This window comes from Streptomyces sp. NPDC001568 (assembly GCF_042893755.1).
Classification (GTDB): Bacteria; Actinomycetota; Actinomycetes; order Streptomycetales; family Streptomycetaceae; genus Streptomyces.
Map to the genome: position 1 here is coordinate 57,672 of NZ_JBIAVF010000004.1, position 111,768 is coordinate 169,439.

105 protein-coding genes and 1 pseudogene (2 of these 106 running past the window's edge) are annotated in these 111,768 nt (G+C 74.0%); 49 read left to right on the plus strand and 57 right to left on the minus strand.

The window, feature by feature from the left end; translation table 11 throughout:
• Both ACFY0I_RS08400 and ACFY0I_RS08405 read right to left on the minus strand, forming a co-directional pair.
• Positions 1–666, minus strand: the 5' portion of a protein-coding gene (locus ACFY0I_RS08400) for an FAD-binding and (Fe-S)-binding domain-containing protein (RefSeq protein WP_388891958.1). It extends 2,271 nt beyond the left edge of the window; only the first 666 of its 2,937 coding nucleotides appear in the window; it begins with the start codon at positions 664–666; its stop codon lies beyond the left edge, outside the window.
• Positions 667–729: 63 nt separating this feature from the next.
• Positions 730–1,191, minus strand: coding sequence for a MarR family winged helix-turn-helix transcriptional regulator (locus ACFY0I_RS08405; RefSeq protein ID WP_388891960.1), 462 nt, complete (start codon positions 1,189–1,191; stop codon positions 730–732).
• Between the two features lie 85 nt (positions 1,192–1,276).
• Here ACFY0I_RS08405 and ACFY0I_RS08410 point away from each other — a divergent pair, with 85 nt between their 5' ends.
• On the plus strand, positions 1,277–3,178 hold the full coding sequence (locus tag ACFY0I_RS08410; RefSeq protein WP_388891962.1) for an ABC transporter ATP-binding protein: 1,902 nt from the start codon (positions 1,277–1,279) through the stop codon (positions 3,176–3,178).
• A gap of 63 nt (positions 3,179–3,241) precedes the next feature.
• The gene (gene mltG / locus ACFY0I_RS08415) at positions 3,242–4,141 is read left to right on the plus strand and encodes an endolytic transglycosylase MltG (RefSeq protein WP_388891965.1); all 900 of its coding nucleotides are present in this window, start codon (positions 3,242–3,244) and stop codon (positions 4,139–4,141) included.
• 30 nt (positions 4,142–4,171) lie between these two features.
• Here the strand turns inward: mltG and ACFY0I_RS08420 are convergent, their stop codons facing one another.
• From ACFY0I_RS08420 to ACFY0I_RS08455, 8 genes are all read right to left on the minus strand, one after another.
• A complete protein-coding gene (locus ACFY0I_RS08420) occupies positions 4,172–5,269 on the minus strand; it encodes an FAD-dependent oxidoreductase (protein ID WP_388891968.1) in 1,098 nt (365 codons plus the stop codon).
• A 161-nt stretch (positions 5,270–5,430) separates the two neighbouring features.
• Positions 5,431–5,916, minus strand: coding sequence for a hypothetical protein (locus tag ACFY0I_RS08425; RefSeq protein ID WP_388891971.1), 486 nt, complete (start codon positions 5,914–5,916; stop codon positions 5,431–5,433).
• Between the two features lie 7 nt (positions 5,917–5,923).
• Complete coding sequence (locus ACFY0I_RS08430; RefSeq protein ID WP_388891973.1) at positions 5,924–6,175, minus strand: hypothetical protein; 252 nt, start codon at positions 6,173–6,175, stop codon at positions 5,924–5,926.
• Between the two features lie 150 nt (positions 6,176–6,325).
• A complete protein-coding gene (locus ACFY0I_RS08435) occupies positions 6,326–7,015 on the minus strand; it encodes an HAD family hydrolase (RefSeq protein ID WP_388891976.1) in 690 nt (229 codons plus the stop codon).
• A 46-nt stretch (positions 7,016–7,061) separates the two neighbouring features.
• Positions 7,062–7,541 (minus strand): Lrp/AsnC family transcriptional regulator, encoded by a 480-nt coding sequence (locus ACFY0I_RS08440; protein ID WP_388891979.1) that lies wholly within the window; start codon positions 7,539–7,541, stop codon positions 7,062–7,064.
• Between the two features lie 25 nt (positions 7,542–7,566).
• A complete protein-coding gene (locus tag ACFY0I_RS08445; protein WP_388891981.1) occupies positions 7,567–8,385 on the minus strand; it encodes a DUF1295 domain-containing protein in 819 nt (272 codons plus the stop codon).
• Positions 8,382–9,140, minus strand: coding sequence for a DUF1365 domain-containing protein (locus ACFY0I_RS08450; RefSeq protein ID WP_388891984.1), 759 nt, complete (start codon positions 9,138–9,140; stop codon positions 8,382–8,384). The genes ACFY0I_RS08445 and ACFY0I_RS08450 overlap by 4 nt, the downstream gene beginning before the upstream one ends.
• The gene (locus ACFY0I_RS08455; protein ID WP_388891987.1) at positions 9,137–10,420 is read right to left on the minus strand and encodes an NAD(P)/FAD-dependent oxidoreductase; all 1,284 of its coding nucleotides are present in this window, start codon (positions 10,418–10,420) and stop codon (positions 9,137–9,139) included. The genes ACFY0I_RS08450 and ACFY0I_RS08455 overlap by 4 nt, the downstream gene beginning before the upstream one ends.
• Positions 10,421–10,710: 290 nt before the next feature.
• On the opposite strand from ACFY0I_RS08455, the gene ACFY0I_RS08460 reads away from it, so the two are divergent.
• The 3 genes from ACFY0I_RS08460 to ACFY0I_RS08470 all read left to right on the plus strand — a co-directional run bounded on the left by ACFY0I_RS08460 (position 10,711) and on the right by ACFY0I_RS08470 (position 14,776).
• Positions 10,711–12,237: an SDR family oxidoreductase gene (locus ACFY0I_RS08460; protein WP_388891990.1), complete on the plus strand. Its 1,527-nt coding sequence runs from the start codon at positions 10,711–10,713 to the stop codon at positions 12,235–12,237.
• A 104-nt stretch (positions 12,238–12,341) separates the two neighbouring features.
• Positions 12,342–13,715: a cryptochrome/photolyase family protein gene (locus ACFY0I_RS08465; protein WP_388891993.1), complete on the plus strand. Its 1,374-nt coding sequence runs from the start codon at positions 12,342–12,344 to the stop codon at positions 13,713–13,715.
• Positions 13,716–13,756: 41 nt separating this feature from the next.
• A complete protein-coding gene (locus ACFY0I_RS08470; RefSeq protein WP_388891995.1) occupies positions 13,757–14,776 on the plus strand; it encodes a MerR family transcriptional regulator in 1,020 nt (339 codons plus the stop codon).
• Here the strand turns inward: ACFY0I_RS08470 and ACFY0I_RS08475 are convergent.
• The gene (locus ACFY0I_RS08475) at positions 14,700–15,410 is read right to left on the minus strand and encodes an RNA polymerase sigma factor (RefSeq protein WP_388891998.1); all 711 of its coding nucleotides are present in this window, start codon (positions 15,408–15,410) and stop codon (positions 14,700–14,702) included. The genes ACFY0I_RS08470 and ACFY0I_RS08475 overlap by 77 nt on opposite strands.
• An 85-nt stretch (positions 15,411–15,495) precedes the next feature.
• A complete protein-coding gene (locus tag ACFY0I_RS08480; RefSeq protein ID WP_388892001.1) occupies positions 15,496–16,218 on the minus strand; it encodes a YoaK family protein in 723 nt (240 codons plus the stop codon).
• A 67-nt stretch (positions 16,219–16,285) separates the two neighbouring features.
• Here ACFY0I_RS08480 and ACFY0I_RS08485 point away from each other — a divergent pair, with 67 nt between their 5' ends.
• Positions 16,286–16,879 carry a histidine phosphatase family protein gene (locus ACFY0I_RS08485; RefSeq protein WP_388892004.1) on the plus strand — a complete coding sequence of 198 codons (594 nt, stop codon included), beginning with the start codon at positions 16,286–16,288 and terminating at the stop codon, positions 16,877–16,879.
• A 32-nt stretch (positions 16,880–16,911) separates the two neighbouring features.
• Here ACFY0I_RS08485 and ACFY0I_RS08490 read toward each other — a convergent pair whose 3' ends face one another.
• Positions 16,912–18,357: a PLP-dependent aminotransferase family protein gene (locus ACFY0I_RS08490; RefSeq protein WP_388892007.1), complete on the minus strand. Its 1,446-nt coding sequence runs from the start codon at positions 18,355–18,357 to the stop codon at positions 16,912–16,914.
• A gap of 46 nt (positions 18,358–18,403) precedes the next feature.
• Between ACFY0I_RS08490 and ACFY0I_RS08495 the strand changes: the two genes are divergently transcribed.
• From ACFY0I_RS08495 to ACFY0I_RS08510, 4 genes are all read left to right on the plus strand, one after another.
• The gene (locus ACFY0I_RS08495) at positions 18,404–18,856 is read left to right on the plus strand and encodes a carboxymuconolactone decarboxylase family protein (RefSeq protein WP_388892010.1); all 453 of its coding nucleotides are present in this window, start codon (positions 18,404–18,406) and stop codon (positions 18,854–18,856) included.
• 75 nt (positions 18,857–18,931) lie between these two features.
• Positions 18,932–20,461 (plus strand): APC family permease, encoded by a 1,530-nt coding sequence (locus tag ACFY0I_RS08500; RefSeq protein ID WP_388892013.1) that lies wholly within the window; start codon positions 18,932–18,934, stop codon positions 20,459–20,461.
• A gap of 86 nt (positions 20,462–20,547) precedes the next feature.
• Positions 20,548–20,970: a universal stress protein gene (locus ACFY0I_RS08505; RefSeq protein ID WP_388892016.1), complete on the plus strand. Its 423-nt coding sequence runs from the start codon at positions 20,548–20,550 to the stop codon at positions 20,968–20,970.
• Positions 20,970–22,433 (plus strand): MFS transporter, encoded by a 1,464-nt coding sequence (locus tag ACFY0I_RS08510; RefSeq protein ID WP_388892019.1) that lies wholly within the window; start codon positions 20,970–20,972, stop codon positions 22,431–22,433. The genes ACFY0I_RS08505 and ACFY0I_RS08510 overlap by 1 nt, the downstream gene beginning before the upstream one ends.
• Here ACFY0I_RS08510 and ACFY0I_RS08515 read toward each other — a convergent pair.
• Together ACFY0I_RS08515 and ACFY0I_RS08520 are read right to left on the minus strand one after the other, a co-directional pair.
• Positions 22,387–23,184, minus strand: a complete 798-nt coding sequence (locus ACFY0I_RS08515) for a hypothetical protein (protein ID WP_388892022.1) — start codon at positions 23,182–23,184, stop codon at positions 22,387–22,389. The genes ACFY0I_RS08510 and ACFY0I_RS08515 overlap by 47 nt on opposite strands.
• Before the next feature lie 106 nt (positions 23,185–23,290).
• On the minus strand, positions 23,291–24,943 hold the full coding sequence (locus ACFY0I_RS08520) for an FAD-dependent monooxygenase (protein ID WP_388892025.1): 1,653 nt from the start codon (positions 24,941–24,943) through the stop codon (positions 23,291–23,293).
• A gap of 326 nt (positions 24,944–25,269) precedes the next feature.
• Here ACFY0I_RS08520 and ACFY0I_RS08525 point away from each other — a divergent pair, with 326 nt between their 5' ends.
• Positions 25,270–26,763 (plus strand): FUSC family protein, encoded by a 1,494-nt coding sequence (locus ACFY0I_RS08525; RefSeq protein WP_388892786.1) that lies wholly within the window; start codon positions 25,270–25,272, stop codon positions 26,761–26,763.
• Between the two features lie 22 nt (positions 26,764–26,785).
• On the opposite strand, the gene ACFY0I_RS08530 is transcribed toward ACFY0I_RS08525, so the two are convergent.
• On the minus strand, positions 26,786–27,292 hold the full coding sequence (locus ACFY0I_RS08530) for a hypothetical protein (protein ID WP_388892027.1): 507 nt from the start codon (positions 27,290–27,292) through the stop codon (positions 26,786–26,788).
• Positions 27,293–27,434: 142 nt separating this feature from the next.
• On the opposite strand from ACFY0I_RS08530, the gene ACFY0I_RS08535 reads away from it, so the two are divergent.
• From ACFY0I_RS08535 to ACFY0I_RS08545, 3 genes are all read left to right on the plus strand, one after another.
• Positions 27,435–28,253 (plus strand): hypothetical protein, encoded by an 819-nt coding sequence (locus tag ACFY0I_RS08535; protein WP_388892029.1) that lies wholly within the window; start codon positions 27,435–27,437, stop codon positions 28,251–28,253.
• A 245-nt stretch (positions 28,254–28,498) separates the two neighbouring features.
• Positions 28,499–29,638, plus strand: a complete 1,140-nt coding sequence (locus ACFY0I_RS08540) for a nitric oxide synthase oxygenase (protein ID WP_388892032.1) — start codon at positions 28,499–28,501, stop codon at positions 29,636–29,638.
• Positions 29,639–29,692: 54 nt separating this feature from the next.
• The gene (locus ACFY0I_RS08545) at positions 29,693–30,757 is read left to right on the plus strand and encodes a lactonase family protein (protein WP_388892035.1); all 1,065 of its coding nucleotides are present in this window, start codon (positions 29,693–29,695) and stop codon (positions 30,755–30,757) included.
• 76 nt (positions 30,758–30,833) lie between these two features.
• Here ACFY0I_RS08545 and ACFY0I_RS08550 read toward each other — a convergent pair whose 3' ends face one another.
• The 3 genes from ACFY0I_RS08550 to ACFY0I_RS08560 form a co-directional block, all read right to left on the minus strand.
• Complete coding sequence (locus tag ACFY0I_RS08550) at positions 30,834–31,763, minus strand: sirohydrochlorin chelatase (RefSeq protein WP_388892038.1); 930 nt, start codon at positions 31,761–31,763, stop codon at positions 30,834–30,836.
• Between the two features lie 97 nt (positions 31,764–31,860).
• On the minus strand, positions 31,861–32,547 hold the full coding sequence (locus tag ACFY0I_RS08555; RefSeq protein ID WP_388892040.1) for a uracil-DNA glycosylase: 687 nt from the start codon (positions 32,545–32,547) through the stop codon (positions 31,861–31,863).
• A gap of 35 nt (positions 32,548–32,582) precedes the next feature.
• Complete coding sequence (locus tag ACFY0I_RS08560; protein WP_388892043.1) at positions 32,583–33,671, minus strand: WD40/YVTN/BNR-like repeat-containing protein; 1,089 nt, start codon at positions 33,669–33,671, stop codon at positions 32,583–32,585.
• A gap of 203 nt (positions 33,672–33,874) precedes the next feature.
• On the opposite strand from ACFY0I_RS08560, the gene ACFY0I_RS08565 reads away from it, so the two are divergent.
• Both ACFY0I_RS08565 and ACFY0I_RS08570 read left to right on the plus strand, forming a co-directional pair.
• A complete protein-coding gene (locus ACFY0I_RS08565) occupies positions 33,875–34,975 on the plus strand; it encodes an NADH:flavin oxidoreductase/NADH oxidase (protein WP_388892046.1) in 1,101 nt (366 codons plus the stop codon).
• Between the two features lie 131 nt (positions 34,976–35,106).
• On the plus strand, positions 35,107–35,463 hold the full coding sequence (locus tag ACFY0I_RS08570) for an ArsR/SmtB family transcription factor (RefSeq protein ID WP_388892048.1): 357 nt from the start codon (positions 35,107–35,109) through the stop codon (positions 35,461–35,463).
• Between the two features lie 49 nt (positions 35,464–35,512).
• Here the strand turns inward: ACFY0I_RS08570 and ACFY0I_RS08575 are convergent, their stop codons facing one another.
• The 3 genes from ACFY0I_RS08575 to ACFY0I_RS08585 are packed head-to-tail and all read right to left on the minus strand — an operon-like array spanning position 35,513 to position 38,012.
• The gene (locus ACFY0I_RS08575; RefSeq protein ID WP_388892051.1) at positions 35,513–35,920 is read right to left on the minus strand and encodes a hypothetical protein; all 408 of its coding nucleotides are present in this window, start codon (positions 35,918–35,920) and stop codon (positions 35,513–35,515) included.
• Between the two features lie 36 nt (positions 35,921–35,956).
• Positions 35,957–37,312 carry an FAD-dependent oxidoreductase gene (locus ACFY0I_RS08580; protein WP_388892054.1) on the minus strand — a complete coding sequence of 452 codons (1,356 nt, stop codon included), beginning with the start codon at positions 37,310–37,312 and terminating at the stop codon, positions 35,957–35,959.
• Between the two features lie 52 nt (positions 37,313–37,364).
• Entirely contained in the window at positions 37,365–38,012 is a 648-nt protein-coding gene (locus ACFY0I_RS08585; protein WP_388892056.1) for a DUF305 domain-containing protein, read from the minus strand.
• A 76-nt stretch (positions 38,013–38,088) separates the two neighbouring features.
• On the opposite strand from ACFY0I_RS08585, the gene ACFY0I_RS08590 reads away from it, so the two are divergent.
• Complete coding sequence (locus ACFY0I_RS08590) at positions 38,089–39,576, plus strand: LVIVD repeat-containing protein (protein ID WP_388892059.1); 1,488 nt, start codon at positions 38,089–38,091, stop codon at positions 39,574–39,576.
• 18 nt (positions 39,577–39,594) lie between these two features.
• On the opposite strand, the gene ACFY0I_RS08595 is transcribed toward ACFY0I_RS08590, so the two are convergent.
• The 4 genes from ACFY0I_RS08595 to ACFY0I_RS08610 form a co-directional block, all read right to left on the minus strand.
• Entirely contained in the window at positions 39,595–40,215 is a 621-nt protein-coding gene (locus tag ACFY0I_RS08595; RefSeq protein ID WP_388892061.1) for a TetR/AcrR family transcriptional regulator, read from the minus strand.
• A gap of 37 nt (positions 40,216–40,252) precedes the next feature.
• Positions 40,253–40,927, minus strand: a complete 675-nt coding sequence (locus tag ACFY0I_RS08600) for a phosphatase PAP2 family protein (protein ID WP_388892063.1) — start codon at positions 40,925–40,927, stop codon at positions 40,253–40,255.
• A gap of 33 nt (positions 40,928–40,960) precedes the next feature.
• Positions 40,961–41,899, minus strand: a complete 939-nt coding sequence (locus tag ACFY0I_RS08605) for a M56 family metallopeptidase (RefSeq protein ID WP_388892066.1) — start codon at positions 41,897–41,899, stop codon at positions 40,961–40,963.
• A gap of 120 nt (positions 41,900–42,019) precedes the next feature.
• Positions 42,020–42,589 carry a DUF5134 domain-containing protein gene (locus tag ACFY0I_RS08610; RefSeq protein ID WP_388892069.1) on the minus strand — a complete coding sequence of 190 codons (570 nt, stop codon included), beginning with the start codon at positions 42,587–42,589 and terminating at the stop codon, positions 42,020–42,022.
• 146 nt (positions 42,590–42,735) lie between these two features.
• On the opposite strand from ACFY0I_RS08610, the gene ACFY0I_RS08615 reads away from it, so the two are divergent.
• Positions 42,736–43,275 carry a GNAT family N-acetyltransferase gene (locus ACFY0I_RS08615; protein ID WP_388892072.1) on the plus strand — a complete coding sequence of 180 codons (540 nt, stop codon included), beginning with the start codon at positions 42,736–42,738 and terminating at the stop codon, positions 43,273–43,275.
• Between the two features lie 105 nt (positions 43,276–43,380).
• Here ACFY0I_RS08615 and ACFY0I_RS08620 read toward each other — a convergent pair whose 3' ends face one another.
• Both ACFY0I_RS08620 and ACFY0I_RS08625 read right to left on the minus strand, forming a co-directional pair.
• A complete protein-coding gene (locus ACFY0I_RS08620) occupies positions 43,381–44,064 on the minus strand; it encodes a glycerophosphodiester phosphodiesterase (protein WP_388892075.1) in 684 nt (227 codons plus the stop codon).
• Between the two features lie 337 nt (positions 44,065–44,401).
• Complete coding sequence (locus tag ACFY0I_RS08625; RefSeq protein WP_388892078.1) at positions 44,402–45,022, minus strand: PadR family transcriptional regulator; 621 nt, start codon at positions 45,020–45,022, stop codon at positions 44,402–44,404.
• A gap of 49 nt (positions 45,023–45,071) precedes the next feature.
• On the opposite strand from ACFY0I_RS08625, the gene ACFY0I_RS08630 reads away from it, so the two are divergent.
• The 5 genes from ACFY0I_RS08630 (at position 45,072) to ACFY0I_RS08650 (ending at position 50,334) form a co-directional block, all read left to right on the plus strand.
• A complete protein-coding gene (locus ACFY0I_RS08630; RefSeq protein ID WP_388892081.1) occupies positions 45,072–46,250 on the plus strand; it encodes an LLM class flavin-dependent oxidoreductase in 1,179 nt (392 codons plus the stop codon).
• A 140-nt stretch (positions 46,251–46,390) separates the two neighbouring features.
• Positions 46,391–47,797, plus strand: a complete 1,407-nt coding sequence (locus ACFY0I_RS08635; RefSeq protein ID WP_388892084.1) for a DUF6421 family protein — start codon at positions 46,391–46,393, stop codon at positions 47,795–47,797.
• 26 nt (positions 47,798–47,823) lie between these two features.
• Positions 47,824–48,585 carry an SDR family NAD(P)-dependent oxidoreductase gene (locus tag ACFY0I_RS08640; protein ID WP_388892086.1) on the plus strand — a complete coding sequence of 254 codons (762 nt, stop codon included), beginning with the start codon at positions 47,824–47,826 and terminating at the stop codon, positions 48,583–48,585.
• A 26-nt stretch (positions 48,586–48,611) separates the two neighbouring features.
• On the plus strand, positions 48,612–49,673 hold the full coding sequence (locus tag ACFY0I_RS08645) for a threonine aldolase family protein (RefSeq protein ID WP_388892088.1): 1,062 nt from the start codon (positions 48,612–48,614) through the stop codon (positions 49,671–49,673).
• A gap of 61 nt (positions 49,674–49,734) precedes the next feature.
• Entirely contained in the window at positions 49,735–50,334 is a 600-nt protein-coding gene (locus ACFY0I_RS08650) for a transglutaminase family protein (RefSeq protein ID WP_388892090.1), read from the plus strand.
• Here the strand turns inward: ACFY0I_RS08650 and ACFY0I_RS08655 are convergent.
• Positions 50,270–51,505, minus strand: coding sequence for an MFS transporter (locus tag ACFY0I_RS08655; RefSeq protein WP_388892092.1), 1,236 nt, complete (start codon positions 51,503–51,505; stop codon positions 50,270–50,272). The two genes, ACFY0I_RS08650 and ACFY0I_RS08655, sit on opposite strands and share 65 nt — an antisense overlap.
• 97 nt (positions 51,506–51,602) lie before the next feature.
• On the opposite strand from ACFY0I_RS08655, the gene ACFY0I_RS08660 reads away from it, so the two are divergent.
• On the plus strand, positions 51,603–52,184 hold the full coding sequence (locus ACFY0I_RS08660; RefSeq protein WP_388892094.1) for a CGNR zinc finger domain-containing protein: 582 nt from the start codon (positions 51,603–51,605) through the stop codon (positions 52,182–52,184).
• Between the two features lie 27 nt (positions 52,185–52,211).
• Here ACFY0I_RS08660 and ACFY0I_RS08665 read toward each other — a convergent pair whose 3' ends face one another.
• The 3 genes from ACFY0I_RS08665 to ACFY0I_RS08675 form a co-directional block, all read right to left on the minus strand.
• Entirely contained in the window at positions 52,212–52,994 is a 783-nt protein-coding gene (locus ACFY0I_RS08665; RefSeq protein WP_388892097.1) for an oxidoreductase, read from the minus strand.
• 88 nt (positions 52,995–53,082) lie between these two features.
• Positions 53,083–53,661 (minus strand): TetR/AcrR family transcriptional regulator, encoded by a 579-nt coding sequence (locus ACFY0I_RS08670; protein WP_388892100.1) that lies wholly within the window; start codon positions 53,659–53,661, stop codon positions 53,083–53,085.
• 143 nt (positions 53,662–53,804) lie between these two features.
• Positions 53,805–54,527, minus strand: coding sequence for a lysophospholipid acyltransferase family protein (locus ACFY0I_RS08675; RefSeq protein WP_388892103.1), 723 nt, complete (start codon positions 54,525–54,527; stop codon positions 53,805–53,807).
• 242 nt (positions 54,528–54,769) lie between these two features.
• Between ACFY0I_RS08675 and ACFY0I_RS08680 the strand changes: the two genes are divergently transcribed.
• From ACFY0I_RS08680 to ACFY0I_RS08700, 5 genes are all read left to right on the plus strand, one after another.
• A complete protein-coding gene (locus ACFY0I_RS08680) occupies positions 54,770–55,141 on the plus strand; it encodes a thioredoxin family protein (RefSeq protein ID WP_388892106.1) in 372 nt (123 codons plus the stop codon).
• Between the two features lie 240 nt (positions 55,142–55,381).
• Positions 55,382–55,930 carry a flavin reductase family protein gene (locus ACFY0I_RS08685; protein ID WP_388892109.1) on the plus strand — a complete coding sequence of 183 codons (549 nt, stop codon included), beginning with the start codon at positions 55,382–55,384 and terminating at the stop codon, positions 55,928–55,930.
• Between the two features lie 201 nt (positions 55,931–56,131).
• Positions 56,132–56,917, plus strand: a complete 786-nt coding sequence (locus tag ACFY0I_RS08690) for an electron transfer flavoprotein subunit beta/FixA family protein (RefSeq protein WP_388892112.1) — start codon at positions 56,132–56,134, stop codon at positions 56,915–56,917.
• A 59-nt stretch (positions 56,918–56,976) separates the two neighbouring features.
• Positions 56,977–57,939 carry an electron transfer flavoprotein subunit alpha/FixB family protein gene (locus tag ACFY0I_RS08695; protein ID WP_388892115.1) on the plus strand — a complete coding sequence of 321 codons (963 nt, stop codon included), beginning with the start codon at positions 56,977–56,979 and terminating at the stop codon, positions 57,937–57,939.
• 164 nt (positions 57,940–58,103) lie between these two features.
• The gene (locus ACFY0I_RS08700; protein ID WP_362876582.1) at positions 58,104–59,402 is read left to right on the plus strand and encodes a DUF6986 family protein; all 1,299 of its coding nucleotides are present in this window, start codon (positions 58,104–58,106) and stop codon (positions 59,400–59,402) included.
• 31 nt (positions 59,403–59,433) lie between these two features.
• Here ACFY0I_RS08700 and ACFY0I_RS08705 read toward each other — a convergent pair whose 3' ends face one another.
• Together ACFY0I_RS08705 and ACFY0I_RS08710 are read right to left on the minus strand one after the other, a co-directional pair.
• Positions 59,434–59,571: a WD40 repeat domain-containing protein gene (locus tag ACFY0I_RS08705; RefSeq protein WP_388892119.1), complete on the minus strand. Its 138-nt coding sequence runs from the start codon at positions 59,569–59,571 to the stop codon at positions 59,434–59,436.
• A gap of 206 nt (positions 59,572–59,777) precedes the next feature.
• Entirely contained in the window at positions 59,778–60,767 is a 990-nt protein-coding gene (locus ACFY0I_RS08710) for a LacI family DNA-binding transcriptional regulator (RefSeq protein WP_388892788.1), read from the minus strand.
• A gap of 197 nt (positions 60,768–60,964) precedes the next feature.
• On the opposite strand from ACFY0I_RS08710, the gene ACFY0I_RS08715 reads away from it, so the two are divergent.
• Entirely contained in the window at positions 60,965–62,002 is a 1,038-nt protein-coding gene (locus ACFY0I_RS08715) for an NUDIX domain-containing protein (protein WP_388892122.1), read from the plus strand.
• Between the two features lie 18 nt (positions 62,003–62,020).
• On the opposite strand, the pseudogene ACFY0I_RS08720 reads toward ACFY0I_RS08715, so the two are convergent.
• Positions 62,021–62,584: pseudogene (locus ACFY0I_RS08720) on the minus strand (MBL fold metallo-hydrolase); the annotation flags it as partial.
• A 35-nt stretch (positions 62,585–62,619) separates the two neighbouring features.
• Entirely contained in the window at positions 62,620–63,984 is a 1,365-nt protein-coding gene (locus tag ACFY0I_RS08725) for a dipeptidase (protein ID WP_388892125.1), read from the minus strand.
• Positions 63,985–64,417: 433 nt separating this feature from the next.
• On the opposite strand from ACFY0I_RS08725, the gene ACFY0I_RS08730 reads away from it, so the two are divergent.
• Entirely contained in the window at positions 64,418–65,644 is a 1,227-nt protein-coding gene (locus ACFY0I_RS08730) for a geranylgeranyl reductase family protein (protein ID WP_388892790.1), read from the plus strand.
• Between the two features lie 192 nt (positions 65,645–65,836).
• On the opposite strand, the gene ACFY0I_RS08735 is transcribed toward ACFY0I_RS08730, so the two are convergent.
• Positions 65,837–66,295 carry a nitroreductase/quinone reductase family protein gene (locus ACFY0I_RS08735; RefSeq protein WP_388892128.1) on the minus strand — a complete coding sequence of 153 codons (459 nt, stop codon included), beginning with the start codon at positions 66,293–66,295 and terminating at the stop codon, positions 65,837–65,839.
• A 150-nt stretch (positions 66,296–66,445) separates the two neighbouring features.
• On the opposite strand from ACFY0I_RS08735, the gene ACFY0I_RS08740 reads away from it, so the two are divergent.
• Together ACFY0I_RS08740 and ACFY0I_RS08745 are read left to right on the plus strand one after the other, a co-directional pair.
• Complete coding sequence (locus ACFY0I_RS08740) at positions 66,446–67,144, plus strand: TetR/AcrR family transcriptional regulator (RefSeq protein ID WP_388892131.1); 699 nt, start codon at positions 66,446–66,448, stop codon at positions 67,142–67,144.
• A gap of 234 nt (positions 67,145–67,378) precedes the next feature.
• The gene (locus ACFY0I_RS08745; RefSeq protein ID WP_388892134.1) at positions 67,379–68,401 is read left to right on the plus strand and encodes a spherulation-specific family 4 protein; all 1,023 of its coding nucleotides are present in this window, start codon (positions 67,379–67,381) and stop codon (positions 68,399–68,401) included.
• Positions 68,402–68,422: 21 nt separating this feature from the next.
• Here ACFY0I_RS08745 and ACFY0I_RS08750 read toward each other — a convergent pair whose 3' ends face one another.
• Positions 68,423–68,689 carry a DUF6332 family protein gene (locus tag ACFY0I_RS08750; protein WP_388892137.1) on the minus strand — a complete coding sequence of 89 codons (267 nt, stop codon included), beginning with the start codon at positions 68,687–68,689 and terminating at the stop codon, positions 68,423–68,425.
• A gap of 199 nt (positions 68,690–68,888) precedes the next feature.
• Positions 68,889–69,632, minus strand: a complete 744-nt coding sequence (locus ACFY0I_RS08755) for a maleylpyruvate isomerase family mycothiol-dependent enzyme (protein WP_388892140.1) — start codon at positions 69,630–69,632, stop codon at positions 68,889–68,891.
• Positions 69,633–69,669: 37 nt separating this feature from the next.
• Between ACFY0I_RS08755 and ACFY0I_RS08760 the strand changes: the two genes are divergently transcribed.
• Both ACFY0I_RS08760 and ACFY0I_RS08765 read left to right on the plus strand, forming a co-directional pair.
• Positions 69,670–70,326 carry an alpha-ketoglutarate-dependent dioxygenase AlkB family protein gene (locus ACFY0I_RS08760; protein ID WP_388892143.1) on the plus strand — a complete coding sequence of 219 codons (657 nt, stop codon included), beginning with the start codon at positions 69,670–69,672 and terminating at the stop codon, positions 70,324–70,326.
• A gap of 128 nt (positions 70,327–70,454) precedes the next feature.
• Entirely contained in the window at positions 70,455–71,675 is a 1,221-nt protein-coding gene (locus ACFY0I_RS08765) for an ROK family protein (protein ID WP_388892792.1), read from the plus strand.
• Between the two features lie 110 nt (positions 71,676–71,785).
• Here the strand turns inward: ACFY0I_RS08765 and ACFY0I_RS08770 are convergent, their stop codons facing one another.
• Positions 71,786–72,328, minus strand: coding sequence for an ATP-binding protein (locus tag ACFY0I_RS08770; protein WP_388892146.1), 543 nt, complete (start codon positions 72,326–72,328; stop codon positions 71,786–71,788).
• A gap of 229 nt (positions 72,329–72,557) precedes the next feature.
• Here ACFY0I_RS08770 and ACFY0I_RS08775 point away from each other — a divergent pair, with 229 nt between their 5' ends.
• Positions 72,558–73,700, plus strand: a complete 1,143-nt coding sequence (locus tag ACFY0I_RS08775; protein ID WP_388892149.1) for a PLP-dependent cysteine synthase family protein — start codon at positions 72,558–72,560, stop codon at positions 73,698–73,700.
• 24 nt (positions 73,701–73,724) lie between these two features.
• On the opposite strand, the gene ACFY0I_RS08780 is transcribed toward ACFY0I_RS08775, so the two are convergent.
• From ACFY0I_RS08780 to ACFY0I_RS08805, 6 genes are all read right to left on the minus strand, one after another.
• The gene (locus ACFY0I_RS08780; protein WP_388892152.1) at positions 73,725–74,270 is read right to left on the minus strand and encodes an SRPBCC family protein; all 546 of its coding nucleotides are present in this window, start codon (positions 74,268–74,270) and stop codon (positions 73,725–73,727) included.
• Between the two features lie 186 nt (positions 74,271–74,456).
• The gene (locus tag ACFY0I_RS08785; protein WP_388892155.1) at positions 74,457–76,907 is read right to left on the minus strand and encodes a right-handed parallel beta-helix repeat-containing protein; all 2,451 of its coding nucleotides are present in this window, start codon (positions 76,905–76,907) and stop codon (positions 74,457–74,459) included.
• Between the two features lie 135 nt (positions 76,908–77,042).
• Positions 77,043–77,654: a hypothetical protein gene (locus ACFY0I_RS08790; protein WP_388892158.1), complete on the minus strand. Its 612-nt coding sequence runs from the start codon at positions 77,652–77,654 to the stop codon at positions 77,043–77,045.
• Positions 77,655–77,993: 339 nt separating this feature from the next.
• Positions 77,994–78,818: an MOSC domain-containing protein gene (locus tag ACFY0I_RS08795; protein WP_388892161.1), complete on the minus strand. Its 825-nt coding sequence runs from the start codon at positions 78,816–78,818 to the stop codon at positions 77,994–77,996.
• A gap of 145 nt (positions 78,819–78,963) precedes the next feature.
• Positions 78,964–79,476: a DUF6643 family protein gene (locus ACFY0I_RS08800; RefSeq protein WP_388892164.1), complete on the minus strand. Its 513-nt coding sequence runs from the start codon at positions 79,474–79,476 to the stop codon at positions 78,964–78,966.
• Positions 79,477–79,723: 247 nt separating this feature from the next.
• Positions 79,724–80,896 carry a glycosyltransferase gene (locus ACFY0I_RS08805; protein ID WP_388892167.1) on the minus strand — a complete coding sequence of 391 codons (1,173 nt, stop codon included), beginning with the start codon at positions 80,894–80,896 and terminating at the stop codon, positions 79,724–79,726.
• Between the two features lie 137 nt (positions 80,897–81,033).
• Here ACFY0I_RS08805 and ACFY0I_RS08810 point away from each other — a divergent pair, with 137 nt between their 5' ends.
• Both ACFY0I_RS08810 and ACFY0I_RS08815 read left to right on the plus strand, forming a co-directional pair.
• Positions 81,034–81,828: a glutamate racemase gene (locus ACFY0I_RS08810; RefSeq protein ID WP_388892170.1), complete on the plus strand. Its 795-nt coding sequence runs from the start codon at positions 81,034–81,036 to the stop codon at positions 81,826–81,828.
• 156 nt (positions 81,829–81,984) lie between these two features.
• Complete coding sequence (locus ACFY0I_RS08815; protein WP_388892172.1) at positions 81,985–83,274, plus strand: hypothetical protein; 1,290 nt, start codon at positions 81,985–81,987, stop codon at positions 83,272–83,274.
• Positions 83,275–83,324: 50 nt separating this feature from the next.
• Here ACFY0I_RS08815 and ACFY0I_RS08820 read toward each other — a convergent pair whose 3' ends face one another.
• Together ACFY0I_RS08820 and ACFY0I_RS08825 are read right to left on the minus strand one after the other, a co-directional pair.
• Entirely contained in the window at positions 83,325–84,245 is a 921-nt protein-coding gene (locus ACFY0I_RS08820) for an ADP-ribosylglycohydrolase family protein (protein WP_388892175.1), read from the minus strand.
• Positions 84,242–84,469: a hypothetical protein gene (locus ACFY0I_RS08825; RefSeq protein ID WP_388892178.1), complete on the minus strand. Its 228-nt coding sequence runs from the start codon at positions 84,467–84,469 to the stop codon at positions 84,242–84,244. The genes ACFY0I_RS08820 and ACFY0I_RS08825 overlap by 4 nt, the downstream gene beginning before the upstream one ends.
• Before the next feature lie 250 nt (positions 84,470–84,719).
• Between ACFY0I_RS08825 and ACFY0I_RS08830 the strand changes: the two genes are divergently transcribed.
• From ACFY0I_RS08830 to ACFY0I_RS08840, 3 genes are all read left to right on the plus strand, one after another.
• Positions 84,720–85,235, plus strand: a complete 516-nt coding sequence (locus ACFY0I_RS08830) for a hypothetical protein (RefSeq protein ID WP_388892181.1) — start codon at positions 84,720–84,722, stop codon at positions 85,233–85,235.
• A 91-nt stretch (positions 85,236–85,326) separates the two neighbouring features.
• Positions 85,327–86,967, plus strand: coding sequence for an apolipoprotein N-acyltransferase (lnt, locus tag ACFY0I_RS08835; RefSeq protein WP_388892184.1), 1,641 nt, complete (start codon positions 85,327–85,329; stop codon positions 86,965–86,967).
• Positions 86,968–87,001: 34 nt separating this feature from the next.
• Positions 87,002–87,487: an NUDIX domain-containing protein gene (locus tag ACFY0I_RS08840; RefSeq protein ID WP_388892187.1), complete on the plus strand. Its 486-nt coding sequence runs from the start codon at positions 87,002–87,004 to the stop codon at positions 87,485–87,487.
• 93 nt (positions 87,488–87,580) lie between these two features.
• On the opposite strand, the gene ACFY0I_RS08845 is transcribed toward ACFY0I_RS08840, so the two are convergent.
• Positions 87,581–88,366 (minus strand): trypsin-like serine peptidase, encoded by a 786-nt coding sequence (locus ACFY0I_RS08845; RefSeq protein WP_388892190.1) that lies wholly within the window; start codon positions 88,364–88,366, stop codon positions 87,581–87,583.
• A gap of 215 nt (positions 88,367–88,581) precedes the next feature.
• On the opposite strand from ACFY0I_RS08845, the gene ACFY0I_RS08850 reads away from it, so the two are divergent.
• Positions 88,582–89,400, plus strand: a complete 819-nt coding sequence (locus ACFY0I_RS08850; RefSeq protein ID WP_388892193.1) for an alpha/beta hydrolase — start codon at positions 88,582–88,584, stop codon at positions 89,398–89,400.
• Between the two features lie 24 nt (positions 89,401–89,424).
• Here the strand turns inward: ACFY0I_RS08850 and ACFY0I_RS08855 are convergent, their stop codons facing one another.
• Positions 89,425–90,900, minus strand: coding sequence for a hypothetical protein (locus ACFY0I_RS08855; RefSeq protein WP_388892196.1), 1,476 nt, complete (start codon positions 90,898–90,900; stop codon positions 89,425–89,427).
• Between the two features lie 159 nt (positions 90,901–91,059).
• On the opposite strand from ACFY0I_RS08855, the gene ACFY0I_RS08860 reads away from it, so the two are divergent.
• A complete protein-coding gene (locus ACFY0I_RS08860) occupies positions 91,060–92,349 on the plus strand; it encodes an ATP-binding protein (RefSeq protein ID WP_388892199.1) in 1,290 nt (429 codons plus the stop codon).
• A gap of 408 nt (positions 92,350–92,757) precedes the next feature.
• Here the strand turns inward: ACFY0I_RS08860 and ACFY0I_RS08865 are convergent, their stop codons facing one another.
• The 5 genes from ACFY0I_RS08865 to ACFY0I_RS08885 form a co-directional block, all read right to left on the minus strand.
• On the minus strand, positions 92,758–93,360 hold the full coding sequence (locus ACFY0I_RS08865; RefSeq protein ID WP_388892202.1) for a hypothetical protein: 603 nt from the start codon (positions 93,358–93,360) through the stop codon (positions 92,758–92,760).
• Positions 93,357–95,000, minus strand: coding sequence for a serine/threonine-protein kinase (locus ACFY0I_RS08870; protein ID WP_388892205.1), 1,644 nt, complete (start codon positions 94,998–95,000; stop codon positions 93,357–93,359). Before ACFY0I_RS08870 ends, ACFY0I_RS08865 begins: the two co-directional genes overlap by 4 nt.
• Before the next feature lie 125 nt (positions 95,001–95,125).
• A complete protein-coding gene (locus tag ACFY0I_RS08875; RefSeq protein WP_388892208.1) occupies positions 95,126–96,382 on the minus strand; it encodes a Tm-1-like ATP-binding domain-containing protein in 1,257 nt (418 codons plus the stop codon).
• Positions 96,383–96,430: 48 nt separating this feature from the next.
• Positions 96,431–96,943, minus strand: a complete 513-nt coding sequence (locus tag ACFY0I_RS08880) for an NUDIX domain-containing protein (protein WP_388892211.1) — start codon at positions 96,941–96,943, stop codon at positions 96,431–96,433.
• A 54-nt stretch (positions 96,944–96,997) separates the two neighbouring features.
• Positions 96,998–98,083, minus strand: coding sequence for a cation diffusion facilitator family transporter (locus tag ACFY0I_RS08885; RefSeq protein WP_388892214.1), 1,086 nt, complete (start codon positions 98,081–98,083; stop codon positions 96,998–97,000).
• A gap of 164 nt (positions 98,084–98,247) precedes the next feature.
• On the opposite strand from ACFY0I_RS08885, the gene ACFY0I_RS08890 reads away from it, so the two are divergent.
• Genes ACFY0I_RS08890 through ACFY0I_RS08900 form a run of 3 tightly spaced genes read left to right on the plus strand, consistent with a single transcriptional unit; the run spans position 98,248 to position 102,248 of the window.
• Positions 98,248–100,611: an FHA domain-containing protein gene (locus ACFY0I_RS08890; RefSeq protein WP_388892217.1), complete on the plus strand. Its 2,364-nt coding sequence runs from the start codon at positions 98,248–98,250 to the stop codon at positions 100,609–100,611.
• Positions 100,612–100,617: 6 nt separating this feature from the next.
• Positions 100,618–101,241 (plus strand): hypothetical protein, encoded by a 624-nt coding sequence (locus tag ACFY0I_RS08895; protein ID WP_388892220.1) that lies wholly within the window; start codon positions 100,618–100,620, stop codon positions 101,239–101,241.
• Positions 101,238–102,248: a protein kinase gene (locus ACFY0I_RS08900; RefSeq protein WP_388892223.1), complete on the plus strand. Its 1,011-nt coding sequence runs from the start codon at positions 101,238–101,240 to the stop codon at positions 102,246–102,248. Before ACFY0I_RS08895 ends, ACFY0I_RS08900 begins: the two co-directional genes overlap by 4 nt.
• Here ACFY0I_RS08900 and ACFY0I_RS08905 read toward each other — a convergent pair.
• Positions 102,243–103,496 carry a streptophobe family protein gene (locus tag ACFY0I_RS08905; RefSeq protein WP_388892226.1) on the minus strand — a complete coding sequence of 418 codons (1,254 nt, stop codon included), beginning with the start codon at positions 103,494–103,496 and terminating at the stop codon, positions 102,243–102,245. The genes ACFY0I_RS08900 and ACFY0I_RS08905 overlap by 6 nt on opposite strands.
• Positions 103,497–103,623: 127 nt before the next feature.
• Here ACFY0I_RS08905 and ACFY0I_RS08910 point away from each other — a divergent pair, with 127 nt between their 5' ends.
• Positions 103,624–105,111 (plus strand): DUF6777 domain-containing protein, encoded by a 1,488-nt coding sequence (locus ACFY0I_RS08910; protein ID WP_388892229.1) that lies wholly within the window; start codon positions 103,624–103,626, stop codon positions 105,109–105,111.
• 119 nt (positions 105,112–105,230) lie between these two features.
• Here ACFY0I_RS08910 and ACFY0I_RS08915 read toward each other — a convergent pair whose 3' ends face one another.
• Positions 105,231–105,872, minus strand: a complete 642-nt coding sequence (locus ACFY0I_RS08915) for a hypothetical protein (protein WP_388892232.1) — start codon at positions 105,870–105,872, stop codon at positions 105,231–105,233.
• Between the two features lie 164 nt (positions 105,873–106,036).
• Here ACFY0I_RS08915 and ACFY0I_RS08920 point away from each other — a divergent pair, with 164 nt between their 5' ends.
• Positions 106,037–108,277 (plus strand): SpoIIE family protein phosphatase, encoded by a 2,241-nt coding sequence (locus tag ACFY0I_RS08920; RefSeq protein ID WP_388892235.1) that lies wholly within the window; start codon positions 106,037–106,039, stop codon positions 108,275–108,277.
• 683 nt (positions 108,278–108,960) lie between these two features.
• Positions 108,961–111,768, plus strand: the 5' portion of a protein-coding gene (locus ACFY0I_RS08925; protein WP_388892238.1) for a phosphodiester glycosidase family protein. It continues 777 nt past the right edge of the window; the window shows 2,808 of its 3,585 coding nt (coding positions 1–2,808); its start codon is at positions 108,961–108,963; its stop codon lies off the right edge, out of view.

A 111,768-nucleotide genomic window follows, 5' to 3' on the forward strand; every position in this document is an offset into this window, starting at 1 on the left:
CAGGGCCGGCTCCGCGCGGGCCAGTTCCTCGTCCGCGAGCGGGTCGGCGGTGTCCACGACGGTGCCGGTCGGCAGGACGAGGGTGAGCGAGGAGAGGGTGCGGTACGCGTTCCGGGTCGTCCCCGCCGTCATGCCGGAGGCGTTGTTCGCGACGACGCCGCCGACGGTGCAGGCGATGGCGCTGGCGGGGTCGGGTCCCAGGATCCGGCCGTGCCGGGCGAGCGCGGCGTTGGCCCGCAGCACGGTGGTGCCCGGCCGGATGCGGGCGCGGCGGCCGCCGTCCAGGACCTCGACGCCCGTCCAGTGGCGGCGCACGTCGACCAGGATGTCCTCGCCCTGGGCCTGCCCGTTGAGGGAGGTCCCGGCCGCGCGGAAGACCACGTCGCGCTGCTTGCCGTGGGCGTACGACAGGACGGCGGAGATGTCGTCGATGTCCTCGGCGACCACCACGACCTGCGGCACGAACCGGTACGGCGAGGCGTCGGTGGCGTAGCGGACCAGGTCGGAGACCTTCCACAGCACCTTCTCCGGGCCCAGCAGCTCGGTCAGCTCCGTGCGCAGGGCGTACGGGGTGCCGGCGGCCAGCCGGTCCGGCACCCGGTCGGGGGCGGGGCCGCCCGCGCCGTGCGGGCGCAGTGCGCCGGGCTTCGGTTCCAGCAGCGGCATGTGCGACCCCTCGTCCGTCTCGGCGGCGCCCGCGGAGCGGCCGACCCGGCGCCGGAGCGCGGATCAGCAGGGGCGCTCCGCCGGGACGTCCGCCAGCGCGTTCAACAGCCCGCCGAGCACCTCGCGCTGTTCGGCGGTCAATGGAGCCAGGATCTCCTCTGCCGCGTCGGTTCGCGCGTTGCGCAGACGGCGCAGCGTGGCGCGGCCGGTTTCGGTGAGCTCGATCCGGATGACGCGGCGGTTCGCCGGGTCGGGTGCCCGGCGGACGCAGTCGGCCGCCTCCAGGGCGTCCACCAGGGTGGTCACGGCCCGCGGCACGACCTCCAGACGTGCGGCGAGATCGGCCATCCGGGGCGGTCGCTCGCCGCCGTGGTGGGCGACGAGGCGCAGCAGCCGGCCCTGCGCCGGGGTGATCCCGAGCGGCTCCATGTGGCGTTTCTGTATGCGGTGCAGCCGCCGCGTCAGACGCAGCAGCTGCTCGGCGAGGACGCCGTCTGTGGTGTCGCTCTCGGAACCGGTGCTCATACTGGGAACAGTACCAGGACCGGATTCATTGTGAGCATAGGTAACAATGAGCTAAGCTCATCGGAGTCTCGTCAGAAGGAGGCCCATGCGCCCCGAAGAACCGAATTGGACACCATCGAACGAAGCCCTCGACCCCACCCGCCCCGGTCCCGCCGAGCGGCCGCGCGAGCTGCGCCGGATCGTCGGCCTCTTCCGGCCCTACCGCGGTCGGCTGGCCGTCGTGGGTTCCCTGGTGGCCGCCTCCTCGCTGGTCGGCGTCGCCTCGCCGTTCCTGCTCAAGGAGATACTCGACGTCGCGATACCCGAGGGCCGTACCGGTCTGCTGAGCCTGCTCGCCCTCGGCATGATCCTCACCGCGGTCGTCACCAGCGTGTTCGGTGTGCTCCAGACGTACATCTCCACCACCGTCGGCCAACGCGTGATGCACGACCTGCGCACCGCCGTCTACGCCCAGCTCCAGCGGATGCCGCTGGCCTTCTTCACCCGCACCCGCACCGGTGAGGTGCAGTCCCGCATCGCCAACGACATCGGCGGCATGCAGGCGACGGTCACCTCCACGGCGACCTCCCTGGTGTCGAACCTGACCGCCGTCATCGCCTCCGTCGTCGCGATGCTCGCGCTCGACTGGCGGCTGACCGTCGTCTCCCTGCTGCTGTTGCCGGTCTTCGTGTGGATCAGCCGTCGGGTCGGTCACGAACGCAAGCGGATCACGACGCAGCGGCAGAAGCAGATGGCCGCGATGGCGGCCACCGTCACCGAGTCCCTGTCCGTGAGCGGGATCCTGCTCGGCCGCACCATGGGCCGCTCGGAATCCCTCACCGCCGCCTTCTCCGACGAGTCCGAGAAGCTGGTCGGGCTCGAAGTGCGCTCCAGCATGGCCGGACGCTGGCGGATGTCCACCATCGGCATCGTCATGGCCGCCATGCCCGCGCTCATCTACTGGGCGGCCGGCATCGCCCTGCAAACGGGCGCCCCCTCGCTCTCCGTCGGTACCCTCGTCGCCTTCGTCACCCTCCAGCAGGGCCTCTTCCGGCCCGCCGTGAGCCTGCTGTCGACCGGTGTGCAGATACAGACCTCCCTCGCCCTGTTCGCCCGGATCTTCGAGTACCTCGACCTGCCGGTGGACATCACCGAGAAGGCGGACCCGGTCCGGCTGGAGCGGGCGAAGGGCGAGGTCCGGCTGGAGGACGTGCACTTCGAGTACGAGGCCAAGAGCGGCCCGACGCTCACGGCGATCGACATCACGGTCCCGGCGGGCGGCTCCCTCGCCGTCGTCGGCCCGACCGGCTCCGGCAAGAGCACCCTGAGCTACCTGGTGCCGCGGCTGTACGACGTGACCGGCGGTCGGATCGCCCTCGACGGGGTGGACGTGCGCGACCTCGACTTCGACTCGTTGGCCCGCTCCATCGGCGTGGTCTCCCAGGAGACCTACCTCTTCCACGCCTCGGTCGCCGACAACCTGCGCTTCGCCAAGCCGGAGGCCACCGACGAGGAGATCGTCGAGGCGGCCCGCGCCGCCCAGATCCACGACCACATCGAGTCCCTGCCCGACGGCTACGAGACGCTCGTCGGTGAACGCGGCTACCGGTTCTCCGGCGGCGAGAAGCAGCGACTGGCCATCGCCCGGACCATCCTGCGCGATCCGCCCGTGCTCATCCTCGACGAGGCCACCAGCGCGCTCGACACCCGTACGGAGCACGCCGTGCAGCAGGCCATCGAGCGCCTCTCCCGCGGTCGCACCACCATCACCATCGCGCACCGCCTCTCCACCGTCCGGGACGCCGACCAGATCGTGGTGCTGGACGGGGGCCGCATCGCCGAACGCGGTACGCACGAGGAGCTGATCGGCGCCGACGGTCGCTACGCCGCGCTGGTCCGGCGGGACCGGGACGCGACCCAGACCCCCGCCCCGGCCGAGGTCGCGGAGGCGGGTCGGGCCGAGCGGGGTTCCGTCGAAGAGCAGACGCCGACTCCGGTGAACGTGTGATCATCTGACCGGTGCAAGGGTGGAATGCCGGGAATGACATACTTCGCCGGTTAGCGTGCCCGTATGCGTCTTGAGTACCGGCAGCCACAGCGCCGCCCCCGGCTCACTCGCCGGGGCCGTCTCGCCTTCTTCCTCGGCACGCTGATCGCGCTGGGGGTGGCGGTCATGCTCCCGCTGTTCCCCCGGGAGCAGGCGCCCGAGAAGCCGCGTCAGTTGGTGATCCCCGAAGGGTGGCGGGCCCCGCAGGTCTACACCGCGGTCGACCGGGGACTGGGACTCCCGGCCGGCTCCACGAAGGCGGCCGTCGCCGCGGCCGGGCTGGAGCTGCCCCCGGAGGCCAAGGGCAATCCCGAGGGCTACCTCTTCCCGGCGACGTACCCGGTGACCTCGAAGACCACCCCGGGCGCGCTCCTCGCGTACATGGTGCGGACGGCCAACCAGAAACTCGCGACGAAGGCCGTCGCCGACGGCGGCAAGGCGCACGGCATGACCCCCTACCAGACGGCCACCCTGGCCAGCATCATCGAGGCGGAGGCCGACACCCCCGCCGACATGGGGAAGGTCGCGCGCGTGGTGCACAACCGGCTCGCCAGGTCGATGCCGCTCCAGATGGACTCCACCATCAACTACGCGCTGAACCGCACTACCGTGGACACCAAGCTCAGCGACACCCGGATCGACCACCCCTTCAACACCTACGAACGCCAGGGCCTGCCCCCGACCCCGATCGACAGCCCCGGCCTGCGGGCCATGGCGGCGGCGGTCGCGCCCACCCCGGGGGACTGGCTGTTCTTCGTCACGGTGAAGCCGGGGGACACCCGCTTCTCGGCGACCTACGAGGAGCACAAGAAGCACGTCGCGGACTTCAACCGGCTGCGCGCGGCGGCAGGCCCCCCGGCGGCCCGGCCGAGCGCGACCCCGACCGTCCGTGGGACCTCGGCCCCGCCGACCCGGGGCACCTGAGCCTCCGACGCCGCGCCCGGCCCGCCCCCGCTATCCGCCGGTCGCCGCCGACGCGGGGGCGCGGATCAGCAGGCGGCGGATCTCGCGGACGGCGGCGCCGCCGGCGCGGTTGGCGCCGATCGTCGAGGCCGAGGGGCCGTAGCCGACCAGGTGGACGCGTTCGTCGCGGACCGCCCGCGTACCGTCCATCCGGATGCCCCCGCCCGGCTCGCGCAACCGCAGCGGCGCCAGGTGGTCGACGGCGGCCCGGAAGCCGGTCGCCCACAGGATCACGTCGGCGTCCACGCGCCGGCCGTCGGCCCACGCGACACCGGAGGCGGTGATCCGGTCGAACACCGGCAGCCGCGCCAGCACCCCGGAGGCCAGCCCGGCCCGTACGGCATCGGTCAGCGCCAGCCCGGTCACGCCCACCACGCTCTGCGGTGGCAGCCCCCGACCGACCCGTTCCGCCACGCGCGCCACCGCCTCCCGGCCCTCGGCCTCGCCGAACGCCCCGTCACGGAAGACGGGCGGCCGTCGGGTCACCCAGGTGGTCCGCGCCGCCGACGCGGACATCTCCAGCAGGTGCTGCACCGCGGAGGTGCCCCCGCCCACGACCACCACCCGGGCCCCGGCGAACTCCTGTGGTCCCGGATAGTTCGCGGTGTGCAGTTGCCGCCCCCGGAACAGCTCCTGGCCCGGATAACGCGGCCAGAACGGCCGGTCCCAGGTTCCGGTGGCGTTGATCAGGGCCCGCGCCGACCAGGTGCCCGCCGAGGACTCCACCAGGAGCCGGCCGGCGGCGCCCTCGCGCACTGCCGAGACGTCCACGGGGCGGCGTACGCGCAGGTCGAAGCGCTCCTCGTAGGCGGCGAAGTACGCGCCGATCACCTCGGAGGAGGGCCGTAGCGGATCGGCGCCCGTCAGTTCCATGCCGGGCAGGGAGTGCATGCCGTGCACCTTGCCGTAGGTCAGCGACGGCCATCGGAACTGCCAGGCCCCGCCGGGCCGGGGCGCGTGGTCCAGCACCACGTGGTCGACGCCGGCCCGGGCCAGGTGGTGGGCGCTGGACAGGCCCGCCTGCCCGGCGCCGACGACCACGACGTCCACCTCTGTCGGTGCCTGCGCGTACCCCGCCGTTTCGTTCACGGTTCCACCAACCCCGGGCCGGCGCCGGATCTTCCCGGCGGTACGCCCCCGCGGCCGGAACGGACCACGGGCGGGGCGGGCACGTGGCCCGCCCCGCCCGCATCGACGGTGAACGTCCGACGGACCGGCGGGAGCGACGGGCCGTCGGTGGTGGTCCGGGGTCAGGCGGAATCCCGGATCCAGGCCGCCAGTTGCTCCGGGGTGGTCGACGGGTCCGCCACCAGCGTGGCGAGCTCGTCCTCCCGGAAGGTGGCCGTGGTGACGGCCGGGCAGCGGTGGCACGCGTCCACGCCCGTCTGCTGCCACCACTGGCACCGGTTGCGCAGGTGGCACCGTGGGACCGTACGGGTGTCCGCGCCGGCCGCGGGCAGGGCCAGGACGCGTTCCACCAGCGCACAGTCGTCGCCCCGCCGGTTGACGCAGGCGGAGACGCAGTGCGAGGCGAAGCGCAGGACCCGGGTCGGCTCGATCCCGTCCGGGAGGGTCGAGAGGACTTCCGGCGCCGGGACCGGATCGGCGAGGTACACCACCCGCCCGTCGGCCGCCGAACGGACGCCGAGGACGACGGACTCGGGAGCCCGGGCCTCACCGCTCGGACACCAGGTCGGCGCGCCGGCCGAGGTCTGCTCGCTTCCCACGGTGCTCACCGCCTCGTCAGCCTTCGACCGCGTCGTAGGAGGCGAGCACCTCACGGCCGACGGGGCCGCCGATGGTGCCCTGGAGCCCGAGGGCCTGCTCGTGCGCCACCGCCTGCGCGAGGTTCTCGTGCAGCTGCTCCACGGAGGTGATCCGCGCGCTGCCGGACGAGGTGCCGCCGGCCGCGTTCGCCGCGCCGACCGCCGTGATCGCGATTCCCGCGGCCATCACGACCGCGGCGCCGCCGGCCGCCAGTTTGTTCTTCTTCATTTGCATCGAGCCCTTTCCTGGTCCGGGGCGGCGCGCTGTCCGGCCGCCGAGGCCCGAGACTAGGAGCGGATCGCGGACCCGAGGGGCAGTTGCCGGGGCAGTTCGCCGCCCGCGCATCGAGCTCTGCGCGCCCTCAGGCCGTCCGCGCCCTCAGGCCGCGCTGCGGGCCGCCCCGTGCGCGGTCAGCCAGGCGAGGGCCGCGTCCGCGCCGAATTCGGCCTGCCCGCCCGCGAAGAGCAGGGACGACGCCGCGAAGGCCGGGTCGGCCGCGGTGTCCGCCACGTACGGGACCGCCACGCAGGCCATGCCGGCCGCCAGGGCGGCCTCGGCGCCGGGCGCCGCGTCCTCGATCACCACGCAGTCGACGGGCTCGGCGCCCAGTCGGCGGGCCGCCTCCAGGAACACGTCCGGTGCGGGCTTGCCGTGCGCGACCTCCTCGGCGGAGACCACCGTCGTCAGCAGCGCGTCCAGTCCGGTGCCCGCCAGTACGGCGTCGATGGCCTCGCGGGAGGAACCCGAGGCGACCGCCATCGGGACGCCCCGCGCGTGCAGCTCCTCCACGAACCGGCGCATCTCGGGGAAGGCCTCGGTCCGGGTGCGGGCCAGCTCCAGGTAGGCGGCGTTCTGCTCCGCGAGGAGCTGTTCGACGGGCGCCGGCAGGCCGAAGCGCTCCTTGAGGATCTCCAGCGTTTCCAGGGTGCCGATGCCGATGAAGCGGGAGTGCTGCTCCCACGTGAAATCGGGGACGCCGTGCCGCTCCAGGGTGAGTCGGCCCGATTCGTAATAGTTCGGCTCGCTGTCCACGAGAGTGCCGTCGAGATCGAATATGACGGAAATCATCCGCTGTGCCCGCCTTGCCGGTCGTGTCGCTGTCCACACCATCCTGTCAGGATTTGCGGGCGGTCCTGCCCACGGCTTCGACCAGGGGCAGCAGCCGGTGCGCGACCCGTTCGCGCAGCGCCACCTCCGTCCGGGTGCGGACGACGCCCGGAAGCCGGATCAGCTGCTGGATCACGTCCTCCAGGTGCGCGTTGTCCCGGGCCGCGACGCGGGTGAGCAGGTCGCCGCCGCCCGTGATGGAGAAGGCCTCGATGATCTCCGGGACGGCGGCCAGAGCCTCGCCGACCTCGTCCAGGTGCCCCTGGGTCACCTCGATGTGCACGAACGCCAGTACGGGATGCCCGAGCGCGGCCGGGGAGAGCGCCGGGCCGGTCCCGGTGATCACCCCGGTCCGCTCCAGTCGGTCCAGCCGGGCCTGGAGGGTTCCCCGGGCCACCCCGAGGATCCGGGCGTACTCCCGGACGCTGGTGCGCGGCTGCTCGATCAGCAGGCGCAGGATCCGGGTGTCGAGCTCGTCCACCGCCATGTCGCGACTGTACCAATGGCCCGGTTCATCCGGATTGTCGGCGACCCTTCCCGGCCGGTGGCCGGGGGAGGAAGCCGCTGGTCCGCGCCACGTACTCGGCGTATCCCGGTCGCCCCTCCATGTGCCGCTCCAGCAGTCGTTTCCCGCTGCCCCCGATCAGCAGGTACGACATCACCAGCGGGGCGACGACGGACACGGCCGCCGCCTGCACCGACCCGGCCGCGACCAGGAAGATGCCCCACCACACGCAGAAGTCCCCGAAGTAGTTCGGATGCCTGGTCCACGACCACAGACCGCGGTCCATGATCCTGCCCCGGTTCGCCGGATCGGCCTTGAACCGGGCCAATTGGTGGTCGCCCACCGCCTCGAAGGCGACACCGGTCGCCCACAGCGCCGTCCCCACGACGGCGAGGGCGAGCGGGGGCCCACCCGTCGCGGCGGTCGCGTACGACCCCGCCTGCACCGGCAGCGAGATCAACCAGACCAGGGCCGCCTGGAGCAGATAGACCTTGCGCAGCGCGTACAGGCTCCGGTTCCCCGGGGCCCGGGCCAGCATCCGCTCGTACCGCGGGTCCTCGCCGTGCCCCCGGCCCCGCCAGGCGATGTGCGTCGCCAGCCGCAGGCCCCAGATCACGGTGAGCACCGTCAGGAGCAGCCCCCGCCCGACGCCCCCGCCCGACATCCCGTACGTGGCGAGCGCGACGGCCGCGAAGGCCGCGCCCCACGCCACATCGACCACGCGGTGCAGGCGTTTGCGGACGCCGATCGCGAACGCGACCAGCATCACGGTGAGCGCCGCGCCCGCCGACACCGCCAGATTGACCCCGAATGCGCCCCAATTCATCGCGTTCCTCCCGCTCCGCCCACCGACATCCCCGCCTGCGGGACGTGCGGCGGCCGCGGCCGCACGGCCGCCCCGCGCAGCAACAGCCGGACCCCGTGGAAGCGGATGCCCACCGCGACAGCGGCCGTCGACCAGGGGTGACGCAGCACGGCGCGCAGCACGCCCCGTACGCCCGCAGGCCGGCGACTGCCGCGCACCGTGGCCGTCAGGCCCGCCCCGTCCGCACCGCCCGCCAGCCGCACGCTCAGCGCGAGCTCCGCGCCCGGTTCGGGCAAGCGCATCCGGTAGCCGCCGTCCATCCCGAGGAAGGGGGAGACGTAGAACTCCTTGGGGATCGGGGCCGTCTCCCGCGCCGCCTCCGGGCCGAGGAGGTAGCAGTGCCGCTCGCCGTACGTGTTGTGCACCTCCGCGACCACGTGCAGGAGCGCGCCGTCCGGGGCGCGGCACCAGTACACCGACAGCGGGTTGAAGACGAAGCCGAGCACCCTGGCGTGCGCCAGCATCGACACCCGCGTCCCCGGCGGCAGCGCGATCCCGCGCGCGGCCAGGAAACGGTCCAGCCCCGCGCGGATGCTGGGCTCCGAGCCGCCGAAGTGGTCACGGGCGTCGAAGCCGGCCAGCACGCGCACCGGCCACGGCAGCCGCGGCGGCTCCGCCAGGTCCACCAGCCACAGGTACGTGCGGTGCCGCATCCCGTACGCCGGCCCGCCGGCGCGCACGTGCCGGATGTCCGCCTCGTACAGGGCCGACCTCACCAGCCCACCCCCAGTGCCGCCGCCGCCTCGACGCCCGAGCGGCAGCCGTCCTCGTGGAAGCCCCACCCGTGGTAGGCCCCGGCGAACGCCGTCACCGGCCCCGACAGCCCGGGCAGCAGGCGCTGCGCCGCGACGGACTCCGGGGTGTAGACCGGGTGCTCGTAGACCATCTCGGCCAGCACCAGATCGGGCCGCACCCGCTCGTCGGCGCCCAGCGTGACCACGTACGGCTCCGGCGCGTCCAGCCCTTGGAGCCGGTTCATGTCGTAGCTGACCTGCACGGGTACCGACTCGTCCGGCCGGCACGCCGACAGCCGGTAGTTCCAGCAGCCCCGGGCGCTCGCGGAGCGCGGCAGCACCGAGGCGTCGGTGTGCAGGACGGTCCGGTTGCGGGAGTAGCCGAAGGCGCCGAGCACCTCGCGTTCGGCGTCCGTCGGATCGGCCAGCATCCGCAGGGCCTGGTCGGCGTGGACGGCGACGACCACCGAGTCGTACCGGGCCCGCGTCCCGTCGGCGGTGGTGACCAGCACCCCGTCCGGGGTCCGGGCCAGCTCCCGCACCGCGCTCGACACGCGTACGGCGCCCGCGCCCAGCTCCTCCCGCACCCGTTCCACGTACCGCGCCGAACCGCCCTCGACCGTGCGCCAGCTCGGCGAGCCGCCCACCGACAGCAGCCCGTGGTGGGCGAGGAAACGGAACAGGTAGCGGGCCGGGTAGCGCAGCGCCGTGCCCGGGGGACAGGACCACACGGAGGCGACGAGCGGAATCGCGAAGTGCCCGGTGAAGTACGGGCCGAAGCCGCCCCGCTCCAGGAACTCGCCCAGGGTGGGCTCACGGGCCCCCTCGGGCGCGGTCAGCAGCCGCCGGGCCTGCCGGTGGAACACCGGGACCTGCGCCAGCATCCGCAGGTAGGCGGGCCGCAGGGCACCCCCCGGGCGGGCGAACAGCCCGCGCGGTCCGCGGGCGCCCGCGTACTCCAGCCCGCAGCCCTCGCAGTGCACCGACAGACTCATCGTCGTCGGCCGGGTGGCCACCCCGAGCTCGCGGAAGAGCCGCAGCAGGTGGGGGTACGTCCGGTCGTTGTGCACGATGAAACCCGAGTCCACGGACCGGATCCGGCCGTCGGGCCCCTTCACCTCATGGGTGTGGGCGTGCCCGCCCAACCGGTCGTCGGCCTCGTAGAGCGTCACCTCGTGGCCACGGGCCAGTACGTACGCCGCCGTCAGCCCGGACACGCCCCCGCCGATCACAGCGGTGCGCGGTCGTCCTCGTTCGGTCATCCCGCTCCCTCCTTCGCCTTCGAGGGGTACTTCGGAGCCGTAGGGGGCCCCGGATGTGTCCCGGGCGAAACATCCCGGATGTCCCCGGGGAAAGGGGCTCGGGGAGCGGCCCCGGCCGACCTCGCACAGGACGGCCCGACCGTGCCCCGCCCCGTGCATCCGGCGGGCCGGGCCCGCCCGAAGCCCGTACGGAAGGCGCGAGCGCGGGGTGGGCCGACCGCCGCCGTACGACGGGCGCGGCGGCCCGGGACCGGCGACGATGAACCGGCCACGACGGAGGGAAGACGACCATGACCGGACCGCACTGCCTGGTCACCGGGGCCACCGGCTACATCGGCGGCCGCCTGGTGCCCGAACTCCTCGACTCCGGACACCGCGTCCGCTGCCTGGCCCGCTCCCCGGAACGGCTGCGCGACCACCCCTGGGCCGGCCGCGCCGAAGTCGTGCGCGGCGACGTCACCGACGCCGGATCGGTCGCCTCGGCGCTCCAGGGCATCGACGTCGCCTACTACCTCGTCCACGCCCTCGGTACCGGGCGTGACTTCGAGGACCGCGACCGCGACGCCGCCCGGATCTTCGCCGAACAGGCCCGCGCCGCAGGAGTCCGCCGCATCGTCTACCTCGGCGGGCTCACCCCCACCGGGATCCCGCCCCGCGAGCTGTCCCCCCACCTGCGCTCCCGCGCCGAGGTCGGCGAGATCCTCCTCGCCTCCGGGGTGCCCACCACCGTCCTGCGCGCCGCCGTGATCATCGGCTCGGGCTCGGCCTCCTTCGAGATGCTGCGCTACCTCACCGAACGGCTGCCCGTCATGGTCACCCCCAGCTGGGTCGGCACCCGCGTCCAGCCCATCGCCGTCCGCGACGTCCTGCGCTACCTCGTCGGGAGCGCCACGATGCCGCCCGAGGTCAGCCGGACCTTCGACATCGGCGGCCCCGACGTGGTGACGTACGAGGAGATGATGCGCCGCTACGCCACCGTCGCGCAGCTCCCCAAACGGCTCATCGTGCGCGTTCCGATGCTGACCCCCCGGTTGTCCAGCCACTGGATCGGCCTGGTCACCCCGGTGCCGAGGGCGCTGGCCCGGCCGCTGGCCGAATCGCTGCGCCACGAGGTGGTCTGCGACGAGCACGACATCGCCGAGTGGGTCCCCGACCCGCCCGGCACGCCCATCGGCTTCGACCGGGCCCTCGACCTGGCGCTCCAGCGGGTCCGGGAGGCCGACGTCACCACCCGCTGGTCCTCGGCGTCCCTGCCCGGCGCCCCCAGCGACCCGCTGCCCACCGACCCCGACTGGGCGGGCGGCAGCCTCTACACCGACCGGCGCGAGATCGCCGTCGAGGCCTCGCCCACCGCCCTGTGGAAGGTGGTGGAGGGCATCGGCGGGGACAACGGCTGGTACTCCTTCCCCCTGGCCTGGGCCGTACGGGGCTGGCTGGACCGACTCGTCGGAGGAGTCGGCATCCGGCGCGGCCGGCGCGACGCCGCCCGGCTGCGGGTCGGCGACTCCCTCGACTTCTGGCGGGTCGAGGAGATCGAACCGGGCCGCCTGCTGCGGCTGCGCGCGGAGATGCGGCTGCCGGGCCTGGCCTGGCTGGAGATGTACGCGGACCCGGCCTCCGACGAGGAGACCGACCGGCGGACCGACGCGGCGACCGGACCCGGCCGACGCACGCTCTACCGGCAACGGGCCCTGTTCCACCCGCACGGCCTCCTCGGACACATGTACTGGTGGAGCGTCTCCCCCTTCCACGCGATCGTCTTCGGAGGCATGGCCCGCAACATCGCCCGCGCCGCCGAACGCCTCGACCAGGACTGACCCGCGAAGCCGGCGCCGCACCGCCGCGTGCATCCGGGGAACCCCCGGCCGCCGAAGCACCGCACGACAGACCTGCCCCCCAGCCCGACTCGGAGCCGAGACCCATGAACATCGCGGTGGTCCTCTACACCTCCGACCTGCGTCTGCACGACCACCCGCCGCTGCGGGCCGCCCTCTCCTCCTGTGACCGCGTCGTCCCCCTCTTCGTCCGCGATCGGGCCATCGAGGCCTCCGGCTTCCCCGCCCCCAACCGGCGGGCCTTCCTCGCGGACTGCCTCGCCGACCTCGACGCGGGACTGCGCGAACGCGGGGGCCGGCTGGTGATCCGCTCCGGGGACGCCGTGGACGAGGTGTGTGCCCTGGTCCAGGAAGCCGACGCCGACGAGGTGCACATGGCGGCCGGGGTGAGCGCCTACGCCCACGCCCGCGAGGAACGGCTGCGCACCGCCCTCGAAGCCCAGGGCCGGCGGCTCTACGTCCACGACACCGTCGTCACCGCGGTCGCGCCCGGCGCCGTGCTTCCGGCCGGCTCCGACCACTTCGCGGTCTTCACCCCGTACCTGCGCCGCTGGTCGGACCTCCCGCTGCGGACCCCGGCCCCCGCCCCGCGCGCCGTGCCCGTCCCGCCGGACATCGGCTCCGAACCCCTGCCCGCCCGCGCCGACGTCACCGGCACCTCCCCGGGCCTGGCCCGCGGCGGCGAACGCGAGGCCCGCCGACTGCTCACGCAGTGGCTGCGCGCCGGCATCACCCGGTACGAGGACGTCCACGACGACCTCGCGGGCGACGCCACCTCCCGGCTCTCCCCGCACCTGCACTTCGGCACCTTGTCGGCCGCCGAGGCCGTCCACCGCTCCCGCGGCGCGGGCGGACCCGGCGCCGAGGCCTTCGTGCGGCAGTTGTGCTGGCGCGACTTCCACCACCAGGTCCTCGCCGCCCGCCCCACCGCCGCCGCCGAGGACTACCGGCCCCGCCAGGACCGTTGGCGCACCGGAGCCGCCGCCGAGGAAGAGGTCCTGGCCTGGAAGGAGGGCCGCACCGGTTATCCCGTCGTCGACGCCGCCATGCGCCAACTGGCCCACGAGGGCTGGATGCACAACCGCGGCCGGCTGCTCGCCGCCAGCTTCCTCGCCAAGACCCTGTACGTGGACTGGCGCACCGGAGCCCGGCACTTCCTGGAGCTGCTGGTCGACGGGGACCTCGCGAACAACCAGCTGAACTGGCAGTGGGTGGCGGGCACGGGCACCGACACCCGACCCAACCGGGTCCTCAACCCCGTCCGGCAGGGCCTGCGTTACGACCCCGAGGGTCGCTACGTCCACCGCTGGGTGCCCGAGCTGGCCGGCCTCGCCGCCCCCCGCGTCCACGAGCCGTGGCGGCTGACCGGCCTCGAACGCGCCCAGTACGACTACCCGGACCCGGTGGTGGAGCTCGCCGACGGCCTCGACCGCTTCCGGCGCGGACGGGACGGGGGATGACGCCGACGCCCCGCGCCGGGCCCGCGGCGTACCGTGAGCCGGTGGACCCCCTGCCGCCTCACCCCGGACCCCCGCAGGACCTCCCCGCCGCCGCCCTCAGCACCGGCGCCGTCGCCCGCCGCCTCGGGGTCTCCCCGACCACGCTGCGCTCCTGGGAGCGCCGGTACGCCATCGGGCCCGCCCGGCGGGAGGACGGCCGCCACCGCCGCTGGACCCCCGAGGACATCGCCCGCCTCGATCTGATGTGCCGGCTCACCGCGCGGGGCGTGCCGCCGTCCGAGGCGGCCCGGGCCGCGCTCGGCGAAGCCCCCGACGCCTCCGCCGGGACCCGGGCCAGGGCCGCCACCCCGGGCGGGCGCGGCGCCCTTCCCCTCGGGGAGGTGCGGCCGGAGGGCCGGGGGCTCGCACGGGCCGCCGTACGGCTCGACGCGCCGGCCGTGGCCGAACAGCTCGACGCCGCCCTGGCCGAGTACGGCCTCGTCACCGCCTGGGAGGACATCATCGCCCCGACCCTGCACGCGGTCGGCCGCAAGTGGGCCTCGGCGGGGGAGCGTTACATCGAGGTCGAGCACCTGCTGTCCTGGCACGTCTCCGCCGCGCTGCACCGGATCCGGCCCGCCCCCGACCGTCCGGGGGCCGCTCCGGTGCTGCTCGCGTGCACCCCCGACGAACTGCACAGCCTGCCCATCGAGGCGCTCGCCGCCGCCCTCGGCGAACGGGGCGTACCGGTCCGCATGTTCGGAGCGGCGCTGCCCGCCGAAGCGCTGCACGACGCGGTACGGCGTACGGGCCCCCGGGCGGCCGTGCTCTGGGCGCAGTCCCGGACCACCGCCGACCGGGGCCTGGCCCGCTCGGTGGCCGGCATCGAATGGGGGCTGCGCGGTGCGCGCGGCCGCTCGACGCTACTCCTGGCGGGACCGGGCTGGGCCGGCACACCGACTCCGCGCGGCGAGCGGCTGTTCGGCCTGCGCTCGGGCCTGGACGTCATCTCGGCGCTGGCAGCGGGCCCGGATCCAGAGACCGACGCAACAGGTGCAGGGCCCGCCGCATGTGGCTCTTGACGGTGCCCAGCGGAAGCCCCGTACGGGCGGCGATCTGGGTCTGGCTCAGGTCGGCGTAGAAGGCCAGGCACAGCACCCGCCGCTGCGCCGTGGGAAGCCGGGCCAGTTCGCTCAGGATCAGCACCCGGTCCAGCACCTGCTCGGGCTCGGGCCGCCCGGGGGCGCCGGGGTACGGGGCCAGCTCGTGGACGGTGACCGCGGCTGCCGCCACCGCCCGGGCCCGCCGGGTCCGCGCCTCCAGCGCGTCGGCGATCTTGTGACGGGTGATGCCGGTGAGCCAGGCCCCGAGCCCGCCGGGTCCGGGACGGTAGCCGCCCCGGCCGCGCCAGGCGGCGAGGAAGACCTGCTGGGTCACGTCCTCCGCCTCGCGCTCGTCGCCGAGCGAACGCCGCGCGAGGGAGTTCACCAGGGGCCGCCAGCGCCGGTACACCTCCTCCATGGAGCGCTCGTCGCCCGCCGCGAAACCGACGGCGACGGCGAGGGCGGCGTCGGCGTCCGTGACGCCGCCCGCGGGCCGGTTCGTCGCTCCTGCCTCCGTCGCCCCCACCGGGGGCCGGGTCGCGAGGGCTCCCGTCGGGCCGTCGATCCGGGAGCCGTTCCGCAGGCCGAGGTCCTTCGGGTCGTGGTCGTTCATGGCCCGAGCCTCGCCAAAACGGCCCGCTCGGGCCAACTTGCATCGTTTTCGCATCGAATCCCGCGCCGGTCGTCCCGGGCGTGGATCAGCGCGTACCGCCGGTGTGCAACGAGGGCTTCGCCAAGTACAGGAGGGCCACGGCGATCACCACCACGCCGGCCGGCAGCAGCAGCCAGTTCACGGTGCATCCGGACCGCAGCAGCAGCGCCCCCGTCAGCCCGCCCGCGAACATCGAGGCCACCGCCCAGGCCCGCCTGGCCCACGATCCGGTCCCGTACCCGAGGGCCGCGTCGTGGCCCAGGGCGGAACCGCCGAGCAGGGCCGTCATCGACCGGGTGACCAGCGTCGTCGGTACCCCGGCGACGTTGACCCGCATGCTGGTGACCGTGCGCAGCCCCATGGCGACCGCCAGGACGGCGGTGGCGACGAGGTGTCGGACGCCGGGGTGTCCGTCCTGCGGCTCCAGGCCCCAGCCGACGCACGCGGCGGCCAGGATCAGCGTGCCCTCGACGGCCAGCCCTGTGACGAACCAGCGCTGCCCCCGCAGCTCCATGGCCGCCTCGAGCCGCGCCCCGACCACCGCGCCGACGGCGAAGGACACCAGCGAGAGCGCCGACGCCAGGGCCGGCAGGTTCCCCTGGTGCGCCAGGCCGAAGGCCAGGAACAGCACGTTGCCGGTCTGCATCGCCGTGAACGCCGGGCCCAGGGCCAGCAGACCGGCCGCCTCGACCATCCCGGTCACCCAGGTCAGGACCATCAGGACGACCGTCAGCCGAGCGGGTCGGACCGGTCGCGCACCCGTGTTCATGACTGCCGAGGGTGACACGCCGACCCCGGCGCGACCGGCACCGACATGCGGCCGTAAGGTCCGGCACATGAGTGATCTGCTGCTGGTGAGGCACGGGGAGACGGCCTGGAGCGCCGACGGACGGCACACGGGGCTGACGGACGTGCCGCTGACGGCGCGCGGCGTCGAGGAGGCCATCTCGCTGGCCCCGTTCTTCCTCGGCCACCGACCCGCCCTGGTCCTGACCAGCCCGCTGAGCCGGGCCGTGGCCACCGCCCAACTCGCCGGACTGAGCGACGGCGTTCCCGAGCCGGACCTCCACGAGTGGGACTACGGCGGCTACGAGGGCATCACCACCGTCGAGATCCAACGGACCCGGCCCCACTGGTCGCTGTGGACCGACGGCGTCCCGGCGGGCGACGCCCACCACCCGGGCGAGAGCGCGGCCCAGGTCGGCGCCCGCGCGGACCGGGTCCTGGCGCGGGCCGCCAAGGTCCTGCGCGAGGATCGGGGCGACGTCGTGCTGGTCGCGCACGGGCACTTCCTGCGCGTCCTGACCGCCCGCTACCTCGGGCTGCCCCCCACGGACGGCCGGCTCTTCCTGCTGCGCACGGGCACGGTCAGCACCCTGTCCACGGAACACGGCCTGCCGGTCGTGGCGGGCTGGAACACCCGCGGCTGAGGCCCTGGCGCCTGGACGCCGACCACCGTCGGTCAGGGCGCCTCCGGAAGCGCCAGCAGCAGGGCGTCCAGGGCCGCGGGGAAGGCGTGCTCGGTCGGGGTCCCGTAGCCGAGCACCAGCCCGTCGCGCGGTGGCATGGCGCTGTCGGGATGCCGGTAGGACCGCAGCCCCTCCAGCGCCAGACCCTGCCGGCGGGCCGCGCGCAAGGTCGCCTCCTCGGTGTCCGGCGGCAGTTCCAGGACGGCGTGCAGCCCGGCGGCGATCCCGCCGACCCGCACGTGCGGTGCCTCGGCCGCGATCCGGGCCGCGAGCAGGTCGCGGCGGCGCCGGTAGACCTGCCGCATCCGGCGCAGGTGGCGGTCGTAGGCGCCCGAGGCGATGAACTCGGCCAGGACGAGCTGGTCCGTCACCCCCGACCACATCTCGCGGGGCCCCTTCACGGCCAGCACCTCGTCCACGAGCCGTCCGGGCAGCACCATCCAGCCCAACCGCAGCGCGGGCGACAGGCTCTTGCCCGCCGAGCCGACGTAGGCGACCCGTTCGGGGTCCAGGCCCTGGACGGCCCCGACCGGCTGGCGGTCGTAGCGGAACTCCCCGTCGTAGTCGTCCTCGATGACGAGCCCGCCGCTCGCCCGGGCCCAGTCCACGACCTCCGCGCGTCGGCCCGGATGCAGCGGGCCCCCGGTCGGGAACTGGTGGGCGGGGGTGAGCAGGACGGCCCGCGCCGCGGTGCCGGACAGCTCACCGACGTGGGCGCCGCCGCCGTCCACGGTGAGCGGGAGCGTCGTCAGCCCCGCCCCCGCCAGTACGTCGCGGTGGAACGGGAGCCCGTACGACTCCACGGCCACGGGCCCGGCCAGCACCCGACCCAGCAGCTCCAGCCCGTGCGCGAACCCCGAGCAGACGACGATCCGCTCGGGTGAGGTCCGTACGCCCCGTACCCGGGCGAGGTACTCGGTGAGGGTGCGGCGCAGTTCGGGCCGGCCGCGCGGATCGCCGACCCCGAACGCCTCGTGCGGTGCGGCGGCCAACGCCCGCCGGGCGGCGCCGAGCCAGGTCGTACGGGGGAACGCGGACGCGTCGGGGGAAGTGGGCAGCAGGTCGTGGACGGTACGCCGGCGCGAGGGCCGGGCCGGACCACCCGGCCCGTCCGGCCGCAGCGGGTGGGCCCGCCGGGCCACCCGGGTGCCGGAACCCTGGCGCGCGGCGAGCCAGCCCTCCTCGACGAGTTCGGCGTAGGCGCCGGCGACGGTGTTGCGGGCGATGCCGAGATCGGTGGCGAGGGCCCGGTACGGCGGCAACGCGGTGCCGGGCGCGAGCCGGCCCGAGCGGATGGCCTCGCGCAGGGCGTTCATGAGCCGCACCCGCACGCCGCCCGCGCCGGTCAGCTCCAGGTGCAGGTCACTGCCGGTGCCCGGCCCCGTCGCGGCGGGCGCGTCGGCCGGGACCCCCGCGGAATTGACCCATGAACTCTGCATGGAAATGAACCCTACCGGGGGCCGATTCCCCTTCTAGGTTCTTCACATGACCACTTTTCAGGTTCCTGAGCGCATGAACTTCACCGCCGTCGCCCCCAAGGTCTTCAAGGCCGTCCTGGCCCTCGACACCGCCGCCCGCCGCGGGCTGGACCCGGTCCTGCTGGAGCTCGTCCAGATCCGCGCCTCGCAGATCAACCGCTGCGCCTACTGCATCGATTACCACACCACCGACGCCCGCAAGGGCGGCGAGTCCGAAGCGCGCATCTACGCGCTCAGCGCCTGGCACGAGTCGAGCCTGTTCACCGTCGCCGAACGGGCCGCGCTCGCCCTGACCGAGGAGATCACCCTCCTTCCCGGAGGCGTCTCCGACGCCGTCTACGACGAGGCCGCCCGGCACTTCGACGAGGAGCTGCTCGCCCAGCTGATCGCCCTGATCTGCACCGTGAACGTCTGGAACCGGATGAACGTCAGCACGCGCAAGACCCCCGGAACCGAATAGCCCACCCGTCCGCGCGTCACGCACGCGGCCCCGGCCCGCCTCGCGCGCCGGGGCCGCGTGCGTGACGATGCGTGTATGGGTGATGGTGACGCCGGTGGACCGGGCGGGGCGATCCAGGACGCTGGTCCCGACGAGAGACTCAAGGCCAACGCGATCGGGTTCCTCGACGCACTCGTCATCGGCCTGAACTCCACCTCGCCCGCCTACTCGCTGGCCGCCGTCATCGGCCCGATCGTGGCGCTGGCCGGGATCTACGCGCCGGGCGTGATGCTGGCGTCCTTCGTTCCGATGCTGCTGATCGCCGCCGCCTTCTACTACCTCAACAAGGTCGACCAGGACTGCGGGACCACCTTCTCCTGGGTGACCCGGGCCATGGGCCCCTGGGCGGGCTGGCTCGGCGGCTGGGCCATCGCCATGACCGGCGTCCTCGTCATCGGCTCCCTCGCCGACGTCGCCGTCCACTTCGGCCTGCTCGCCGCCGGACTCGACAGCTGGGCGGCGAACGAGTTCATCCGCCAGTCCCTGGCCGTGCTGGTGATCCTGGTGATGACCGCGATCTGTGTGATCGGCACGGAGATGTCCGCCAAGCTGCAGAACGTGCTGATCCTCGCCCAGGTCTTCTTCCTCCTGGTCTTCGCGGTCGTCGCGCTCTACCGCGTCTACGCCGGCACCAGCACCCTCGACGGCACCCGGCCCTCCCTCGCCTGGCTCAACCCCTTCGGCGCGGGCGGCGCCGCCCTGACCGGCGGCCTGCTGCTCGGCGTCTTCATCTACTGGGGCTGGGAGTCCGCCGTCAACCTCACCGAGGAGGTGGAGGACTCCGCGACCGCCCCCGGCAAGGCGGGCATCTGGTCGACCGTCGTGCTGCTGGTCACCTACCTGTCCGTCGGCTTCGCCGTCGTCGGCTACGCGGGCACGCGGTTCCTCGCCGAGAACGCGGGCGAGGAGGAGGCCGTCTTCGCCGTCCTCGCCCACGAGGTGCTCGGCGGCTGGGACTGGCTGGTGCTCCTCGCCGTCTGCACCTCCGCGCTCGCCTCCACCCAGACCACGATCATCCCCGCCTCCCGCACCGCGCTGTCCATGGCCCGCCGGCACGCGCTGCCGCACCGGCTCGCCCACATCCACCACCGCTTCCGCACCCCGGACGTGAGCACCTGGTGGGTGGCCGGCATCGCCATCGGCTGGTACATCATCGTCAACCGGATCAGCGAGAACGCGCTCCTGGACTCGCTGACCGCGCTCTCCCTGCTCATCGCCTTCTACTACGCCCTCACCGGTCTGGCCTGTGCCATCTACTACCGACGGCACCTGCTGGAGAACCTGCACAACTTCCTGCTGATCGGCCTCGGCCCCCTCGTCGGCGCCGCACTGCTGGCCTGGTTGCTGGTGGAATCCATCGGCGACATGTCGAACCCGGAGAACTCCGCCGGTGGGGTGTCCTGGTTCGGCCTCGGGCCGCCGCTCGTCATCGGGATCGCCATCGCGGTCGTCGGCGTCCTCGTGATGTGCTTCTGGCGGCTGCGGGACGGCACGTTCTGGCTGGAGCGGCGCGGCGTGGCCGATCCGGCCCTGGTCCACGCGGGGAAACCGGACGCCCCGAAGTAGCCCGCAGCCACAGCACCTCACCGCCCCGCGAGCCACGGCCCCGCACGCCACCGCCCCGCACGCACGGAAAGCAGGAGGGACCCCCGATGTCCGTGGTCCTCGGATACGACGAGTCGCCCGGCGCCGAACGGGCCCTGCACGTGGCCCTGGAAGTCGCCACCGCCTTCGGCGAGCCCCTGGTCCTCGTCTACGGTGCCAACGCCCCCGGCGCGACCGGCGAGGAGTACCGCGCCCACCGGGAAGCCGTCCGGCAGGCCGGCCGCACCGCGCTGGCCCGGGCCGTCGAGGCCGCCGACGAGGCGGGCGTCCCCTCGACGGTGGAGATCGTCGACGACAGACCGGCCCAGGCCCTGCTCGCCGCGGCCGAACGCCACCGGGCGCGGGTCATCATCGTCGGGAGCTGGGGCGACAGCCCCATGCGCGGCGCCCTCCTCGGGTCGACCCCGCACAAACTCCTGCACCTCTCGCCGATCCCGGTGCTGTGCGTCCCGACGGAGGCCCTGCCCTGATGGCCGGCCACGCGGCAGCCGCTCCGCGGCGCGGCCTCTTCTCGCCCCGGGACCGAGCGGTGATCGCCGCGGCGTCCATCTCCATGCTGCTGGTGCAGATGGACTGGTTCGCCCTCAACCTCATGCTCCCCGCCATCGGCCGGGACTTCCACACCCCGTCCACCGACCTCCAGTGGCTGGTCAGCGGCTACATGCTCACCCTCGGGGCCCTGATGATCACCGGTGGGCGAGCCGCCGACCTGCTGGGCCGCCGCCGCGTCCTGGTCACGGGCCTGACCGGCTTCGCCGTCGTCTCCGTCGTGTGCGCCGCCGCCCAGAACACCGCCTGGCTGACGGCCGCCCGCGCCGTCCAGGGGTGCACCGCCGCGCTCGTCCTGCCCGTGTCCGTCGCCGTGGTCACCGCCTACTTCCGCGACGACCGGCAGGGCCGCGCCGTCGGCACCGTGCTCGCCTTCAGCGCCGTCGGCACCGCCCTCGGGCCGTTCGTCGGCGGGGTCTTCGCCGAACACCTCAGCTGGCGGGCCGTGTTCCTGCTGAACGTGCCGTTCGCCGCGGCCGCCGCCCTGCTCCTGCTGCGCCACGTCCCCGAGACCCGCGACGAGGACGCCGGCCACGGGTTGGACCTCCCGGGGGTGCTCACCCTGGCGGGCGGCCTCAGCGCGGTCATGATCGGGGTCGACCAGGGCGGGAACTGGGGCTGGGCCGCCCCGCCGACCCTCGCCTTCCTCATCGCCGGGGTCGCCCTGCTGGCCGTGTTCGCCGTCATCGAGCGACGATCCCGCGAACCCCTGCTGGACCTGGCCCTCCTGCGCAACGGGCCCTTCGTCACCGTGACCCTCGCCGGTTCCCTGTCCAACATCGTGTACTGCCTGGTCGCCGTCTTCTCGGCGCTCTACCTCCAACAGGCGCGCGGGCTCTCACCGCTCGACTCCGGGCTGATCTTCCTGGCCCTGTCCGTCGGCGCCGGCTCGGCCAGCTACTGGTCGGGCCACCTCGCCCTGCGCGTGCGCCCCGAGACCCTGATGGCCGGCGGCATGCTGCTCAGCGGCGTCAGCCTGTTCGTACTGACCCAGGTCACCTCGCTCGTCGCCTACACCGCCGTCTTCGCCGTCGTCGGGATCGGCGTGGGCCTCGGCTGGGCCCTGACGAACGTGGCCACCCAGTCCTACGTCGACGCCGGCCGGCTCGCCGCGGCGTCCGGCCTCGTCCTCACCTCGCTGGTGCTGCTCGGGGCCGTCGCCGTCGCCGTGGCCTCCACGGTGCTGGAGGCCCTCAGCGGCTCCGCCGCCCGCGCCGCCTCCGACGGCCCCGCCATCGAGGCGGTCCTGCGCGCGGCCGCCCTGCTGTCGGTGCTGGGCGCCGCCGCCCTGGCCGTCGTCGTACGCCGCAACCCCCGCGGCGACCGCCCCGAACCGCCTAACGCGGGCCGTTCCCCCGGGAGAACTTCTCCCACTGTGCTGTGACGATCTCCTGCGGCACCCCGCCGAAGTCCTTCGTGTCGATGATGTCCGAGGAGAAGGACAGCGTCACCGGACCGGAGCGCACCACGGTGACGTACTGGTAGAGGGAGACGTCCTCCTCCTTCACGTCCTGCGTCACGATCCGGTAGGCCTGCGCCTCGTCTCCGATCGCGGGCGCCGCGACCGGCTCCACCCGCAGCACCTTCGCGTCGATCACCGCGCGTTCCTCCGTGTAGCCGCCCGCGCACCGCTTCCCGGCCTCGGCGAGCGACTTCAGGGCCGCCCCGGCGGCGTTCGCGTCGCGGTAGGACCGCAGCAGGATGTCCGTGTCGACGTCCAGCGGCTTGCCGGGCACGCCCACGGTCGCGTACGCCTGGGCCGTGTGGCCCGCCGCGGCGAGCGTGGTCAGCGGCAGGCACACCGCTGGTTCTGCCTCGTAGACCTCGCTGAACGGCTCGTCGAGCACCGGCTCGTCGGCCTCGTACCGCCCGGCCTTCGCACCGGCCGTCAGGACGAGGGCCTCCAGCGCGGCGACGTCCGGCCCGGGCGGACCGACCGGCGTCGGACTCGTGCTCGCCGATGCCGATGCCGACGCCGTGGCGGTGGGTGAGGGGCCCCCGGACGGCTTGCCGTCGCTCCCCGCTCCCGCGGACCCGCCCCCGCAACCGGCTGTCGCCGCCAGCAGCGCCGCACCGGCCGCCACCGCCCGTACGCCCCGGATGCCGCCTCTTCGACCGTTCCCCGCTCCGCGCATGCTGCCGCCGCCCCCGTGATCGTGTGTGAGGCCCCGATTGTGCGGCACGGTCCCGGCCGGTCCGCCGGCGGTACCGGGTACGGGGGTTCCGGCCCCCGCGGCCCGGTCAGTCCCGGTAGATCCCGGCCAGGTACGCGGCCACCGCCCCGGCCGTCGGAGGCTGGATCCGCGCACCGAGGTAGCCGTCGGGGCGCACCACGAACGCCGTCGGCTTCCCGACGCCGTAGAGCCGGCCGAACTCGCCCCGCCCGTCCCGGTACACCGGCAGGGCGGCGGCCCCGGCGGGCGCGGTCCCGCCCTCGGAGAGGACCGCGTACGCCGCAAGCCGTCCCTCGGGCAGCCCGCCGATCAACTCGGCGAGCTCGGGGACGCAGGGGGCCTGCGCGTCGTCGGCGTACAGCAGGAGCACGTGCTCGCGCTCCCGCAGCAGGTCGAACAACCGCAGGGGTTGGGTGGCGATCTCACCGAGTAGCCCGCCGCAGTCGGGCGCCCGGTCGCCGGCCCCGGGCCCGTCGCCGTCCGCGGGGGTCGACCCGGCGAGCGGGCCGCCGCGATAGCCGACGAGGAGCTGGGCCTCCCTCATCATCAACGTCGAGGGATCCTCCGGGTCGGCCTGCACGCCCTCGGCGGCGTGCCGGACGGTACGCCCGACCACCTCCTCGCCGACCGGCCGGCGCTCGGCGTCGTAGCTGTCGGTCAGCCCGGGGCGGGCGCGGCCCGCGACGGCCGGGGCGAGCTTCCACGCCAGGTTCCAGGCGTCCTGGATGCCGGTGTTCATGCCCTGCGCCCCGGTCGGCGGGTGGATGTGGGCGGCGTCGCCGGCGACGAAGACCCGCCCGTCGCCGTACCGGTCCACGATGCGGTGGCTGATCCGGAACACCGAGGACCAGCGCATGTTCGTGGCGGTCACCGGCCGGGGCGACAGTCGGTCCAGGACCGCCTGGATGTGGTGCAGCTCCGGAGCACGCCCGCCCCCCAGCCCGTGCGCCACCCCGTCGCCGTTCCCGTCCCCCTTCCCGTCCCCGCCCTGTCGCACGGCCCCGGCGGCGAGCTCGGGCGGCACGACCATGGACATGCGGTAGCGACCCGGTCCGGGCAGGGGGATGCACACCAGTACGTCGTCGACCCGGCCCGCGGCGTCACGGTGCATCGACCGCACCCCGTACCCGTACGGCAGGTCCCAGCCGACCCGCACGTCGGCGAGCATGTACTCCTCCGGGAAGGCCCCGCCCTCGAAGGCCAGTCCCAGCCCCTTGCGGACCGTGCTGTGCGCCCCGTCACAGCCCACCAGGTACCGGACGCGCACCTCCTCGTCCCCGTCCGGGCCGGTCAGCCGGGCGGTCACCCCCTCGGCGTCCTGGGTGAAGGACACCAGCTCGGTGCTCCGCTCGATCCGGGTCCCGAAGCGGGCCAGGTGTTCCTCCAGGATCCGCTCGGTCTCGTACTGCGGGAGCGCCGCGAAGCCGTAGGGCACCTCGGGCGGCAGGAACAGGTCGATCCGCTCCTGTTCCTCGCCGTTGACCCAGATCAGCTGTCCCCGCATCGGAACGGCCACGTCGAGCACGTCGCGCACCAGCCCCATCCGGTCCCAGACCTCCAGGGTGCGCGGCTGGATGCCCACGGCCTTCGCGTACGGCAGGCGCGCCGGCAGCCGGTCCACGATCCGGCAGGCCACCCCGCGCCTGCGCAGTTCCGCCGCCGCGGTGAGTCCCACCGGGCCCGCGCCGACGACCAGTACGTCCGTCCCGTGAGGGTTCATCCCTCCATGATCTGCGGAGGTCCGTCCTGCGGCCACCGCAGGGAGGACCGGTCCGGCGGGGGTCCGATGGCCCGCCCCCGGCCGAAGACCACCGCGCCGCACCGGGCCAATGGCCCACCGATCGCGGTCCCACTTGAGCCATTGCCCCTCCGGATGGTTATCTGTGGCGTATCCATGTACTTACGGCGCCACGCAGCGCCGGACGGCAACGAGGCCGGTCCGGACCGTGGCGCCTTCGCCGTGCCTCCACGCCGCCCACCACCCCCGGGCGACGGGCGGGCCGGCGTGCTCCATCGCAAGGGGGGCGGCACACCGCCGTGAAGAGGATGTTCGTGGCTCCGGATCCGGGGCGTACCAGACTCAGGAACTCGATTCGCGCGGTCGTCGGCGTGGGGCTCGCCGTCGCCGTGGCCGAACTGGCCGGCCTGTCCCTGACCGCCTCCATCACGGGTGGGCTCGCGGCCCTGCTCGCGCTGTTCACCGTCCTCGACACGAACGTGCGGGCCCAGCGCGTGACCACCGCCCTGCTGCCGGTGGCCGGCTTCCCGGTGCTGGCGCTGGCCACCACCCTCCACAGCGTCCCGACCGCCCGCGACGCCGCCTTCCTGGCCGTGGTGTTCGCCGGGGTGTACGCCCGCCGTTGGGGGCCGCGGGGCCACGCCCTCGGCATCTTCGGCTTCATGATGTTCTTCGTCACCCAGTTCCTGCACGCCGTGCCCGCGCAACTGCCCGAACTCTTCGCCGCCGTCACGCTGGCGCTGCTCTCCGCGGGCGCCGTGCGGTTCCTGCTGTGGCCCATCGAGCGCCGCACCCCGCCCGCCGCCGCCCCACCCGGACTGCCGGGCACCGGCCTGGCCCGCCCCACCACCCGGCAGGCCTTCCAGGCCACCGCCGCCTGCGCCTTCGCCCTCGCCATCGGCCAGATGCTCTCCGAGGACCGCTGGTACTGGGCCGTCGGCACCGCCTGGTGGATCTTCGTCAACACCGCCTCGCGCGGCGAAACCCTCGTCCGCGGCTTCCGCCGCGTCCTCGGCACCGTCCTCGGCATCGCCGCCGGTCTGCTGATCGCCGTCCCCCTGCACGGCGCGCCCGCGCCCACCGCGGCCCTCGTCGCCGTCTGCGTCTTCGGCATCTTCTACACGGCGGCGCCGTCGTACTCCTGGATGATGTTCTTCGTCACCGTCATGGCCGGACTCCTCTACGGCCTGCTCGGCGTACTGCACCCCGGCCTGCTCCTGCTGCGCTTCGAGGAGACCGCCGTCGGCGCCCTCGGCGCGGCCCTGGCCGTCGTCCTCATCCTGCCGGTGACCACGCACGGCGCCAACGACGCCTGGATCCAGCGCGCCCTGCACTGCGTACGGGCCGCCACCGCGGCGGCCCTGGACCGCCTCGCCGGGGACCCGGCCGCCGATCCCGCCCCGCACGCCGCCGAACTGGAACTGCTGCTCGCCCGCGTACGGATGGCCCTGGCGCCCCTCGTCCACCCGCTGAGCCCGCTGCGCGCCCGCAAGGCCCGCGCCCGGCAGGTCCTCGCCCTGCTCGACGACTGCGCCCGAGAGGTGCGCGGCCTGGTCGTGGTCGCCGCCGACCCGCAGGCCTCCCACGACGCCCGGCTGGCCACCGCCTGCTGGCGGGTGGAGGCGGCCGTCGAAGCGCTCACGGCCCCGCCGGGCTCCACGGGCCCAGCGGCCCCGGCCGAGCCGGCCCGACCCGCCGCGGCCGAACCGGCCCTGGCCCACCTGCACGGGCTGGAGCAGGCCCTGACGGCCCTGGCCACCCCGCTGCGCACCGACCCGCGGGCCCCGCTCGTCACCGCGTAGGCGTGGCCGGCGGCCACCGGCCTCAGGGGTGGCCGGGGGAGGGGGACGCCGGGCCGGTCGACGCCGTGCCCGGCGGCTTCTTCGAGGTGCCGCCGTCGCACTGGAGGCTCACGGCGACCGCCGTCGTGGGCTCGCCCTCCACGGGGGCGACCCAGCCGGTGTGCGCGGTCCAGTTGGCCTTGCGCAGGCTGTGCCCGCCGGTGATGGCGGGCGCAACGGTCCGCCAGCCCCGCGAGCCCGCCTTGTCGAACGCGTCCCGCACGGCGGCGTCGGCCGTGGCCGACTCGTGCTCGGCGCTCAGGTACTCGTGGCACTCGATCGCGATGTGCTCCTGCGGCATCCGTCGCACCTGGATCCCGGCCTCGGCCAGGGCGGACGTCAGGTCCGCGACGGCCGTCTCCGCCGAGATCGGCGGGCCCGAATAGCGCTCCTCCAGGGGGCCGAGGTCCGCCAAGGGGTTCACGCACCCGCTCACCGTCGCCGCCGCCACAGCCATCACCGCGGCGATGACCGCCGGTCCCACCCGCATGTGCCACTTCCTCCCCGATTACCGCCGAAGTCTCGCACGACAAGATCACGGCGGGCCACGCCCGGGTGCCGCCGTCTCGCGCTCCCCCGGGGCCGGGGTCAGGCTTGGTAGGGGGCGCCGCGACACGGATGGAGGACGGCCTGTGGACACGGGAGCGAGCGAACCGGCCCGGGCGGCGGCCGGCGGATTCCTGGACAACCCGCTGATCGGCATGTCCCCCTGGATCGTCTTCTCGCTCCTGGTGGGCCCCGGCCGGTTCGAGATCGCGGTCACCCTCTCCCTCTGTGTCGCCCTCGTGCTGGTGATCGGCGGTCGGATCGTCCGCCGGGGCAGCTCCTGGAAGCTCCTCGAACTCGCCGACGTGATCTTCTTCGCCGCCCTCGCGCTGATCGGGCTGATGGCGAGCGACGGCACCCGTCGCTGGCTGGAGACGTACGCCGGCGAGGTGTCCAACATCGCGCTCGTCCTCGTCGCCTTCGGGTCGATGGCGGTGCGGATGCCCTTCACCCTCCAGTACGCCCGTGAACAGGTCGACCCGGCGCACTGGAACGCCCCGGAGTTCCTGCGGGCCAACTACCTGATCACCGGGGTGTGGGGGCTCGCCTTCCTGGTGTCCGCCCTCGCCGGCGCCTACGGCGACCTGGTGCTGCGCAACCCGAACAACCTCTGGACGGGCTGGATCATCCAGATCGCCGCCATCGTCGCGGCGGTCCGCTTCACGCTCTGGTACCCGAAGGTGGTGCGGGCCCGCGCCCAGGGCCGCGAGCGCGGCCCGCTGTCCCCGTCCGCCCTGTGGGTGCCGGTCGCGGGGGTGCTCGTACCGGCGGGCATCGCCGTGCTGATCTTCGACGGGGACCTGTGGTGGTTGGGCGTGGGCCTGATCGTGGTCGGCGGTTCCCTCACGCGGGCCCTGCACCGCCGGGCCTCCGGGGCGCCCGCCGGCGACGTGCCGGCGGCCTGAGACGCCGGTTGCGCGCGCGGCCGGCGCGTCCCGCGCGGCGCTCCTCAACTCCCCGGTTCGGGCCGGATGATACGCCCGTACGGTTCGCCACCGCAGGCACATGCTCAAAGCTCACTCGGAGGAGTGTTCCGGGCGTTCCCGGGGCACTTCGCTGACCTGCGGCCTGTACAAACGGTGAGTGGTGATTGCACGCTCGTCCGGAACGTATGGGATGGATCTGGTCGTACAGGGGGTAACCACCCGGAATGGAAATACTGCAGCAGCAGTCGAGCACCGCTCAGGTGTGGGAGGAAGCCGAGGAGTTCATCCGGCTCTTCCACCGGGAGAATCCGGAGGCGGGTGACCCGCGCGTCCGACTCGCCGCGGTACGGGCGGAGCTCGCGGAGACCGGGACCTACCGGCACACCCCGCAGGAGCTGGTCCACGGGGCCCGGGTGGCCTGGCGCAACAGCAACCGCTGCATAGGCAGGCTCTACTGGAACTCCCTGCGGGTGCGCGACCGGCGAGGGCTGACCGACTCCAAGGACATCGCCGACGAGTGCTTCGAGCACCTGCGGGAGGCGACCAACCGCGGCCGGGTCCGGCCCACCATCACCGTCTTCGCCCCGGACGCCCCCGACCGACCGGGGCCGCTGATCTGGAGCGAGCAACTGGTGCGGTACGCCGGGTACGGCGACCATCCGTCCGTCACGGTGGGCGACGCCCGCAACGCCCCCCTGACCGAGGTCCTGTTGGGGCTCGGCTGGGCCGGCGGCCCGGGAACCCCCTTCGACCTGCTGCCCCTGGTGGTCCAGGGCGTCGACGACAAACCCCGCTGGTTCGACACCCCCGCCGACGCGGTGCTGGAGGTGCCGATCCGCCACCCCGACGGGCGCGACGACTGGTCCGACTGGGCACTGCGCTGGCACGCCGTACCGGCCATCTCCAACATGTGCCTGGAGATCGGCGGCATCCACTACCCGGCCGCCCCCTTCAACGGCTGGTACATGGGCACCGAGATCGGCGCCCGCAACCTCGCCGACACCGACCGGTACAACCTGCTTCCGGCCGTCGCCCGCCGACTCGGTCTCGACACCTCCACCGACCGCTCGCTCTGGAAGGACCGGGCCCTGGTGGAACTCAACCGCGCGGTACTGGACTCCTTCGACCGGGCCGGGGTCACCATCGCCGACCACCACACCGAGTCCCGCCGGTTCCTCTCCCACCTGGAACGGGAGGAGCGCAAGGGTCGGGACGTGGGCGCGGACTGGTCCTGGATCGTCCCGCCGATCTCCGGTTCCGCCACCCCCGTGTTCCACCGCACGTTCGAGGACCGGCCCAGCACCACGGCCTACGTCCACCATCGCGGCGCGCAGGACCGGGCCAGAGGACGGGACTTGGTCTAGACCTTCTGTTACCGTCGGCTCGGAACGGATCCGGAGCGGCGGAGAGGGGCACCAGTGAACGGCGCGGACAGTACGGACCACGGCGGCGGGCACCGGGCCTACATCGGCTCGTTCACCTCGGGGGGCGGCCGCGGCATCACCGTCGCGGCCGTGGATCCGTCGACCGGGGCGCTGACCCCGCTCTCGGTCACCCGGTCCCTCCCGGACCCCTCGTACCTGACGGTCTCGCGGTCCACCGGCACGGTCTACGCGGTGAGCGAGACCGAGCAGGGCGCGGCGGGCGCCTTCCGGCCCACCGTCGAGGGGCTCGTCCCGGTAGGGCCCGCGGTCCGCGTGGGCGGCTCCGGCCCCACCCACCTCGGACTGGCCGGAGGGCGGCTGCTCACCGCCAACTACACCTCCGGAAGCGTCAGCAGTCTTCCCGTGGCCGCCGACGGCAGCCTCTCCGGACCGGCCTCGGTCCTCACGCACCGCGGTACGGGACCCGACGGAAGGCGGCAGCGGGCGCACGCGCACCAGGTGCTGCCCGACCCGTCCGGCCGCTGGGTGCTCAGCGTCGACCTCGGCACCGATTCGGTGCGGGTCTGCGCGCTCGACGGGGCCACCGGCGTGCTCCGCGTGCACTCCGAGACCGTGCTGCGCGCCGGGAGCGGGCCCCGGCACCTCGTCCCGCATCCGACGGATCCGGTGATCTACGTCCTGCACGAGCTGGAGCCGCAGCTGACCGTCTGCCGGTGGAACGCCGCATCCGGGCAACTGGAACCGGTGTCGGAGGTTCCGGTGGCCTCCAGGGGCGCCTCAGGGGCCGTACGGCCCTATCCGTCGGCGGTCGTCGCCTCGCCGGACGGGCGCTTCCTGTGGGCGGCGGTGCGGGGCACCGATGTCCTCATCACGTTCTCGCTGGCCGGTGGCGCCGAGAAGCCGCAGCTCACAGGCACCGTCGGATGCGGCGGCAGCTGGCCGCGCGACCTCGCCGCGGACCCCTCGGGGCGCCGCCTGTACGCGGCCAACGAGCGGTCCGGGGACGTCACCTGGTTCGATGTGGACCCGCTGACCGGTCAGCCCCGGCGGGCGGGCTCCGTCCCGGTGCCGGCAGCCACCTGCGTGGCCTTCGACTGACGCCCCCGCCGGGTTGCCGGGGCACGCGCGAGGGCCCGCCCCGGCTTCCCGGGAGCGGGCCCTTCGGGTACGGGACCTACTGCGAGACGGCGCCCAGGGTGATCCCGAGGGCGGCGCTGTACTGGGCGACGGCGAGCTTGCCGAGCGCCGGGTAGGCGCCGAGCACCTCGGCGGTGGCGCAGTCGGCCTCCTTGCAGGCCGAGTCGAGCAGGCCCTCGGCGGCCTCGGGGCCGATCAGGTAGGGAGCCAGCGCGAGCTGGGCCGAACCGGAGCCGCGCAGCTCGGCCGCGACGGCCGCCACCGAACCCTCCTGGTCCAGGGCCGCCGCCATGACGGGCACGGCGAGCCGGGCGGCCAGCAGCATTCCGGTGATCCCGGCGGCCTGGACGGCCTCCTCCCCGCCGGTGGTGGCGAGGATGATGCCGTCGGCGGCGGTGGCCACGGTGAACAGCCGCGCCCGGTCGGCGCGGGCCAGGCCGGCCTCGGAGAGGCGCACGTGCAGGCCCTCGGCGAGCAGCGGGTGCGGGCCGAGTACGTCGGCCAGCTCGGCGGCGGCCGAGGAGTCCATCAGCGCCTGGCGCACCCGGCGCAGCAGGCCGCCGTCGGGGCCGGCCAGCAGGGGCACGACCACGGCGTCCGGGCCGGTCGGCGCGGGCACGTCGTGACCGGCGGCGCGGGCGAACTCGGCGCGCGCGGCACGCTCGTTCGCGACGGCGGTCAGCACACCGGACAGCGAGGGGAACTCGGCGCGGGCCGCGTCCTCGCCGTCAACGCCCTCCAGGTAACCGATCCGGGCGTCCAGCCCGGGCAGCTCGGAGCGGCCGATGCTGATGATCTCTTCCGCGAGGCCCCGCGAGGCGGCCGAGGGGGCACCGGGCACGGCGAGCACCAGCGCGGGTGCGCCCTCGGGCGCCACCGCGGGCTCGGGCCGGCGGTGCCGTCCGGTCTGGCGGGGTCGCGGCATTCGTACGGGCAGGCCATTTGCGGGCCCAGTGGGGGAGCTCATGGCGCCGCATGCTACTGGTTTATCGGAACGGGGTGTTCGGGCAGGGGCCGGGCGGGCGGCATCTGTCCGTATTTATCCGTTGAATGTCATATAAGGTTCAACCGACTGTGGGCAAGCGCCAGTCGACGGGCTGTGCTCCCTGACGAACCAGCAGGTCATTGGTCCTGCTGAAGGGCCGCGAGCCGAAGAACCCGTTGGTCGCGGACATCGGGGACGGGTGCACGGACTCCACGGCCGGCAGCTCGCCCAGCAGTGGCCGCAGATTGCGTGCGTCGCGCCCCCACAGCACCGATACCAGGGGCTTGCCGCGTGCGGCGAGGGCCCGGATCGCCTGCTCGGTGACCGCCTCCCAGCCCTTGCCGCGGTGTCCGCCGGTCTTGCGCGGGGCCGTGGTGAGGGCGCGGTTCAGCAGCAGCACGCCCTGCCGGGTCCACGGCGTCAGATCGCCGTTGGCCGGGCGGGGCATGCCGAGGTCCGTGTGCAGCTCCCGGAAGATGTTGTCCAGGCTGGGCGGCACCGGCTGGACGTCCGGTGCCACCGAGAAGGACAGGCCCATCGCGTGCCCCGGGGTGGGGTACGGGTCCTGTCCGACGATGAGCACCCTGACCTCGTCGAAGGGCTGCTGGAACGCGCGCAGCACGTTCGCCCCGGACGGCAGGTAGGTTCTGCCCGCCGCGATCTCGGCGCGCAGGAAGTCGCCCATCGCGGCGACCTGCGCCGCCACCGGCTCCAGAGCCCGGGCCCAGCCCGGCTCGACGATCTCGTTCAAAGGTCTCGCTGCCACGGTTGATCACTCTAGTGGCTCAACGGGACAACGCCTCAACCGAGCACGGCGGCCCGCACGCACAGCACGTCCGGCAGGTGTTCGGCGAGCAACTGCCAGCTGTCGCCGTCGTCGTGGCCGGCGTACAGCTCGCCGTTGCGGTTGCCGAAATAGATGCCCGCCGGGTCGGCGTCGTCCGTGCACAGGGCGTCGCGCAGCACCGTGCCGTAGTGGTCGCCGGTCGGCAGGCCCTTGGAGAGCGGCTCCCAGGTGGCGCCCGCGTCCCGGGTGCGGAAGACCCGGCAGCGGTGCTCCGCCGGGACCCGGTCGGAGTCGGCGTTCAGCGGGAACACGTAGGCGGTGTCCGGTCGGTGCGGGTGGGCGGCCACGGCGAAGCCGAAGTCGGAGGGCAGCCCGGCGCCGATGTCGGTCCAGTGCGTGCCCGCGTCGTCGCTGCGGTACACGCCCCAGTGGTTCTGGAGGTACAGCCGGTCCGTGTTCCCCGCGTCCTGGGCGATCTTGTGGACGCACTGGCCGAATTCGGGATCGGGGTCGGGCAGGAACACCGCGGAGACCCCGTGGTTCGACGGGAACCAGCTCGCCCCGCCGTCGCGGGTGCGGAACACCCCGGCGGTGGACACGGCGACGGTCACCGCCAGCGGGTCGCCGGGATCGGTGACCACGGTGTGCAGCCCCTCGCCGCCGCCGCCCGGCTCCCAGGCCGAGCGGCTGGGGTGCTCCCACAGGGGCCGTACCAGCTCGAAGGACTCGCCGCGGTCCGTGGAGCGGAACAGGGCGGCCGGTTCGGTCCCCGCGTAGACCACGTCCGGGGCCTCCGGGCCGGCCGGGTGCAACTGCCAGACGCGCTCCAGGGAGGCGCCCGTGTCCTGCGGGAACTTGACGGCTGCCACGGCGGGTTCGCGCCAGTTCGCCCCGAGGTCGTCGGAACTGAAGACGGACGGACCCCAGTGGGAGCTGTCGCCGCCGACCAACAGTCGAGGGGTGGGTCCCCGGCGGTCGATGGCGACGGCGGACACGGCCTGGGCGTTGAAATGGGGCCCGTCGAACTCCCAGGCCCCGGCGCCCGTGCGCCGTCCGATGAAGAGCCCCTTGCGGGTACCCGCGAGCAGTAGCACGTCGGTCATGGCCGACACCTCCGGACGTCCTTGTCCTTCACGGCAGCATTCAAGCCAGTCTGCACCCGCCCACCGACAGCGGCCGTGTGGCACGCGCGACGCCTCGACCCGGTTGTACGTGAGGTCTCGTACTACGAGAGATTTCGTAGTACGGTGATTCTCGTACTTAGCGCCGATCCCCGGTGCGCGTCCGGTGACATCTGGAGAGCCCCATGAGTGCTGCCCCCGCCGCCTTCACCGCCCTGTTCCAGCCCTACACCCTCCGTTCGGTGACCGTCCCGAACCGCGTCTGGATGGCGGCGATGTGCCAGTACAGCGCCGAGCCCACCGGCCCGGGCGCGGGCGTCGCCACCGACTGGCACTTCGCGCACTACGCGGCCCGCGCCACCGGCGGCGCCGGCCTGATCATCCAGGAGGCCACCGCGGTCTCCCCCGAGGGTCGGATCACCCCCTGGGACCTCGGCATCTGGAACGACACCCAGGTCGAGGCGCTGCGTCGGATCACCGCCTTCCTCAAGGCCCGCGGGACCGTCCCGGGCATCCAGATCGCGCACGCCGGGCGAAAGGCCTCCACCGACCGCCCCTGGAAGGGCGGCCGACCCCTGGGCCCCGAGGCGCACGGCTGGCGGCCCGACGCCCCCAGCGCGGTCCCCTTCGCCGAGGGCCAGCCGGTGCCGCACGAGCTCACCCCCGACGAGATCCGCACGATCACCGGCGAGTTCGTGGCCGCCACCCGCCGCGCCCTCGCCGCGGGCTACGAGATCGTCGAGATCCACGGCGCCCACGGCTACCTGATCGGGGAGTTCCTCTCCCCGCACAGCAACCGGCGCACCGACTCCTACGGCGGCTCCTTCGAGAACCGCACCCGCTTCGCCCTCGAAGTCGTCGAGGCCGTCCGCGCCGAATGGCCCGAGGAGCTCCCACTCTTCTTCCGCATCTCGGCCACCGACTGGCTGGAGCGCGACGGCTGGACCGCCGACGACACCGTCCGGCTGGCCGGTCTCCTCCAGGAGCGCGGCGTCGACCTGCTCGACGTGTCCACCGGCGGCCTCGCCCCCGGCGTGACGATCCCGCTCGGCCCCGGCTACCAGGTGCCGTTCGCCGCGCGGGTCAAGGCGGAGACGAGCCTGCCGGTCGCCGCCGTCGGCCTGATCACCGAACCCGAGCACGCCGAGAAGATCCTCGCCAACGGTGAGGCGGACGCCGTGCTGCTCGGCCGGGAGCTGCTCCGTGACCCGTACTGGGCCCGCCGGGCCGCCGTCGAGCTCGGCGCGCAGATCCCCACGCCGGAGCCCTACCACCGCGCCTGGTGAACCGGTGCGGCGCGGCGGCCCCCACGCCCCGCGCCGCACCCCGCCCCGTCCTACGACGGTTCTCGTACGATGGGCCCGCGGGGGGTCCGGTGCCCCCGGCCGATCGACCCACCGAACGAGCGGAGCAGGACATGACGGAACGTGACGCGGCCCGTGTCCTCGCGCACCCCGAGCCGGGAGCGATCCGGCTGGAAGGGGTCCTGCACGCGCTCTCCGACCCGCTCCGGCTGTCCATCGTCCGGGACCTCGCGGCCTCGGACGCCGAACTGGCCTGCTCCCACTTCGACCTGCCGGTCACCAAGTCGACGACGACCCACCACTTCCGCGTCCTGCGCGAGAGCGGCGTCGTGCGCCAGACCTACCGCGGCACGGCCAAGATGAACGGCCTGCGCCGCGCCGAACTCCAGACCCTCTTCCCCGGCCTGCTGGACAGCGTCCTCGCCGCGGCCGACGCGGAGGCGTCCCGCCTGGCCGCAGCCGTGGTCTAGGCCGTCCCTTTCGGATCTTGCCTGACCGGCAAGATCCGAAAGCGAAGACCTAGGGCCGGGCGTCCATGCGGTGGATGAGCCTGCCGTCGGGACCGAAGACGTCGATGTGGTAGCCGTTCTTGAAGGACGCCCCCTCCTTGTTCATCAGGTGGGTGGTGACCGAGGCGTTCTGTCGGCGGAAGATCGCGTCCCCCTCATCCGCGTTGCGGGTCCGCACGACCACCCGCGGCACGCCCTCCAAGCCGTCCTCGATCTGGATCCCGTACACGTCCGGGTCCCCGCCGCCCGCCCGGTAGCGCTCGGCCAGGGCCGTCGCCTCCTGGGGAACGGCCGTCGTCGTGGACGTCGGGCCGGGCAGGGCCTGCCTCCGGGGTTCCTCCGTGCAGCCCACCAGCAGTGCGGCTCCCGCCAGCGCCGTCAGTGCCGCGTACGTACCCCGTCGTAAGGTGTGCCCCATCGCCAACTCCCCTGTTCGGTAAAGGATTCAGCGACCCTATGCGAGGCCCGCCGCGCCCCGGAGGCCGGCCCAGTCGGGGATCTTCACCGAGCGGCGTCCCAATGAGCGGCCGAGTTCCGCCTCGGCCGCCTCGATGGCCAGCCAGCCCGGCCACTCCACCGGCCGCAGCCCCGCCGCGCGCAGCGCGTCCAGCGGGTCCTGGGGGAGTGCGCGGCGCGCGAGTGCCCCCGCGTCCTGGAGCAGCGAGGACACCGTCTCCTTGGCGCACGGCCGGTTCGTGCCGATCACGCCGGTCGGCCCGCGCTTGATCCAGCCCGCCACGTACTCGCCGACCGAGGCCCGGCCCGCGCGCAGCACCCGACCCGCCGCGTGCGGCACGGTTCCCCGCGCCGCGTCGAACGGCAGCCCGGGCAACGGCACCCCCAGGTACCCCACCGAACGCAGCACCAGCTCGGCCGGCAGGTCCTCGTACGCGCCGGTGCCCGTGACGCCGCCGCGCCCGTCGGGGGCGGTCCGCTCGCAGCGCAGGGCCCGTACGCGGTCGTCCGGACCGCCCAGCACCTCCACGGGCCGCAGGTAGAACCGCAGGGTGAGGCGGCGAGGCTGCCCGGCGTCCGTACCCGGTTCGGTCCAGCCCCGCAGTACTTCCACGTTGCGCCGGGCCACCGCGGGCAGGGCCGCCGCCGTGCCGGGGTCCGCATACGCCGGGTCCAGGGCCGCCTCCGCGGCGTCGACCCGGATCCCGACGCCCGGGAGCGTGCCCAGTTCGCGGAGTTCCTTGGTGGTGAACCGGCCCTGGGAGGGGCCGCGACGGGCCACCATGGACACCTCGCGGACGCCGCTGCCGGCGAGCGCGCCGAGCGCCGGCTGGGGCATGTCGGTCGGCGTCAGGTCAGCCGCGCCCCGGGCCAGGATCCGCGCCACGTCCACCGCGACGTTCCCGGCGCCGACGACCACGGCCGAGCGGACCCCGCTCAGGTCGAAGGCGTCGGCGTCCGGATGGCCGCTGTACCAGGACACGAAGGCCGTGGCGGAGTGCACGCCGGCCAGCTCCTCGCCGGGGATGTCCAGGAGCCGGTCGCGGGCGGCGCCCACGCAGTAGACGACGGCGTGGTAGAGCTCGAGCAGCCGGGCCGTGGAGAGCGGACCGGAGCCGACCTCCACGTTCCCGAGGAAGCGGATCCGCTCCTCTTCGAGGACCGTGCGCAGGCTTCCGGTCAGCGATTTGATCTTCTCGTGGTCGGGGGCCACCCCGTACCGCACGAGGCCGTACGGAGCCGGCAGCCGGTCCAGCACGTCGACCCGCACGCCGGGTACCTCACGCTGCTGGACCAGTGCCTGGGCGGCGTAGACCCCGCTCGGGCCCGAACCGACGACGGCGACACGAAGCACGGCGGAGCTCCTCCCGCAGGTGCTCCCAGCATGACACCGGCCCCCGGACCCGTCAGCCCATCGCGCGCATCCGGTGGATCTCGGCGCTCTGGGTGGCCACCACCTCGTTCGCCATCTCCTCGACGGCCACGTTGTTGCCCTGCGCGAGGGCCTCGCCCGCCATCTTCAGGGCGCCCTCGTGGTGGGCGGTCATCAGCTTCAGGAAGAGCCGGTCGAAGTCGGCGCCCTTGGCGGAGCGCAACTCCTCCAGCTGCTGGGGCGTCGCCATCCCGGGCATCGCCCCGTGGTCGTGGCCGCCGGGCGCGGGCGCGGGGTGGCGGGTGAGCCACTTCTCCATGGCACCGATCTCGGGGGCCTGCGCGGCCGCGATCCGCTCCGCGACCCGCTTGACGCCTTCCGCGGCGGCCCGCTCCGGGGCCAGCGCGCTCATCGCGAGGGCTTGGCGGTGGTGTTCGGTCATGTTCCGCACGTAGGCGTGGTCGGCCGCGTTGGGACTGTCGTCGGGCCGTTCCCTCGCCGCCTGTTCGGGGGTGAGGGTACGGGCCTTCTCGCCCGGTCTGCCGGGTGCGACCACCACCGTCGCCCCGCCTTCGGCCGCGTCCGCGGCGCCGTCGTCCTCGCATCCGGTGACGAGGAGGAGGAGTGCGGCGGCCAGCGCCGCCCCCAGGAATCGGCCGACCGATGCATTTGCCATGTCCATGGAAACGACGATACTGCCGGGGTCCAGGTTCCGTTCCCGCGAGGAACGGGACGTTCGGGCCCCCACGGGAGGCACAGTGACCTCGCTGCACACCGTCAGAGTGCGCCACCGGAGCCTGGGGGTGGCCTTGGCCGCCGCCGGACTCCTCACCACGCTCCTGGCCACCGCCGGACCGGCGGCCGCCACCCCCGACCCCGGCGACTTACGCCCGGGAGTCGGCTCCGGAGGGAGCGCCGCTTCCGCCCCGGACCGCGAACTCGCCCCGGGCGAGATACCCGGCCAGGACGAGATCGTCCACAGCCGCAACATCAAGCCGTTGGCCAACATCCCCAGTGCCAACCCCGACGGCATCAACTCCGACCTGGCCTTCGAGGGCCGGTACGCCTACGCGGGCAATTACGACGGCTTCACCGTCTACGACATCGGCAATCCCAAGTCCCCCAAGGTGGTCAGCCGGGTCCTGTGCCCGGGCGGCCAGAACGACATATCGGTCTCCGGCGACCTGCTCTTCCTGTCCACGGACTCCTCGCGCAGCGACGACTCCTGCAACAGCGTCTCCCAGCCGGCGACGGAGAAGTCCTCCTGGGAGGGCATCAAGATCTTCGACATCAAGGACAAGAAGAACCCGAAGTACATCAAGTCCGTCGAGACGGCCTGCGGCTCCCACACGCACACGCTGGTGCCGGGCGGCCGCGACCTCTACCTCTACGTCGCCTCGTACTCCCCGAACGAGGCCTTCCCGGACTGCAAGCCGCCGCACGACGGCATCTCCGTGGTGAAGGTGCCCAAGAAGGCCCCGACCAAGGCCGCCGTCGTCGCCTTCCCCGTCCTCTTCCCGGACGGCGGCAACCCGGGCGCGCCCGCCAACCCGGGCGTCTCCAAGACCACCGGCTGCCACGACATCACCGTGCTGCCCTCCAAGAACCTGGCCGCCGGCGCCTGCATGGGCGACGGCATCCTCTTCGACATCACCAAGCCCGAACAGCCGAGGGTCATCGACCGGGTCCAGGACAACGTGAACTTCGCGTTCTGGCATTCGGCCACCTTCAACGAGCGCGCGAACAAGGTGGTGTTCACCGACGAGCTGGGCGGCGGAGGCGGCGCCACCTGCAACGAGGCGACCGGTCCGAACCGCGGCGCCGACGGCATCTACGACATCACCGGCCGCGGCGACCAGCGCAAGCTCGTCTTCAAGAGCTACTTCAAGATCCCGCGCCACCAGGCCGACACCGAGAACTGCGTCGCCCACAACGGCTCGCTCGTCCCGGTCGGCGGCGGCCGCGACATCATGGTCCAGGCCTGGTACCAGGGCGGCGTCTCCGTCTGGGACTTCACCGACTCCACCCGCCCCAAGGAGATCGGCTACTTCGAACGCGGCCCGCTGACCACCGACGCGCTCGGCCTCGGCGGCTCCTGGTCGGCCTACTACTACAACGGGCACATCTACTCGAACGACATCGTCAAGGGCCTCGACGTGCTGCGGCTCGACGACTGGCGCACCGACAGCGCCAAGTGGGTGCGGATGGACCGCCTCAACGTGCAGACCCAGCCCGACTACCACTGACGGCGGCGGTAGGACCCGTCACCCGAACGTCCCGCCGGGCGGTCCGCCGTCCGGCGGGACACCGAGCTCCCAGTCCAGTCCGTACCGTTGGAAGAGCTCGGCGCGCAGCCGGGATCCGGGCATCGGGGCCCCCGGCAGCAGCACCGCCACCACCGCCCCCATCAGCAGGGCCCGCAGCAGCGGGTAGTCGGTGTCCACGTCGGCCGAGCCGTATCCGGCGACGGTGTCCCGGAGCAGCTCCGCCAGGCGCTGCTGCTCCGGGCACTGGATGAAGCCCTCGTTGGCGAGGATGCCCGCCATGTGCGTGCGCATCAGTCGCGGCCGGTCCCGGGCCAGCCCGAGGACCGCGTCGATCGCCCGGGCGAGCCGCTCGCGGCCGTCCGCGCTCCGCGGCTCCCGCTCCAGCGCCGCTTCCAGGGTCAGGTGCATCAGCCGGTGCACGGCGGACTGCAGGAGCTGGCGCTTTCCCGGGAAGTAGTACGACACCAGGCCGCGGGCCGCGCCCGCCCGGTCGGCGATGTCGCCGAGCGTCGTGGCCTCGAAGCCACGTTCGGACACCAGCTCGACCGTGGCCTCCAGCAGCCGCTCCCGGGAACGTCTGCGCAATTCTTCATTGACCGATGCGCTGCGCGGGGACATGCTTACTCCTGCGTTGACTGGCTCCGGGCCAATATACTCAGCGCACGGTGTCGTCTGTTCGGGGCGACGCGGGGGATCGCCCCGAACAGGCACACCGACATGCCGCGAGCGCCACCAGGGACACCAGGCCCACACCCAGGAGCCAGCCCGCGAGAACGTCCGAGAACCAGTGGACGCCGAGGTAGAGCCGGGTGAAGCCGACCCCGAGCACCGACACCGCGGCCACCGTCCACGCGCCGTACGCCAGGCCCCGCGGAACCTTCGCCGGCATCAACCACAGCAGCAGTCCGCACACCACCGTGGCCGTCATCGCGTGCCCCGACGGATAGGCCGCGTAGTGCGCGGAGTCGACGGGATCCGGCCACTGCGGTCGCTCCCGGCCGACGGCGGCCTTCAACCCCTGCTGCACCGCCGAGGCCGCCAGGGTCGCCGCCGCCACCCAGACGGCGCGGACCCGGTCCCCGTGCCACCAGAGCAGGCCGCAGGCGGCCGCGGCCAGGGCCCGCATCGTCCAGGGGTCCCAGACCCAGTCGCTCAGCACCCGCATCAGGCCGGTGACCGCGGTGTGGGAGACGGCGTACGGGTGCAGCGTCCCCGCGACCCGTTCGTCGAAGCCGATGAGAGGCCGCCACCGGATCACCACCAGGGCGGTCAGTGCGGCCGCGGCGGCCGCACAGGCCGACCCCGCTTTCCCCAGCTGGTTGTTCCGCATGCCCCGATCCTCGCAGCAAGCGGAACTCCTCCCTCACCTCAGCGCGCTGAGTCCGGGTACGAAGGCCACCAGGAGCGGCACCGCCGGCACCAGGGTGGCCAGCGCCGTCAGCCGCAGCCTGCGGCTCGGGGAGAGGCGGGGCGAGGCCGACAGCAGCCGCCGCACGCGCTGCGGCACGTGCGCCTGCGCGGTGGGGGAGGGCCCGAAGACCCCGCGGTCCTCGTTCAGCCCGACCAGGGCCAGCGCGATCGTCAGGCGCCCGTAGCGCCGCGAGGCCACGTCGTCGGCGGCCAGCTCGACCAGCCGGTGCATCTCCGCCTCGAACGCGGCGAACACCGGCACCTGCGGGAACCCCCGCGACAGCGCCCGCGAGCAGTGCAGCAGCCAGTCGTGCCGGGCGGCCGCGTGGCCCTGCTCGTGCGCGAGTACGGCGTCCAGCTGGCTGCCCTTGAGCCGGCCGAGCGCCGCCGTGGTCACCACCAGCTGCGGGATCGCCCCCGGCTGCCACCAGGCCTCCGGCCGCGGCCCCTCCAGCACGACGAGCCGGCCGGCCTGCGGCTCCTCGCCGGGCAGCAGCGGGGCGCGGACCAGCAGTTCGGCGTCACGGGCGCGCCGTCGGGCCCGCGCCCGCAGCACCTCCCGCGTCAGCATCGCGCCGGTCCACAGCCCGCCGCCGGCCAGTGCCAGCGCGGTGCCGGTGGCCCACGGACCGCCCGCGGCCCCCAGCGCGTACGCGTCGACCACCCCGTGCGGGGCCGCCGCGAAGAGCCCGCCCCGTACCGCCTGCCAGGCGGCGGCCGCGCTCAGCAGCATCGACAGGGCCAGGCACAGGAGCGTCGCGCCCACCACGCACTGCCACGCCCACAGGGCGACGACGGGTTCGCGATCGGGCCACTGGGCCCGGGCCAGGAGACGGGGTGCGAGCACCGCGGTCAGTGCGCCGAGCAGGAGGAGAACGGCGGGGACCATCATGCTCGCCAGCCTATGAGCGCACCCCGGCCCACCGGTACGGTCCTGGGGTATTGGTGACGCAGGACACGTCCGGCGGCGCGCCCGGACCCGGCGGTGCCCGGCCCCACCGCGGCCGGACCCTCACATCGTCAGCAGCATCGCCAACATCCCCGTGCCCATGGCGAGTCGACACGCGCGCAGGAGATCCCCCGGTCCGCCCGCCGTCATCCCGACGGGCTCCCCTCCGGTCGCCGTCACGCCTACGGGCCGGGCCCCGCCGGCCGTCACCAGGCGGGCTCCGCCGAGCAGTACGTAGCCCGCGTAGTAGAGGAGCAGCGCGCCCGTCACCGCCGGCAGCCCGGCCCGACCGTGCCCGTGTCCGGCGGTCATCGACAACGCCATGTACGCCATCGCCAGCGAGCCGACCAGGTGGTGGGCGTGGTGGGCCCCGCCGCGCAGCAGCCACAGCGCGTGCGCCGCCGCCCCGCAGAAGACCGTCAGCAGGACTCCCGGCCCCCACGGGCCGGTGCCCGAGGGCACGGCCATGGCCGCCATCCCGAAACCCATCACGGCCTCGCCCGCCGCCGCCCCCCGCTCGGGGCGACCCGCTCTGCGCGCCCGCAGCAGGCAGTACGCACCGCTCACCGCGCACAGCAGCACGAGCAGCCAGGCGGACACGGCAAAGGAGTAGGAGGAGTAGGAGAACGACATGGCGGGACCGTGCACGGCGGAACCTCCCGGTTCGTCGGCGTCACGGGAAGGAATGCCCGCCCGGCGCCGCGCTCACGCCGCCCCGCGTTACGCTCTCCCTGCCGCACCAGGCATGTCATATGCCATCGCATCGAACGGAGCGCCCGATGTCCACCGCCCAGCCCGCCGCCCTCAGCTTCCGTGCCGCCGTGGAGGCGGACGTACCGGAACTGGTGGTCCTCGTCGAATCCGCCTACCGCGGGGACGCCAGCCGGGCGGGTTGGACCACCGAGGCCGACTACCTGGACGGACAGCGCACCGACCCGGACGGGGTCCGCGCGGTCATCACGAACGAGGACGGCGTGCTGCTCGTCGTCGAGCGGGCGGGCGCGATCGTCGCCTGCTGCCAGCTCGAACACCGCGGGGACTACGTGTACTTCGGCATGTTCGCCGTCCGCCCCGGCCTCCAGGGCGCCGGCCTCGGCAAGGAGATCCTGGCCGAGGCGGAACGCCGCGCCCGCGAGACCTGGGGGGCCAAGGAGATGCGGATGACGGTGATCAACGTGCGGGAGGAGCTCATCGCCTACTACGTGCGCCGCGGGTACCTGCGCACCGGCGAAATGAGCCCCTTCCCCTACGGCGACGCGCGCTTCGGCGAGCCGCGCCGCGACGACCTGGCCTTCGAGCTGCTCGTCAAGTCGCTCTGAGGCACGCAGCCCCGGGGCAGGTCCGATCCGCACCTCGCCCCGGGGCCCGCGCGCCCCGAGGCGGTACGTCCCGGGGCAACCCGCCCCGGGGGTCCGGTCGTTCGCTCAGGCGGTGAAGCGGCCCGTGCTGCGGATCTCCGGGAGGCCGGTGACGGCGCCGTCGAGCTGGAGCGCCCGCGCCAGACGCAGCTGGTCCAGCGTGTCGACCGTCCAGCCCGTCACCCGCAGCCCGGCCGCGTGCGCCGCGTCCACCGTCTCCAGGGTGATGCGGCGGATGTCGAGGTCGAGAGTCCGCGCCCCCGCGGCCCGGGCCCGGTCGACGATGTCCGCCCCGTGCCGCTCCGCGTGCAACACCGTCCGCACGCCCGGCGCGAGATGGGCCACGGTCGTGAGCACCGCGCCGTCGCGCGAGGCCACCTCCACCCGCGCGGTCAGGTCCCGGCGTACGAGGAGTTCCGCGAGCGCGGCCCCGGTCCGTTGGTCGTGCACCGAGACCCGCAGCGGGATTCCGACGGCGTCCAGCACCTCCTCGGGGAGGGGCGGGCGCTCACCCAGACCGGCGTCCAGGGCGCGCAGCTCGGCCAGGGTCAGGTCGGCGACGGCGCCGGAGCCGTCGGTGGTGCGGTCCACTTCGGCGTCGTGCAGGACGACGAGGGCGCCGTCCTTGCTGAGGCGCAGGTCCAGCGCGATGACGTCCATCCCGCAGTGTTCCGCGCGGACGAACGACCGAAGTGTGTTCTCCGGTTCGACACCCATGACCCCGCGATGACCGATGGTGAGGAAAGTCAAGGTTCTCTCGCTTCCGTCGACGGCGGCTCTCCGCGCGGTCGCGGTGTCCCGACCGGCCGCGCGCGGTGAGGACGCATGCTAGTGCGCCCCGCCCGCGAAGGGACCGGGCGTGCGGGGGCCCGGATCGGCCGTCCGGCCGCTTCCCGCCGGGGTCGTGCGCGCCGGGGCGGGCGGGTGCGGGGCCGCCGCGTCACCCGGGCGTGGGCGCGTCCCCACCGGCTTGACGGACAGCCCTACGGGGGCGACGGAGGCCGAGCTCCGCTCCTGCCCTGCGCCCCGGTCGGGGGTGCGGGCCGTACTTCCGAGGGCCCGGTCGGGTCCTGTGCGTCCCGCCTTCCTAAGGTCGGGTCGCGTCCTGTGCGTCCCGCTCCGTTCGAGCTGCCTGCGGCGCCGCCTCCGCCAGGTCGGCGAGCAGGGCCGCGGCCAGCTCCAGTTCGGCCAGGTGCTGCCGTTCGCTCCAGCGCAGGACCAGGGTGGGGAAGGCCCACTCCCGTACTTCCGCCGCGTGCTCCATGGCCTCCCGTACGGCGGCCAGCTCGCCCCGGGTCCGCTCCATGTGTTCCGTCACCATCGCGCGCAGCCGCTCGGGCTCGGCCAGGTGTCCCAGCCAGATCCGCAGCAGCAGTCCGTGCTTGAGCACCGGCGGGCCTGCCTGCGCGGTGTCGCCGGCCCATCCGGTCAGGGCTTCGCGGCCCGCGTCGGTGATCGCGTAGCGGCGCTTGGCGCGCGCCTCCTCGGGTCCCGAACGGACGGAGACCGCGTACCCCAGATCCTCCAGCCGCCGCAGTTCCGCGTAGATCTGGCTGATCGCGGGCGACCAGTAGAAGAAGCGGAGGGAGGAGTCCGCCCACTTCTTCAGCTCGTAGCCGGTGCGCTCGCCGGGGAACGACAGGAGGCCGAGCACCGCCCACGCGGTGGGCGGGAGGTCTTGCTTCTTCGGTTCCTGACTACTAGTCATATTCCGAATCGAAGTGAGACCGGGCACGGGACGCAACCCTGGAGGCATCGTGAAATTCTCCGTGATCTTCGAAGCTCAGCTGGCCGACCCGACCGTGGAGCGGGAGCACCAGGTCATCCGCGACTGCGTCGAGCAGGCAGTACTGGCCGAACGCATGGGGTTCGACCGGATCTGGGCCGTCGAGCACCACTCGTTGAAGTGGTACGCCCACATGTCCGCCCCGGAGATCTTCCTGAGCTTCGTCGCGGCCCGGACGCACACCATACGCATCGGGCACGGAGTCGTGTGCATGCCGTTCAACTTCAACCACCCGGTCCGGGTCGCCGAGCGGGCGGCCATGCTCGACCTGCTGTCCGGCGGTCGGCTCGACCTCGGAGCCGGGCGCGGCGGAACGGAGCAGGAGACCTCGCTGTGCGGCGTCGATCGGGAGCGGACCACCGCCGAGGTGGAGGAGGCGCTGAGGATCATCGGGCGGGCCTGGCAGGAGGAGGAGCTGGAATACCACGGCGAGTTGCTCGACATCGCCCCCCACCCGATCCTGCCGCGCCCGGCGCAGACCCCCCATCCGCCGCTGTTCCTCGCGTGCAGTCGGGGCGAGACGCTGGTGCGGGCGGCCGAGCTGGGGATCGGGGCGCTGGTGATGGGCTTCGCGGGGCCGGAGTCGATCGCCGGGATGCGCGCCGTCTACGACGCGGCGATCGCGGGGCGCGACGGGAGCGCCTTCGTCTCCACCGTGGTCAACGACCACTTCTCGGTGCTCTGCCCGACGATCGTGCTGGAGGACCCGGAGGAGGCCCGCCGCACCGGGATCCGGGGGCAGCGGTTCTTCGCGCAGTCCATCGGGCACTGGTACGGCGGCGCCGGCGTGCCGGACGAGGCGGTGGTGGCGGGCGCCGACGAGGAGGAGGGGATGCGCCGGGCGGCCGAACAGGTCGTGGCGCGGCTGCACGAGCTGGACATCCCCGTCCGACCCACGGCGACGGCCACCTTCAACCCCGACCACGCCTACGGGAGCGCGGACGACGCCATCGCCTACGTGGAGCGCCTGGAGGCGGCCGGAGCCGACGAGGTGATGTGCCTGATCCAGATGGGTACCGTGCCGCAGGAAGCCTGCATGGAAACCATCCGACAGTGGGGCGAAAAGGTCATTCCGCACTTCGTCGGTCGCGGAGCGCGAACAGGGGGCCACGCACCGCTGCCCGAATCGGGATCGAAAGATGCGGAGTGATGGCTTCCATGCCGAGGGACGGGAAGACTTTCGGTAGAGAAGGGGGTGACGCAGGATAATTTCCTGACTTTCCTCTTGAGCGGGAGAGCCTCCCATGCCTACCCTGTGCCGACGTGAGGTTCTCCTGTGGAGGAAGTGACATGACGGAAACTCTTGTGCCGGGTGTCGGCGGTGCCGTGATAACCGCTGGCGCGCGGGTGGTCGACCACCCGGCGTGGCCCGAGCTCAAGGCCGCCGTGGAGGAGATCCGTCCGTGGCAGAGCGCGGACGGCTCCATCGACTTCGAGGCGGAGGGCGCGCACGCCCGCGCCACCGTCCTGGCCGCCGTCGAGCGCGTGATCACCGCCGTCGAGACGCTGTCGCCGCTGCTCCCGCACGCCACCGCGTACCACGAGGCCCTCGTGGCCGACCTGCGCAAGTGGGCCGCCGACGACTTCCGCGTGCCGGACTTCCTCGACTCCCTGCTGGCCTTCCAGCCGGCCGCCGAGCGCGCCGACGGGCTCCAGCACCTCGTGGTCTTCCCGATGTACACGCAGAACGGCAACCCGGACCGCAACCTGGAGGCCGTCGCGCTGAAGATGGTGTGGCCCGAGTGGCTCGCCGAGCTGGAGCGCACGCGCTACGACAACCCGCTCTTCCTCGGCATCACCTTCGAGGACTTCACCCCGGGCTACGACACCAACTCCGCCGTCCTCTTCCCGGAGACCATCGCCGTCCGCGAGGCCCCCGAGCGCTTCACCTGGGGCGGCATCTTCTGTGACCGCGAGGCCGCGCGCTACCGCAAGGTGACCGCCGCCGCCGTGGACATCCTCGGCATCGAGCTGCCCGAGGACATCGCCGCCATGGTCGAGGACCAGGAGCGCTGCGAGAAGGCCTTCGTCCTGTGGGACATGGTCCACGACCGCACCCACAGCCACGGTGACCTGCCGTTCGACCCCTTCATGATCAAGCAGCGCCAGCCGTTCTGGATGTACGGCCTGGAGGAGCTGCGCTGCGACCTCACCGCCTTCAAGGAGGCCGTGAAGCTGGAGTCCGAGGGCAACGAGCACGGCCGTGACGTGCAGTACGCCGTCCTCTTCGACCGGATGTTCCGCTTCCCGGTCTCCGGCGACCGCAACCGCAACTACGACGGCCTCGGCGGCCAGCTGCTCTTCGCGTACCTCCACAAGCACGACGTCGTGCGCTGGACGGACAACAAGCTGAAGATCGACTGGATGCGCGCCCCGCAGGTCACCAACCAGCTCTGCGCCGAGATCGAGGAGCTCTACCGGGCCGGCATCGACCGCCCGAAGCTCGTCCACTGGTTCAAGGCGTACGAGCTCGTCTCCACCTACCTGGCCCCGCACCCGGGATCCAAGTGGGCCAAGGGCCCCGACGCCCTCGACACGACGCAGCCGCCGCGCAAGCTCGTGGACGACGTGCTTCCGGACGAGTTTCCGCTCAGCATGTTCTACGAGGCCCTCGCCAAGAAGCTCAAGGGCGTGATCGCCTCGACCAAGGGCATCACCGCCCTGAACGCCGAGACGGCCGGCCGGGCCGCCGCATGAGCACTGCCCCGCAGGAGGCTGCACAGATGAACGGCTCCGTGAACGGCAACGGCAAGCTCCACGGAGCGGTGATCGCGGTGGCGGGGGCCGGCGGCCCCGCCGGACGCGCCACACTGCTCCGCCTCGCCGAGGCGGGCGCGGTGGTCGTGGCCTCCGACGCCGACCCGGCGCGCCTCGCCGAGGCCGTCGACGCCGCCCGCTACGCCCACGGCGGCGCCACCATCACCGGTGACACCGTCGACCTGCTGGACCTGGACGCCACGAAGGCCTGGGCCGAGCACACCGAGAAGGAGTTCGGCCGCCTCGACGGCGTCGTCCACCTGGTCGGCGGCTGGCGCGGCAGCAAGACGTTCACCGATGTGGACCTCGCGGACTGGGACTTCCTGGAGAAGCTCCTCATCCGCACCGTCCAGCACACTTCGCTCGCCTTCCACGACGGCCTGCTGCGCAGCGACATCGGCCGTTACGTACTGATCAGCCAGTCCGGCGCGCACAAGCCGGTCGCCAACAACGCCGCCTACAACGCCGGCAAGGCGGCCGCCGAGGCCTGGACCCTCGCCATGGCGGACTCCTTCCGCAAGGCGGGGGGCGAGGACGGTCCGCAGGCCGCGGCTGCCATCCTGGTCATCAAGGCACTGGTGCACGACGCGATGCGCGCGGAGCGCCCCAATGCGAAGTTCGCGGGCTTCACCGACGTCGCGGAGCTGGCCGAGGCCATCGCCGGCGTGTGGGAGCGGCCCGCCTCCGAGGTGAACGGACAGCGTCTGTGGCTCACTCCGCAACCGTGAGGACCGATGCCGTGAGGACCGACGGCGTGAAGACCGATGCGCGGCGCCACCACGACCCCGCGGTGCGCGGGTTCGCGAGCGACAACTACGCCGGGGTGCACCCGGAGGTCCTCGCGGCCCTCGCCCTCGCCAACGGTGGCCACCAGGTCTCCTACGGCGAGGACGAGTACACCGAGAACCTGCAGAAGATCTTCCGCAGTCACTTCGGGCCGTACGCGCAAACCTTCCCGGTCTTCAACGGCACGGGCGCCAACGTCGTCGCCCTCCAGGCCATGACCGACCGCTGGGGCGCCGTGATCTGTGCCAAGTCCGCGCACATCAACGTGGACGAGGGCGGCGCCCCGGAGCGGATGGCCGGCCTCAAGCTGCTGGCCGTCCCCACGCCCGACGGCAAGCTCACGCCCGAGCTGATCGACCAGGAGGCCTGGGGCTTCGACGACGAGCACCGGGCCATGCCCCAGGTCGTTTCGATCACCCAGAACACCGAGCTCGGCACGGTCTACACGCCGGACGAGATCAAGGCGATCTGCGACCACGCCCACGGCCTCGGCATGAAGGTGCACCTCGACGGCGCGCGGATAGCCAACGCCGCGGCCTCGCTCGACGTGCCGATGCGCACCTTCACGAACACCGTAGGCGTGGACGTGCTGTCGTACGGCGGCACCAAGAACGGCATGATGTTCGGCGAGGCCGTCGTCGTGCTGAACCCGGACGCGGTCCGGATGATGAAGCACATCCGCAAGATGTCGATGCAGCTGGCGTCGAAGATGCGCTTCGTCTCCGTCCAGCTGGAGGCGCTGCTCGCCAAGGACCTGTGGCTGCGCAACGCCCGGCACGGCAACGCCATGGCGCAGCGGCTCGCGGCCGGCGTGCGGGAGACCGACGGGGTGGAGATCCTCTACCCGGTGCAGGCGAACGCGGTGTTCGCCCGTCTTCCGCACGAGGTCACCCGGCGGCTCCAGGAGCGCTACCGCTTCTACTTCTGGGACGAGGCCGCCGGCGACGTCCGCTGGATGTGCGGTTTCGACACCCAGGAAGAGGACGTGGACGGCTTCCTGCAGGCTCTGAAGGAAGAGCTGGCGCGCTGAACACGGCTCCGCCCATAATTCGATAGGCATGCGCGATTGCGCATAGGTATGCTCCTGGATCATGGAAATGATCCAGGAGCATTCCGATCTCGACGCCTATCTGGTGGCGGACGAGGTCGTAGACCACGACCACCCCTTCGTGCGCGAGACCGCCGACGCCCTCTGGACGGCCACCGGTGACCCCCGGGCCTACGCCGAGGTGGCCTTCGAGTTCGTCCGCGACACCGTCGGACACTCCGCCGACACCGGTGACGAGCGCGTCACCTGGCGGGCCTCCGACACCCTGCGCACGCGCAACGGCATCTGCCTGGCCAAGTCCCACGCCCTCGCCGCGCTCCTGCGCGCCCGCGGCATCCCGGCCGCCCTGTGCTACCAGCGCCTCCTCACCGACGACGGCGCCGCGCACGTCATCCACGGCCTGATCGCCCTGCGACTGCCCGGCAGCTCCCGCTGGTCCAGGCTCGACGCCCGCGGCAACAAGCCCGGCGTCGACGCCCGCTTCGACCTCGACCGGGAGCGGCTCGCCTTCCCCGTGCGCCCGGAACTCGGCGAGCTCGACCACCCCGAGCTGTACGCCGCCCCGCACCCGGCCGCCCTCAAGGCGCTCCGGGAGTCCGCCGACCGGACGCAGCTGTGGCGGAACCTGCCGACGGCCCTGTAGCGGGTTCCCGTACGGGCTTCCGGGCCGCCACCAGCAGGTGCAGGGCGGCGGCAGCGAGCTGGAGCGCCGCGATCCCGAGCAGCAGCGTCCAGGCCGGTGCGGCCGCCGCCAGCCCCACGAGGGCGGCGCCCGCCGAGGCCGCCGTGAGCTTCAACCCCGCCCCCAGGGTGAACACCTGCGCACGCACCCCGTCCGGCGCGTACCGCGAGCGGATCCGCAGCGTCGCCGTCAGCAGCGGCCCGTCGCACACCCCGGCCACCGCGAAGAGGGCGGCCGTCACCGCCACCGACGTGGTGAACGCGGCCGCCGCCAGGGCCGCCCCGGTCCCCGCCATCGCCCAGCGGGCCAGCCGGCCCGGCGCCACGGAGGTGATCCGGCCCAGTGTCAACGAGCCGGCCAGCGCCCCCACCGCGAAGGCCGCCATCAGGACCCCGCCCGCGCCCGGGCTGCCGAGTTCGGTGGCCAGCAGCACCGAGCTCGTGGTCAGCGCCCCGATGCCGACGAAGGCCAGGGTCGTCGCCGAGGTGACGGCCCGCAGCTCCCGGACCCGCCACAGTGCGGCGAGGCCCGCGCCGAGCCCGGCCCGGGGGCCGGCCTGCGGCCGGGCCGCGCCGGGGTCCTCGTACGGGAGGGTGACGGCCAGGGCCACCGCGAGGGCCCCGAAGGCGGTCAGCAGGGCCATCGCGGGTCCGGCCGAGGCCAGCGCGGTGATCGTGCCGACGGCGGCGGGGGCCGTGACCGCCGCCGCGTTGTACGTGGACGCGTCCCAGGCGTACGCCCGGTCGCGCCCCGGCCCCTCCGGCACCAGGCCCGCGACCAGGCTGGACAGGCCGCCCGTCACCATCGGCCCGCATGTCCCCCCGACCACCGCGACGGCCAGCACCGCCGGCCAGGGAGCCCGCCCCAGCAGCGCGGCCAGCGCCGCCGTCGCGACGGTGAATCCGGCCAGCGCGCCCGCGTGGAACAGCCGCGGCCGCCGGGTCCGGGCCGCGGCGGCGCCCGCGAGGGGAGCCGCCAGCACGTGCGGGGCCAACCAGGCCGTCAGGACGAACGCCCCGTGCGCCGCGCTCCCCGTGCGTTCCAGGGCCAGCAGCACCACCGCCATGCCCATGCCCTCGGAGGCGAACCGCGCCGCCAGCGCCGCCCCCAGGTACCTCCCGAACCCGCCCATGATCCCGGACCCCCTCCAGTACCGACCCGCGCCGCGTGTAACGTGTTGTCGAATCAAGACGTTACGTCATGTGGGTGTACGGCGAAAGGATCCGGCGATGGCAGGCGTACGGAACGCGGGCGGTCCGGCGGGCGAGGGCTTCTCGGCGGTCCGGCGGCTGATCGAATGCGCCGAAGCGGTCCGCGCGGCCCCCGCCCTGCCGCGGGACGACCTCGCCGCCCTGCTCGCCCGGCACGGGGAACACCCGGCCGACCTCACCCCCGAGGCCTTCGGCGCGGCGGACGCGGACGAACTGCGGGCCGCCGCGCACCGGATGGCCGCGGTCCTCGCCGAGACCGACGAGGACCGCACCGCCGAGGCGCTCAACGCCCTGCTGGACGAGTGCGGCACCCGGCCCCGGCTGACCCGGCACGACGGCCACCCCTGGCACCTGCATGTCGACCGGGGCGACGGTGCCCGCTGGGGCGACTGGTTCCTGGCCTCCGGCGCCCTCGCCCTCGCCCAACTGCTCACCGAGCACGGCCGCATCGTCTGGGGCGCCTGCGCCGCCACGGGCTGCGGGCGGCTCTTCCTCGGCGCCGGCCCCGGCAGCGCCCGCCGCTACTGCTCCACCACCTGCGCCACCCGCGTCCGGGTCGCGGCACACCGGCGCCGCAGGGGGGCGCGGAGCGCGGACTGAGGGGGCCCGCGCACCCCGCCGTACGCCTCAGACCGTCTTCACGGCGCCGCCCTCGACGAGGTGGTCGGCGCCGGTCACGCTCCCCGCCCGGTCCGAGGCGAGGAACACGACGATGGCCGCGACCTCGTCGGGCTCGACCATGCGGCCGGTGGTCATGCCCATCGCCGCGGGCACCCCGCTCAGGAACGCGCGGTGCTCGACGCCGTTCGCCGCGGCGAGCAGGGCGCCGAAGCCGCCCTCGCCCTCCCAGATGGCGGTGCGCGTCGGGCCGGGGGAGACGGTGTTCACGCGTACGCCCCGGGGGCCGAACTCCTCGGACAGTGACTTCGTGAACGCGTTGAGGCCCGCCTTCGCCGCGCTGTACTCGATCGGGCCCGTGGCCGGCAGGCGCGCGCACATCGACGAGATGTTCACGATCGACCCGCGTCGCTCCAGGAGACTCGGCAACAGGGCGCGGGTGACCCGGACCGTGCCGAACAGGTTGACCTCGAAGCTGTGCGCCCACAGGGCGTCGTCGGTCGCGAGGAAACCGTCGAGGTTGAACCGGTCCCCGCCGCCCAGGTTGTTGACCAGGACGTCCAGGCCACCGAGCTCCGTGAGGGCCCGCGCCCCCAGCTCGCGCGCGCCTTCCGGTGTGCTGAGGTCGACCGCGACGGTGTGGGCGCCGGTCTCCTTCAACTCGGCGGTGATCGTACGCGCCGCGCCGACCACGCGGACCCCTTCGGCGACGAGCCGGCGGGTGATGGCGAGGCCGACGCCCCGGCTTGCACCGGTGACGACGGCGGTCTTCCCCGCGAGAGCGAGTTCCATGGCGGACTCCTTCAGAATTCTTGAACTACAGGTACAAAACAAGGTCATAAAAAACGGGGCGCCCGGGGGCGGCCCCTTTCCGTGCGTACTACAGCGAGGCCACCGCCGCGTCCACGACCCGCGTCAACTGCGAGGCGTCCTCGGCGGTCTTCGCCAGCACCCGCATGCCGATCACCGTCGCGAGCAGCCAGGAGGCCACCGCGGCGGCGTCGCGAGCGGCGTCGATCTCACCGGCGCGCTGTCCCTCCTCGACGGTCGCCCGGAAGGCGCCCTCGGTGCGCGCGAACATCCCGCGCACCGTGTCCGTCGTCCAGGGGTCGGACGGAGCGGTTTCGGCGGCGGTGTTGACCGCCATGCAGCCGCGCCGGTCCGGGTCGCCCAGATCGAGCGCGACCAGCGCCTCCAACGCGCCCCGCAGGCGGTCCTTCGCCGAGCCCGGGTGGTCCAGGAGCTCCGTCAGCCACGCGGCCTGCGCGTCCCGGTAGCGGGTCAGTGCCCGCTCGAACAGCGCCTGCTTGCTGCCGAAGGCGTTGTAGAGACTGCCCTTGCCGATGCCGATCTCGTCCACGAGGTCCTGCGGCGTCGTCGCCGCGTACCCCTTGCGCCAGAACACGTCCATCGCGCGTTCCACCGCCACGTCCGGATCGAACTGCTTCGGCCTGCCCATGGCGTGACCGTACCAGGGTTTTTGACCTTGAAGTAAAATATTCGCCCGCGCGTCGGGAATCGGGACGATCAAGGTGCCCCGCGGCGGGGAAGGGACCCGCCCGGGAACACCGGAGCGGGCCCGCCCGCCGACCGGGGACCGGCTCAGCCGGCTTCCTTCACCTGCGCCGCCGTGGGAGCCGTGCCGCCCAGGTGGGCCGGCAGCCACCAGGAGTCCTCGGTACCGGCCGGCTTGGCCGGGTAGGCACGCTGCGCGGCCTCCAGCAGCTCCTGCACGCGCTCGCGCACCCGGCGCGTGATCGCCCCGGCGTACTGGTCGGCCGGAGCCTCGATGGGCTCGCCGATCCGCATCGTCACCGGGATGTGGCTGCGCTTCAGGTTCTTCGGGCGGCCCTTGGTCCACAGCCGCTGCGTGCCCCACAGCGCCACCGGGATCAGCGGGACGCCCGCCTCCTGCGCCATGCGCGCCGCACCCGACTTGAAGCTCTTGAGCGTGAAGGACTGGGAGATCGTCGCTTCCGGGAACACCCCGATGATCTCGCCGGCCCGCAGGGAGTCCAGGGCGTGCTGGTACGCCGACTCGCCCTGGGTCCGGTCCACCGGGATGTGCTTCATGGCGCGCATCAGCGGACCGGACACCTTGTGCCGGAACACCGACTCCTTGGCCATGAACCGCACCAGGCGCTTCTGCGGTCGTGCCGTGAGGCCCGCGAAGATGAAGTCGAGGTAGCCGATGTGGTTCGACACCAGGACCGCCCCGCCCTGGCGCGGGATGTTCTCGGTGCCCGACATGTCGATCCGGATGTCCAGCGCACGGAAGAGCGTGTGCGCGGCGCCGATCACTGGGGGATAGACGAGCTCAGCCATGGTGGGGAGACCCCGCTTTCTGCCTGGGGAGGTGCTCCCGGCCGGAAGTTACGGAAGCGTAGGTACGCGACCATGTGGGGATCGTGCCCCAAACGGGGCCCGCTGGCCAGCCCAGACGGCCGTGCCCGGAGAGATTCTCGTCACGCGGGGAATGCCGCATGCCGACCGCGTGCTGGGACAAGGGGTCAGCCCGGCTCCGCCGGGTGGCTACGAACATACGGACAGGGTGGACAGGAGCACGCGTGCACGGGCACGGAGCGGATGACCGGGAGGGCGCCGGGCGGCTGCCCGCCGGTCGGGGGCCGGCCGGCCCTCTGGGCGCGGCCGAACTGGGTCGGGAGCCGGGGGAGCGGGCCAGCCTGGTGCAGTTCTCCACCGCCTTCTGCCAGCCCTGTCGGGCCACCCGGCGGATCCTCGCCGAGGTCGCGGGACTGGTTCCCGGGGTCGCCCACATCGAGATCGACGCCGAGCGGAACCTGGACCTGGTGCGCGCCCTCGGCATCGTGAAGACCCCGACCGTGCTCGTCCTGGACGCGGCCGGGCGCGTCGTCCGCCGCGCCGAGGGGATGCCCCGCAAGGCCGACGTGATCGCCGCCCTCGGGGCGGCGGTCTGACGGGCGCGCCGGTGCGTGCGCCCGCACGGAGCGTGACGCGCCTGACATCTGACCGATCCGGCTTGACTGTGTACACGTGAGATCGTCAGGCTGACGACATGCGGTATGAACTCCTGCTTTACGGGCGGGTCCACGTGGACCTCGTCCGCCACGCGAGCGCGCGCTGTTGGGATCACTGACAACTCCGACCCCCGATCCCCGACAGCGCCCGCGATTCCCGCGGCAGAAGGAAGTATTCCGATGACGGCCCCGACCGCCCCGACGGCCTCCGTGCCCTCGCCCGCGCCCTTCGGCCCCGACCGCACCGGCCGGCCCGGCTCGCCCGAGTTGCTGCGTTCCGTCTTCCGTCGCCACGCCGCCGGCGTCGCGGTGATCACCGCGGAGCTCGACGGCCGGCCCGCCGGATTCACCGCGACCTCCCTGAACTCGGTGTCCGCCGATCCGCCCCTGCTCTCCTTCACGATCGGCACCGGCTCCTCCAGCTGGCCCGCGGTGCGGGACTCCGACCACCTCGGGGTGCACATACTCGGCGAGCACCAGCGGGAGCTGGCCGGCCTCTTCGCGACCAGCGGCGCCGACCGTTTCGGCCGGGGCACCGGCTGGGTCCGGGGCCCGCACGGGGTCCCGTTGCTGGACGGGGTGCTGGCCTGGCTGGTCTGCCGGGTGGTGGCGAGGGTGCCCGCGGGCGCCCACCGTGTGATCATCGCCGAAGCGGTGGCCGGGGATCCGGCCGGGGAGGGCCGTCCGCTGCTCTACCACCAGGGAAGCTTCAACGCGTTGCGCGACTGAATCGTCCCTGCTGGGGCGGGTCGGAACGGCGTTGTCAAGGTCACAGTTCGGTGGCCTTGCACCTGGCGGGGACCCACGGTGTACTGACGAGTAACATTCCCATCGGAGCGCGGGCCGCCCCGACCGGGATCCGCCCGACATGGCGCCTATGCTGCCTGCACAAGGCGGTACCAAAAAAGACGATGCGGTAGGAGAGCCGGCGTGAGCCTGAGGATCGTTGTCTGTGTGAAGTACGTGCCCGACGCCACCGGCGACCGGCAGTTCACCGAGGACCTGACCGTCAACCGTGACGACGTCGACGGCCTGCTGTCGGAGCTCGACGAATACGCGGTCGAGCAGGCGCTGCAGATCGCCGACGAGGCGGACGACGCGGAGATCACCGTCCTGACCGTGGGTCCCGAGGACGCCAAGGACGCGCTGCGCAAGGCGCTGTCGATGGGCGCCGACAAGGCGATCCACGTCGAGGACGACGACCTGCACGGCTCCGACGTCATGGGCACCTCGCTGGTGCTGGCCAAGGCCGTCGAGAAGGCCGGCTACGACCTGGTCATCGCGGGCATGGCCTCGACCGACGGCGTCATGGGCGTCCTGCCGGCCATCCTGGCCGAGCGCCTGGGCATCCCGCAGGTCACCCTGCTCTCCGAGGTCAAGGTCGCGGACGGGGTCGTGACCGGCCGCCGCGACGGCGACTCCGCGAGCGAGCAGCTGGAGGCCTCCCTCCCCGCGCTCGTCTCGGTGACGGACCAGTCGGGCGAGGCCCGCTACCCGTCCTTCAAGGGCATCATGGCCGCCAAGAAGAAGCCGGTGGAGTCCTGGGACCTGTCGGACCTGGACCTGGAGGCCGAAGAGGTCGGTCTGGAAGGCGCCTGGACCGCGGTCGACTCCGCGACCCAGCGTCCCGCCCGCACCGCCGGCACGGTCGTCAAGGACGAGGGCGAGGGCGGCAAGCAGCTGGCCGAGTTCCTGGCCGGCCAGAAGTTCATCTAAGAACTCCGGCCATCCCCTCTTAGCCCCCAGATACTTCGCAATCGCAGGAGAGCAGTCCCATGGCTGAAGTTCTCGTCTTCGTCGACCACGCGGACGGTGCCGTCCGCAAGCCCACCCTCGAGCTGCTGACGCTGGCCCGCCGCATCGGCGAGCCCGTCGCCGTCGCCCTGGGTGCCGGCGCCGCCGACACCGCCGCGGTGCTCGCCGAGCACGGCGCCGTCAAGGTCCTGACCGCCGACGCCCCCGAGTTCACCGAGTACCTCGTCGTACCGAAGGTGGACGCGCTCCAGGCCGCCTACGACGCGGTCTCCCCGGTGGCCGTGCTCGTCCCCTCCTCCGCCGAGGGCAAGGAGATCGCCGCGCGCCTCGCCGTGCGCATCGGTTCCGGCATCATCACCGACGCCGTCGACCTGGAGGCCGGTGACGAGGGTCCGGTCGCGACGCAGGCCGCCTTCGCCGCGTCGTTCACCACCAAGTCCCGCGTGTCCAAGGGCACCCCGGTCATCACCGTGAAGCCGAACTCGGCTCCGGTCGAGGCCGCCCCGGCCGCCGGCGCCGTCGAGGCGCTCGCCGTCACCTTCGGCGCCCTGGCCACCGGCACCAAGATCACCTCGCGCACCCCGCGCGAGTCCACCGGTCGCCCCGAGCTGACCGAGGCCGCGATCGTCGTCTCCGGCGGCCGTGGCGTCAACGGCGCCGAGAACTTCGGCATCATCGAGGCCCTCGCGGACTCCCTCGGTGCGGCCGTCGGTGCCTCGCGCGCCGCTGTGGACGCCGGCTGGTACCCGCACACCAACCAGGTGGGCCAGACCGGCAAGTCGGTCTCCCCGCAGCTGTACATCGCCTCCGGAATCTCCGGCGCGATCCAGCACCGCGCGGGCATGCAGACCTCGAAGACCATCGTCGCCATCAACAAGGACGCCGAGGCTCCGATCTTCGACCTCGTCGACTACGGCGTGGTCGGCGACCTCTTCGCGGTCGTCCCCCAGCTGACCGAGCAGATCCAGGCCCGTAAGGGCTGACCTGCGGGGCAAGTCGTCTCCGGGGCCGTGTGGTGTTTGTCACCACACGGCCCCGAGTCGTTTCCCGCTCCGGGCGGAGGGACCATTGACGGAGCGGAACCCCGTGATTAAATTCTGCTATGCGGATCTAAGATTCCGTGAAGCGGAAAAGAGGAGAGTGCACGATGGGTCAGCAGGAGAAGGTGGCGACGAGCCTCGCAGGCGCGGTCAGCGAGGGCATCAGCGCTTCCCTCGCGCCGGTGGACGCGGAACTCGCGCGCCACTACCCGGGCGACCCCGGCACCCGTCAGCCCATCCACACCGTCTACGTACCCGGTGACGTCTTCGCCGCCGACACCATCCGCTCCTGGGGCGACCAGGCCCTCGCCGCCCTCGACGAGCACGCCCCGGACGCCGCCACCTTCGCCAAGGTGCTCGGCATCTCCGACGAACTGGCCGTTCCGGTCTACGACCGCGTCCGCGCCAAGCTGGCGAGCGAGCCCATCGAGGACCTCCGCGTCGACTTCGAGGACGGCTTCGGCGTCCGCTCCGACGAGGAGGAGGACCAGGCCGCGGCCCGCGCCGCCCGCCTCGTCTCCGAGGCCTTCGCCAACGGCACGAACGCCCCGTACATGGGCGTCCGGATGAAGTGCATGGAGTCCAACGTCCGCGACCGCGGCATCCGCACCACGGACATCTTCCTGTCCGGGCTGCTCGCGCACGGCGGCCTGCCCGAGGGCCTCGTCCTGACCCTGCCCAAGGTCACCTACGCCGAACAGGTCAGCGCCTTCGTCAAGCTGCTGGAGGCCTTCGAGATCACCCGCGGCCTGCGCCCGGGCCGGATCGGCTTCGAGATCCAGATCGAGACCAGCCAGTCGATCGTCGCCTCCGACGGCACCGCCACGGTCGCCCGGATGATCGAGGCCGCCAAGGGCCGCGCCACCGGCCTGCACTACGGCACCTTCGACTACAGCGCCTGCGTCGGCGTCTCCGCCGCGTACCAGTCCAGCGACCACCCGGCCGCCGACCACGCCAAGGCGATCATGCAGGTCGCGGCCGCCGGTACCGGCGTACGCGTCTCGGACGGCTCGACGAACGTCCTGCCCATCGGCACCACCGAGCACGTCCACGAGGCCTGGAAGCTGCACTACGGCCTCACCCGCCGCGCCCTGGCCCGCGCCTACTACCAGGGCTGGGACATGCACCCGGCGCACCTGCCGACCCGCTACGCGGCCGTGTTCACCTTCTACCGCGAGGGCCTGGAGACCGCCGCGGCCCGCCTGAAGGCCTACGTCGCCAAGATCGAGGGCGACGTCATGGACGAGCCCGCCACCGCCAAGGCCCTGGCCGGCTACCTCGTCCGCGGCCTCGACTGCGGCGCCGTCGGCGCCGAGGAGGTCACGGCGCTGACCGGCCTGACCCGCGCCGAACTGGACGCCTTCGCCATCCCGCGCCGCTCGGCGACGCTGACGGCGACCGCCTGAGGCAGCCGACGCGGACGGCCCGGCCCCCGGATCACCGGGGCCGGGCCGTCCCCGTGTCCGGGGTCGGCAGGAGCCGGCAGCGCAGGGTGCCGTCGTCCCCGGCGGCGGCCGGCAGGCTCGCGTCGGGGGAGAAGGCGTCACCGCGGACGGCCCCGCTGTGACCGGTCAACGGCGACAACCGGACGCGTTGCGCCGGATCCCGGGTGAGGGTCCGGTCGTCCTTGGTGCGGACCGGGATGCGCGGTCGTGCTCCTCGGCGCCCTGTTCGCCGGGCTCACCGCCGGCGGGCTGAGCCACCTCGGCGGTGTACACCCGGCCCTGTCCGTGCTCGCCGGGCTCACCGCCGGCCGGCGGGGCCGTGCCCTGGGCGGTCGCTCATCCGGTGACGGGCGGGATTTCGCCCGAGCCGCGGGGGACCAGGCGGGTGGGGAGTTCGATGCGGGACGGGGGGAGGTCGGCGCCCGCCAGGCGTTGGAACAGGCGGTCCGTGGCCACGCGGCCCAGGGCCGCGGCGTCCTGGGCGATGACCGTGATGCCGGGGTTCAGCAGATCGGCGAGTTCGAAGTCGTCGAAGCCGACCAGGGCCACCGGGCGCGGCAGGGACGCGAGGACGCGTACGGCCGTTACCGTCACGCGGTTGTTGCCGGCGAAGAGGGCCGTGACCGGCTCCGGGCCGGACAGCATCGACCGGGCCGCGGCCGAGACGCGCTCCGGGGCCGTCGTCCCCAGGGAGACCCAGGAACCGTCGACCGGCAGGCCGGCGTCCGCCATCGTCGCGCGGTAGCCCCGTAGCCGCTCGGTCGCCGTGTGGATGTGCGGCTGGTCGCCGATGAACCCGATCCGGCGGTGCCCGCCCGCGATCAGGTGGGCCACCCCGTCGCGGGCGCCGCCGAAGCTGTCCGACAGCACGACGTCGGCGTCGATCCGGCCTGCCGGCCGGTCCACGAACACGGTCGCGACGCCGGCCCGGATCTCCGGCTCCAGGTACCGGTGGTCGTCCCCGGCCGGGATCACGATCAGGCCGTCGACCCGGCGGGCGCACAGCGCGAGTGCCAACTCCCGCTCCCGGTCCGGGTCCTCGGCACTGGAACCGTTGATGAGCAGCGCGCCGTGCGTGCGGGCCACCTCCTCGACGGCCCGGTTGAGGGGGCCGTAGAACGGGTCCGCGAGGTCTTCGAGGACCAGACCCACGGTCGCCGTACGGCCCTTGCGGAGCACGCGCGCGCTGTCGTTGCGGCGGAAGCCCAGCGCCTCGATGGCCTCTTGGACCCGGCTCTCGGTGTCGGGAGTCACCCCGGGCTCGCCGTTGACGACCCGCGAGACCGTCTTCAGGCCCACGCCCGCCCGGGCCGCCACGTCCTTCATGGTCGGCCGGTTGCCGTAGCGGAGCTCGGACGGGTGACGGGTGTGGGGCACGGTGGGGGAACCTCCGGATACGGGGCGGTCTGACAGGGCTCTGACCTTGAGGATAAGCACTCCGGCCACGAGCGGGTTTCCATGGCAGGGTGGGGCGGGCAAGCCACTGGGGGCTACGGAGGCGAGCCATCGGGAGAGGGGTAGACGTGATTGTCTGGATCAACGGCACGTTCAGTGCCGGGAAGACCAGCACGGCCCGCGAACTGGCCGGACTGCTGCCGGACAGCACCCTGTTCGACCCGGAGCTCATCGGTGACGCGCTGCGGTTGCTGCTGCCGCGCGAACGCCTCGCGGAGGTGACCGACTACCAGGACCTGCCCAGTTGGCGGCGGCTGGTCGTCGATACGGCCGCCGCGATGCTCGCGGAGCTCGGGGGCGTGCTGGTGGTGCCGATGACCCTGCTCCGGCAGGACTACCGCGACGAGATCTTCGGGGCCCTGGCGGCCCGGCGCATTCCCGTACGGCACATCCTGCTCGCCCCAGCGGAAACGATCCTGCGCGAGCGCATCGCGACCCGTCGGGAACCGGGCGACCCCGAGGTGGTGGACGTACGGGTCCGGCAGTGGGCGTACGACCACATCCCCGCCTACCAGGAGGCGCTGGGCTGGCTGACGGCCGACGCCCACGTCATCGACAACGGGCGGCTGACCGTACGGGAGACGGCCGAGCGGATCGCCGAGGCCGTGCGGACGGACAGGGCCGGGATCTGCGACATCGTGCAGACGCCGGAGCCGACGCGCGAGACCGTGGCGGCCGGGGTCCTGCTCTTCGACGACCAGGACCGGGTCCTCCTGGTCGACCCGACGTACAAACCGGGCTGGGAGTTCCCCGGCGGAGTCGTCGAAGCCGGCGAGGCGCCCGGCCGCGCGGGCCTCCGGGAGGTCGCCGAGGAACTCGGCCTGGAACTCAACGAGGCCCCGCCCCTGCTGGTCGTCGACTGGGAACCGCCGCAGCGGCCGGCGTACGGGGGACTGCGGCTGCTCTTCGACGGCGGAGCGCTGACCCCGCCGCAGATCAAGGCGTTGCGCCTGCCCGGCCCCGAACTGCGGGCCTGGCGCTTCGTCACCGAGGAGGAGGCCGCCGGGCTGCTGCCGCCGCAGCGCTACGAGCGGCTGCGGTGGGCGCTGCGGGCCCGTGAAGGCGCCCGCCCCCTGTACCTGGAGGCGGGCCGCCCGACGCCGTGAGAGGTGTCCCGCCGGCTTTCAGCCCGCGACGGGCACGGCTTCGGCGGCGGTCCGCAGCGTCGCCGCCGTGTCCGTCACCCAGGGGTCGCCGTGACCGAAGCAGGCCACGGTCGGGGCGAGCGCGGCCAGCCGGCGGAACGAGGAGACGGCCTGCTCCCGGTCGACGTTGAAGACGCCGAGCATCACCTGGCCCACCCCCGCGACACCATCACCCGTGAACAGCACCCCGTACTCGGGCAGGTGGACGCCGATGCTGCCCGGCGTGTGGCCGGGGGAGTGGACGACGACCGTCCCGCCGCCGAAGTGCAGCACCTCGCCGTCCTCCAACTCCCGCTCCACCGGGGTCGGCGGGGCCTCGGGGACGGTCAGGCCGTGGGCGTACAGCGGCAGTTCCCAGTCCAACAGGACCGGTTCCGGGACCGGCTGCTCGCCACGCACCACGGGGGCGTCCAACCGGTGCGCCAGTACGTCGGCCCCCCAGCGGGCGGCGAGTTCACCGGCCGCGCCGACGTGGTCCCGGTGGCAGTGCGTCAGGACGATCCGCTCCAGACCCTCGGGCCGCAGGCCCAGGGACCGGGCCGCACGCGCGGCCCCGACGACCCGAGCCGGCCCGGGGCTCAGCCGCGCTTGGACTCGGCGTAGTTCACCAGGAACAGGGCCTCCGCCACCGAGAGGCGTTCCAGCTCCTCCGGCGAGACGCTCTCGTTCACGGCGTGGATCTGCGCCTCCGGCTCGCTCAGACCGATCAGCAGCATCTCCGCCCGCGGGTAGAGGGAGGTCAGCGTGTTGCACAGCGGGATGGACCCGCCCATGCCGCTGATCTGCATCTCCTGGCCGGGGTACGCCACCCGCATGGCCGCCGCCATCGACGCGTAGGCCGGGCTGCTCGTGTCGGCCTGGAAGGGCTGGCCCTGGCCCACGACCTCGATCTCCAGGCGGGCGCTCCACGGCGTGTGCGCCACCAGGTGCGCCTCCAGCAGCTTGATGGCCCGGGTGGTGTCCACGCCCGGCGGCACGCGCAGGCTGATCAGGGCGCCCGCGCTCGCGTGCACCGAGGGGGTCGCGCCGATCACCGGCGGGCAGTCGATGCCGAGCACGGTGACGGCCGGGCGGGCCCACAGGCGGTCCGCGATCGTGCCCTCACCGATCAGTTCGACCCCGTCCAACACCTTCGCGTCGGAACGGAAGTCGGCCTCCGGGTACTGCAGGCCCTCCCACACCGCGTCGGAGGCCAGTCCGTCCACGGTCGTCGAACCGTCCGCCGCGCGCAGCGAGGCCAGCGTCTGGATGAGTGCGGCCAGGGCGTCGGGAGCGACGCCGCCGAACATGCCGGAGTGCAGGTTGCCGCCGAGGGTGTCGATCTTGACCTTGAGGAGGGTCATCCCGCGCAGGGTGGCGGTCACTGTCGGCAGGCCGGTACGGAAGTTGCCCGCGTCACCGATCACGATCGTGTCGGCGGCCAGCAGCTCCGGATTCGCCTCGGCGTACTGCTGGAGGCCGCCGGTGCCCTGCTCCTCGGAGCCCTCGACGATGACCTTGACGCCGACCGGCACCCCGCCGTTCGCCTTCAGCGCGCGCAGCGCCAGCAGGTGCATGATGAACCCGCCCTTGCAGTCCGCGGCTCCGCGCCCGTACCAGCGGCCGTCGCGCTCGGTGAGCTCGAAGGCGGGCGAGATCCAGGCCGCCTCGTCCAGCGGCGGCTGCACGTCGTAGTGCGCGTAGAGCAGGACGGTCGGGGCGCCCTCGGGGCCGGGCAGGTACCCGTACACCGACTGGGTGCCGTCGGGGGTGTCGAGGAGCGCCACGTCCTGGAACCCCTCGACGCGCAGGGCCTGCGCCACCCAGTTCGCGGCGGCCTCGCTCTCGCTCCTGGGGAACTGCGCCCAGTCCGCCACCGACTGGAAGGCCACCAACTCGGTGAGCTCCGTCTTGGCGCGGGGCATCAGCGAGGCGATGGTCTCGGCGATCGGATTCTGGGACATGGGCACGCTCCTCGTGGGTGCGACGTTGTGACAAGTGCCGGGTGACGGCGAATGCAAGGCAAAAGACAGTTCCGATCCTCGCACAAAGGGCCGGGCGGACTGGCGCCGTAGGATTTCCACGGCATCCGAGCAACAGCGTGATCAGGAGCAGCAGCACATCGTGAGCAGCGACGACGACGTACACGGCGCAAGCGCAGGGCAGGCCGCCGCTCAGGGGGCGGACGAAGGAACGACGCACGAGCCGGCCCACGAGCCGGCGGAGGGGGCGGCGGTCGAGGCGACGGTCGAGGCGGTGAAGGCCGTCGACGCAGGTCAGGGCGTTGAGCGCTCGGAAGGGAGCGTCGAGCCGGACGTCGAGGCGGACACCGGGTCGAACGTCGAGGCGGACAGCGGGTCGGACGTCGGACCGGAGGCGGTGGCGGTGGCGGAGCCGGTGGCGGCGTCCGCCGCGGCGGACGGTGCGGGCGAGGTCTGGGACGTCGTCGTGGTCGGCGCCGGTCCCGCCGGGGCCTCGGCGGCGTACGCCGCGGCGACCGCCGGCCGCAGCGTCCTGCTGTTGGAGAAGGCCGAAATCCCCCGGTACAAGACCTGCGGAGGCGGCATCATCGGCCCCTCGCGCGACGCCCTGCCGCCGGGTTTCGTCCTGCCGTTCAAGGACCGGATCCACGCCGTCACCTTCTCGATGAACGGGAAGCTGACCCGGACCCGCCGCTCGAAGAGGATGCTCTTCGGACTCATCAACCGGCCCGAGTTCGACGCGGCCCTGGTCGCGGAGGCCGAGAAGGCCGGCGCGACCCTCCGTACGGGTACGGCGGTGACCCGGGTCGAGCAGCACGGTACGGCCGTTCCCGATCGGCGCACCGTCGCCGTCGTACTGGCCGACGGCGAGACCGTGCTGGCCCGCGCCGTGGTCGGCGCCGACGGCAGCGCGAGCCGGATCGGCGCGCACGTCGGGGTGGAGATGGACCAGGTCGACCTCGGCCTGGAGGCGGAGATCCCCGTACCGCGGACGGTGGCCGAGGACTGGAAGGGACGGGTGCTCATCGACTGGGGTCCGCTGCCCGGCAGTTACGGCTGGGTCTTCCCCAAGGGCGACACCCTCACCGTGGGCGTGATCTCGGCGAAGGGCGAGGGCGCCGCCACCAAGCGGTACCTGGACGACTTCATCGCCCGGCTGGGACTGGCGGGCTTCGAGCCGGCCATTTCCTCCGGCCACCTGACGCGCTGCCGCAAGCCCGACTCCCCGCTGTCGCGGGGCCGGGTGCTCGTCGCGGGAGACGCCGCCGGGCTGCTGGAACCGTGGACCAGGGAGGGCATCTCGTTCGCCCTGCGCTCGGGCCGGCTGGCCGGGGAGTGGGCCGTGAAGATCTCCGAGGCGCAGGACGCGGTGGACGCGCGGCGCCAGGCGCTGAACTACGCCTTCGCGGTCAAGGCCGGTCTGGGTGTGGAGATGGGCGTCGGCAAGCGCATGCTGAACGTGTTCGAGGCCCGGCCGGGGTTCCTCCACGCGGCGATCACGGGCCTGCGGCCCGCGTGGCTCGCCTTCGCCCGGATCACCCGCGGTTCGATGACGCTGGCCGACATGGTGCGTACGTACCCCTTGGCCCGCAAGGCCCTGCACCTGGTGGACGCCCGACAGGCGCGAGGCAACCGGAGCTGACGCCCGCGCCGAGGGCGGCCCCGGCGCCCCTTTCCGCCCCGACGCGGCGGGAGGGGGCCGGGGCCGCCCGGATCGGCTGCCCCGGGACGGCTCGCGGGGTTCGTCGGACGCGGTAGGCGCCCGGCGGTACTCCGTGCGGCGCTCCCGCCCGTACGGCCGCGGGTCGCACGACAGCCCGGGGCCGTCGCCGCGTCACTTCGTAACGGTGATGCGGAAGACGGGGTGATCGGCGGCGGCGGCCTGGAGGGTGGCGTCCGAGGACTTGGCCGTGACGCCCTGGAAGAACCGGTTGACCTCCCAGCCCCACTTCTCCAGGTAGGCGCGCAGCACGGCCGCCTTCTCCACGGGGTCCGTCAGCTCCGTGACCGTGAAGGCGCGCACCTTGCGGCCGACACGGAGTTCCCCGCCGCCCGCGACGCGCATGTTGCGCACCCACTGGGAATGGCCCCGGGCGGAGACCAGGTACTGGGCGCCCTCGTAGCGGTGCGGGTTGACCGGGATCCGCTGCATCCTGCCCGAGGCGCGGCCGCGGACCGAGAGTTCGGCCGTGCCGGCGAGGCTGATGCCGAGGCGGGCGAGCTTTCCGAAGAGCGCGTTGAAGCGGACGGCGAACGGGCCGCCTTGGGCGTAGTACGGAGCGGGCGCGTTCACGGTGGCCTCCGGCGGCGTTGGAGAGAGCGGTGCTCTCGCTCGGCACCAGTCTGCGCCGGAACAGTGCACCAGAGCAAGAGCACTGCTCTCGAAAATGTGCGGTGCTCTGGTTTTTGGGCACTGCTCCCGTTGCGTGGCACACTGATCCGCATGAGTACCGTCCGAGGAGCTCGGGAACGGGCCCGCGTCGAGGTCACCGCCGCCATCAAGGACGAGGCGCGCCGCAGCCTCGCGGCCGAAGGCGCCGCCAAACTCTCGCTGCGCGCCGTCGCCCGCGAACTCGGCATGGTCTCCTCGGCGCTCTACCGCTACTTCCCCAGCCGCGACGAGCTCCTCACCGCGCTGATCATCGACGCCTACGACAGCCTGGGCGCCGCCGCCGAGGCCGCCGACCGGACCGCCCTCGAAGCCGGAGCCCCACCCCGCGCCCGCTGGATCGCCGTCTGCGAGGCCGTCCGCGACTGGGCTCTCGCGCACCCGCACGAGTACGCCCTCGTGTACGGCTCCCCGGTTCCCGGCTACAGCGCCCCGCAGGACACCATCGGCCCCGCCTCCCGCGTCGCCAACACCCTCATCGGGATCCTCCGCTCCGCGTACGCGGGCCACGGGCTCGCCCTGCCGCCGCTGCCCGCCGGCCTGCGCCGCGAAGCCGCCCGGATGACCTCGGACTTCGCCGAGGGCCTGCCCCCCGAGGTGACGGCCGCCCTGGTCGCCGCCTGGGCCCAGCTCGTCGGGCTCGTCTCCTGCGAGCTGTTCGGTCAGTACGAGCGGGTCGTCGAGGAGCGCGGCCCCTTCTTCGCGCACGCCGCCGGACAGCTCGCCCACGGCGTCGGACTGCCCGCGGTGTGAACCGGACCGTCCGTGCCGTGGACCGGCCCGTCCGTGCCGCGACAGCCGTGCCGTGAACCGGCCCGTCCGTGCCGTGAACCGGACTGTGGTGGACGAAATCTGATGGTGATTCACATGATGGGGTGACAGATAGCTTTTCTGTTCCTCACATCAAAGTGGGTGGTTCGCCTTTCATCGACTTGCCGCACGCCTAGTGTTCCTCGGGTCGCCCCCTGCAGCCGGAGGAAAACAGTCATGGCCCCCGCCCGAGCCGTGCAGGCCCTGTACGCCGTCCTGTTGGCGGTGTTGCTCGCCGTCGCGGCGGCCGTCGTGAAGGCCGCGGCCGACGGGACCCACGCGGCCCGGCGCCCGGCGGGAACCGCGCCGCCCTCGGATGCGGCGTCCTCCCCGCCGGCGAGCCCGATCCCGCCGCCCGCCCCGAGGGTCACCCCCACGCCCCGGCCGCCCGGGGTGCGGGGCCTGGACATCGCCGTCCCCGCCTACGTCTGGTCCGACGACCGGATGCTGACCGACCTCACCGCCACCGGGCCGGCCGCCTCCGTCGTCGTCCTCAACCCCGGCAACGGCGATTCCCCCTTCGACGCGCCCTGGCGCGCCCGCGCCGATGCCCTGCGCGCCGGGGTCACCGCCACCGGGGAGCGCACGAAGGTCCTCGGGTACGTCCACACCGACCACGGCAACCGTGACATCGCCGCCGCGAAGGCTTCCGTCGACAACTACCTCGGACCCGCCGACGGCGGCGACGGCCGCCTCCACGTCGACGGGATCTTCTTCGACGTCGTCAGCCGCGACTGCGGCCCGGGCAACGCCACCCGCGACTACTACGCCGAACTGCGCCGCTACGTCCAGGAGTCGATGCACGCCGTCGACCCGAACGCCCCGGACCTGGTGGTCAACAATCCGGGCACGGCCATCGCCGACTGCTACCTGGAGCCCGGCCACCGCACCGCCGACACGTACGTGACCTACGAGGACACCTACGCGGAGTACGTGTCCGGCGGCTGGCTCGGCGGCAACGTCTTCAACGCCCGCACCGGTTACCGGGGCGGATCCGAGTACGACCCGAGCGGCACCGCGTTCTGGCACCTCGTCCACGACGTCCCGGACGAGGCGACGATGCGGGACACCCTGCGCACGGCCTTCGAGCGGGGCGCCGGCTACGCCTACGCGACGGACACCGTCATGCCCAACCCCTGGAACACCGGCCCCGCCTGGCGCTACCGAAGCCAGACCGAACACGCGGCCACCCTCGGCTGAGCGGTCCCGGCCGGCTGCGGCTCAGGTTTCGGAAGGGTCCCGTCCGTCCTCCGGCCGGCGGTGGCCGAAGCGCCACAGCACCTGGGTGACCCGCAGCAGGAACGCCAGCGAGGCCAGTACGCCGGCCGTCACCGCCAGCGCCCGGTGCGCGGCGGGGGAGAGGTCCAGGACCGGCGCCACGCCGTAGACCAGCCCGAAGACCAGGGCGGCGGCGAAGCACGCGCTGATGAAGGCGTAGCCGATCTCGACGGTGACCGCGTCCCGTTGCGCCTGTGTCCGTTGCCCCATACGGGCAGTCTCACAGCGTGCACCACGGGTGACAAGGGCCCCTCAAGGGTGTCTCCGCCGGGCCGCCGGGCCCTCGCGCCCGCAGGCCGTCGCGCCGCGCCCGAGGCGGACTCCCGCCCGCCGCCGCCCCCGCCCGCCGCCATCCCGTACGTCACCGCGTCCGTGCGTCACCACGCCCCGGCCGCCGGCCTCGGGCGGCTCAGATGCCCGCCGTTTCGCTCCACAGTCGGGCCAGCGCCACGTCACCCGTCACCCCGGGGCCCATCAGCGGGTGCCGGTTCCACAGGGCCGCGTACAACCACGCCGCTTCGCCGGTCACCTCGCAGTCCACCCGGTCGGCGGTGTCGCCCCGCACCGCGCGGGCCGGTTCCCGCGACAGGTGGACCGTCCACGCCGCGCCGGTGTCGATCGCCCGGATCCGCAGCACCCGCGGCTCCTCCGTACGCACCCGGCTGCGCGGTCGGGCGTGGAAGCCGGTCAGCAGTTCGTCGACCCCGTCCTCGGCGAACTCCGGCGTCACCGGGGAGAAGGCGATCCCCTGCGCGGCTTCCGCGTCGAAGCGGTGCACGGTCGTCTCGTGCGCCTGCCGGCGCGCCCAGAACGCCAGCGGCGAGGGCGGCGCCGTCGGCAGGAACGTCCAGCACAGGACGTCGTCCGGAGCGTGCGCCAGGGTGTCCACCAGCGTCCCGTGCCCCTCTCGGAACCAGCCGAGGAGCTCCGGCCCGGACAGTTCGGGCGCTTCCGGGAACGGCAGCGGCTCCACCTGGGAGTCGGCGACGTACCCGGTCGCCCAGCGGTGCACCGCCCCCGTGTGCCGCAGCAGATCGGTGACCCGCCACGGCGGACAGGTGGGAACCGGCGCGTCCGTACCCGCCTGCTCGGCCGCCCCGGCGAGCAGTTCGCCCTCCCGGGCCAGCGTCTCGACGTACTCGTTGATCTTCATGCCCCGGAGTCTGCCGGCAGACCGCACCATGGGGTACATGGACGCAGAACTCTTCCCGCGCGAGCGCGCCGAGATCGCCCCGGGCGCCGTCCACCTGCCGGACTGGCTCGACCCCCGGGAACAGCGCGAACTGCTCGCCGCCTGCCGGGAGTGGGCCCGGCCGCCCGCGGGCCTGCGCACCGTGCGCACCCCCGGCGGCGGGACGATGAGCGCCCGACAGGTGTGCCTGGGGTTGCACTGGTACCCGTACGGCTACGCGCGCACCGCCGTCGACGGGGACGGGGCGCCCGTGAAGCCGATGCCCCCTTGGCTGGCCGAACTCGGACGGCGCGCGGTGTCCGACGCGTACGGCACACTCCCCGAGCAGGTGGAGGAGTACGACATCGCCCTGATCAACTTCTATGCCGGCGACTCCCGCATGGGCATGCACCGCGACGCCGAGGAGCGGTCGCGGGCCCCGGTCGTCTCGCTCAGCCTGGGTGATTCCTGCCTCTTCCGCTTCGGCACCACCGCCTCGCGCGGACGTCCGTTCCGGGACGTTCCGCTGCGCAGCGGGGACCTGTTCGTCTTCGGCGGGCCGAGTCGACGGGCCTATCACGGGGTGCCGAAGGTCCTGCCCGGGACCGCACCGACCGACCTCGGTCTCGACGGGCGGCTGAACATCACACTGCGGGTCGGCGGGCTCGGACCGTAGACGGGCGTCCGGTACCTCCCGATCATGCGAGGATCCATGTCATGAACGGCAACGGGGCCCCGCCGCGGGTGGGGGACGGGACCACGGTGTCCACGGCGTCCGAAACCTCCACGACCACCACGGCCGCCATGGCCGCCACGGCGTCCACGAGGACCAAACTGGAGCGGGGCCGCGGCGCCCTCGGCCCGGCGTTGGAACTCGTCCACACCGGTCGCGCCCCGACCCGGGCCGTCCTGACGGCCGAACTCGGAGTCACCCGCGCCACGGCCGGCGCGGTCGCCGCCGAACTCGAGGCCCTCGGCCTGATCCGGGTCGACTCCCGCCCCGGCGGCGCCGGCGGCGCCCAGGGCCGGCCCTCGCACCGGCTCGCGGTCGACGAGAACGGCCCCGTGGCGCTGGCCGCACAGGTCCACTCGGACGGGTTCCGGGCGGCGCTGGTGGGCCTCGGCGGGCGGATCGTGGCCACCGCCCCCGGCAAGGTCACCGTCTCCGCCGACCCGGCGCAGGTACTCGGCGCGGTCGTCGAGTCGGGCGCCGCACTGCTCGCCGAGTCCGGGCGCCGCTGCATCGGCGCGGGTCTCGCGGTGCCCTCGGCGGTCGCCGAACCCGACGGCACCGCGCTCAACCCGCTGCACCTGGCCTGGCCGGCGGGTTCTCCCGTGCGAGCCATCTTCGCCGAGCGCGTGAAGGCGGCCGGGATCGACGGACCGGCCCTGACCGGCAACGACGTCAACCTGGCCGCGCTCGCCGAGCACCGGCACGGCGCGGGCCGCAGCGCCCAGCACCTGCTGTGCGTGGCCACCGGCCACCGGGGCGTGGGAGGGGCACTGGTGCTCGACGGACGGCTGCACAGCGGTAGCTCCGGGCTGGCCCTGGAGGTCGGCCACCTGACGGTGAACCCGGAGGGGCGGGCCTGCCACTGCGGCAGCCGGGGCTGTCTGGACGTGGAGGCCGACCCGCTGGCCTTCCTCACCACGGCGGGCCGCACGCCCGGCCCGGAGGTGTCCCTGCTCCAGCAGGCCCGCGACCTGATCCGCGGCGAGTACGCCGACCCGACGGTCCGGGCGGCCTCCGAGGAGCTGATCGACCGGCTCGGCCTCGGGCTGGCGGGCCTGGTCAACATCCTGAACCCGGACCGCATCATCCTGGGCGGCCTGCACCGGGAACTGCTCCACGCCGACCCCGAGCGGCTGCGCGCGGTCGTCGCGGACCGCAGCCTGTGGGGACGGAGCGGTGGCGTGCCGATCCTGCCGTGCACCCTCGACCACAACAGCCTGGTCGGGGCGGCGGAGCTGGCCTGGCAGCCGGTGCTGGATGACCCGCTCGGCACCCTGGGCACCCCGGCCTGAGCCGGCCCGAGCCCGGACCCACCCCGGCCCGACCCGTGTCGACGGGCGGGGGCCTGCCCGGCGGTCGGCCGTACGACGCGGGTCGGATCCCTTGGGTGCGGCGGCGGTGGTCAGCCGGGCCCGGTACCGGCCGGGACCGATACCGACAGGCCGCCCGTGAGGGCCTGCGCGTCCACGGCGACGAACACCGGCCGCGCGTGCTCTCGTACGCTCTCGGCGCTGATGACGACCGTCGCCTGCGGGCCCACCGGCGCGGGAGCGGCCCGCAGCGAGAACCAGACCATCTTGCCGGGGCCGTCCGGCTGTTCCCGTGCCCCCCAGGCCTCGCTGACGGCCGCGACGAGCGCGAGTCCCCGCCCACAGGTCTCCAACGTCTCGGCCGCCCGCAGGACGGGCAACCGAGGATCGCTGTCGTAGACCGCGACGGTGAGCCGGCCGAGCCGGAACTCGATCTCGACGGCGCACGTCTTGTCGGGCTGCGCGTGCCGGTGGACGTTGCTGAGCAGCTCGGTCACACCGAGCGCGGCCCGGTCTATGAGCGGATCGAGCTGCCAATGGCGCAATTGCGCGGAAACGATGCGGCGGACCTGACCGATCCGAGCGGGCAGGGCCTGCAGTTCGACGACGCAGTGCCTGCGGGAATGACTGATCACGGCTGCGACTCCCCGACAAGTGAGTTACGGGTGCTGCGCCCTCGGTGCATCGATGGAGCGGTGTATCGGTGCTTCGGTGAAACACCACCAGCGTCACCTACCGTGCCGCGGTCTGCAACTGAATGCGACCGAAAGCGATCGGTATGGAAACCCAAAGTAACTATTTGTGCAGGTGAGGGGGGTACATTTCGAAAGCGGGGGCCACGGAACGGACAAAGGAGCAAGGCGCATGAGTACCACCGGTACCACCGGCACGACGCCCGTGAGGACGACCGTCGACGTCGACCGCACCGACGCGGACTACCGGGCCTGGCTCAAGGAGGCCGTCCGCAAGGTCCAGGCCGACGCGAACCGCTCCGCGGACACGCACCTGCTGCGCTTCCCGCTCCCCGAGGCCTGGGGCATCGACCTCTACCTCAAGGACGAGTCGACGCATCCGACGGGCTCCCTGAAGCACCGCCTCGCCCGCTCCCTCTTCCTCTACGCCCTGTGCAACGGCTGGGTCCGTCCCGGCCGCCCCGTCATCGAGGCCTCCAGCGGCTCGACGGCCGTCTCCGAGGCGTACTTCGCCAAGCTGATCGGCGTTCCGTTCATCGCCGTCATGCCGCGGACGACCAGCCCGGAGAAGTGTCGGCTCATCGAATTCCACGGCGGGGAATGCCACTTCGTCGACGACTCGATGAAGATGTACGAGGAATCGGCCGAACTCGCGGCCCGCACCGGCGGCCACTACATGGACCAGTTCACCTACGCCGAGCGCGCCACGGACTGGCGCGGCAACAACAACATCGCCGAGTCGATGTACCAGCAACTGCGCCTGGAGCGGTACCCGGAGCCGACCTGGATCGTGGCGACCGCGGGCACCGGCGGCACCTCCGCGACCATCGCGCGGTACGTGCACTACATGCAGCACGACACCCGCATCTGCGTCCCCGACCCGGAGAACTCCTGTTTCTTCGACGGCTGGACCAACAACGACCCGCACGCCTCCAGCGACTGCGGCTCGCGCATCGAGGGCATCGGCCGACCCCGCATGGAGCCGAGCTTCGTACCCGGCGCCATCGACCGCATGATGCGCGTCCCGGACGCCGCGAGCGTCGCCGCGTGCAGGGCCCTGGAGCAGGCCATAGGGCGCAAGGCGGGCGGCTCGACGGGCACAGGCCTCTGGAGCGCACTGAAGATCATCTCGGAGATGGTGGCGGAGGGCCGCACCGGCAGCGTCGTGACGCTGCTGTGCGACCCGGGCGACCGCTACCTCGACAAGTACTACTCGGACGACTGGCTGGCGATGCAGGGCCTGGACATCACCCCGTACGCGAAGACCATCGACACCCTGCTGGACACCGGCGAATGGCGGGAACCGGCCGCCTGAGGTTCCGGTGGCCCCGCGGGGCCGTCAGCGCGGTGGGGACGTGAGGCGGGCGTCCAGGGCGCGGACCGCCCTGCGGAAGGAGTGGCCGAGGCCGGGGCGGGCCGCGGACAGGGCCAGCCGGAAGGGCGCCGGGCCGTCGGCGGCGAAGGTCCAGCGGACCAGCGTCCCGCCGGTTCCACCGGTGGTCCCGGTGGCGGCGGTGGCGGCGGTGTCGGCGGCGGTGTCGGCCGGACCGGGGCCGACCGCGGTGAGGTGCCATTCCTCCAGCAGGGCGCGCACGGCCGGTGCGTTGGTCTCGTCGACCCGGTAGGCGTAGCGCCGCCCCGGGTCCGCCGCCATCACCGTCTCCTGGAAGCGGATCCCGCCGACCAGTCCGATCTCCCGGCCCGCGCCGTCCCTCGTCGGCCGGGCCAGCGTGACCGCCCCGAACCACTGCGGCCAGCCGGTCACCTCCTGCGCCAGCGCCCGGTACACGGCCTCGGGCGGGGCGGTGGCCCGTGCGACGAAGACCAGGCGTACCGGGGCGGTCTCGGTGAAGTCCAGCCCCACGGGGCGGAGTCGACGGGCCATGGCGTTACTACCCCCTACAGCGCGGTGCGATCGGTACGCTCCGGGCGGTGCGTACCGCGCGTCACCCTAACCGGCGGCCCGCCGGATGTCCGTACCGGTACACCGGTGCTGTCCGTCCCGGCACACCGGCACGTCCGACCGCTCCCGAAGCCCGACCGCCCGAAGCGCGGTTCAGCGACGAGCGGTTCAGCAGGGCGCGGCCAGGGCCGGCAGGTCCTCCGGGAACAGCAGGGTGAGGTCGTCGGTACTGGGCTCGGTCAACTGCGCGACCCGGCCCGCGTGCCGTTCCACCATCGACTCGAAGGTCTGGCGCGCGGTGCGGCCGTTGCCGAAGGCAGGCCCCTTGGGCAGTTCCGTGAAATAGGCGAGCAGCGCCTTCGTGGTGCCCTCGCCGAGCCGGTACTCGTGCTCCTCCGCCTGCTGTTCGACGATCCGCAGCAGTTCCCCGGGCCCGTAGTCGCCGAAGGTGATGGTGCGGGAGAAGCGCGAGGCGACACCGGGGTTGACCGTCAGGAACCGGTCCATCTCGGCCGTGTACCCGGCGACGATCACCACCACCGCGTCCCGGTGGTCCTCCATCAGCTTCACGAGGGTGTCGATCGCCTCACGGCCGAAGTCCCGCCCCGAATCCTCCGGGGCCAGCGCGTACGCCTCGTCGATGAACAGCACCCCGCCGCGCGCCCGGTCGAAGGCCTCCTGGGTGCGGATCGCCGTCGACCCGATGTGCTCGCCGACCAGGTCCACCCGTGACACCTCGACGAGGTGGCCCCGCTCCAGCACGCCCAGGGAGGCGAGGATCTCCCCGTACAACCGGGCGACGGTGGTCTTGCCGGTGCCGGGGGAGCCCGTGAAGACCAGGTGGCGGCGGACCGAGGCCGCCTTGAGCCCGGCCTGCTGCCGTCTGCGCCCGACCTCGATCATGTCGGTGAGGGCGCGGACCTCCCGCTTGACGCTGTCCAGTCCCACCAACGCGTCGAGCTGCCCCAGCACCTCGCCCGACTCCCGCGAGGCGACCTCGGGCTCCGGCGCCTCCGGCAGGTCGGCGGGCCGCGCCGCGGGCACCAGGCCCGCCGGTGTCGTGCCGCCCTGCGCCGCCGTCACCGTACGGATCCCGGCCTGCGCCCCGGAGGGGGCGCTGCCGGCCGCGGACCGGGCGGCCAGTCGCGGACCGGACTCGTCGCTGGTGCACCCCTCGGCCTGGGGGCCGTCCTCCGCGAACTCGTAGCCCCCGCGCGCGCAGCGCTCGGTGTGGCAGGTCGTGAGCGTGGTGCGGCAACCGTCGATGACGTGGAAGCCGAAACCGGAACTGCCCGTCACCCGGCACGACCGGAACGTGCCCCGGCCGCCCGCCGACACGTAGAACCCCGCCTCGGTCGCGTTGTTGGCCGTGCACCGCTCCAGCGACGGGTCGGCGCCCTTCGTGACGATCACGCCCGTCTGCACGCCGTCGATCGTGCAGTTGGCGAGGGTGCCGCCGCTGCCGTGGTCGCGGAACCACGCCCCGGTGCCCGCCTCGCGGATCCGGCAGTCGTCGACCTGCGCGGTGGCGCCGTCGCTCACCGAGACCGCCGTGTTGCGCACCTGCGAGAGATCGCTGTCGACCACGTCGACGCGCGAACCCCGGTCCAGTACGAACAGCGCGTCCGGCACGTCGTGGACCCGGCAGGAATCCAGGGAGGCGGTGGCCCCGTCACTGACCCACACCGCCGGGTAGTCGCCCGTGCTGTCGTGGATCTCGCAGGACTCGGCATCGACCCGGGTGCCCGGATCCCACACCGACAGGCCGTTGCGCCCGAACCGGCGGACCGTGGTGCGGCTGAGCGTCAGCACCGAACGGGACCGCAGGTCGACGGCGTTCTCCGGAATGTCGTGGATGTCGCAGCCGGCCAGGGTGAGGACGGCATCGGTGTCGAGGGTGACCCCGTCGGCCGAGGTGCGGTGCACCGAGCAGTCGGTGAGCCGGGCCGCGGCCCGGGCCGCGATCTGCACCCCCGCGCCCTTGATCTCGTACACCTCGCAGCCCAACGCCTCCAGGCCCGAACCCTCACCGGTGACGCCGATGCCCGCGCCCGTGGCGTGGTGGATCCGGCAGCGCTCCAAGCGGGGGTGCCCGCCGCCGCGCACCGACACCCCGGCCTGCCCGGCGGCGACGACCTCGCACTCCTCGAACACCCCGCCGCCGCCGTCCGACACGGAGATGCCGACGCCGGCCGGGTTCTCCACCGTGCACCGGCGCACCAGCGGACGGGCGCCGCCGCGCACCTCGATGCCCGCGGCCGAGCGGGTGCTCACGCGCAGGTCGGTCAGCTCGGGGGAGCCGTCCTCGACGAGGACCGCGGGCGCCGCCCGGTCCGCCCCCTCCACGTACAGGTCCTGGATCACGGCCGAGGCGCGCACCGTCAGCGCGACCCCGTCGAGCGGCGCGATCCGCACCGAGCCGATCGCGCTCCCCTCGGACCCGCGCAGCGTGACGGCATGGTGGAGGACCAGGTTCTCCCGGTACGTGCCGGGGGCGATCGACAGCACGTCGCCGTCGCCCGCGACGGCGAGGGCGGCGCTCAGCGTCGGATACTCACCCGAGCGGCGCCGCCACCGCGAGGCTCCGCCGTGCGTGACCTGGACCGTGCCCTGAGCCATGGTGCTGTCGTGCCCCCACCCCGTGTATTCGCGCCGCCGGAGCGGCCGAAGTGAATCAAGTCGTTCGAAGCGGCTGAAGCGATCCGAACCGGCTCCGCCCCACCGTAGCGCGCGCGGGGCCGGCGAGTTGCCAGGTCAGCTGCCCGCCCCCGCCCGGCCCCAGTCCGGCCCGGCCGCCGCCCACGCGCGGTCCAGACGCAGGTACCGCCGATGCATGAGCCGACGTACGACCAGGCGCCGGACCGTCTCCACCAGCGCGCCCGCCACCAAGGCGGCCGCGAGCCCGGCCAGACCGGCGTGGACGGAGGCGGCGGACGGATCGAGCGGCTGCCCCACCAACCGCCCCCGGATGTCGGTCCATATCCGGAACCGCTCGCCGGGGACCGGCGGTTCCTCGGCGGCCGGGACCGTCCCCTGATGGCTGCTGCCGTCGGGAGCGGTCCAGGCGGCCACGATCCGACTGCGCTCCGGGGACTGCCGCTGCGCCGACGGATCGGTCGACGCCCCGGCGGGCGGTTCCGCCGCCGGCCGGACCACCACGGCCGGGACCAGGTAGCGCTCGTGGCGCTGCTCCCGGGCGGCCCGCTGGAGCGTCCCGTCCACCCGGAGCCCCGCGACCGCGCCGACGGCCGGAGCCACCAACAGGACGCAGACCAACGCGGCGAACGCCACCCACGCCTCGAAGAGATCGGTCCGCCGGCGCAGCGGATTGCGCCGCCAGCGCCACACACCCATTGCTGTCCGCACGGTCCGGCTCCCCCCGTTTCCGCCAGCTTCCGACTGCCTGCGCGTCCCAGCCTGGCGCATGTCCCGCGGACGCGCATTCCGGGACGCGCGGGACCCGTGCCGCCCGATCCGGTGGTCGATGCCGGAGGGTCGTCACACGTCCCGAACTCACCAACGGCGCCGCGTGGCCCGTTGGTTCCGAAGAAGGGGTCGAGCCCCTCGAAGGTGTCATTCCGTCGCCTGGTCAAGGCGGTCGCGGTGGCCGACACCCCCGGCCCGACCCCTCGGCGCCCCGCCCCGACCCCCGCCTGAGGCCCCGTCCGAGGCCCCGTCCGAGCGTCGGGAGCTCGCGGCCCCGGCTCACTCCAGGATCCGCACCTCGTCGCCCACGCGCACCGTGCCGAGGACGACCGGCACCATGTGTCGGCCGAAGGCGAGGGACTTCCCGATCCGCCGGTGCCTGGCCAGGGTCTTCAGCGGCTCCCGGCCGCGCTCCGCCGTCCGCTGGTCGGTCGTCGTCACGACGCAGCGCCCGCACTCGCGCACCCCGCGGAAGACCGCCCCGCCCACCGCGACGCGCCGCCACTCGTCCTCGGCCCAGGCGTCGGCGCCCGCGACCACCAGGTTCGGACGGAACCGGTTCATCGGCAGCGGCCCCTCCTGCGGGTGGTCGCCCCGGGAGATCAGCTCGTTGAGGGCGTCGAGGGAAGCCGTGGTGACGGCCAGCAGCGGGTAGGCGTCGGCGAGGCTCACCGTCTCGCCGGGCAGCGCGTAGTGCGGGTCCACGGGCCGCCGGACCTCCGGATCGTCCATGTACACGAGCCGGGCGTCACGACCGAGGAAGGTGGTGAACCAGTCGGCCGCGGACCGGGCCGCGACCAGGGTGTCGATCTTGTTGCCGAAGTGCACGGCAGGCTCCCGCGGGCCCGGTTCCGGGACCTCCACGACCAGCTCCGGCATGCCCGGCGCGGACAGCGCCACCCGCCCTCCCGCCAGCGGACGCGAGGAGGCCAGCGCCATGAGGGCCTCCTGGCGCTGGCTGATGACCGTGCCCTCGGTGTCGACCACGGCCCAGCGCCGGTCCCCGGTCAGACCCCAGGGCTCCACGACCACCTCGTCGGGAGAGGTCCCCGCCACGGATTTGACGGGGTGGACGTGGAGCGACTGCACGTACATGTTCGGCATGGGGGCATTTTGCCGGCCTCCCCCCACCCGGGCACCGCGATTACCGCGCGGGCGCGGAACCCGCGCCGGGGCAGGACGGGCGTGACCCGGCCGGCGACCCGTGCGGGCGGTGCTTCACGGGCGGTGCTTCACGGACCCCCGCCCGTCAGTAGCCGCGCCCCTGGTACGGGCGGCCGTACGGGTCCTCGTACGAGGGGACCTGCGCGGGGCCCTGCACCGGGCGGGGTGCGGCCGGGCGCATGGCCTCGTACCCGGTGGCCGCGGCCATCGGGCGGGGCTGCTGCGGCTGGGGCTGCGGTACGTAGCCGGCGAACGCCGCGACCGGCTGCTGCTGCGGGATGTACGGCGCGGGCGCGTGCTGGAGCGGCACGGGCATCTGCTGTACGGGCGCCGCCTGCTGCTGGTACGGGTACCCGTAGCCCGGGGCGTGCTGCTGCTGGGGCATGGCCGGCGGCAGCGCGGGCATGGAGGAGGCGAGGGCCGGCAGGTAACCACCGCTCGAGTAACCGGCACTGGGCGACTCGTAGGCGGCCGGAACGCGGATCGGGGCGATCTGCGGAGTGCCGCGTTCGGCGACGAGGGAGTCGTAGATGGGGGTGTCCGTGAAGGAGGGCGCGGAGTAGTAACCGCCGCCATAAGTGGAGCGGGGGGAGGTCATGGGACCCAAGTTAAGCCCACGACTTCACGGGGTCCATAGCGAGGTGCCGTCAACCCCGCCCTGACCTGCATATTCGCAGGTCAGGGCCACAGCTTTCACTTGACGTTCACGTGCACCGTTTCGCCACTTCCGCCCCGCCTTGTTCGCACTCGTACTCACTGGTTGACCCTTGCACCTATGTGGTGCTGACGCAGCGTCACAACGCGATGACCTCGGATGACGCACCTTCAGGGGGTGCCGGGCGGTTTCAGGCGTCGCTGGGTCGGGCATAGGTTCGGCCCTTCCAGGCGGCGCCGCGACCCCGGTAGTGCTGGACGGCCGAGTCGACGGTCATCAGCAGGTACAGCAGCGCGGTGAACGGCAGCAGCGGCGCGAGGACGGCCGGCTGCCGGTAGTGGCGCAACATCGGCAGGTACGTCCCGGCCATCAGCAACCAGGCGAGCCCGCCCGCCAGGGCCACGGCCGGCCGGCCGCCCGCGAGCCCGGCGACGAGCGCGACCGGCGGGACCAGGTAGACGAGTGCCAGCCCGGCCACCGTGCCGACCAGCAGCAGGGGCCGGTGGCGCAGTTGGGCGTACGCGCTGCGCGAGACCATCCGCCAGAGGTCCCCGAGCGCCGGGTAGGGGCGCACGCTCTCCACCCGATCCGCCAGCCCGAGCCAGATCCGGCCGCCCGCCGCGCGGACCGCGCGGGCCAGCGAGACGTCGTCGATCACCGCCTGCCGGATGGAGTCCGGCACCCCGGCGCGCACCGCCACCTCGGTGCGCAGCAGTACGCAGCCCCCGGCCGCGGCGGCGGTCCGGCCGCCGGGACGGTTGATCCGGCGGAAGGGGTAAAGCTGCGCGAAGAAGTAGACGAAGGCCGGCACGACGAGCCGCTCCCACCCGCTCGCCACGCGCAACCGGGCCATCTGGGACACCAGGTCGAGCCGGGCGCTGGTCGCGGCGCAGACCAGCTCGCGCAGGCTGTCGGGCGCGTGGGCGATGTCGGCGTCGGTCAGCAGGAGGTACTCGGGCTCGGCGGCGCGGCGGGTACGGGCGTGGTCGATGCCGCGCCGCAGCGCCCACAGCTTGCCGGTCCACCCCGGTGCGGGCTCGCCGGGCGACACCACCGTCAGCGGGAGCCCCGGGTGCTCGGCCGCCAACCGCAGGGCCAGGGCGGCGGTGCCGTCCGTGCTGCCGTCGTCGACCAGCACCACCTCGGCGGCGCCGGGGTACTCCTGGGCGAGCAGCGAGGGCAGGCTCCGGGGGAGGACCTCGGCCTCGTCCCGGGCGGGAACGACGATCGCCACGGACGGCCAGCGGGCGGGGGCGGAGCGCGGCGGCAGCCGGACGTCGGTGCGCCAGAACATGCCCTGGGCGAGGGTGAGCCAGAGCCAGGCGGCGAGTGAGGCGCAGGCGGCGATCAGGAGGAGGCCCATGCCCCGCAGTCTGCCGAAGCCCGATCCCGATGTCCCGCGTCCGGGCCGCACGACGCGGGGGACGGGGGGCGACCGGACGGGTCCCGGCGGGGGCGGTCGGGAGGGGTCCGGAGCGGGGGGTCGACTAAGGTGGCCAGGTGAAGATCGCTCTCATGGACTCGGGAATCGGCCTCCTGGCGGCGGCCGCGGCGACGCGTCGGCTGCGGCCGGACGCCGATCTGGTGCTGTCCTGCGACCCCGACGGGATGCCCTGGGGACCGCGCACCCCCGCCGACCTCACCGAGCGGGCCCGCGCCGTCGCCCGGGCCGCCGCGGCGCACCGTCCGGACGCGCTCATCGTGGCCTGCAACACCGCTTCCGTGCACAGCCTGGACACCCTGCGGGGCGAGCTGGAGCCCGCCATCCCCGTCATCGGCACCGTCCCGGCGATCAAGCCCGCCGCGGCGGCCGGGGGGCGCGTCGCGATCTGGGCGACCCCCGCGACCACCGGCAGCCCCTACCAGCGCGGCCTGATCCGTGACTTCGCCGCCGGCGCGGCGGTGACCGAGGTGCCCTGCCCGGGTCTCGCCGACGCCGTCGAGGCGGCCGACGAGGCCGCCGTCGTACGGGCCGTCACCGCGGCCGCCGCGCTGACCCCGCCCGACGTCACGGACGTCGTCCTCGGCTGCACCCACTACGAGCTCGTCGAGGAGCTGATCCGGGCCGCCGTCGACGCGCGCACCGGCGGTACCCCGTTCGCCTTCCACGGGTCCGCCGAGGCCGTCGCCCTCCAGGCCCTGCGCCGCGTCGGTGTCGAACCCCGACCCGGGCTGCCGCGTACCGGTGGGCTGACCGTCATGCTCAGCGGCCGTCCCGGCGACCTTCCGCGCGCCGCGTACGGCTACGCCGAGGGCCGACTGCTCGCCGAGCCGGCCCGGAACGCGTCCGTCTGAGCCCCGCGGCCGGCTCCCACGAGGCCCGGCGCGCGCGACGCGACGCGGCGCGGTGGGACCGGGGGCCCCAACCCGTCCCGCCGGGCCCCGTTCTCGTCACCGATCGTTGCCCCACCGCCCGTTCCGTGGCGCCGGGGGCGCTCGCATACTGAAGTCGTGACTGCCTACGCCAAGCACGTGCCGAGCGGGGTGATACCCGCAACCGGCGTACGTACGTGGGGTGTTCCGGATGCCGACGGCTGGCTCAAGGAGCGTGTGCCGCTCTTCTTCACGCCGGCCGCCGGGAGTTGGGCGCTCGTCGCCCTCGTCGCCGTTTCCTTCCTGCCGAGTCTCTGGACCGGGGCGCCGGACGGTGCGGTGGGGACGGCCTGGCGGGCCTACCCGTCGACCCTCCTCCTGGCGGCCCTGCCCCTCTGGTTCCGGTACCTGCCGGGCGCGGCCGCGGTCTCGGCCACGTTGATCGCCCTGGAGTCGGCCACCGCCCTCGCCGGGCGGGGGAGCGGCGCCGTGCGGACCCGGGTCGGCCTCGGCCTCGTCTGCCTCGCCGCGCTGTGGACGCTGGTCGGGGCGCTGTTGCGGCTGCGGGCCCGCCGTCGGCAGGGGGAACGGGCCCTCGCGGCGGCCGGGACGGCCCGGTTCCCCGTACCGGGCCCGCTGCCCGACGGGCACGGGCGGCGCGGCCTTCCGGCAATCCTGTTCGGCGTGTTCCTCTGCTTCGTGGGCGGGGCGGTCCTCCTCGACGGCCTCGTACGGGACTTCGGCGCGCACGGTGCGGCGCTCGCGTACGACGCCGTGGGCCAGCAGTGGTTCGCCGCGCCGTTCCTGGTGCTCGGCGGCACCCTCCTCGGTCGCGGCGTGAGCGCCGACCGGGCCGCGCGGCGGTTGCGCGACGCCTTCCTGCCGGCCATGGTCGTCGGCGTCCGGACCTCCCGGTCCGGGCACCAGTGGCTGTACCCGGACGCCGACGAGACCGCCGGCGCGCCCCTGATCGCCTTCTGGGCACGCGGCGTCGACACCCGGCCCGAGGTGCGGGTGTTGGTCGGCGGGCCGTCGACGGGGGCCCGGCGTGCGCTGCACGACGTCGACGCTCGCAGCGAGCCCTTCGAGGCGGTGCTGTACGGGGTGCCCCGCGAGGGCGCCGAGGTCGTCCTGGAGTACGCGGTCCACGGCCCCGGCGGTTCTTCGATCAGCTCCTACCTCACCGCGGCCGTGTTGCTGCCGCGCCGCCGGCACGGGCTCGACCGGTGGATCCCTGCGGGCGTGTCGCACCGGGAGAGCGCCGCGCGGATCCGGGCCCGTGCGGAGGAACGCGGCCGGGAGCAGGCCCGGTTGCGCGCGGAGAAGGACAGGGAGCGCCGCGCCGGGCGCACCAACGAGACCGCGGGCGGCTGCGGCGGGTCGGGCTGCGGGGGTGACGGAGGCTGCGGCGGGTGCGGCTGCGGCTGACCGGGAGCGTCCCCGCGGGCCTCTTGACCGACCTCCTCGGTCGACCCCTCTCAGCCGGTCGCCGCCAGGCGTTCGGCCAGGGTGCACAGGGCCTGCGCGTCCAGGACCCGGTCGCCGAAGCCGGGCAGCGGCACGTGCAGTGGCGCCGTCCACTCGGTCGGGACGGCGTCCCGGCCGTGGACCGCTCCGGCCAGCATCCCGGTGACGGCCGCGACGGTGTCGGTGTCCCCGCCCAGGTCCACCGCGGCCCGTACGGCCGACGCGAAGTCCGTGGTGGTCCGCAGGGCCCACACCGCCGAGCCGAGGCAGGGCCACACCGCTCCGTTGAACTCGGTGGCCAGGTCCGGGTGCCAGCCGGGGTCGAGCACGCGGGCGTACCGCTCGCGGTGGTCGGCGTGCACCGCGTCGAGGATGCCCGGCAGGGCGGCCGGCGGATCGCCCCCGTCCAGAGCCACGCGGACGAGTTCGTGCAGTACGGCCGTGCCCTCCCAGGCGGCCCGGTCGCCGTGGGTGAGGGCCGCGATCCGCCGGGCGGCGTCCATGGTGGCCCCGCGTCCGGCGGCGGCGAAGTACACCGCCGAGGTGGAGGCCCGCATCAGGGAACCGTTTCCGGCGGCCCGCGCGTTGAGCTGGAAGTGCAGGGCGGCGGCCAGGTCCCAGGCTTCGCCGTTGGTCAGCACGTCCTCGGTCTGGAGGCCGATGTCCTTGGGATGGCCGGCGGCCCACTGCCGGAAGCGGGCGAAGACATCGGGCAGGTCGAGGCCGCCGTGCTCCAGCAGGGACTCGCCCACGAGCACCGCCATCTGCGTGTCGTCGGTCGCCTCGCCGGGATCCCAGCCGCCACCGCCGCGCATCTCCGCTCCCCGCGCGGACAGTTGCCCCGCCGGGCCGAACTCGTAGGGAGCGCCGAGCGCGTCGCCCGCGGCCGAGCCGAGTACGGCGCCCACGGCGCGGTCGAGTCGGGTGGTCACGGGGTCTCCTCGGGGCACACGGTGTTCAGCAGGCGGAGCGTGAAGGCGTCCAGGTCGTCGAGGCCGCCCGCCGCCGGGGCGGCGGGGGCTCCGGCCGGCAGGTGCGCGATCGCGCCGTGCGGGGCGAGGGCCGGGGCGCGCGCCCCGTCGGACCAGGCGCCGGTGCGCGGCGGTCCCTCCGGTCCTGGTTCACGTGCCCAGCGTAGCCACGCGCGTAGTGCCACGGATGGGGTATCACCTGTGGGGCACCCCGAGGTGGTACGTCGGCCGGATGCGTGGGACGTGGTCATCGGTCGCGCGCCCCCTCCGGCTGCTCCCAGGCCGAGGGGCGGGGGCGGGTCGGGACGGGTTTCCCGGACGGGCGCGCGGGCAGACGCCCCACGCGCCGGGCGGGCGCGAGCGGGCCACCGGCCCCGTCGGCCGACCGGGCGAGAGGCGGTGGCGTACATGCGGAACGTGAGTACGCTGCTACACATGACGGGTCATCCACCGGGGCCGCTCTGGACGGGCCGAGCCTCGAACCGCGTGCAGTGGGTCCTCGCCGCCGCCGGAGCCGCGTGCGTGGCGCTCGGCATCGAGCTCGCCGTCGACGGCTCCTGGAGCTCCGGAATCGCCCCGCTGCTGATGTCCGTGGTCGGCTGCCTCGCCGCCGGACTGCTGATCCTCTACGGCACCCTGGCCTTCGTGCACGTCGCCGTCACCGTCGACTCCCAGGTCCTGGAGGTCCGCTGCGGCCACATGGGCCTGCCGCGCCGGAAGATCCCGCTCTCCGAGGTGACCTCCGCCGAATTCGTGCCCCGCATCACCCCGCAGCAGTGGGGCGGCTGGGGATACCGCTGGCGTCCGGAGCAGGGCACCGGCGTCATCGTCCGCCGCGGCGAGGGCGTGGAACTGAGACTCGGGGACGGCAAGCTGTTCACGGTCACCGTCGACGACGCCGAGAACGCCGTCCGCGTCATCCGCGCCCACCTGCGCGCCCTGGCCCGCTGAACCCTTCTCCGGGCCGACCGCATCGCCCGTCAGGGCCCCCCGGCCCCGGGCCTTACCCGCCTTTGGCGTGCGGGGACGTACACTCCGCCAGATGAGCAGCAGTGTCACCCGCGACGCCGGGAACGACCCCTCCCCGTCGCCCCTCGCATCACCCGGAGCAGCAGCCGAAGCGAAGACCGCCGGCGCCGGCGCGCCCGGAGCCGGCGCACTGTCGAGGAGGGCCGCACGGCTGGTGCGGCCCGTCCTCGCCGTCCTCGCCGGGGTGCTGCTCTACCTGAGCTTCCCGCCCCGCCCGCTGTGGTGGCTGGCGCCCCTGGCGCTCGCCCTGCTGGCCGGGTGCCTGCGCGGTCGCCGCGCCCGGGCCGGGTTCGGACTCGGGTTCCTCTTCGGACTGGGCTACCTGCTGCCGCTCCTCGTCTGGACCAGCGAGGGCGTCGGCCCGGTTCCGTGGATCGCCCTGGTCACCCTCGAAGCCCTCTTCATCGGGCTCGCCGGCCTCGGCATCGCCCTGGTGAGCAAGCTCCCCGGGTGGCCGCTGTGGGCCGCCGCCGTCTGGGTCGCGGACGAGGCCCTGCGCGCCCGGGCCCCCTTCGGCGGTTTCCCGTGGGGCAAGCTCGCCTTCGGGCAGGCCGACGGGATCTTCGTCCCGCTCGCGGCCCTCGGCGGCACCCCGCTCCTCTCCTTCGGCGTCGCGCTGTGCGGCTTCGGCCTCTACGAGGTCCTGCGCACCACCCGCGAGCACCCCCGGCAGGCCACCGCCGCGCTCGCCGCGCTGGCCGTCGCCGCGCCCATCGGCGCGGCCCTCGCCGCCCGACCCCTGGTCTCGGACGCGGCCGAGGACGGGACGGCCGTGGCCGCCGTCATCCAGGGCAACGTCCCGCGCCTCGGGTTCGACTTCAACGCCCAGCGCCGCCAGGTCCTGGACAACCACGCGAACCGTACGATCCAGCTCGCCGAGGACGTCAAGGCCGGCCGGGCCCCCAAGCCCGACTTCGTCCTGTGGCCGGAGAACTCCTCCGACATCGACCCCTTCACCCAGCCCGACGCCCACGCGGTCATCGACCAGGCGGTGAAGGCCATCGGCGTGCCCGTCGCGATCGGCTCCGTACTGGCCCCCGACACGGGCCCGCTGCGCAACACGATGATCCTGTGGGACCCGGTCAAGGGCCCCGTGGACACCTACGACAAGCGCAAGATCCAGCCGTTCGGCGAGCGCATCCCCATGCGGTCCTTCGTCCGGCTCTTCAGCGCCGACGTGGACCGCGTCCGCCGCGACTTCGGACCCGGCAAGGAGCCCGGGGTGTTCGACATGAACGGCAGCGGCGTCGGCATGGTCACCTGCTACGAGGCCGCCTTCGACGACGCCGTGCGCTCCACCGTCCGGGCCGGCGCCCAGGTCATCGCCGTGCCCAGCAACAACGCCACGTTCGGCCGGAGCCAGATGACCTACCAGCAGCTCGCCATGGACCAGATCCGCGCGGTCGAACACAGCCGGACGGTGCTCGTCCCCGTCACCAGCGGCGTCAGCGCCGTCATCCGACCCGACGGATCGATCAGCGAGCGGACGAAGCTGTTCACCGCGGACGCGCTGGTCGCCGAGATCCCGCTGCGCTCCACCGAGACCCCCGCCACCCGGTTCGGCCCGCTTCCCGAGTACGCGCTGCTGCTCATCGCCGCCGGCGGGCTCGCCACGGTCCTGGCCCGTCGGATCCGCGCCGGACGGGCCGCATGACGACGCCGCCCGGCGCGCCCCGTAGGGTCGCCGCATGACCACACCCGAATTCATCCGGGCGATCCGGGCCGGTGCCGGACAGCAACTCCTCCTGCTGCCCGGAGTCACGGCCGTGGTCGTCGACGAAGCGGACCGGGTCCTGCTCGGCCGCCGCGCCGACACCGGACGGTGGTCGGTCATCGGCGGGATCGCCGAACCGGGCGAGCAGCCCGCGACGACGGCCGTCCGCGAGGTGTACGAGGAGACGGCCGTGCGGTGCGTCCCCGAGCGGGTCGTCCTCGTCGAGATGCTGTCGCCGGTCGTGTATCCCAACGGGGACGTCTGTCAGTTCCAGGACATCACCTTCCGCTGCCGCCCCACCGGGGGCGAGGCCCGCGCCCACGACGGGGAACTGCTGGAGGTCGCCTGGTTCGAGGCGGCGCGGCTGCCGCCGCTGGAGCCGTTCGCCCTGGAACGCGTCCGACGCGCCTTCCTCGACGAACCGACCTGGTTCGCGCCGGCCGCGACCGACGGCGGCTGACGCCCACATCGACCGGTGACGCCCGCACCGACCGCCGACCGATGCCCCCCGCACCGACCGCCGACCCCCGCACCGGCTCCCGGCCGGTGACGCTCATCCGGTGGACCGCGGGACCAGCGCGAAGGCGCCCGGCGCGGACGCCTCCCGGTACAGCGCCAGCGCACGCTCGCCCATCACCGCGCTGTACGAGACCTCCGGGACCGTACCGCCGCCCTCGTACCCGCCGAGCACCCCGGCCAGCTTCCCGTCCGCGAGCCAGGGACTGCCGCTGGTGCCCCCGCTGAGGTCGGGGCAGTCGATGCGGCGCTGCGTCCCGGAGAACAGCTCGGTGGTGTTGGTGCAGCTCAGCGGGGTTTCGCGGGTGCTGGGGTAGCCGAGGATCGTGACGGGGACGTCGTCCGGCTGCCGCCCGGCCACGGGGAACCCGCCGAGGACGTCCTCGATCCGGGCGCCGTCCAGCGGGGCGAGCGTCGCGAAGGCGATGTCGGCGTCCGGGTCCTGTTCGTCCCGCCAGCCCGGGGCGACGTACACGCCGGTCAGCCGCCACACCCCGTACGGGGCCTCGCCGTCCCGGTAGCCCGGGGCGAACACCGCGGTGTCCGGGTCGTCCAGGCAGTGCGCGGCCGTCGCGATCAGGTCGTGACCCTCGCTGCGCACCACGGCGGCGGTGCAGAAGTGGCCGCCGTCCAGCCCGCCCGCGAACAGCGCGCCCACCCGGTCCGCCGTCGCCCCGGGGCGGGCTCCGACGGTGAAGCCCAGGGGCGGCGCGGCCGGCGGGTCGGGGACGTCCACGCCCAGCAGGGCTGCCGTCGCGCTCAGGGCGAGCAGGATCCGGGAGGCGCGCCGGGCGCGGGGGCGGCCGGCCTGTCGGGGGAACATGCCATGGATCATGTTCCGAGCCTCCCCGTCGAAACCGTGTGCGGAGCCAGAAATTCCATATGAATCAGCTGTGAATCCGGGAGGGGCGCCCCGGGCGGGAGGTGGGACGGCCGACGGCCGGCCCGAGAGGCCGCCGCACAGGCGGGACCCGTCCTGCGGGGCGAGACTGGCAGAGGTGCTGTCCAGGGGGGCCCAGGCCTTCAGGAGGTCCCGTCATGACCGCACGGCGCACACCCGTGATCTTCATCCACGGCCTGTGGCTGCACTCGACGAGCTGGCAGGGCTGGGCCGACCGCTTCCACGAAGCCGGGTACGAGCCCATGATGCCGGAGTGGCCGGGGGTGCCCGATACCGTCACCGGGGCCCGCCGGCTGCCCGAGCCGCAGGGCGGCGTGGGTCTGGCCGACATAGCCGAGGCGTACACGCGGGTGATCCGTACGCTCTCCGCCCCGCCGGTGCTGGTCGGGCATTCCGTCGGCGGATTCGTCGCGCAGCACCTGCTCGGCGAGGGCCTCGCGTCGGCGGCCGTGGCGATCTCACCGGGCCAGATCAAGGGGGTCAAAGCGCTGGCCCCGGCCCAGGCGAAGTCGGCGTTCGCCTTCCTGCGGGACCCCGGCAACATTCACCGCGCGGTCTCGCTCAGCCGGGAGCAGTTCCGTCACGCCTTCGCCAACGCCGTCTCCGAGGCGGACGCGGAGGCGCTCTTCGACGCCTGGACCATTCCGAGCCCCGCCCGGCCGCTGTTCCAGCTCGCCCTCGGCAACTTCACCCCGCACTCGGCGGCCCGGGTGAACACCGACAACGCGTCGCGCGGCCCGCTGCTCCTGATGTCCGGCAGGTTCGACCACACCGTGCCCGACGTGCTGACGCGGTCCACGTACAAGCAGTACCGGCACTCGCCGGCCGTCACCGAGTACCAGTGCTTCGAGGACCGCGGCCACTCCCTGGTCGTGGACCGCGGCTGGCCCGAGCTCGCCACCGCCTCCCTCACCTGGCTCGCCACCCACGCCCGCCCCATGGCGGGCGCCCGCTGACCCCTCTCGGGACGAGCCGACGCGTCAGCCGCGGCGTTCCCAGACGGTGACGCGGCGGCCGCGCAGTTGGTGGTCCTCGACCACCGTGAAGTGCGCGCGCAGGACCGCCGCCTTCGCCCTGTCACGCTCGGAGCTCGGCGGGCGGGCGACGGCGTCCGAGTCCGTGACCAGCAGGACCCGCCGCCGCTCCAGCAGGGCCGCACGGATCCGGGACGGGTCGGCCTCCTCGCCCTTCAGGGTCGCGGAGGCCGTGGGGCTCTCGGCCAGGGCCACGTCCGCCAGGTCCCGGAACGGGCCGGGGGAGACGAGGGCGGTGTCGCGTCGGGCGGCCGGTACGAAGAGCACCGCGTCCCCGGCGCGTCCCAGCCGGGCCACCTCACCGGCCACGGCCAGCACGTCGTCGACCCGGCTGGCCGGGGCCCGCTTGCCGAGTTCCACGGGCAGCAGGGCCAGCACCGCCACCCCCGCCACGGCCGGGACGAACAGTGCTGAGGCCCTCGGGCGGCGGGGCGCCAGGGCCCGGGCGCCCGCGCCCAGTGCGGCGCCGATCAACAGGGCCAGGCCCAGCATGCTGAACAGTACGTAGCGGTCCAGGAACAGGGGCTGCGCCAGCGACAGCCCGATCAGTCCGAGCTGCGGCACCGCCAGCAGGGGAAGCCCCACGGCGGCCACCGAGAGCCGGCCCCGGGCCGGTCGGTCCGCCCACGCCCCCAGGGCCCCGACGGCCAGCAGGATGCCCGGCCCGATCAACATGTGCCAGGTCAGCGGCGGTATCCAGGACACCTGGTCGGACTGACCCCGGCTGAACAGGATCAGCGGCAGGACCCCCGTCACCGCGCCCGCGGCGGCTCCCGCCCAGCGCAGCCACACGCCGCGTCCGGCCCGCACCCACCACAGGGTCACCGCGTGCGCGGGCAGCGCCAGGAGCGACAGCCAGTTCAGCAGGGCGCAGGCCAGCACGAGGAGCCCGTACGCCGTCCAGCGCGGCCACGTCCGTCGTCCGGGCCGCCCGGGTCCGTCCCGGACGAGGGACACCAGGAGCAGCGCCGACAGCGCGGCCCCGGCGGCGACCAGCGCGTAGGGCCGGCCCTCCTGGAGGTGGAACTGCACGGCGGGCAGCAGCCCGAGGGCCAAGCCGGCGCCCAGCCCGGTCGCGGGCCCGGACAGCCGGTCCCCGATCACGGCCACGCAGGCGGCGCCCGCCGCGACCGCGAGCACGGACGGCAGCCGCAACGTCGTCGTTCCGGCGCCGAACACCTCGAAGAGGCCGTGCATGAACAGGTAGTACAGGCCGTGCACCGCGTCCACGTTGCCGAGCATCGCCCATATCTCGCCCGTCGACCGGCGGGCGACCTGCCAGGTCGCCGCCTCGTCCCGCCACACGCTGTCCTGCCGGGAGAGCCCCCACGAACCGAGGGCCAGGGTCCACAGGACCGGCACCCACCGGACGAGGAGCGAAGGACGGCGGGCCGGCGCGACGTCGGGTATGTGGGATGTCATGAAGGCGCGCGGATCCTCGGTGGGGGTCGTCGGTGGAAGACACCAGTCTATGGACGACACGGACGGTTTCCGGACGCGGTGTTGTGCATGACGGAGCGTGAGTACCGGCCCACCCGCCCCTAGCCTCACCGCAGGAGCACGAACGAGGGGCGGTACCCGGTGAACTGGCTCATCCACGACTACCGCGAGAGCGATCTCGCAGCGGTGGTCCACCTGATCGACACCACGGCCGAGCTCGGCCAGGAGTCCGTCTTCTCCCTGGCCGAGTGCATCAGCGCCCTCACCGACCGGCAGCCCTGCGTGGTCGCCGTCCACCAGGGCGTCCCGATCGGGGCCGCGCTCGCCTGCGTCACGGGGGAGCGGGCCTGGGTGATGCGCATCGCGATCGCCTCCGGCTGGCGCGGCCGGGGACTGGCCAGCGCCCTGCTCGTCGAACTCGAGCGCCGGCTCATCGCCGCCCGCGTCGGCCGCATCGCGTACGTCCTGCCCGAGGAGGACATGCTCGGCGAGGGCCTCCTCAACGCCGGCTACACCCGGCAGCCCGCCGTCGCCTACTTCGAGAAGACGGAGCCGCTGCACGGGCCGGCCGCCGGCCTCCTCGACGACCTCGGCGGCCGGTTCCTGCCGAGCGACCTGTGGGACAAGGTCGCCGGGATGGAGAAGGAGAAGGACCTCATCGAGCGGCGCGTGGTGCTGCCGCTCGCCGAACCCGAACGGGCCGCGTCCCACGGGGTTCGCCCGCCGCGCGCCATCACCCTCTTCGGCCCGCCCGGAACCGGCAAGACCACCTTCGCGCGGGCCATCGCCTCCCGGCTCGGCTGGCCGTTCGTGGAACTGCTGCCGTCCCGTCTCGCGGACGAGGGCAACCTGGCCGCCGCGCTGCGCGACGCCTTCGCCCGGATCGCCGAACTGGAACGGGTGCTCGTCTTCATCGACGAGGTCGAGGAGATCGCGCCGGTGCGCACCGAGCCCGCGCAGCCGGGCGGGATCCACGGCGTCACGAACGAACTCCTCAAGCTGATACCCGGCTTCCGGGAGGGCGACGAACGGCTGCTGGTCTGCGCGACCAACTCGGTCCGCTCGCTCGACCCGGCGTTCCTGCGGCCCGGCCGCTTCGACTACCTGATCCCGATCGGCACCCCCGACGCCGGGGCGCGCGCCGCGATCTGGTCCCGGTACACGGCCGGACGCGCGGACGTGGACGTGGCGGCGCTGGTGGCGGCGACCGAACTGTTCACCCCCGCCGACATCGAGCACGCGGCGCGGATCGCGGCGCAGGTGTCCTTCGAGCGGGACCTCGAGGCCGTGGGCGCGAGGGGCGCCGCCGCCGCGCAGCTCGGCGCGGCCACGGGGGACTACCTGGCGGCGGTCGCCCAGTGCCGGCCCACGGTGACGCCGGCGATGACGGGCGAGTTCGAGGCGGACATCACCGCCCACGCCCGGTTCTGAACTCCGTCCCCCCGGTTGCGGCGGGGGGACGGAAACGAAGCGGCCCGCAGCCACTCCCCAAAGCGGCTGCGGGCCTCCCCGCGCGGACTTGGCATCCGCGCGGGACGGCCACGTTCCGGTTGGGGTGTGTCGCCGGCTGGAACGTGGCCCGCAGGGGTGCCGGAGGGCGTCCTGCACGCCCTCGTCAACACCTCCGAGTCAACCAGCGCAACGGTGGGCGGCGCTTCGGCCGGACGGCCTCGTCCGGCCGGCCGGAAGGACGGCCCCGGGCCACGGACCCGGGGCCGTCCCTTCCGGTCGGCCGGACGAGGGGGTTGCGGTCGAGCCACCCGCCGCACTCCCGCGTGGACCTCGACGGCGGCCTCGCCGTGATCAGGATGTCCGGACGGTCGGCCGCCGGACCCGCCGTCACGGCCGGCAGCGGTACGTGAACTCCACCGACGCGGTGCGCCGTACGGGCTCGATCAGCTGGAACTCGGCCTTCGCCGGATGGCTCCCCGTGCCCTGGAACGTCCACAGCAGGTGCAGCGCGGCTTGATCCCGGCCGCTGGGCACCCGTTCCGTGAGCTCCTGGGAGCGGGTCCCGTCACTGCGGACCCAGCGGTAGACGAGGGTGCCGGGGCGGCCGTTCGTCGAGACGAAGGCCACCACGTCGGCGGCGGCGTCGCAGTCGGGCCCCTGCGGGTCGGTGCTCACCTTGACGTCCCGTACTTCGACGGAGGGCCCGAACCGCTGCTGGCCCAGGTAGCCGAGGACGAGCGCCAGGACCACGACGGCGAGGGTGTACCGGCGCCAGCCGCCCCTGCGCGCGGGCGGCGCGAGCGGCGCCGCGACCAGCGGGAACGGGGCCGGCACGGCCGCCGTCACCCCGGGCCCGAACCGCAGCACGGACCCCTCGACCCGGTCGGGGGCCGCGTCGGCGGGCGGCGGGGGACCGGTGAACCAGTGACTGCCGAGGACCGTGGCGCTGTACTCCTCGTCATCGGCGTGCGATGCGCGGGACTCGTTCATCGCGGCGGCTCCGGCTGCTGGCAGCGGCGCAGCAACTGCGAGTCGGACGCCGAGGAGTTCCCGGCGGCGGGCTTGGTGGTGACCCGCACCCCGCCGTAGCAGCCGTTGCCCCGGCTGAAGGCGTGGGAGCGGACCACCGGGGCGAGGGAACCGGCCTGCACGACGAACGTCTCGCTGCCGTCGGCCGTGCTCAGGGCGCCGGGAGCGGTGCCGAGGAACCACTCCACCACCACGGTGACCGTGCCGGTGCCCTGAGCGGCGACCGACACCGTGGCGTCACCGCGGTAGATGCCCGGTGCCAGCGACACGTCGACCTTGGTCACCCGCAGTGTCGGGGTGGGGCTCGGCGTCGGCGTCGGCGTCGGCGACCAGGTCACCGTCGGCTTCGGGCTCACCGAATGGCTCGGACTCGGCGGGTGCGGGGCCGCGTACGAGGGCGACGGCGTCGCGGACGCGGAGGGCGACGGCGACGGCGAGGCCGACGGGGACGTGCTCGGGGACGTGGAAGGGCTCGGGCCGGCGGACACCGTCGCCGACGGGGCCGGGTGCGGGGAGGCGCCGCCCGGCGGGGACGGGCGCGTCGTGGCGAAGTCGCTGAGCGCGGACGCACCCGGCGGGGTGCCGCCGATGGCGTCGGTCGTGAGCACCAGGAGCGCGCCCAGCACCAGCGCCAGACCGGTCGCCAGCCAGCCGCCGCGCCCCGGAGCCCAGACCGACGGGCCGCCGACCGAGGTGGTGGCCACCGCGGTGGTGCCCGCCGCCGCGGCTCCCGCCGACGGGAACAGCAGCGGCAACAGGGCGGCCAGCGCCGCCAGCTTGCGCTGCCCGCGCTCCTCCCACTGCGGCCCGTAGGCGGCCAGCGCGACGTCCTCCAGCTCGGCGACGAAGGCCTCGGCGTTCTCCGGACGCTGCTCGGGCAGCTTGGCCAGACCCCGTCGGATCAGCGGGCGCACCGGCTCCGGGGCCTCGGTCTCCGGTACCGGTGCCTCGATGTGCTGGACGGCGAGCTCCGCGAAGTTCTCCCCGTCGTACGGCTTGCGGCCCGTCAGGCATTCGAAGAAGGTCGCCGTCGCCGCGTACACGTCCGCCGTCGGCGAGGCCGGCCGGCCCTGCCACTGCTCGGGGGCCATGTACGCGGGCGTGCCCGCGACACCGGGCGTCGTGCCGCGCCCCGCCGCGATCCCGAAGTCCACGAGCTTGGAGGAGCCGTCCGCGGCGACCAGCACGTTCTCCGGCTTGTAGTCGCGGTGGACGACACCGGCCCGGTGCGCGGCCGCCAGCCCCAGCAAGGAGCCCTTCAGCACCACCAGCGCGGCCTCCGGCTCGGAACGGCCGGACTGCTTGAGCAGCGCGCGCAGGGAGATACCGTCGACCAGTTCCATCACGATCGCGGCGCCGCCCGGCGCCTCGACGTATTCGTACAGGCCCACCACGTACGGGGAGCCGAGGCCGCCGAGGAGCCGCGCCTCCGCCCGGAACTCCCGGACGAAGGCGGGGTCCTCGCGCAGCCTGTCGCTCAGGTACTTCACGGCGACCGCGGTGCCCGTCCCGTCGTGGACGGCCAGCACCACCCGCCCGCTGCCGCCCGCCCCGAGCTCCCGTACCTCGCTGTATCCCGGTACCGTCCACTCACCGCTCATCGTTCGCCCCCCACCCGTGGCATCGCCGCATCCCGCACCCGTCGTACCCGACCGGCCACCACCAGGGACACGTTTCCGCCACGGCTGGTTCCCAACCGGGAGGGGCGTCTCGCAGCGGTGTGCGGTCAGGCCGCGGCCGCGAGCGCGCCGATCATGGCGTGCAACCGGTCGGCCGCGGCCCGGCCGAAGGACGGGTCGTTGATGTGGGTGTCGTAATCGTGGATCCGGGCCGCGCTGCCCCGCAATCCTTCGCGCAGCGCCGAGAACAGGGCCCGGTCCGCGCCGGGGTCATGGTAAGGCCCGCCCGGGGCGCCGAGCGTCGACAGTCCGCGCAGTGGGACGCAGACCTCCGTCGGCCCCGTCGAGCCCCGCAGTTTGGCCGCGACCCGACGGCCGAGCTCCGCGCACTCGGACTCGGTGGTTCGGATCACCGTGATCGACGGGTTGTGGACGCGCACCCGGCGGTAGCGGGCCCGTTCCGGCAGGCTCTCCAGCGGCCCGAACTTCACCATGTCCAACGCCCCCAGGCTCACCACCTGCGGGACCCCCGCCCGCCCGGCCGCGGTGAGCCGGTCGGGTCCGGCGGTCAGGATGCCGCCGCACAGGTCGTCGGCGAGCTCGCTGAGGGTGAGGTCCAGCACGCCCGCGAACACGCCCTGGCCGGCCAGGGTCTCCAGGGTGCGGCCGCCGGAGCCGCTGACGTGGAAGACGAGCACCTCGTAGCCCAGCTCCGTCAGCCGCTCCCGGGCCGCGTCCACCCCGATGGTGGTCACGCCCGCCATGCTGGCCGCGACGAGCGGACGGGGACCCGACCCGAGCCGGGCCGGTCGGCCGGGGTCCCCGGCGGTGCGGGCCCAGCCCTTCGCCATCCCGGCCACGGCCTCCACCGCGTTGGCCAGTACCGGGGCGGAGACGCTGTTGATCCCCGCGATGTCCACGACGCTGTACATCATCGTGAGGTCCGAGGAGCCGACGTACGGGGCCACGTCCCCGGACGCCATCGACGAGACCATCACCTTCGGCACGCCCAACGGCAGGGCCCGCATCGCGCGGCTCGCGATGGAGGTGCCGCCGCTGCCCCCGATCGCGAGGACCCCGTGCAGCCGACCCTCGGCGTGCAGCCGTAACAAGGTCGCCTCGGCCCCCTTGGCCATCGTGGTCACGGCCGCGCCCCGGTCGGCGGCCGCGCGCAGGTGCGCCAGTTCCGTTCCCGCTGCCCGGGCGACCGCTTCACGCGGCACGTCCGCGGGCACCTTCGGTTCTCCCATGATCCCGGTATCGACCAGGATCACCTCGACGCCGGCGCGCGACAGCCTCTCGCGCAGCCAGCCGTACTCGACACCCTTGGTGTCCAGGGTTCCCACCAGCACGACGTTCGTCATATGTGCAATGTCCATGCAGGTGGGGTTTGTTGGCAAGTAAAGGTCGGGTCAACCCTTCAGAAGTCCCAACAGTCGCTCCAGGAACGGGATTTGAGATGCCATCAGCTTGTTTCTGGCCACCGGGGGAGCGAACCAGGCCACCTGGTCCAGTTCGGGGAACTCCTCCTCGCGGCCCGAGTGCGGCGGCCACTCCATCGTGAAGGTCCCGGGCACCATCAGCGCGGGGTCGAGGTCCGCCTCCACCGCCCAGATGGTCACCAGCTTGCCGCTCGTCAGCCGTACGTCGCCCAGCGGCAGGTACTCGCCCTCCGGCGGCGGCAGCCCGATCTCCTCGGTGAACTCCCGGCGGGCCGCGTCACGCGGGGTCTCGTCCGGCCCGTACTCGCCCTTCGGGATGGCCCAGTCCCCGGCGTCCCGCCCCGACCACAGCGGACCGCCCATGTGTCCCAGCAGCACCTCGATCGCGGGGCCGGGATCCCCGGCGGCTCCGTCGGCCCCGGCGGTGGTCCGCCGGAAGAGGAGCAGGCCGGCGCTGCGTTTGTGGCGTTTCGGTCCCGTCATGGACCCATGTATGCCCCGCCCCGGTCGCGCTCAATGATCGGGGCGGGGCGGGCGTCAGTGCGGGTGGGGTCCCTGCCGGTGCACCGGGCCGTGGGCGTCGGCGCAGTGCCCGTCGCCCGCCTGGTCCTCGCCCGCCCGGCCCACCGACAGCAGCGCGTCCTGGACGTGGTCCACCTGGAGGGTGGTGTGGGTGATCCCGTACTCCTTCTCCAGCAGCGCCTCCAGGTCCCGGCGCACCGCGTGGCAGTCGCCCGCCGGCTCCACCAGCACGTGCGCGGACAGCGCCGCCTGCCCCGAGGTGATCGTCCAGATGTGCAGGTCGTGGACCTCCGTCACCGGCGGCTGTCCGGCGAGTCGGTCGCCGACCGCGTCCGGGTCCAGATGGGCCGGCGCCGCCTCCAGGAAGATCCGCCCGGACTCGCGGACGAGCCCGTAGCCCGCCTTGACCATCAGTACGACCACCACGAGCGAGGCGATGGAGTCGGCCTGCCGGAAACCGGTGGTCAGCACGATCAGGCCGGCCACCGCCGTCCCGATGAAGGCGAACAGGTCGTTCAGGATGTGCTGGTAGGCGCCCTCCACGGCCAGCGAGGACCGGTTCGCCCGGGAGATGCACCAGGCCGCCGCCACGTTGACGACGATGCCCGCCAACGCCGTCACCAGCACCAGCCCGCCCTCCACCGGCGGCGGATCGAACAGACGTCGTACCGCCTCGTACGCCAACCACACCGCCAGCAGCAGCAGCGTCAATCCGTTGGCCTGCGCCGAAAGTATCTCGGCGCGCTTGAGGCCGAACGTGTAACCGCCGCGGGCCGGACGGGCCGCCAGCCGCATCGCGATCAGCGCCAGCACGATCGAGACGGCGTCCGTCAGCATGTGCGCGGCGTCGGAGATCAGCGCCAGCGAATGCGCCATGACGCCGATGACCACCTCGATCGCCATGAACCCGCAGATCAGGGCCAGGGCGATGGCCAACCAGCGGCGGTCGGCGTCCGGGTCGACCCCGTGGGAGTGACCGCCGGGGCCGTGCGCGTGGGCGCCCTGACCGTGCTCGGCGTGCTCACGCCCGGCGGGGCCCCGGCCCTCCCGGCCGCCTCGCCCCGGGTGTCCGTGCTCGTGCGCGTGCTCGTGCGCGCTCATCGCTTCCCCCGTCTTTGTTCGCCGTTTGTTCGGTTCCGACGCGTGAAGTGAAGCGCACCGCGACGAGATCGGCAAAGGCTGCAACGGGGACCGTTGTCATTACCTTTAACACGCCCCTGACCTGCTGTTATGCCGGCAGCGCAGGATCATGGGAAAATCTGTCCATGGTCCAGCGCCCCGGTGTGCCGACCCCACCCGAACTCGTCCTGGAAACCGCCCGCGGCTCCACCGAGATGAGCCCGGAGCGGACCTACCACGTCGGCCGCGACCCCCTGTGCGAGATCTGTCTCGACGACGCCCGCGTCTCCTGGCACCACGCGGTACTGCGCCCCGACGGCGACCACTGGACCGTCGAGGACGAGGGCAGCACCAACGGCACCTGGGCCGACGGCCACCGCGTCCACGCCTGGAACATCGGCCCCGGCAGCGAACTGCGCTTCGGCAGCCCCCAGGACGGCCCGCGCGTCATCCTCGTCGGGCGCACGCCCCCCGCGCCCACCCCCGTCGACGCCCCCGCCCAGCCCTCGGGCGTCTTCGCCCCCGCCCTGACCGGCACCTTCCGCCGCCCCACCAGCGTCCGGCCGGTGCCCGCGCGGACCGCCGTGACGATCGGCCGGGACCCCGCCAACGACCTCGTCCTCGACGACCTCGTCGTCTCCCGCCGGCACGCCGAACTGCGCGCCCTCGCCGACGGCGGCTACGAGATCGCCGACCTCGGCAGCCACAACGGCACCTACCTCAACGGAGCACCCGTCGAACGGGCGCCCGTCACCGACGGCGACATCGTCGGCATCGGACACTCCGCGTTCTGCCTCGTCGGCGACCGGCTCGAGGAGTACGTCGACACCGGCGAGATCTCCCTCGACGTCCAGGACCTCGCCGTCACCGTCGACCACGGCCGCAAGACCCTCCTCGACCACGTCTCCTTCCCCGTCGGCGCGAAGTGCCTGCTCGCCGTCATCGGCCCCAGCGGCGCCGGCAAATCCACCCTGCTCGGCGCCCTCACCGGCCTGCGCCCCGCCGACCACGGCAGCGTTCTCTACGACGGCCGCGACCTCTACCGCGACTACGCCGAGCTGCGCAGCCGCATCGGCCTCGTCCCCCAGGACGACATCCTGCACGCCCAACTCACCGTCCGGCGCGCCCTCACCTACGCCGCCGAACTCCGCTTCCCCCAGGACACCGCCAAGGCCGAACGGCAGGCCCGGGTGGACGAGGTGATCGGCGAACTCGGCCTCGTACAGCGCGCCGACCAGCCCATCCACAGCCTCTCCGGCGGCCAGCGCAAACGCGTCTCCGTCGCCCTCGAACTGCTGACGAAACCCTCCCTGCTCTTCCTCGACGAGCCCACCTCCGGCCTCGACCCCGGCATGGACCGCTCCGTCATGCACATGCTGCGCGGCCTCGCCGACGACGGCCGAACCGTCATCGTCGTCACCCACAGCGTGCTCAGCCTCGACGTCTGCGACCGGCTGCTGGTCCTGGCGCCGGGCGGCCGGACCGCCTACTACGGTCCGCCCGGGCGGACCCTGGACTTCTTCGGCTTCACCCAATGGCCCGAGGCCTTCGAAGCCTTCGAGAACGAGCGGGACCGCGACTGGGCCGGCCAGTACGCGGCCTCGCCCGAGCACCGCAGGTACGTCACCGGGACCGTCCGTCCCCCGCTGCCCGGTGGAACCCGGCCCGCCACCGCCGTCGCGCCGCGGCCCACCCCACAGAGCCGGCGCTCCCAGCTCTCCACGCTGATCCGGCGCTACGCCGCCGCCCTCGGCGCCGACCGCACCTTCCTCGCCATCATGATCGCGCTGCCGTTCGTGATGGGCGCCATGGCCCGCGCCCTCGCCGGCTCCACGCTGACCAGGGACTCGGCGATCAACGCCCTGCTGATCCTGTGCGTCGGCGGCGTCCTGACGGGCGCCGCCAACGCGGTCCGGGAACTCGTCAAGGAACGGGTGATCTACCAGAGGGAACGCGCGGTCGGGCTCTCCAGATCGGCCTACCTGATGTCCAAGGTCGTGGTGCTCGGCGCCATCACCGTCGCGCAGGCCGTGGTCCTCACCTTCGTCGGCCTCTTCGGCGTGAACCTCGGCGCACCCGGCGGCCGAGGGGTGTTCCTGCCGCCGCTCCTGGAGATCACCGTGGCCGTCGCCCTGCTGTCGTTCACCGCGATGATGCTCGGGCTGCTCGTCTCCGCCCTCGTGAAGAAGGAGGAGGTCACCATGCCCCTGCTGGTCCTCCTCGCCATCGTGCAGGTGGTCTTCTGCGGGGCGCTCCTGCAACTCGACGGGGTCCCCGTCATCGAACAGCTCGCCTGGCTCGTCCCCTCGCGCTGGGCGCTCGGCGCGATGGCCGCCACCCTCGACCTCGCCCGGATCGTGCCCGGCCCGCTCACCGACGACCCCCTGTTCGCCCACTCCGCCGGGGTGTGGCTGCTCGACATCGGCATGCTGGTCGCACTGTCCGTGCTGTTCGGGGTCCTGGTCTCCCGGCTGCTGCGGCGGCACGAGCCCGCGATCATGCGGAAGTAGGCGCCGGTGAACAGCGCACCGGGCACGCCCGGCGCCGGATTCCGGCCCACGCACGTCGTCCCGGGCGACGGACTGCCCGCCTGGGAGGCCCCCGACCCGAACCGGCCCACCGCGGCCCTCGACGCCTTCCTCCCCGTGCAACTGCTGTCCCGACAGGGCGCGTGGGGGGAGGTCCTGTGCTCCAACGGATGGTCCGCCTGGGTCGACGGACGGCTCCTGGTGGCGGTCCCGCAGCCGCCCCCGACGGTGGGCCGGCCCCTCGAACGGACCGAGGACCCCGGGCCGCTGCTCGCCCGTACCGCCGAGGCGCTGGAGCGCGTCCGCCGGGCCGGCGCCGACCTCGCGGCGGGCCGCCTCGACGGTGACGGCGTCCGCCGCGCCACGCTCGGGCTGCGGGCCGGCGTCGTCCTCGACGGGGACCGGCTGTGGATCTACGACGAGTCGGCGGGACGGTGGATGTACGCGGACGGGAGCCGCCTGACGACGTACGCGGTCGACGCGGAACCGGCGGCTCCGCCCGCGCCGGAGCCGCCGTCGCCCGGACCCGACCCCGGGGCAGGGGCCGACGTACGCGAAGTGCCGCACGCCCCGACCCGCGTCACCGGGACGCCCGACGGGGGCGGGTCGTGACGGGCGCCGCCGACGCGGCGCGCGGCCGGCCCTCCGGGCTGCCGGGGCGCCGGATCGCCGGGTACCTCGTCGAGGACGAGATCGGCCGGGGCGGCATGGCCGTCGTCTACCGGGCGAGGGACCTGCGCCTGGACCGGACGGTCGCGCTGAAGGTGCTGGCCCCGGAGCTGGCCCGCAACGACGCCTTCCGCGGGCGCTTCGCCCACGAGTCGAAGGTCGCGGCGGCCATCGACCACCCGCACATCGTGCCGGTGTTCGAGGCGGGCGAGGCGGAGGGGCTCCTGTACATCGCGATGCGGTACGTCGCCGGACAGGACCTGCGCGCCCTCCTCGACCGGACGGGCCCGCTGCCCATGCCGACGGTGGCGCGGATCGCGGGCCAGGTCGCGTCCGCGCTCGACGCGGCGCACGCCCACGACCTGGTCCACCGGGACGTGAAACCCGGCAACATCCTCGTCGCGGAGGGCACGGACGGCGACCACCCCGAGCACGTCTACCTCACCGACTTCGGACTGACGAAGAAGTCGCTGTCGCTCACCGGGTTCACGACGGTCGGACAGTTCGTCGGGACCCTCGACTACGTGGCCCCGGAGCAGATCTCCGGCAAGCCGGTGGACGGCCGTTGTGACGTCTACGGGCTGGGCTGCGTGGTCCACGAGATGCTGACGGGCGGGCCGCCCTTCCGCCGCGACGACGACCTCGCCCTGCTGTGGGCCCACCAGTACGACCCGCCGCCGCCCCCCTCGGAGGAGCGCCCGGAGCTGCCCCCGGAGGTCGACGCCGTGCTGGCGAAGGCGCTCGCGAAGTCGCCCGAGGACCGCTGGGACGGCTGCCTGGACTTCATCGCGGCCCTGCGCGCCGCAGGAGCCCGTACGGCGGGCGGGCGGGGGCCGGGGCCCGCCCGGGATCCCGCCGGGGAAGCCGCCCGGGACGCCCCCGCGCCGCCGTCCTGGGCGCTACCGGTGTTCGGGCCGGAGCCGCGGGGCCGGCGGGCCGGGCCCTCATGATCGGGCGGGTGCCCCGGCCGGGACCCGGCGGCGCAGGGGGCGGGCCGGCAGGGCGCCGAGGAAACCGGCCACCGCACCCCACAGGAGGGCCAGACCGACGGTGCGCAGCAGCATCGGCGTGAACTCGACGGTGCCGCCCAGGCCGTCGCCCGCGCCGATGCCCAGCAGGGACAACCCGAACTGCGCCTGGACGCGGGCCAGCAGGCACACGGTCAGGGTGCCCAGGGCCAGCGCCACGGCCAGGTGGAGGGCGTGCTGCCGCGGGCGCACGTGGACGGGGGAGCGTACGGCGGCCAGCACGCCCGCGCCGAGCAACAGGACGACCGCCACCGGCACCAGCCACCAGGCCCGGGCGTCCCGCTCGGCGAGGGAGGCCACGTCCACCGTGGACAGCTCCGGCCCGCGCAGGGCCTCGTCCAGCAGCCGCGGCATCGGCAGCCCGAAGGGTCCCTCGGCCCGGCCCCGCCAGGCCCCGCCGAAGCCGAGGGTGAGCGCGGGCCAGACGAGGTTCGGCAGCCCCAGCAGGAGCACGGCCAGGGTCCGGTCGGCGTGCCCCTGGGTGAGGGCGACCACCACGCCGACACCGAGGCCGAGGACCACGTACGCGAGGAGCAGCAGGGTCGTGGCGAAGGCGGCCGGACGCACGGCCGCGTGGAAACGGACCAGCCCGGCCGGCAGCGGTGCGCGCCGGGAGATCAGCAGGGAGATCAGCAACAGGCCGAGGATCCAAAGGAGTCCGAAGAAGAGGGTCGCGGGCAGGTCGGCGCGGAAACCCACCGTCGGGGCGGAGTCGAGGAGTTCGCCGATGTCACCGAGCGGCGAGTCGCCCGTGCTCAGGCCGAAGTCCTGGCGGGCGAGGAGGGCGACGCCGAGCAGCGCGAGCAGCCACAGGACCGTCAGACGGGCCGCACGGAGCAGGAGTTCGGCCGGTCCGGCGACCGCCCGGTTGTGCAGGGGGCGCAGGAAGAGGGCGCCCGTGGTGAGCGCGCCCGCGAGGGCGACCGACAGGGGGAGCACGGACAGGCTCGCGTCCGCCTCGGCCAGGAACCCGGCCCCGCCGGACACCTCCACCGCGCCACCGGCCGCCATCACCACCACCGCGGCCACCACCCGGGGGAACGCCCCCTCCGGCAGACCGCCCGCGCCCGCGCAGGCGAGTCCGACCGCGGCCACCGCGGCCATCACCACGAAGCCCACCACGACGGCGAAGAGGGCGTCCCGCCAGACCCTCGGAGAGGTACGGATCACCCTGCAACGGTAGGCACTCCCGGCTTGCGGCCACCACCCGAACGACGCAGACAATGGTGGGCAGAAGCGCGAAAAGTCCGGATACCTCCCCGCTCGTCGGCGGCACGTTCGCTTGGGAAGAGAGCCTGTGACCACGCAACCCTCCGGCGAACGTCCGCCGCAGCCGAACCAGCCGCCGTCCGGGGCACCTCCGTCGTCGGGGGGTCCTTCCCCGGGGGGCCCGGGAGCCCCGTCGGGACCGCCCTCCGGGCCGCTCTCGGGCGGCGGGCAGGGGGCGCCGCCCCCGCAGGGCCCGCCCGCGCCGCCCGGCGGCGGCCCTTCCGGGAGGCCCTGGTGGCGCTCCCGGCGCGGGGCGGCAGCGGCGATCGTCGCGCTGGCCGCCGTCGCGGCCCTGGTCGTGGTGCTGACCCGGCCCGGCGGCGGGGGTACGCCCACCCCCGACCGGGCGGGCGCCGAGGTGTTCCTCCAGCCGGCCGCCGCGACCGGACCCGACCCGTTCACCGAGTCGACGGCCGCCGCTGAGGCCGTCGCGCCGCCCGCGAGCCGGCCGCCGGGACCGTCCACGTCACCCACACGGAGTACTGGCGCTCCCGTCGGCATCCGCAGTGTCACCGGGTCCACCCCGGGCCTGTACGGCGGCACGAAGAACGTGGCCAGCTGCGACGTCGAGAAGCAGATCGCGGTGCTGTCGGCGGAGCCCGCCAAGAACGCCGCCTTCGCCTCCGCGCTCGGCCTCCGACCGGCCGCCGTACCGGCCTACCTGCGCTCCCTGACCCCCGTACGGCTCGCCCTGGACACCCGCGTCACCAACCACGGCTTCCGCGACGGCAGGGCCAACCCCTACCAGGCGGTGCTCCAGGCCGGGACGGCCGTCCTCGTGGACGACCGGGGCGTGCCCCGGGTGCGCTGCGCGTGCGGGAACCCGCTCGGGGCGGCCGTCGCGCTGACGGCGGACGCGAAGCGGCAGGGGCGGCCGTGGAACTCCTACCAGCCGCAGAACGTGGTGGTGATCGCCCCGTCGGCGACCATCGTCAACAAGATCGTCATCTACGACCACCAGGACCGCCGCTGGTTCGAGCGCGAGCGGGGCGCCGACCCGCGGCCCGACAGGCCCGTCCCGCCGCCGGTCATCCCCACCCCGAAGTACACGACGCCGCCGGTGAGTCCGCCCGTGAGCCCGCCGGTGAGTCCGCCGGTGACGCCGCCCGCGTCGGACGGTTCGCCGCCCGTGACGTCCCCGCCCGTCACCGATTCGGACAGCCCGCCCGTCACCGATTCCGACAGCCCGGACGGGTCGCCGTCGGACGGCCCGGACGGTTCGCCCTCCGACAGCCCCGGGGACACGCCCTCCGACGAGTCCTCCGCCTCGCCCGAGGACTCCCCGGCCGATTCGCCCGACGGATCGTCCCCGAACACCTCCGACGGCCCCTCGACGCAGTCACGGGCACCCGGGCTCAGGGACGACTCCGGCACCCCGACGGGGACGCCGGAGTCGGGGCCGGCGGACCGGCCGAAGCAGGAACGGGCCGGTACCCCGACGGTCACCGGTACCGCGACGGTCACCGGTACCCCGACCGGCACCGGTACCGCGACCGTCCCGCCCTCCCGGGACTGACCCGCTCGGCGGCGCCCGGGGCGGTGGGCTCGCGCAGGTTCCCGGGTTCGTGCGGGTCGGCGGCTCGTGCACCTCGTAAGGCTCGTGCACGGGCGGGGGCCGGGGACGGATCGGGCCGGTCAGCCGAGGGAGGCGCCGAAGGTGCCCGCCATGGCCTCGTCCTTCGCGACGGTGAGCTTCCCCCGGTGGCTGACCTCGACCTGGTAGAAGCGCGCGCCCTTCGGCACGTCGGCGACGGATACCGGGAAGGCGCAGGTCAGCCCCGTCCGGGTGCCGTCGCCCAGCGAGCCGGTGGCCACCACCTTGCCGGCGTCGTCGTACACGGTCACCGAGGTTCCGGTCCGGATGTCCTTGTAGCCGCCCTTGCCTGCGCACCCGTTGTCGGTGAGGGAGAGGAAGCCGTCGCTGTCGCTCAGGGCCATCGTCCCGGTCAGGGTGAACGTCTGCGCCGAACCGTCGCCGCCCCACGGCAGCGACCAGACGAACACCGCCCCGGCGAGGAAGCCGAGCAGACCCGTCCCGACGGGCAGGAGCCACCGCCGGGACGCCTTCGCCGGACCGGACCCGGCCGGGAAAACGATCGGCGCCGCGATCGGCGGGGCGGGCGGTACCGGGGGGACGGGCGGTCCCGGCTGCGCCGGTACCGTCGGGGCGGCCGGGGCTGCGACCGTGGTGACCGCCGGGGATTCGTCGAGCCCTGCGGGGCCGCTCGGGACGGTGTTCCCGGTCGGATCCGGGGGCGAGGCGTCGGTGTCCGTCAAGGCGGTGCTGCTCCTTCTGCCGGGCGCACCGGCTCCGCAGCCGGCACAGGAGCGGCAGTGTGCCGGAAAGGCGACACCCCGGTCCACCGGCGTCCGTCCCTCGATCGGGGCGCCGGCGCGCCCTGCGCATGCCGGGGACGGGGTAACAGTGAGACCCTTGCTGCATGGACCAACGGGGACGAAACCCCGAGGTCGACTGGCCCGCGCGGCCTGATCTGAGCCTCGCGCTCAACCGCATGGGTACCTTCGACTGGGATCTCGACAGCGGGCGCATGCACTTGGACGCCACCGCGCTCGATGTGCTCGACCTGCGCCCGGAGGAGTTCGACGGAACTCCGGCCGGGCTGCGCGCCCGCGTCGCCCCGGGCGAGGAGGAGCGGTACGACAGGCGCGTCGTGCAGGCCCTCCAGGACGGCCGCAGTCACTACGGGGTCTACTTCCGCAGCCCCCGCGCGGGCGGCGACACCGCCTGGATCCACCTCCAGGGCCACATCCTGAGGGACCCGGACGACCGCCCGTACCGGATCATCGGCATCCTCCGCGACGCCGCCCGCGACCCCGGTGAGCCCGGCGCCACCGGCGAGCGGGACGAGGGGCGGCGCCGGATGACCGGCGTCGTCGAACGGACCACCGCGATCCTCGCCCACGCCCGCACCGTCAACGACGTGACCGACGTCCTCAAGGACCGCGAGGCCCTCGGCCACCTCGGCGCCGTCAGCGTCATGCTCGGGGTCGTCGACGGCGGCCGGATCCATCTGGTCGCCGAAGGACAGCTGGGCACCTACGTCCCGGAGATCGAGTACACGCGCATCGACGCCCGGTTCCCGATGAGCGAGGCCGTACGGACCCTGCAGCCCGTCTACATCTCCTCCCGGGAGGAGTTCCAGCGGCGCTACCCGCAACTGTGGCCGTACATCGAACCGCTCTCCGTGCGCAGCGGCGTCTACCTGCCGCTGATCGCCCAGGGGCGGCCCGTCGGCGCGCTCGGGCTGCTCTACACGCGGGACGGGGACTTCACCGCCGAGGAACGCAACCTCCTCGTCGCCCTCGCCAGCGGCATCGCGCAGAGCCTCCAGCGGGCGATGCTGTTCGAGCAGGAACACGACCTCGCCGAGGGACTCCAACGGGCCATGCTGCCACGTCGCATCCCGGAGGTGCCGGGCGCGCGGATCGCCGTGCGCTACCGGGCCGCCCGGATGGGCCGGGACATCGGCGGGGACTGGTACGACGTCATCCCGCTCGGCGCGGGCCGCGTCGGCGTGATGATCGGCGACGTCGAGGGCCACGACACGGACGCGGCCGCCGTCATGGGCCAACTGCGCATCGTGCTCCGGGCGTACGTGCTGGAGGGGCACACGCCCGGCACGGCGATGGCCCGCGCCTCCGCCTTCCTGCGCGAACTGGCCACCGACCGCTTCGCCACCTGCACCTACGCCGAGGTCGACCTCAACACCGGCATGCTGCGCATGGTCCGGGCCGGTCACCTCGACCCCGTCGTGCGGCGCGGCGACGGCAGCTGCCACCGCATCCAGGTCGCGGGCGGCCTCCCGCTGGGCCTGCCCCCGCGCGACCGGCAGGGCACCGGGTCCGGTTACCCCGTCACGTCCCTCGAACTGCACCCCGGGGACACCCTGCTGCTCTGCACCGACGGCCTGATCGAGCGGCCCGGCGGCGACCCCGAGGCCGGCATGCGGGAGCTCATGGACACCGCCGGCGCGGGCCCCGCCGACGTCGAGGAACTCGCCGACGTGTTGTGCGACCTCGTCGGGGACGCGGGCGGCGGGGACGACATGGCGCTGCTCCTGCTGCGCCGGCGGGGCGCCGCCGTCCCGCGCGGCGGAGGCCCGCTGCACCAGCGGCTGACGCCCGGCGATCCCGAGGGGCCGGCGATGGCCCGCCACCTGATCCGGGCCGCGGTCGCCGCGTGGGGCGCCCGGGAGAGGGCCGACGAGATCGAGCTGGCGGCGGACGAGCTGATGACCAACGCCCTGGTCCACACCGACGGCGGTGGGCACGTCGTCATGTGGCTGACCGCGGGGGGCCGCATCCGCATCGAGGTTGAGGACACGAGCAGTGCCCTGCCGAGGCGCCGGGAGGCGGGGGACTGGGCGGTGTCGGGCCGCGGCCTGATGCTGGTGGACCGGCTCGCGGACGAGTGGGGCGTGGAGCCGCGCGGCAGCGGCAAGAGCGTGTGGTGCGAGTTCGACGTCCCGACGCCGGGCCCGGCGCCGGTGCCGGTGCCGACGGAGCCGGGGGTGGGGTCGGGTGCGGGTCCCGTGCCGGGTGCGGGTGCGGGTGCGGGGCGGGGCCCCGGGACGGGGCCGGCGGGGACGGGGCTGGCGCGACCCGAACCGGAACCCCCGTCCGAGCCGGCCAGCACGCCGCAGGTGGCGTGGGACGACTGAACCCCCTTCCGCCCGGGGGCTGTTCACCCTGGTGTGCGCCGAGGTCCGCTCCACCCCGCCGCGCGGGGCAACCGTCCGCAGCCGCGGCGAAGTTCGTGCGCGAGCCACGGCCAAGGGCCTTCGGCAGCCGCGTCGTGCGACCGTCGACCCGCCGTCGGAGCGGGCGGGTGGCCCGCGGCGACATCGCCGGGTGGCCTCGGTAGCCCAAGGGGGGCGCAGGCTGTGCCCCCGGCGACGATCGCGGGTGCGGTGCGTCCTCGGCGTGCCCGTCCCGCGTCGGCCGGTCGGCGTGTGGGGGAGCGCCCGTCCGCCGGGCGGGCGGGGCGCGTCGTACGGGGCCGGCCGGGCCGGGCCGGAGGTCGGGGGCGTGGGTCTCGCGGCGCGGCACGGGCGGCGCGGCAAGGGCGGCGCGCGGCAAGGGCGGCGCGGCATGGGCCGCCTGGCACGGGCGACGCGGCACGGGCGGTGTGTGCGTTGCGTCCTGACGGGCAGTCCGCTCGACGCGTTTCCCAGCGTGGTGGTGACCTTCGGCGGGGGACGGAGGCGAGCGTCAAGAGGGGCGCACGGAGTCGGGACGCCCCGGCGCCCGTTGGCCGCGCCGGCCCGGCGGCAAATGGCTGAACACGCCACCACCGGGCGGGCGGACGACCCGATCGTCCTACGAAGTGACCGATGCTGCCTGGATGCCGAGCCTCCGCCCGCTGCTGCCCGCCCTGCTCGCCGTGGCCCTCGCGGCCCCCACCCACGCCGCGGGCTCCGGGGCGCGGGCACATCCGGAGCGCCTCGCGGCTCGGGCTGCCCCTACGGAGAGCGAGCGGCTCCCGTACGCGGCGGCCGGCGGACCCTTCGTGAACGCGCGGGTCCAGGGACAGCCGCCGTTCCCCGCAGCGTCCGCGCTACCGCTGCCTCCGGCGTTCTCGGCAGCGTCCGCGCTCCTGGCGCCTCCGGCGTTGCCCGGGGCTGCCGCGTACCGGGCCGTCCCGGGACTTCCCGGGTGCCTGACGGCTGCCGCGCTCCCGGCGGCCTCGGTGTTGCCCGGGGCTTTCGGGTACCGGGGTCTCCCGGGGCTCGCCGGGTGCACGGCGGTTGCCGCGTTTCCGGCGGCTTCGGTGTTGCCGGGAGCTTCCGGGTACCGGGCCGTCCCGGGACTTCCCGCGTTCTCCGTGGCTGCCGCGTTCCCCGCGGCCCCCGCGCCCCCGGCGGAGCCCCGGACACCCGGCGACGGGGTGGAGACCGCTCGGGCGGGGCGGTCGGTGGCGCCGGGGGTGCGGCTGGAATCGTACGACCGGCTCGAGGGGGATCGGTGGCTTCGGATCGACGAGTTGGTGGCCGACCTCGGGGCGGGGAGCGGGGTACGGGCCGAGTACCTGGGCGGCGTCGGGCCGGCCACCGTCGCCGAAGCAGCCGCCCGGCACGATGCAGGGCCCGGGCGGCGCGTCGTCGCCGCCGTCAACGGGGACTTCTTCGACATCCGGGCCACCGGAGCCCCCCTCGGCCCGGGTGTCCGCGCGGGCCGGCTGCTGCACTCCGCCTCGCCCGGACCCGGAGGCGGGGCCGCCGTCGGGTTCGGGGCGGACGGCAGGGGCCGGGTGCTGCGCCTCGTGGCGGCCGGCACCGTCACCCTGCCGGGCGGTCCGGCCCGCCCCCTGGCCGGGTTCAACGCCGCGCGGCCCCCGGCGGAGGGCTACTCCGCCTACACCGCCGCCTGGTCGGGCACCATCCTTCCCGCCCCGGCCCCCGGCCCCGGCGCCCTGGTCGAACTCCGCGACGGTGTGGTCGCGGCGCCCGCCCGGACCCCGCTCCGGTCCGCCCGGCCGCAGCGCCCCGCACCCGGCACCACCTTGCTGTTCGCGAGCGGTGAGCGGCAGACGGCCGCCCTCGCCGCGCTCCGCCCCGGCGACCGGGTGACCGTCGCCGCACGGCCCGTACCGGCCTCCGGGCCGGTTCCCGCGGTCGCCGTCGGGGGCCGCGAGCCCCTGGTCGTCGACGGGAAGCCGCTGGACCACACGGGCCGGCCGAACGACACCGCAGCTCCCCGCACCGCGGCCGCGTTCTCGCAGGACGGCCGCCGGTTGCGGCTCGTCACGGTGGACGGCCGACAGCGCGACAGCGGCGGCCTCACCCTCACCGGCCTCGCCCGGCTGCTGCACCGCCTCGGCGCGCACGCCGCCCTCAACCTCGACGGCGGAGGGTCCTCGACCCTCCTCGCGGCGGGCCCCGGCGCGACGGTCCTGGCCACGGAGAACGCCCCGTCCGACGGCCGGCCCCGCCCCGTCCCCAACGGGGTCGTCCTCACCGCCCCGGCCGGATCCGGGCAGCTCGCCGGATACCGCGTCGACGCGGCCGGTGGCGCCGTCCGGCTGTTCCCCGGGCTGACCCGCACGCTCACCGCCACCGGCCACGACACCGCGTTCGGCCCCGCCGCCGGAGCCCCGCGCTGGACCACCACCGGCGGCCGGATCGGCCCGGACGCCGTGTTCCGCGCCGACCGGCCGGGTCCCGTCACGGTCGAAGCCCGACGCGGCGCCGCCCGTGGCACGCTCCGCCTCGACGTACTCGGTCCGCTGGACCGGCTCCGGTCCGCCCCGGCCCGGATCGGCTTCCTGACGCGCGACGAGAGCGCCACGTTCACCCTCACGGGCTACGACGCCCAGGGCGCGGCCGCCCCCGTCGAGCCCCGCGACGTGACCCTGCACTACGACCGCAGCCAGTGGCACGTCACCGAGAACGGACACGGCGGCTGGACCGTCAAGGCCCTCACCCCCACCGCCACGGGCCGGCTGCGCGCCACCATCCGCCCGCGCACCTCCGCCCCGGCCGCGGTTCACGCCTCCGGCTCCGGCTCCGCCCTCGGCCTGACCTCCGGCTCCGGTTCCTCCCGGGCTTTCGGTTCCGGCCCGGCCTTCGGTCCCGGCCGCTCCCTGGCCTTGGGCTCCGGCCGCGCCATGGGCTCCGACCCGGCCTTCGGCCCCGGCCCCTCCGGGGCCTTCGGCTTCGGGTCGGGATCCGCCCCTGCTTCCGCTGCCACCCCGGGCCCGCGCCCGGGCGCGGGTTCGGGCGCGGGTTCGGTCCCGGGCTCCGGTCCCGTCTCCCGTTCCGCCCCGGCCCCCGCCTCCCGCTCGGTACCGGTCTCCGGCTCGGCCTCCGGCCCGGTCCCGGTCTCCGGCTCGGCCTCCGGCCCGGTCCCGGTCTCCCGCGCGGGCTTCGCCTTCGGCGTCGGCCCGCGTCCCGCCCGCCGGTCCGGGACCGGTGGCGGCGCCGCCCCCGCTGTCACCGTCGAAGTGCCGCTCGGCGTCGGGGTGGTGGCTCGGCCACTCGCGGGGCTGGAGGACGCCGCCGCGTGGCGCGGTACGGGTGCGGCGCCGGCCGACGGGCGCTCGGGTCGGGGGCTCGCCCTGGAGCCCGGTCCCGGCCGGCCGGCCGGGGCGGCCCCGCCCCGGCCGGTGGCCGTACCGGAGCTGGCCCGGTCGGTGGCGCTGTGGGTCCACGGG

Bases quoted from the DNA above. Each gene is read 5' to 3' on its own strand.
- ACFY0I_RS08600 (WP_388892063.1), bottom strand. From the start codon at position 40,927: ATGCGGAACAACCAGCTGGGGAAAGCGGGGTCGGCCTGTGCGGCCGCC.
- ACFY0I_RS08430 (WP_388891973.1), bottom strand. From the start codon at position 6,175: ATGAAGAAGAACAAACTGGCGGCCGGCGGCGCCGCGGTCGTGATGGCC.
- ACFY0I_RS08615 (WP_388892072.1), top strand. From the start codon at position 42,736: ATGTCCACCGCCCAGCCCGCCGCCCTCAGCTTCCGTGCCGCCGTGGAG.
- ACFY0I_RS08655 (WP_388892092.1), bottom strand. From the start codon at position 51,505: ATGGGCGGGTTCGGGAGGTACCTGGGGGCGGCGCTGGCGGCGCGGTTC.
- ACFY0I_RS08765 (WP_388892792.1), top strand. From the start codon at position 70,455: ATGGCCGCCACGGCGTCCACGAGGACCAAACTGGAGCGGGGCCGCGGC.
- ACFY0I_RS08560 (WP_388892043.1), bottom strand. From the start codon at position 33,671: ATGACCGACGTGCTACTGCTCGCGGGTACCCGCAAGGGGCTCTTCATC.
- ACFY0I_RS08640 (WP_388892086.1), top strand. From the start codon at position 47,824: ATGAACGGCTCCGTGAACGGCAACGGCAAGCTCCACGGAGCGGTGATC.
- ACFY0I_RS08515 (WP_388892022.1), bottom strand. From the start codon at position 23,184: ATGCGCGGAGCGGGGAACGGTCGAAGAGGCGGCATCCGGGGCGTACGG.
- ACFY0I_RS08800 (WP_388892164.1), bottom strand. From the start codon at position 79,476: ATGACCTCCCCCCGCTCCACTTATGGCGGCGGTTACTACTCCGCGCCC.
- ACFY0I_RS08830 (WP_388892181.1), top strand. From the start codon at position 84,720: ATGACGGGTCATCCACCGGGGCCGCTCTGGACGGGCCGAGCCTCGAAC.
- ACFY0I_RS08480 (WP_388892001.1), bottom strand. From the start codon at position 16,218: ATGAACACGGGTGCGCGACCGGTCCGACCCGCTCGGCTGACGGTCGTC.
- ACFY0I_RS08875 (WP_388892208.1), bottom strand. From the start codon at position 96,382: ATGACGAACGTCGTGCTGGTGGGAACCCTGGACACCAAGGGTGTCGAG.
- ACFY0I_RS08695 (WP_388892115.1), top strand. From the start codon at position 56,977: ATGGCTGAAGTTCTCGTCTTCGTCGACCACGCGGACGGTGCCGTCCGC.
- ACFY0I_RS08405 (WP_388891960.1), bottom strand. From the start codon at position 1,191: ATGAGCACCGGTTCCGAGAGCGACACCACAGACGGCGTCCTCGCCGAG.
- ACFY0I_RS08675 (WP_388892103.1), bottom strand. From the start codon at position 54,527: ATGGCTGAGCTCGTCTATCCCCCAGTGATCGGCGCCGCGCACACGCTC.
- ACFY0I_RS08740 (WP_388892131.1), top strand. From the start codon at position 66,446: ATGAGTACCGTCCGAGGAGCTCGGGAACGGGCCCGCGTCGAGGTCACC.
- ACFY0I_RS08435 (WP_388891976.1), bottom strand. From the start codon at position 7,015: ATGATTTCCGTCATATTCGATCTCGACGGCACTCTCGTGGACAGCGAG.
- ACFY0I_RS08455 (WP_388891987.1), bottom strand. From the start codon at position 10,420: ATGACCGAACGAGGACGACCGCGCACCGCTGTGATCGGCGGGGGCGTG.
- ACFY0I_RS08635 (WP_388892084.1), top strand. From the start codon at position 46,391: ATGACGGAAACTCTTGTGCCGGGTGTCGGCGGTGCCGTGATAACCGCT.
- ACFY0I_RS08445 (WP_388891981.1), bottom strand. From the start codon at position 8,385: ATGAATTGGGGCGCATTCGGGGTCAATCTGGCGGTGTCGGCGGGCGCG.
- ACFY0I_RS08520 (WP_388892025.1), bottom strand. From the start codon at position 24,943: ATGAACCCTCACGGGACGGACGTACTGGTCGTCGGCGCGGGCCCGGTG.
- ACFY0I_RS08870 (WP_388892205.1), bottom strand. From the start codon at position 95,000: ATGAGCGGTGAGTGGACGGTACCGGGATACAGCGAGGTACGGGAGCTC.
- ACFY0I_RS08550 (WP_388892038.1), bottom strand. From the start codon at position 31,763: ATGAGCTCCCCCACTGGGCCCGCAAATGGCCTGCCCGTACGAATGCCG.
- ACFY0I_RS08575 (WP_388892051.1), bottom strand. From the start codon at position 35,920: ATGGGGCACACCTTACGACGGGGTACGTACGCGGCACTGACGGCGCTG.
- ACFY0I_RS08865 (WP_388892202.1), bottom strand. From the start codon at position 93,360: ATGAACGAGTCCCGCGCATCGCACGCCGATGACGAGGAGTACAGCGCC.
- mltG (WP_388891965.1), top strand. From the start codon at position 3,242: ATGCGTCTTGAGTACCGGCAGCCACAGCGCCGCCCCCGGCTCACTCGC.
- ACFY0I_RS08855 (WP_388892196.1), bottom strand. From the start codon at position 90,900: ATGACATCCCACATACCCGACGTCGCGCCGGCCCGCCGTCCTTCGCTC.
- ACFY0I_RS08710 (WP_388892788.1), bottom strand. From the start codon at position 60,767: ATGAAGGACGTGGCGGCCCGGGCGGGCGTGGGCCTGAAGACGGTCTCG.
- ACFY0I_RS08840 (WP_388892187.1), top strand. From the start codon at position 87,002: ATGACCACACCCGAATTCATCCGGGCGATCCGGGCCGGTGCCGGACAG.
- ACFY0I_RS08540 (WP_388892032.1), top strand. From the start codon at position 28,499: ATGGAAATACTGCAGCAGCAGTCGAGCACCGCTCAGGTGTGGGAGGAA.
- ACFY0I_RS08490 (WP_388892007.1), bottom strand. From the start codon at position 18,357: ATGCAGAGTTCATGGGTCAATTCCGCGGGGGTCCCGGCCGACGCGCCC.
- ACFY0I_RS08880 (WP_388892211.1), bottom strand. From the start codon at position 96,943: ATGACGGGACCGAAACGCCACAAACGCAGCGCCGGCCTGCTCCTCTTC.
- ACFY0I_RS08530 (WP_388892027.1), bottom strand. From the start codon at position 27,292: ATGCGGGTGGGACCGGCGGTCATCGCCGCGGTGATGGCTGTGGCGGCG.
- ACFY0I_RS08780 (WP_388892152.1), bottom strand. From the start codon at position 74,270: ATGGCCCGTCGACTCCGCCCCGTGGGGCTGGACTTCACCGAGACCGCC.
- ACFY0I_RS08475 (WP_388891998.1), bottom strand. From the start codon at position 15,410: ATGAACGACCACGACCCGAAGGACCTCGGCCTGCGGAACGGCTCCCGG.
- ACFY0I_RS08585 (WP_388892056.1), bottom strand. From the start codon at position 38,012: ATGGACATGGCAAATGCATCGGTCGGCCGATTCCTGGGGGCGGCGCTG.
- ACFY0I_RS08525 (WP_388892786.1), top strand. From the start codon at position 25,270: ATGTTCGTGGCTCCGGATCCGGGGCGTACCAGACTCAGGAACTCGATT.
- ACFY0I_RS08920 (WP_388892235.1), top strand. From the start codon at position 106,037: ATGGACCAACGGGGACGAAACCCCGAGGTCGACTGGCCCGCGCGGCCT.
- ACFY0I_RS08460 (WP_388891990.1), top strand. From the start codon at position 10,711: ATGACCGGACCGCACTGCCTGGTCACCGGGGCCACCGGCTACATCGGC.
- ACFY0I_RS08750 (WP_388892137.1), bottom strand. From the start codon at position 68,689: ATGGGGCAACGGACACAGGCGCAACGGGACGCGGTCACCGTCGAGATC.
- ACFY0I_RS08805 (WP_388892167.1), bottom strand. From the start codon at position 80,896: ATGGGCCTCCTCCTGATCGCCGCCTGCGCCTCACTCGCCGCCTGGCTC.
- ACFY0I_RS08755 (WP_388892140.1), bottom strand. From the start codon at position 69,632: ATGAAGATCAACGAGTACGTCGAGACGCTGGCCCGGGAGGGCGAACTG.
- ACFY0I_RS08700 (WP_362876582.1), top strand. From the start codon at position 58,104: ATGGGTCAGCAGGAGAAGGTGGCGACGAGCCTCGCAGGCGCGGTCAGC.
- ACFY0I_RS08500 (WP_388892013.1), top strand. From the start codon at position 18,932: ATGGGTGATGGTGACGCCGGTGGACCGGGCGGGGCGATCCAGGACGCT.
- ACFY0I_RS08745 (WP_388892134.1), top strand. From the start codon at position 67,379: ATGGCCCCCGCCCGAGCCGTGCAGGCCCTGTACGCCGTCCTGTTGGCG.
- ACFY0I_RS08760 (WP_388892143.1), top strand. From the start codon at position 69,670: ATGGACGCAGAACTCTTCCCGCGCGAGCGCGCCGAGATCGCCCCGGGC.
- ACFY0I_RS08605 (WP_388892066.1), bottom strand. From the start codon at position 41,899: ATGATGGTCCCCGCCGTTCTCCTCCTGCTCGGCGCACTGACCGCGGTG.
- ACFY0I_RS08595 (WP_388892061.1), bottom strand. From the start codon at position 40,215: ATGTCCCCGCGCAGCGCATCGGTCAATGAAGAATTGCGCAGACGTTCC.
- ACFY0I_RS08650 (WP_388892090.1), top strand. From the start codon at position 49,735: ATGGAAATGATCCAGGAGCATTCCGATCTCGACGCCTATCTGGTGGCG.
- ACFY0I_RS08795 (WP_388892161.1), bottom strand. From the start codon at position 78,818: ATGCCGAACATGTACGTGCAGTCGCTCCACGTCCACCCCGTCAAATCC.
- ACFY0I_RS08775 (WP_388892149.1), top strand. From the start codon at position 72,558: ATGAGTACCACCGGTACCACCGGCACGACGCCCGTGAGGACGACCGTC.
- ACFY0I_RS08625 (WP_388892078.1), bottom strand. From the start codon at position 45,022: ATGACTAGTAGTCAGGAACCGAAGAAGCAAGACCTCCCGCCCACCGCG.
- ACFY0I_RS08610 (WP_388892069.1), bottom strand. From the start codon at position 42,589: ATGTCGTTCTCCTACTCCTCCTACTCCTTTGCCGTGTCCGCCTGGCTG.
- ACFY0I_RS08510 (WP_388892019.1), top strand. From the start codon at position 20,970: ATGGCCGGCCACGCGGCAGCCGCTCCGCGGCGCGGCCTCTTCTCGCCC.
- ACFY0I_RS08565 (WP_388892046.1), top strand. From the start codon at position 33,875: ATGAGTGCTGCCCCCGCCGCCTTCACCGCCCTGTTCCAGCCCTACACC.
- ACFY0I_RS08660 (WP_388892094.1), top strand. From the start codon at position 51,603: ATGGCAGGCGTACGGAACGCGGGCGGTCCGGCGGGCGAGGGCTTCTCG.
- ACFY0I_RS08570 (WP_388892048.1), top strand. From the start codon at position 35,107: ATGACGGAACGTGACGCGGCCCGTGTCCTCGCGCACCCCGAGCCGGGA.
- ACFY0I_RS08890 (WP_388892217.1), top strand. From the start codon at position 98,248: ATGGTCCAGCGCCCCGGTGTGCCGACCCCACCCGAACTCGTCCTGGAA.
- ACFY0I_RS08505 (WP_388892016.1), top strand. From the start codon at position 20,548: ATGTCCGTGGTCCTCGGATACGACGAGTCGCCCGGCGCCGAACGGGCC.
- ACFY0I_RS08465 (WP_388891993.1), top strand. From the start codon at position 12,342: ATGAACATCGCGGTGGTCCTCTACACCTCCGACCTGCGTCTGCACGAC.
- ACFY0I_RS08410 (WP_388891962.1), top strand. From the start codon at position 1,277: ATGCGCCCCGAAGAACCGAATTGGACACCATCGAACGAAGCCCTCGAC.
- ACFY0I_RS08850 (WP_388892193.1), top strand. From the start codon at position 88,582: ATGACCGCACGGCGCACACCCGTGATCTTCATCCACGGCCTGTGGCTG.
- ACFY0I_RS08665 (WP_388892097.1), bottom strand. From the start codon at position 52,994: ATGGAACTCGCTCTCGCGGGGAAGACCGCCGTCGTCACCGGTGCAAGC.
- ACFY0I_RS08670 (WP_388892100.1), bottom strand. From the start codon at position 53,661: ATGGGCAGGCCGAAGCAGTTCGATCCGGACGTGGCGGTGGAACGCGCG.
- ACFY0I_RS08785 (WP_388892155.1), bottom strand. From the start codon at position 76,907: ATGGCTCAGGGCACGGTCCAGGTCACGCACGGCGGAGCCTCGCGGTGG.
- ACFY0I_RS08485 (WP_388892004.1), top strand. From the start codon at position 16,286: ATGAGTGATCTGCTGCTGGTGAGGCACGGGGAGACGGCCTGGAGCGCC.
- ACFY0I_RS08495 (WP_388892010.1), top strand. From the start codon at position 18,404: ATGACCACTTTTCAGGTTCCTGAGCGCATGAACTTCACCGCCGTCGCC.
- ACFY0I_RS08845 (WP_388892190.1), bottom strand. From the start codon at position 88,366: ATGTTCCCCCGACAGGCCGGCCGCCCCCGCGCCCGGCGCGCCTCCCGG.
- ACFY0I_RS08685 (WP_388892109.1), top strand. From the start codon at position 55,382: ATGACGGCCCCGACCGCCCCGACGGCCTCCGTGCCCTCGCCCGCGCCC.
- lnt (WP_388892184.1), top strand. From the start codon at position 85,327: ATGAGCAGCAGTGTCACCCGCGACGCCGGGAACGACCCCTCCCCGTCG.
- ACFY0I_RS08885 (WP_388892214.1), bottom strand. From the start codon at position 98,083: ATGAGCGCGCACGAGCACGCGCACGAGCACGGACACCCGGGGCGAGGC.
- ACFY0I_RS08725 (WP_388892125.1), bottom strand. From the start codon at position 63,984: ATGTCCCAGAATCCGATCGCCGAGACCATCGCCTCGCTGATGCCCCGC.
- ACFY0I_RS08440 (WP_388891979.1), bottom strand. From the start codon at position 7,541: ATGGCGGTGGACGAGCTCGACACCCGGATCCTGCGCCTGCTGATCGAG.